Source organism: Bradyrhizobium sp. Ken51 (assembly GCF_055807435.1).
In genome coordinates this window covers 1-115343 of the sequence record NZ_JBVVPB010000012.1, presented here as the reverse complement: position 1 = coordinate 115343, position 115343 = coordinate 1, and the positions used below count along the sequence as shown (strand labels likewise).

Annotated in this window: 96 protein-coding genes, 1 tRNA gene and 2 pseudogenes; 51 read left to right on the top strand and 48 right to left on the bottom strand. The window is 63.7% G+C overall.

What is annotated here, in order from left to right; all coding sequences use genetic code 11:
• The first annotated feature begins 153 nt into the window (after positions 1-153).
• The 4 genes from ptsP (at position 154) to AC0L27_RS21035 (ending at position 5708) form a co-directional block, all read left to right on the top strand.
• Complete coding sequence (ptsP, locus tag AC0L27_RS21050) at positions 154-2421, top strand: phosphoenolpyruvate--protein phosphotransferase (protein WP_275172707.1); 2268 nt, start codon at positions 154-156, stop codon at positions 2419-2421.
• A 58-nt stretch (positions 2422-2479) separates the two neighbouring features.
• Positions 2480-3565, top strand: a complete 1086-nt coding sequence (prfA, locus tag AC0L27_RS21045) for a peptide chain release factor 1 (RefSeq protein WP_354063379.1) — start codon at positions 2480-2482, stop codon at positions 3563-3565.
• A 7-nt stretch (positions 3566-3572) separates the two neighbouring features.
• Entirely contained in the window at positions 3573-4454 is an 882-nt protein-coding gene (gene prmC, locus AC0L27_RS21040; RefSeq protein ID WP_354207419.1) for a peptide chain release factor N(5)-glutamine methyltransferase, read from the top strand.
• 462 nt (positions 4455-4916) lie between these two features.
• Complete coding sequence (locus tag AC0L27_RS21035; protein WP_063992452.1) at positions 4917-5708, top strand: DUF4167 domain-containing protein; 792 nt, start codon at positions 4917-4919, stop codon at positions 5706-5708.
• 70 nt (positions 5709-5778) lie between these two features.
• On the opposite strand, the gene AC0L27_RS21030 is transcribed toward AC0L27_RS21035, so the two are convergent.
• Positions 5779-6525 carry a class I SAM-dependent methyltransferase gene (locus AC0L27_RS21030; protein ID WP_354063374.1) on the bottom strand — a complete coding sequence of 249 codons (747 nt, stop codon included), beginning with the start codon at positions 6523-6525 and terminating at the stop codon, positions 5779-5781.
• A gap of 108 nt (positions 6526-6633) precedes the next feature.
• Between AC0L27_RS21030 and gloB the strand changes: the two genes are divergently transcribed.
• The 3 genes from gloB to AC0L27_RS21015 all read left to right on the top strand — a co-directional run bounded on the left by gloB (position 6634) and on the right by AC0L27_RS21015 (position 8620).
• Complete coding sequence (gene gloB, locus AC0L27_RS21025; protein ID WP_354207416.1) at positions 6634-7401, top strand: hydroxyacylglutathione hydrolase; 768 nt, start codon at positions 6634-6636, stop codon at positions 7399-7401.
• Between the two features lie 37 nt (positions 7402-7438).
• Complete coding sequence (locus AC0L27_RS21020; protein WP_354257733.1) at positions 7439-7861, top strand: cupin domain-containing protein; 423 nt, start codon at positions 7439-7441, stop codon at positions 7859-7861.
• Between the two features lie 75 nt (positions 7862-7936).
• The gene (locus AC0L27_RS21015; RefSeq protein ID WP_354207414.1) at positions 7937-8620 is read left to right on the top strand and encodes a flavin reductase family protein; all 684 of its coding nucleotides are present in this window, start codon (positions 7937-7939) and stop codon (positions 8618-8620) included.
• Between the two features lie 282 nt (positions 8621-8902).
• Here AC0L27_RS21015 and yddG read toward each other — a convergent pair whose 3' ends face one another.
• From yddG to AC0L27_RS21000, 3 genes are all read right to left on the bottom strand, one after another.
• Positions 8903-9772, bottom strand: coding sequence for an aromatic amino acid exporter YddG (gene yddG / locus AC0L27_RS21010; RefSeq protein WP_354207412.1), 870 nt, complete (start codon positions 9770-9772; stop codon positions 8903-8905).
• 129 nt (positions 9773-9901) lie between these two features.
• Entirely contained in the window at positions 9902-10627 is a 726-nt protein-coding gene (gene phbB, locus AC0L27_RS21005; RefSeq protein ID WP_275172699.1) for an acetoacetyl-CoA reductase, read from the bottom strand.
• A gap of 240 nt (positions 10628-10867) precedes the next feature.
• Positions 10868-12046, bottom strand: coding sequence for an acetyl-CoA C-acetyltransferase (locus tag AC0L27_RS21000; RefSeq protein WP_275172698.1), 1179 nt, complete (start codon positions 12044-12046; stop codon positions 10868-10870).
• 304 nt (positions 12047-12350) lie between these two features.
• Here AC0L27_RS21000 and phaR point away from each other — a divergent pair, with 304 nt between their 5' ends.
• Positions 12351-12947: a polyhydroxyalkanoate synthesis repressor PhaR gene (gene phaR / locus AC0L27_RS20995; RefSeq protein ID WP_354063367.1), complete on the top strand. Its 597-nt coding sequence runs from the start codon at positions 12351-12353 to the stop codon at positions 12945-12947.
• A 42-nt stretch (positions 12948-12989) separates the two neighbouring features.
• Positions 12990-13607 carry a class I SAM-dependent methyltransferase gene (locus tag AC0L27_RS20990; RefSeq protein WP_354207409.1) on the top strand — a complete coding sequence of 206 codons (618 nt, stop codon included), beginning with the start codon at positions 12990-12992 and terminating at the stop codon, positions 13605-13607.
• 12 nt (positions 13608-13619) lie between these two features.
• Here the strand turns inward: AC0L27_RS20990 and AC0L27_RS20985 are convergent, their stop codons facing one another.
• Positions 13620-14507, bottom strand: a complete 888-nt coding sequence (locus AC0L27_RS20985; RefSeq protein WP_354207407.1) for a branched-chain amino acid aminotransferase — start codon at positions 14505-14507, stop codon at positions 13620-13622.
• A gap of 115 nt (positions 14508-14622) precedes the next feature.
• On the opposite strand from AC0L27_RS20985, the gene AC0L27_RS20980 reads away from it, so the two are divergent.
• Complete coding sequence (locus tag AC0L27_RS20980) at positions 14623-15558, top strand: alpha/beta hydrolase (RefSeq protein WP_354207405.1); 936 nt, start codon at positions 14623-14625, stop codon at positions 15556-15558.
• A 48-nt stretch (positions 15559-15606) separates the two neighbouring features.
• On the opposite strand, the gene AC0L27_RS20975 is transcribed toward AC0L27_RS20980, so the two are convergent.
• Entirely contained in the window at positions 15607-15852 is a 246-nt protein-coding gene (locus tag AC0L27_RS20975) for a hypothetical protein (RefSeq protein WP_354207403.1), read from the bottom strand.
• Positions 15853-16171: 319 nt separating this feature from the next.
• On the opposite strand from AC0L27_RS20975, the gene AC0L27_RS20970 reads away from it, so the two are divergent.
• On the top strand, positions 16172-17755 hold the full coding sequence (locus AC0L27_RS20970) for a sensor domain-containing diguanylate cyclase (protein ID WP_354207401.1): 1584 nt from the start codon (positions 16172-16174) through the stop codon (positions 17753-17755).
• 13 nt (positions 17756-17768) lie between these two features.
• On the opposite strand, the gene AC0L27_RS20965 is transcribed toward AC0L27_RS20970, so the two are convergent.
• The 3 genes from AC0L27_RS20965 to AC0L27_RS20955 all read right to left on the bottom strand — a co-directional run bounded on the left by AC0L27_RS20965 (position 17769) and on the right by AC0L27_RS20955 (position 20111).
• On the bottom strand, positions 17769-18329 hold the full coding sequence (locus AC0L27_RS20965; RefSeq protein ID WP_354063357.1) for a carboxymuconolactone decarboxylase family protein: 561 nt from the start codon (positions 18327-18329) through the stop codon (positions 17769-17771).
• Between the two features lie 108 nt (positions 18330-18437).
• The gene (locus AC0L27_RS20960) at positions 18438-19601 is read right to left on the bottom strand and encodes a PLP-dependent cysteine synthase family protein (RefSeq protein WP_473320208.1); all 1164 of its coding nucleotides are present in this window, start codon (positions 19599-19601) and stop codon (positions 18438-18440) included.
• A gap of 45 nt (positions 19602-19646) precedes the next feature.
• Entirely contained in the window at positions 19647-20111 is a 465-nt protein-coding gene (locus AC0L27_RS20955) for an Lrp/AsnC family transcriptional regulator (protein ID WP_007599137.1), read from the bottom strand.
• A 163-nt stretch (positions 20112-20274) separates the two neighbouring features.
• On the opposite strand from AC0L27_RS20955, the gene AC0L27_RS20950 reads away from it, so the two are divergent.
• Positions 20275-21288 carry a 1-aminocyclopropane-1-carboxylate deaminase gene (locus tag AC0L27_RS20950; protein ID WP_354063352.1) on the top strand — a complete coding sequence of 338 codons (1014 nt, stop codon included), beginning with the start codon at positions 20275-20277 and terminating at the stop codon, positions 21286-21288.
• Positions 21289-21516: 228 nt separating this feature from the next.
• Here AC0L27_RS20950 and recQ read toward each other — a convergent pair.
• The 5 genes and pseudogenes from recQ to AC0L27_RS20925 form a co-directional block, all read right to left on the bottom strand.
• Positions 21517-23381, bottom strand: a pseudogene (gene recQ / locus AC0L27_RS20945) (DNA helicase RecQ).
• A 249-nt stretch (positions 23382-23630) separates the two neighbouring features.
• Positions 23631-24374, bottom strand: a complete 744-nt coding sequence (locus AC0L27_RS20940; protein WP_354063348.1) for a polysaccharide deacetylase family protein — start codon at positions 24372-24374, stop codon at positions 23631-23633.
• A 104-nt stretch (positions 24375-24478) separates the two neighbouring features.
• The gene (metA, locus tag AC0L27_RS20935) at positions 24479-25480 is read right to left on the bottom strand and encodes a homoserine O-succinyltransferase MetA (RefSeq protein WP_354063346.1); all 1002 of its coding nucleotides are present in this window, start codon (positions 25478-25480) and stop codon (positions 24479-24481) included.
• A 12-nt stretch (positions 25481-25492) separates the two neighbouring features.
• Positions 25493-26794 (bottom strand): O-acetylhomoserine aminocarboxypropyltransferase/cysteine synthase family protein, encoded by a 1302-nt coding sequence (locus AC0L27_RS20930; RefSeq protein WP_275172685.1) that lies wholly within the window; start codon positions 26792-26794, stop codon positions 25493-25495.
• Between the two features lie 363 nt (positions 26795-27157).
• A complete protein-coding gene (locus AC0L27_RS20925; RefSeq protein ID WP_473320206.1) occupies positions 27158-28732 on the bottom strand; it encodes an amidase family protein in 1575 nt (524 codons plus the stop codon).
• A gap of 92 nt (positions 28733-28824) precedes the next feature.
• On the opposite strand from AC0L27_RS20925, the gene AC0L27_RS20920 reads away from it, so the two are divergent.
• The 4 genes from AC0L27_RS20920 (at position 28825) to AC0L27_RS20905 (ending at position 32249) form a co-directional block, all read left to right on the top strand.
• Positions 28825-29664 (top strand): hypothetical protein, encoded by an 840-nt coding sequence (locus tag AC0L27_RS20920; protein ID WP_473320205.1) that lies wholly within the window; start codon positions 28825-28827, stop codon positions 29662-29664.
• Between the two features lie 100 nt (positions 29665-29764).
• On the top strand, positions 29765-30304 hold the full coding sequence (locus AC0L27_RS20915) for a hypothetical protein (RefSeq protein WP_473320203.1): 540 nt from the start codon (positions 29765-29767) through the stop codon (positions 30302-30304).
• A gap of 166 nt (positions 30305-30470) precedes the next feature.
• A complete protein-coding gene (locus tag AC0L27_RS20910; protein WP_473320201.1) occupies positions 30471-30800 on the top strand; it encodes a hypothetical protein in 330 nt (109 codons plus the stop codon).
• Positions 30801-31508: 708 nt separating this feature from the next.
• Positions 31509-32249, top strand: a complete 741-nt coding sequence (locus tag AC0L27_RS20905) for a hypothetical protein (RefSeq protein WP_473320199.1) — start codon at positions 31509-31511, stop codon at positions 32247-32249.
• Positions 32250-32260: 11 nt separating this feature from the next.
• Here the strand turns inward: AC0L27_RS20905 and AC0L27_RS20900 are convergent, their stop codons facing one another.
• The 3 genes from AC0L27_RS20900 to AC0L27_RS20890 all read right to left on the bottom strand — a co-directional run bounded on the left by AC0L27_RS20900 (position 32261) and on the right by AC0L27_RS20890 (position 39020).
• The gene (locus tag AC0L27_RS20900) at positions 32261-35227 is read right to left on the bottom strand and encodes a cytochrome P450 (RefSeq protein ID WP_473320196.1); all 2967 of its coding nucleotides are present in this window, start codon (positions 35225-35227) and stop codon (positions 32261-32263) included.
• Between the two features lie 182 nt (positions 35228-35409).
• Entirely contained in the window at positions 35410-38613 is a 3204-nt protein-coding gene (locus AC0L27_RS20895; RefSeq protein ID WP_473320195.1) for an AAA family ATPase, read from the bottom strand.
• Between the two features lie 317 nt (positions 38614-38930).
• Positions 38931-39020, bottom strand: a tRNA-Ser gene (locus AC0L27_RS20890).
• 196 nt (positions 39021-39216) lie between these two features.
• Between AC0L27_RS20890 and AC0L27_RS20885 the strand changes: the two genes are divergently transcribed.
• Positions 39217-39558, top strand: a complete 342-nt coding sequence (locus AC0L27_RS20885) for a hypothetical protein (RefSeq protein ID WP_275172683.1) — start codon at positions 39217-39219, stop codon at positions 39556-39558.
• 49 nt (positions 39559-39607) lie between these two features.
• On the opposite strand, the gene AC0L27_RS20880 is transcribed toward AC0L27_RS20885, so the two are convergent.
• The 3 genes from AC0L27_RS20880 to AC0L27_RS20870 form a co-directional block, all read right to left on the bottom strand.
• Positions 39608-41071, bottom strand: coding sequence for a trehalose-6-phosphate synthase (locus AC0L27_RS20880; RefSeq protein WP_275172682.1), 1464 nt, complete (start codon positions 41069-41071; stop codon positions 39608-39610).
• A gap of 238 nt (positions 41072-41309) precedes the next feature.
• Positions 41310-42131, bottom strand: a complete 822-nt coding sequence (otsB, locus tag AC0L27_RS20875) for a trehalose-phosphatase (RefSeq protein ID WP_354210677.1) — start codon at positions 42129-42131, stop codon at positions 41310-41312.
• 3 nt (positions 42132-42134) lie between these two features.
• Positions 42135-43634: an MFS transporter gene (locus tag AC0L27_RS20870; protein WP_275172680.1), complete on the bottom strand. Its 1500-nt coding sequence runs from the start codon at positions 43632-43634 to the stop codon at positions 42135-42137.
• Between the two features lie 181 nt (positions 43635-43815).
• Between AC0L27_RS20870 and AC0L27_RS20865 the strand changes: the two genes are divergently transcribed.
• The gene (locus AC0L27_RS20865) at positions 43816-44154 is read left to right on the top strand and encodes a DUF3175 domain-containing protein (protein ID WP_354210678.1); all 339 of its coding nucleotides are present in this window, start codon (positions 43816-43818) and stop codon (positions 44152-44154) included.
• Between the two features lie 155 nt (positions 44155-44309).
• Here AC0L27_RS20865 and AC0L27_RS20860 read toward each other — a convergent pair whose 3' ends face one another.
• Together AC0L27_RS20860 and AC0L27_RS20855 are read right to left on the bottom strand one after the other, a co-directional pair.
• Positions 44310-46343, bottom strand: coding sequence for a methyl-accepting chemotaxis protein (locus AC0L27_RS20860; protein ID WP_473320190.1), 2034 nt, complete (start codon positions 46341-46343; stop codon positions 44310-44312).
• A 302-nt stretch (positions 46344-46645) separates the two neighbouring features.
• Positions 46646-48685 carry a methyl-accepting chemotaxis protein gene (locus AC0L27_RS20855; protein WP_275172677.1) on the bottom strand — a complete coding sequence of 680 codons (2040 nt, stop codon included), beginning with the start codon at positions 48683-48685 and terminating at the stop codon, positions 46646-46648.
• Between the two features lie 342 nt (positions 48686-49027).
• Between AC0L27_RS20855 and AC0L27_RS20850 the strand changes: the two genes are divergently transcribed.
• From AC0L27_RS20850 to AC0L27_RS20835, 4 genes are all read left to right on the top strand, one after another.
• The gene (locus AC0L27_RS20850) at positions 49028-49513 is read left to right on the top strand and encodes a (2Fe-2S)-binding protein (protein ID WP_354063331.1); all 486 of its coding nucleotides are present in this window, start codon (positions 49028-49030) and stop codon (positions 49511-49513) included.
• 84 nt (positions 49514-49597) lie between these two features.
• On the top strand, positions 49598-51940 hold the full coding sequence (locus AC0L27_RS20845; protein ID WP_275172675.1) for a xanthine dehydrogenase family protein molybdopterin-binding subunit: 2343 nt from the start codon (positions 49598-49600) through the stop codon (positions 51938-51940).
• A 14-nt stretch (positions 51941-51954) separates the two neighbouring features.
• Entirely contained in the window at positions 51955-52755 is an 801-nt protein-coding gene (locus AC0L27_RS20840; protein ID WP_354210679.1) for an FAD binding domain-containing protein, read from the top strand.
• 195 nt (positions 52756-52950) lie between these two features.
• Positions 52951-54060, top strand: a complete 1110-nt coding sequence (locus tag AC0L27_RS20835) for a CaiB/BaiF CoA transferase family protein (protein WP_473320184.1) — start codon at positions 52951-52953, stop codon at positions 54058-54060.
• A 196-nt stretch (positions 54061-54256) separates the two neighbouring features.
• Here AC0L27_RS20835 and hppD read toward each other — a convergent pair whose 3' ends face one another.
• Complete coding sequence (hppD, locus tag AC0L27_RS20830; RefSeq protein ID WP_354210714.1) at positions 54257-55372, bottom strand: 4-hydroxyphenylpyruvate dioxygenase; 1116 nt, start codon at positions 55370-55372, stop codon at positions 54257-54259.
• 121 nt (positions 55373-55493) lie between these two features.
• Between hppD and AC0L27_RS20825 the strand changes: the two genes are divergently transcribed.
• Entirely contained in the window at positions 55494-55973 is a 480-nt protein-coding gene (locus AC0L27_RS20825; protein ID WP_354210680.1) for an Lrp/AsnC family transcriptional regulator, read from the top strand.
• Positions 55974-56047: 74 nt separating this feature from the next.
• Complete coding sequence (locus AC0L27_RS20820) at positions 56048-56359, top strand: DUF1272 domain-containing protein (RefSeq protein WP_354210681.1); 312 nt, start codon at positions 56048-56050, stop codon at positions 56357-56359.
• Between the two features lie 117 nt (positions 56360-56476).
• Here the strand turns inward: AC0L27_RS20820 and fahA are convergent, their stop codons facing one another.
• The 5 genes from fahA to AC0L27_RS20795 all read right to left on the bottom strand — a co-directional run bounded on the left by fahA (position 56477) and on the right by AC0L27_RS20795 (position 62115).
• Positions 56477-57751 carry a fumarylacetoacetase gene (gene fahA / locus AC0L27_RS20815; protein ID WP_473320182.1) on the bottom strand — a complete coding sequence of 425 codons (1275 nt, stop codon included), beginning with the start codon at positions 57749-57751 and terminating at the stop codon, positions 56477-56479.
• A 177-nt stretch (positions 57752-57928) separates the two neighbouring features.
• Positions 57929-59275 carry a homogentisate 1,2-dioxygenase gene (gene hmgA / locus AC0L27_RS20810; RefSeq protein WP_275172670.1) on the bottom strand — a complete coding sequence of 449 codons (1347 nt, stop codon included), beginning with the start codon at positions 59273-59275 and terminating at the stop codon, positions 57929-57931.
• A 2-nt stretch (positions 59276-59277) separates the two neighbouring features.
• Positions 59278-60234 carry an MBL fold metallo-hydrolase gene (locus AC0L27_RS20805; protein WP_275172669.1) on the bottom strand — a complete coding sequence of 319 codons (957 nt, stop codon included), beginning with the start codon at positions 60232-60234 and terminating at the stop codon, positions 59278-59280.
• A gap of 19 nt (positions 60235-60253) precedes the next feature.
• Positions 60254-60478, bottom strand: coding sequence for a DUF2783 domain-containing protein (locus tag AC0L27_RS20800; protein WP_275172668.1), 225 nt, complete (start codon positions 60476-60478; stop codon positions 60254-60256).
• Positions 60479-60486: 8 nt separating this feature from the next.
• Entirely contained in the window at positions 60487-62115 is a 1629-nt protein-coding gene (locus AC0L27_RS20795) for an FAD-dependent oxidoreductase (RefSeq protein WP_354210683.1), read from the bottom strand.
• A gap of 109 nt (positions 62116-62224) precedes the next feature.
• On the opposite strand from AC0L27_RS20795, the gene AC0L27_RS20790 reads away from it, so the two are divergent.
• The gene (locus tag AC0L27_RS20790; protein WP_354210684.1) at positions 62225-62767 is read left to right on the top strand and encodes a MarR family winged helix-turn-helix transcriptional regulator; all 543 of its coding nucleotides are present in this window, start codon (positions 62225-62227) and stop codon (positions 62765-62767) included.
• Here the strand turns inward: AC0L27_RS20790 and AC0L27_RS20785 are convergent, their stop codons facing one another.
• The gene (locus tag AC0L27_RS20785) at positions 62768-63574 is read right to left on the bottom strand and encodes an N-acyl homoserine lactonase family protein (RefSeq protein WP_354210715.1); all 807 of its coding nucleotides are present in this window, start codon (positions 63572-63574) and stop codon (positions 62768-62770) included.
• Between the two features lie 372 nt (positions 63575-63946).
• Between AC0L27_RS20785 and AC0L27_RS20780 the strand changes: the two genes are divergently transcribed.
• The 6 genes from AC0L27_RS20780 to AC0L27_RS20755 all read left to right on the top strand — a co-directional run bounded on the left by AC0L27_RS20780 (position 63947) and on the right by AC0L27_RS20755 (position 71180).
• On the top strand, positions 63947-65461 hold the full coding sequence (locus tag AC0L27_RS20780; protein WP_354210685.1) for a caspase family protein: 1515 nt from the start codon (positions 63947-63949) through the stop codon (positions 65459-65461).
• Between the two features lie 145 nt (positions 65462-65606).
• Positions 65607-66278, top strand: coding sequence for an OmpA family protein (locus AC0L27_RS20775; RefSeq protein ID WP_473320177.1), 672 nt, complete (start codon positions 65607-65609; stop codon positions 66276-66278).
• Positions 66279-66436: 158 nt separating this feature from the next.
• Entirely contained in the window at positions 66437-67366 is a 930-nt protein-coding gene (locus AC0L27_RS20770) for an efflux RND transporter periplasmic adaptor subunit (protein WP_354210686.1), read from the top strand.
• Entirely contained in the window at positions 67366-70515 is a 3150-nt protein-coding gene (locus AC0L27_RS20765) for an efflux RND transporter permease subunit (RefSeq protein WP_354210687.1), read from the top strand. Before AC0L27_RS20770 ends, AC0L27_RS20765 begins: the two co-directional genes overlap by 1 nt.
• A gap of 63 nt (positions 70516-70578) precedes the next feature.
• Positions 70579-70818, top strand: a complete 240-nt coding sequence (locus tag AC0L27_RS20760; RefSeq protein WP_354210688.1) for a DUF433 domain-containing protein — start codon at positions 70579-70581, stop codon at positions 70816-70818.
• Positions 70815-71180 (top strand): DUF5615 family PIN-like protein, encoded by a 366-nt coding sequence (locus AC0L27_RS20755; protein WP_354210689.1) that lies wholly within the window; start codon positions 70815-70817, stop codon positions 71178-71180. The genes AC0L27_RS20760 and AC0L27_RS20755 overlap by 4 nt, the downstream gene beginning before the upstream one ends.
• Positions 71181-71183: 3 nt before the next feature.
• Here AC0L27_RS20755 and AC0L27_RS20750 read toward each other — a convergent pair whose 3' ends face one another.
• On the bottom strand, positions 71184-71858 hold the full coding sequence (locus AC0L27_RS20750; RefSeq protein WP_007599026.1) for a Crp/Fnr family transcriptional regulator: 675 nt from the start codon (positions 71856-71858) through the stop codon (positions 71184-71186).
• A 234-nt stretch (positions 71859-72092) separates the two neighbouring features.
• Between AC0L27_RS20750 and AC0L27_RS20745 the strand changes: the two genes are divergently transcribed.
• Both AC0L27_RS20745 and AC0L27_RS20740 read left to right on the top strand, forming a co-directional pair.
• Entirely contained in the window at positions 72093-74183 is a 2091-nt protein-coding gene (locus AC0L27_RS20745; protein ID WP_354210690.1) for an AsmA family protein, read from the top strand.
• 269 nt (positions 74184-74452) lie between these two features.
• On the top strand, positions 74453-76903 hold the full coding sequence (locus AC0L27_RS20740; protein WP_275174389.1) for an adenylate/guanylate cyclase domain-containing protein: 2451 nt from the start codon (positions 74453-74455) through the stop codon (positions 76901-76903).
• A gap of 280 nt (positions 76904-77183) precedes the next feature.
• On the opposite strand, the gene AC0L27_RS20735 is transcribed toward AC0L27_RS20740, so the two are convergent.
• Positions 77184-78503, bottom strand: a complete 1320-nt coding sequence (locus tag AC0L27_RS20735) for a Spy/CpxP family protein refolding chaperone (protein ID WP_354210691.1) — start codon at positions 78501-78503, stop codon at positions 77184-77186.
• Positions 78504-78597: 94 nt separating this feature from the next.
• Positions 78598-79641: a LysM peptidoglycan-binding domain-containing protein gene (locus AC0L27_RS20730; protein WP_354210692.1), complete on the bottom strand. Its 1044-nt coding sequence runs from the start codon at positions 79639-79641 to the stop codon at positions 78598-78600.
• A 180-nt stretch (positions 79642-79821) separates the two neighbouring features.
• On the opposite strand from AC0L27_RS20730, the gene AC0L27_RS20725 reads away from it, so the two are divergent.
• The 7 genes from AC0L27_RS20725 to AC0L27_RS20695 all read left to right on the top strand — a co-directional run bounded on the left by AC0L27_RS20725 (position 79822) and on the right by AC0L27_RS20695 (position 87742).
• Positions 79822-80523, top strand: coding sequence for a hypothetical protein (locus tag AC0L27_RS20725; RefSeq protein ID WP_354210693.1), 702 nt, complete (start codon positions 79822-79824; stop codon positions 80521-80523).
• A gap of 104 nt (positions 80524-80627) precedes the next feature.
• Entirely contained in the window at positions 80628-83291 is a 2664-nt protein-coding gene (locus AC0L27_RS20720) for a bifunctional diguanylate cyclase/phosphodiesterase (protein ID WP_354063283.1), read from the top strand.
• A 214-nt stretch (positions 83292-83505) separates the two neighbouring features.
• Positions 83506-84465: a helix-turn-helix domain-containing protein gene (locus AC0L27_RS20715; RefSeq protein ID WP_354210694.1), complete on the top strand. Its 960-nt coding sequence runs from the start codon at positions 83506-83508 to the stop codon at positions 84463-84465.
• Between the two features lie 98 nt (positions 84466-84563).
• Positions 84564-84854 (top strand): hypothetical protein, encoded by a 291-nt coding sequence (locus AC0L27_RS20710; protein WP_354210695.1) that lies wholly within the window; start codon positions 84564-84566, stop codon positions 84852-84854.
• Between the two features lie 103 nt (positions 84855-84957).
• Positions 84958-86163 carry an NAD(P)/FAD-dependent oxidoreductase gene (locus AC0L27_RS20705; protein WP_354210696.1) on the top strand — a complete coding sequence of 402 codons (1206 nt, stop codon included), beginning with the start codon at positions 84958-84960 and terminating at the stop codon, positions 86161-86163.
• Positions 86164-86257: 94 nt separating this feature from the next.
• Positions 86258-87175: an MBL fold metallo-hydrolase gene (locus AC0L27_RS20700; protein ID WP_354210697.1), complete on the top strand. Its 918-nt coding sequence runs from the start codon at positions 86258-86260 to the stop codon at positions 87173-87175.
• 207 nt (positions 87176-87382) lie between these two features.
• Positions 87383-87742: a hypothetical protein gene (locus tag AC0L27_RS20695; protein ID WP_473320174.1), complete on the top strand. Its 360-nt coding sequence runs from the start codon at positions 87383-87385 to the stop codon at positions 87740-87742.
• Between the two features lie 72 nt (positions 87743-87814).
• Here AC0L27_RS20695 and AC0L27_RS20690 read toward each other — a convergent pair whose 3' ends face one another.
• Both AC0L27_RS20690 and AC0L27_RS20685 read right to left on the bottom strand, forming a co-directional pair.
• Entirely contained in the window at positions 87815-87937 is a 123-nt protein-coding gene (locus AC0L27_RS20690) for a hypothetical protein (RefSeq protein WP_354063273.1), read from the bottom strand.
• 96 nt (positions 87938-88033) lie between these two features.
• Positions 88034-88210, bottom strand: a complete 177-nt coding sequence (locus AC0L27_RS20685) for a hypothetical protein (RefSeq protein ID WP_157642977.1) — start codon at positions 88208-88210, stop codon at positions 88034-88036.
• A gap of 142 nt (positions 88211-88352) precedes the next feature.
• Here AC0L27_RS20685 and AC0L27_RS20680 point away from each other — a divergent pair, with 142 nt between their 5' ends.
• The 3 genes from AC0L27_RS20680 (at position 88353) to AC0L27_RS20670 (ending at position 90835) form a co-directional block, all read left to right on the top strand.
• On the top strand, positions 88353-88484 hold the full coding sequence (locus AC0L27_RS20680) for a hypothetical protein (RefSeq protein ID WP_354063270.1): 132 nt from the start codon (positions 88353-88355) through the stop codon (positions 88482-88484).
• A gap of 122 nt (positions 88485-88606) precedes the next feature.
• Positions 88607-89731 (top strand): lactonase family protein, encoded by a 1125-nt coding sequence (locus tag AC0L27_RS20675; protein ID WP_354210699.1) that lies wholly within the window; start codon positions 88607-88609, stop codon positions 89729-89731.
• 216 nt (positions 89732-89947) lie between these two features.
• A complete protein-coding gene (locus AC0L27_RS20670; protein ID WP_473320172.1) occupies positions 89948-90835 on the top strand; it encodes an efflux RND transporter periplasmic adaptor subunit in 888 nt (295 codons plus the stop codon).
• A gap of 238 nt (positions 90836-91073) precedes the next feature.
• Here AC0L27_RS20670 and AC0L27_RS20665 read toward each other — a convergent pair whose 3' ends face one another.
• Positions 91074-91922 (bottom strand): caspase family protein, encoded by an 849-nt coding sequence (locus tag AC0L27_RS20665; protein ID WP_275174404.1) that lies wholly within the window; start codon positions 91920-91922, stop codon positions 91074-91076.
• 426 nt (positions 91923-92348) lie between these two features.
• On the opposite strand from AC0L27_RS20665, the gene AC0L27_RS20660 reads away from it, so the two are divergent.
• From AC0L27_RS20660 to AC0L27_RS20650, 3 genes are all read left to right on the top strand, one after another.
• Positions 92349-94076 (top strand): hypothetical protein, encoded by a 1728-nt coding sequence (locus AC0L27_RS20660; protein ID WP_473320170.1) that lies wholly within the window; start codon positions 92349-92351, stop codon positions 94074-94076.
• Between the two features lie 213 nt (positions 94077-94289).
• The gene (locus AC0L27_RS20655; RefSeq protein ID WP_354210716.1) at positions 94290-95030 is read left to right on the top strand and encodes a thermonuclease family protein; all 741 of its coding nucleotides are present in this window, start codon (positions 94290-94292) and stop codon (positions 95028-95030) included.
• 107 nt (positions 95031-95137) lie between these two features.
• A complete protein-coding gene (locus AC0L27_RS20650; RefSeq protein ID WP_354063258.1) occupies positions 95138-96325 on the top strand; it encodes a pyridoxal-phosphate-dependent aminotransferase family protein in 1188 nt (395 codons plus the stop codon).
• Between the two features lie 112 nt (positions 96326-96437).
• On the opposite strand, the gene AC0L27_RS20645 is transcribed toward AC0L27_RS20650, so the two are convergent.
• Together AC0L27_RS20645 and AC0L27_RS20640 are read right to left on the bottom strand one after the other, a co-directional pair.
• Positions 96438-97574: a hypothetical protein gene (locus tag AC0L27_RS20645; RefSeq protein WP_354210702.1), complete on the bottom strand. Its 1137-nt coding sequence runs from the start codon at positions 97572-97574 to the stop codon at positions 96438-96440.
• A complete protein-coding gene (locus AC0L27_RS20640; protein WP_354210703.1) occupies positions 97574-99010 on the bottom strand; it encodes an MBOAT family O-acyltransferase in 1437 nt (478 codons plus the stop codon). The genes AC0L27_RS20645 and AC0L27_RS20640 overlap by 1 nt, the downstream gene beginning before the upstream one ends.
• Positions 99011-99160: 150 nt before the next feature.
• On the opposite strand from AC0L27_RS20640, the gene AC0L27_RS20635 reads away from it, so the two are divergent.
• On the top strand, positions 99161-101266 hold the full coding sequence (locus AC0L27_RS20635; protein WP_473320168.1) for a S9 family peptidase: 2106 nt from the start codon (positions 99161-99163) through the stop codon (positions 101264-101266).
• Positions 101267-101453: 187 nt separating this feature from the next.
• Here AC0L27_RS20635 and AC0L27_RS20630 read toward each other — a convergent pair whose 3' ends face one another.
• The 5 genes from AC0L27_RS20630 to AC0L27_RS20610 all read right to left on the bottom strand — a co-directional run bounded on the left by AC0L27_RS20630 (position 101454) and on the right by AC0L27_RS20610 (position 106659).
• Positions 101454-102173, bottom strand: a complete 720-nt coding sequence (locus tag AC0L27_RS20630; RefSeq protein ID WP_354210705.1) for a ribonuclease activity regulator RraA — start codon at positions 102171-102173, stop codon at positions 101454-101456.
• A gap of 99 nt (positions 102174-102272) precedes the next feature.
• Positions 102273-104012, bottom strand: coding sequence for an L-arabinonate dehydratase (gene araD / locus AC0L27_RS20625; RefSeq protein ID WP_354210706.1), 1740 nt, complete (start codon positions 104010-104012; stop codon positions 102273-102275).
• Positions 104009-104866, bottom strand: coding sequence for an ABC transporter permease (locus tag AC0L27_RS20620; RefSeq protein ID WP_027515055.1), 858 nt, complete (start codon positions 104864-104866; stop codon positions 104009-104011). Before AC0L27_RS20620 ends, araD begins: the two co-directional genes overlap by 4 nt.
• Positions 104867-104878: 12 nt before the next feature.
• On the bottom strand, positions 104879-105640 hold the full coding sequence (locus tag AC0L27_RS20615; protein ID WP_354063246.1) for an ABC transporter ATP-binding protein: 762 nt from the start codon (positions 105638-105640) through the stop codon (positions 104879-104881).
• Positions 105640-106659, bottom strand: coding sequence for an ABC transporter substrate-binding protein (locus AC0L27_RS20610; RefSeq protein ID WP_354210707.1), 1020 nt, complete (start codon positions 106657-106659; stop codon positions 105640-105642). The genes AC0L27_RS20615 and AC0L27_RS20610 overlap by 1 nt, the downstream gene beginning before the upstream one ends.
• A 95-nt stretch (positions 106660-106754) precedes the next feature.
• Between AC0L27_RS20610 and AC0L27_RS20605 the strand changes: the two genes are divergently transcribed.
• The 3 genes from AC0L27_RS20605 (at position 106755) to AC0L27_RS20595 (ending at position 111672) form a co-directional block, all read left to right on the top strand.
• Entirely contained in the window at positions 106755-107471 is a 717-nt protein-coding gene (locus AC0L27_RS20605) for a GntR family transcriptional regulator (protein WP_473320165.1), read from the top strand.
• 198 nt (positions 107472-107669) lie between these two features.
• Positions 107670-108098, top strand: a complete 429-nt coding sequence (locus tag AC0L27_RS20600; protein ID WP_354210709.1) for a response regulator — start codon at positions 107670-107672, stop codon at positions 108096-108098.
• Positions 108076-111672, top strand: a complete 3597-nt coding sequence (locus tag AC0L27_RS20595; protein ID WP_473320164.1) for a PAS domain S-box protein — start codon at positions 108076-108078, stop codon at positions 111670-111672. Before AC0L27_RS20600 ends, AC0L27_RS20595 begins: the two co-directional genes overlap by 23 nt.
• Positions 111673-111782: 110 nt before the next feature.
• On the opposite strand, the gene AC0L27_RS20590 is transcribed toward AC0L27_RS20595, so the two are convergent.
• On the bottom strand, positions 111783-112418 hold the full coding sequence (locus AC0L27_RS20590) for a response regulator transcription factor (RefSeq protein ID WP_007604420.1): 636 nt from the start codon (positions 112416-112418) through the stop codon (positions 111783-111785).
• A 230-nt stretch (positions 112419-112648) separates the two neighbouring features.
• On the opposite strand from AC0L27_RS20590, the gene AC0L27_RS20585 reads away from it, so the two are divergent.
• A complete protein-coding gene (locus tag AC0L27_RS20585; protein ID WP_354210711.1) occupies positions 112649-112858 on the top strand; it encodes a hypothetical protein in 210 nt (69 codons plus the stop codon).
• Between the two features lie 56 nt (positions 112859-112914).
• Here the strand turns inward: AC0L27_RS20585 and AC0L27_RS20580 are convergent, their stop codons facing one another.
• The 5 genes and pseudogenes from AC0L27_RS20580 to AC0L27_RS20560 all read right to left on the bottom strand — a co-directional run.
• A complete protein-coding gene (locus AC0L27_RS20580; RefSeq protein WP_354210712.1) occupies positions 112915-113418 on the bottom strand; it encodes a response regulator in 504 nt (167 codons plus the stop codon).
• Positions 113419-113559: 141 nt separating this feature from the next.
• Positions 113560-113877, bottom strand: a complete 318-nt coding sequence (locus AC0L27_RS20575) for a PilZ domain-containing protein (RefSeq protein ID WP_275174420.1) — start codon at positions 113875-113877, stop codon at positions 113560-113562.
• Positions 113878-113879: 2 nt separating this feature from the next.
• Positions 113880-114761 (bottom strand): CheR family methyltransferase, encoded by an 882-nt coding sequence (locus AC0L27_RS20570; RefSeq protein ID WP_275174421.1) that lies wholly within the window; start codon positions 114759-114761, stop codon positions 113880-113882.
• 60 nt (positions 114762-114821) lie between these two features.
• The gene (locus AC0L27_RS20565; RefSeq protein WP_007598955.1) at positions 114822-115208 is read right to left on the bottom strand and encodes a response regulator; all 387 of its coding nucleotides are present in this window, start codon (positions 115206-115208) and stop codon (positions 114822-114824) included.
• A gap of 31 nt (positions 115209-115239) precedes the next feature.
• Positions 115240-115343, bottom strand: a pseudogene (locus AC0L27_RS20560) (chemotaxis protein CheW); the annotation flags it as partial.

Here is a 115343-nt window from a genome sequence, read left to right as displayed (position 1 = left end):
GCCGGAAACTGTGCCCCAGTTGAGGCGGTGCTGATTCGGCCCAGGCAACCGTCGGGGCCGGGGCCGGACGAGCAAATTTGTTGTTTTTCTGGATTTCTGGGCGAGCCGCCGCGGGTCCTTTCGGCCCCGGCAGACGGAGGAGATTGACGGTTCATGCGGAGCGCGTCGGGAGGTCCCCGCGTCTTGTTGAGACGGCTCCGCGAAACCATGGCGGAGCAGGTCTCGGCCCAGGAGCGGCTCGACAAGATCGTGGTGCTGATCGCGGCCAACATGGTGGCCGAGGTGTGCTCGGTCTATGTGCTGCGCGTCGACAACACGCTCGAGCTCTATGCCACCGAAGGCCTCAACCGCGAGGCGGTGCACCACACCGTGCTCAGCGCCCATGAAGGCCTTGTCGGCCTGGTCGCCAGCGAGGCAACCCCTCTCAATCTGAGCGATGCGCAGAGCCATCCGGCCTTCTCGTTCCGCCCGGAAACCGGCGAAGAAATCTACCACTCCTTCCTCGGCGTGCCGATCCTGCGCGCCGGCAACACGCTCGGCGTGCTGGTGGTGCAGAACCGCGCCAAGCGCAACTATGTCGAGGAGGAGCTCGAGGCGCTTCAGACCACAGCGATGGTGCTGGCGGAGCTGATCGCCTCCGGCGAGCTGTCTGCGCTGGCCCAGCCGGGCCATGAGCCCGCGGCGCGTCATTCGGCGCAGAAGGTCGGCGCCATCCTGTCGGAAGGCATCGCACTCGGCCATGTCGTGCTGCACGAGCCGCGCGTCGTCATCAAGGACTACATCGCCGAGGACCTGCCGAAGGAGATCAAGCGGCTCGACACCGCGCTCGCCAAGCTGCGCGCCGATCTCGATCGCATGCTGGAGCGCGGCGACGTGGCGGAAGGCGGCGAGCATCGCGAGGTGCTGGAAGCCTACCGCATGTTCGCCAACGACCAGGGCTGGTCGCACAAGCTGCACGAGGCGGTCGCCACCGGCCTCACGGCGGAAGCCGCCGTCGAGCGTGTGCAATCCGACACCCGCGCGCGCATGCTGCGCTCGACCGATCCCTATTTGCGTGACCGGCTGCATGATCTCGAGGATCTCGGCTATCGCCTGATGCGGCAGCTGGTCGGCCAGGATCACGCGCCTTCACGCGAACAATTGCCCGACAACGCCATCGTCATCGCGCGCGCGATGGGCCCGGCGGCGCTGCTCGACTATGACCGCAAGCGCCTGCGCGGCATCATCTTGGAGGAAGGCACCGCCAACTCCCACGTCTCGATCGTGGCGCGCGCGCTCGGCATTCCCGCGGTCGGCGAGGTCCCGAACGCGCCTGGTATTGCTGATCCCGGCGACGCCGTCATCGTCGACGGCACCTCCGGCATGATCTATGTGCGCCCATCGCAGGAGGTCGAGGCGGCCTTTGCGGAGCGCGTGCGCTTCCGCGCCCGCCGCCAGGCGCAGTATCTGGCGCTGCGCGACCTGCCCTGCGTCACCAAAGACGGCCAGAAGGTCGAGCTGATGATCAATGCGGGTCTCGCGATCGACCTGCCGCACATCGAAGACACCGGCAGCGCCGGCATCGGCCTGTTCCGCACCGAGCTGCAATTCATGGTCGGCCAGAGCCTGCCGCGCACCAGCGACCAGCTCGCGCTCTATCGCACCGTGCTGGATGCCGCCGGCACGAAGCCGGTCACCTTCCGCACCCTCGACATCGGCGGCGACAAGGCGCTGCCTTATATGGAAGCGGTGATCGAGGAGAATCCCGCGCTCGGATGGCGCGCGATCCGACTCGGGCTCGACCGTCCCGGCCTGCTGCGCGGCCAGATCCGCGCATTGCTGCGTGCCGGCGGCGGCCGCGCCCTGCGCATCATGTTCCCGATGATCTCCGAGGTGGGTGAATTCGATTCGGCGAAGGCGCTGGTCGAACGCGAGCTGACCTATCTGCGCCAGCACGGCCACACGCTGCCTGAAAGAATCGACATCGGCACCATGGTCGAGGTGCCGGCGCTGCTCTATCAGCTCGACGAGCTCCTGAAGAAGGTCGACTTCATCTCGGTCGGCTCCAACGATCTGTTCCAGTTCCTGTTCGCGGTCGACCGCGGCAACGCAAAAGTCTCCGAGCGCTTTGACACCATGTCGGCGCCGATCCTGCGCGCGCTTCGCGACATTGCGCGCAAGACGCAAGCCGCGAAGAAATCGCTGTCGCTCTGCGGCGAGATGGCCTCGAAGCCGATCGGCGCACTCGCCCTGATCGCGATGGGCTATCGCTCGCTGTCGCTCTCGGCCACCGCGCTCGGCCCGGTCAAGGCGATGGTGATCGATCTCGACGCCAAGAAGGCCGAAGCGATGCTCGGTCCGTTGCTGGACGCGCCCGCCGGCAGCGTCTCGATCCGGCAGAAGCTGACGGAATTTGCCGAGGCCGAAGGCCTGGCGTTGTAGCGGGCCTGTCGCCCCTTCCCGCCGCCTCGCCCTTTTCCGCATTTTTGAGACTGAACCGATGTCGTCACTCCCCGAAGCCAAACTGGACGTCCTGCTCGCGCATCACGCCTCGCTGGAGGCCGAATCGCTCGGTCAGCTCGCCTCCGAACGCTATGTGCAGATCACCCGTGAGCTCGCCGAGCTCACGCCGCTGATCGAAGCGGTCAAAGCCTATCGCTCGGCCGTCAAGGAGCTCGCCGACACCGAGGCGCTGATCGCCGACCCCGCGACCGATGCGGAGATGCGCGGCATGGCGGAAGCCGAGCGCGACGAGCTGACGCCCAAGATCGAGGAGCTGGTCCAGAAGATCCGCGTCGCGCTGCTGCCGAAGGACGCCATGGACGACCGCAACGTGGTGCTGGAAATCCGCGCCGGAACCGGCGGCGACGAGGCTTCGCTGTTCGCCGGCGATTTGTTCCGGATGTACGAGCGCTTCGCGGCCCTGCAGGGCTGGAAGGTCGAGGTGATCTCGGCAAGCGAGGGCAGCGTCGGCGGCTATAAGGAAATCATCGCCGAGGTGCAGGGCCGCGGCGCGTTCTCGAAGCTGAAATTCGAGTCCGGCGTGCACCGGGTGCAGCGCGTACCGGACACCGAGACGCAGGGGCGCATCCACACATCCGCCGCCACCGTCGCCGTGATGCCCGAGGTCGAGGAGGTCGACGTCGAGATCAGGAACGATGATTTGCGTATCGAGACGATGCGCGCCGGAGGCGCCGGCGGCCAGCACGTCAACAAGACGGAATCGGCGATCCGCATCACCCACATCCCGACCGGCATCGTGGTGATGATGCAGGACAGCCGCTCGCAGCACAAGAATCGCGCTTCCGCCATGAACATCCTGCGTTCGCGCATCTACGACGCCGAGCAGCAACGCCTCGACGCGGCGCGCTCGGCCGAGCGCAAGGAGAAGGTCGGCTCCGGCGATCGCAGCGAGCGCATCCGCACCTATAATTTCCCGCAAGGACGCGTCACCGATCACCGCATCAATTTGACGCTCTACAAGCTGCCGCAGGTGATGGCGGGCGAAGCGCTGGGCGAACTGACCGACGCGCTGACCACCGAGCACCAGGCCGCGCAGCTCGCCGCCCAGGGCGCGGCGGCGTGACCGGCGCGTGAGCAATCCCTTCACCCGATTATCCGTTGAGAGCGCGCGGCGCGCGCTGGCCGCGCAACTGAGATCGGCGCAGCTCGAAGAAGCCGAGCTCGACGCGCGTATCCTGCTCGGCGCGGCACTCGGACTTGATCTCACAGGCCTAATCGCGCAGGCCGCCCGCCTGCTCGCGGAAGCCGAAACGTCGCGGCTCGCGCAATATGCCGGGCGCCGCATCGCCGGCGAGCCGGTCGCCCGCATTCTCGGCACACGTGAATTCTGGGGCCTGCCGTTTCGTCTGTCGGAAGCAACGCTGGTGCCGCGTCCCGATACCGAGACCGTGGTCGAACTCGCGCTCGAAATCTTTCGCGAGCGGCAAGCCTCCCATCAGATCCGCATTGCTGATATCGGCACCGGATCCGGCGCCATCCTGCTCGCGCTGCTGCACGAAATTCCCGGCGCCTTCGGCGTCGGCACCGATCTCAGTCTGACCGCGATCAAGACCGCCAGAGACAACGCCGCGGCTCTGGGCCTCGCCGACCGCGCCAGCTTCGTCGCCTGCTCCTACGCAGCCGCGCTCCGCGGCCCGTTCGATCTCATCGTGTCGAACCCGCCCTACATCCCGTCGGCCGAAATTCCGAAACTGAGCATCGAGGTGCGCGAGCACGATCCGCATCTGGCGCTCGACGGCGGCAATGACGGTTACGACGCCTATCGGGCCCTGATCCCGCAGGGGGCTGAACGTCTCGCCCCCGGCGGAGCCCTGATCGTCGAGGCCGGACAGGGCCAGGCCCGGAATATTGAAACCTTGATGACGGCTGCCGCGTTGGTCGTGGACAGGCCGCCCAAGGCCGATCTGACGGGCATCCCGCGGGCGGTTTCGGCCCGGAAAATGCCCCCATAAAAGCCGGATTGGGCTGCAAAAAACCTCTTGGAATATCCCTTGGGAACGACTACCTTCCGATCAACACATCGGTGCCGGCCCCGTAGACCTACGGGCGAAAGCCGGGCTCTCGGGCGAGAGCTTACTGATAATGGTTCCAAGCCGCAGGTCCTGTTGAGCGCGATGGCCATTTGAGCTGCGCTGCTTACCGACCGCAACGTGAACGAAAGCCTGATATTGCGCTTGAAGACTTACGCAACAAAGCAGGGCTTGTTTCGGCAGGCGATATGAATGGGTTCGCTGGCGATGGATGCTGGCGGTGGGGAACGCGTCTTTTGTTGAACGCGACGGTCGACGAACATCGGCAGGGATCAATCCGCTCTTGCGTGCGGTTGCGCGCAAGCGATGTGAACCGCTGTCACCAGGTCACTCTCGGCAATCAGTAATGCGTGCAACCTTTAGGGCTGGAATTAAAGGCAGGACATGAGAAACGGTCAGAACAAGCAGCGGATGCGCAACCGCAACAATAATAATAACAATAACAACAATAATAACCGGCGCGGCCAGAACCCGATGACCCGGGTCTACGAGTCCAACGGACCCGACATCAAGATCCGCGGCACGGCTTCGCATATTGCTGAAAAGTATCTCCAGCTCGCGCGCGACGCGCGCTCCTCCGGAGACCCCGTTGCGGCCGAGAACTACTACCAGCATGCCGAGCATTATTTTCGCCTGATCGCGACGGCTCAGGAACAGTTCCGGCAGAACCAGCAGCCGCGCGGCGATGAGCCCATCAGCAACAGCAGCGGCGACGACGGCGAGGACGACGGCGAGAATTTCTCGAATTTCGGCCAGGAGCCGGGCTTTGTCCCACAGCCGCCGCCGCAGCCCTTCACGCGCGACCGCGACGGCCCGCGCGATCATCAACCGCGTGATCATCAGCCCCGCGACAACCACTATCAGCGCGACAACCAGCAGCCGCGCGAGCATCGCGAACGCGACCATCGTCCGCAGCCGCAATATCAGCCCCAGCCGCAACCGCTGCCGCTGAACCAGCCCCAGCCCGTCGTCGCCGACGCTGTCAGCGTCGATCGGCTGCCCTCTTTCATCACCGGCCCGCAACCGCAGGTGAGCGGTGGCGCGCCCGGCCAGGCCGGCTTCGAGGGTGGTGGTGGCGAGCGCTTTCCGCGGCGGCGCCGCCGGCCGAATGGCCCGCGCCCCGAGCGCGAAGCCGCTCCGGCCGCCTCGAGCGACGAAGTGGCCCCCGGCGAGTAAACCTTTCGCCGGACATCTTGCGCCAGATACCCTGACCTGAATCGTCCCGGCATGTCCGGGACGATTTTTTTTAGCTGCGCGTCGCCGTCGTCGAGGACGGTACCAGCACCGGCTTCGCCAGCGAGGGAATCAGCCGCGCCCGCTCGCGCTTGGCGGGGATCGCGCGGTAGACCTGCTTGGTCGCCTCGACGATGTGCACGCCGGCGAAGGGCAGCGACAGCGCGGCGCCGGCGCGCTCCCACATCTGCGCGGATTTCAGCACCCAGCCGCCGGCATAAGGCGGCATGAACAGCGCCTCGCCCCAGGTGGTCGGGGTGAACCAGGTCTGGCGCAACAGGTCGGTGATCTGCGAGCGCGAATAGGGCCGGCCGTGACCGAACGGCGTGCTGTCGGTGCGGGTCCACACCCCGCGCCGGTTCGGGATGACCGCAATCATGCGGCCGGACGGCGACAGCACGCGCCACACCTCGCGCAGCAGCGCGGCGGGATCGTCCGACATTTCCAATGCATGGACCAGCAGGATGCGATCGACCGCGGCGTCGGGAAGCGGCAGCGAGAACTCATCCACCAGCGAGGCGAGCGCCGGCCGTCCCGTCGGCCATTTCAGGACGCCCTGGGCCGACGGCATGAAGGCAATGCAGCGCTCCGCGTCCTCGCGGAACAACCCGAGATAGGGTGTGGGATAACCGAAGCCGAGCACCCGCTGGCCGTCGACGCGCGGCCAGCGCTCCCGAATGCCGCGATTGATCATTTGCCGCGCCACAATCCCGAGGCGACGGGAGTAGAACTCGCGGAGGTCGACGACATCAATGGTCATGACCGCAATGTAACATGCACGAGGCGGCCCCTGCGCGCGGAATATTGCATTGCCTGCGCAACGTTAACGCCATATTTGTCTGACGGAGCTGAGCGCGATGGAGATGACATGGCCGCCGAAATTCGTACTTTTACCTGTTTAAACGACAATTTCGGTTATCTGATCCACGATGTGGAAACCAAGGCGACGGCGTCGATCGACGCGCCGGAGGCCGGCCCCATCGTGAAGGCGCTCGAGCGCGAGGGCTGGCAGCTCACCGACATCCTAATCACCCATCATCATGGCGATCATGTCGGCGGGGTCGCCGAACTCAAGCAGAAATACAATTGCCGCGTCGTCGCGCCGCATGACAAGACGACGGAGATCGCAGACGTCGACCTGCGCGTCGCCAATGCCGAAATCGTCAAGGTCGGCAGCTTGCTGGGGCGTGTACTGGAGACGCCCGGCCACACGCTCGACCACATCTCCTACGTGTTCGACACCGAGAAAGCGCTGTTCGCCGCCGACACGCTGTTCTCGATCGGCTGCGGCCGCGTGTTCGAGGGCACCTATCCGATGATGTGGGATTCGCTTCTGAAGCTGCGTGCCCTGCCCGACGACTTCAATCTCTATTGCGGCCATGAATATACGGCATCCAACGTCAAGTTCGCGCTGACCGTCGATCCCGACAATGCGGCGCTGCAGGCGCGCGCGGCGGAGGTGGCGAGGCTGCGGGCCGAGAACAAGCCGACCATTCCCTCGCTGCTTGGTGATGAGAAGCGGACAAACGTGTTCCTGCGCGCCGATGAACCGTCGATCGCAGCCAGGCTGCACATGAAGGGCGCGGATGCCACCGCGGTGTTCGGAGAGCTGCGCGAGCGCAAGAACAAATCTTGAAGAACAAGTCTTGAAGAACAAATCCTGACGGGAATCGATGCCGACCGCAGCCGAGATCATCGCGCGCCTCGAACTCCGCCCACATCCCGAAGGCGGGCATTACCGCGAGACGTTTCGCGACCAAACCACGGACGCCAACGGCCGCGCGCGCTCGACCCTGATCTATTTCCTGCTGGCGCGCGGCGAGCGCTCGCACTGGCATCGCATCGATGCTGTCGAGAGCTGGCACTATTACGCCGGCAGCCCGCTGACGCTGCGCATCGCCCACGACGGCTGCTCCCAGCACGAGGTGCGGCTCGGCACGGATCTGTTGAACGGCGAGCGGCCACAGGCGATCGTGCCGGCCGATGCGTGGCAGACGGCGGAGACCACCGGCGAGTGGACCCTGGTCGGCTGCACCGTGGCACCCGCCTTCGAGTTCGCCAAGTTCGAGCTCGCGCCGAAGGGGTGGGAGCCCTGAATCTCAATCTGGAATCGGGTGGGTTCGGTCCGCGTCACGCCTTAGGACAGCGCTTCCAGCGAACAGGAGCGCACGATGCACGGAATACTCGGCCCCGCCGCCGTCCAGATCGACCCGGCCATTTTGTATTTCGGCACGCCCGTCGTCCTCATCGGCTCAACCAATGAAGACGGCACTTCCAATCTCGCGCCGATGTCGTCGGCATGGTGGGTCGGGTGGCGCTGCATGCTGGGACTGGCCCGGAATTCCAAGACCACCGAGAACATGATTCGCACGGGCGAATGCGTGCTCAATCTGCCGTCCGCCGATCTCGTAGCCGCGGTCGATCGCCTCGCACGGACCACGGGATCGGCTCCGGTGCCGCCCGGCAAACTCTATCGCGGCTATCGGCACGAAAAGGACAAGTTCAGCGTTTGCGGATTGACAGCGCTGGCAGGCGAAACGGTCGGCGCACCACGCGCGGCCGAGTGCCCCGTGCAGATGGAAGCCAAGGTCGCGCATATGCACGAGATGGCGCAGGACGATCAGGTCTTTCGCGGCCATCTGGCCGCGATCGAGGTCCGCATTACCCGCGTGCATGCGCATCCCAACATCATGATGGACGGTGCAAGCAACCGCATCGATCCGGACAAATGGCGGCCGCTGATCCTCAGCTTCCAGGAGTTCTACGGCCTAATGCCACAACGCTTGCAGCGCTCCGAACTCGGACAGATTCCGGAGGCGATGTATCGGCCGCCGGGTTGGCAGCCGGCGCTTTAGCTGCGGATCAATCCTGGTCGGCTGGAGTGGGCTTCCGCACGGGTATTCGACGAACAAACCTCGCCGGAAGCCTCTCATAGGCCGGCCGATAACCACCGGCTCGATAATCTTCCTCTGTCAATTCAATGAAGGATTTTCCATCGCTTATCGTAACGGTCTCGGGCCGGCCATTCGCGTGCTCGTTCCGATAAACGCCGGTGAATGTTTCGGGCGCCGCGCTGACTTGCGCCACGGCGCCCGGAGCTGGGAGCATCGAGATCAGCAGTATGGCGAACGAGCGCCTCATCGCTTCCGCAGCACCATGTCCTTCGCCGCGATCAGGCCGCCGCCGGCGATCAGGATCGCGGCGATGGTGATATTGGCACTCGCCTTCGCAAAGCCAGCGGCGATGAGGAAGCCGGTCGAGAGCAGCGGCGTCGCATAGGAGGCGGCGCCCAGCACGCGGATGTCGCCGCGCTTCATGCCGATGTCCCAGGCGTAGAACGCAGCACCGACGGGACCGATGCCGAGCGCGATGACGGAAAGCCATTGCAGCGTGGTGTCCGGCCATACGGTGGTTTCAAGCAGTCCATGCATCAGCGCGGCAAGCACCGCGGTGGCGAGGCAGAATCCGGCGACCGCATCGGTCGGCACTGCCTTCAAGCGCCGCGACAGCACCGAATAGGTTGCCCAAACGAACGCTGCGATGAAGGCCGCGGCCAATCCCGGCAATTGCTCCGGCGTGAAGCCCAAGGTGTTGCCGGCGAACAGCAGCACGGTGCCGACGAGGCCGAGCATGGCGCCGACGATGTGATGCGCGGCCAGCCGCTCGCCCGGCAGAAACGACGAGAACAGCACGATCAGGAGTGGCCACAGATAATTCAGCAGGCCGGCTTCAGCCGGTGGCGCAAAGCGCAACGCGAGGAAATACAGCGCGTGATAGCCGAACAGTCCGCCGACACCGACGGTCCACACGACCAGCGGCTGACGCAGGCTTTTGGCCGCCTCGCCGCGGCCGATCCAAGTGAGCAGGCCGACCAGACCGCCGATCGCGAACGTCATCGCGGCGAGCTGGAACGCCGGGATTTTTCCGGTCGCCACCGTCATTACTGACAGCAGCGACCACATCAGGATCGCGGTCAATCCGATCAGCGTTGCCGTGCGGGGAGTCATCGATCAAAAGGCTCTGAGGACGTTTATGCCCGGCACAAGGCCGGGCATTTTCGTCTTCACTATCGCCTTGTCGCGCCTGAAGCTACAGGCATTTGGCTCAGCGACGTCCAGCCGAGAGAATTGGCGTCATCAGGCTTGGTATTGGCCGCCGTTGATGGTCAGCGTCGAGCCGGTCATGAAGCCGGCCTCGTCCGCCGCCAGGAACACGACCGCGCGCGCGATCTCTTCCGGTTCACCGAGCCGGTTCACCGGGATCTGCGGGATCACGTTCTTTTCCAGGACGTCCTTTGGCACGGCCTGCACCATTTCGGTGTTGATGTAGCCGGGACAGATCGCGTTGACGGTGATGCCGCCCTTGGCGTTCTCGAGCGCGAGCGCCTTGGTGAAGCCGATGTCACCGGCCTTCGCCGCGGAATAGTTGACCTGGCCGAACTGTCCCTTTTGGCCATTGATCGACGAGATCGAGATGATGCGACCGAACTTGCGCGCACGCATGCCTTCGATGATTGGACGCGTCATGTTGAACAGCGAACCGAGGTTGGTATTGATGACGGCGTTCCACTGCTCGAGGGTCATCTTGTGGAAGGCGGTGTCGCGGGTGATGCCGGCATTGTTGACGAGCACGTCGATCGGGCCGACCTCGGCCTCGACCTTCTTCACGCCCTCGGCGCAGGCATCGAAATTGCTGACGTCCCATTTGTAGACCGCGATGCCGGTCTCGGCCTTGAACTTCTCCGCCGCCGCATCGTTGCCGGCATAGCTCGCCGCAACCTTGTAGCCAGCCGCCTTCAGCGCCTTGCTGATTGCAGCTCCGATGCCCCGCGTACCACCCGTCACCAATGCAACACGTGCCATATCGTATTTCCTTCCCTTGGACTCTTCGGACGTTTCTGAGTGATCGTTTTTAAGTGCGGATTATGGGGGACGTTTGACGGACATCAAGAACAAAACGCCCGGCGTCGAGCCGGGCGTTTCTCTTTAATTGAGGCTTGTACGGTTGCGAAGAATATTTGATTTGCAACCGCTGCCTTTTTAATCGCGTGCAACGCACTCAGCAACGCGTGCAGCGCACGCGCAAATGATGCGTCAACTATCTCAGTCGCGCGCCACACACATCGCGATACCCATGCCGCCGCCGATGCACAGCGTGGCGAGGCCCTTCTTCGAATCGCGCTTCTGCATTTCATGCAGCAGCGTCACCAGAACGCGCGCGCCGGAGGCGCCGACCGGATGGCCGATCGCGATCGCGCCGCCGTTGACGTTGACCTTGGAAGTATCCCAGCCGAGATCCTTATTGACGGCACAAGCCTGCGCCGCGAAGGCTTCGTTGGCCTCGATCAGGTCGAGATCGCCGACATTCCAGCCGGCCTTCTTCAGCGCGGCGCGCGAGGCCGGGATCGGGCCAGAGCCCATGATCTTCGGATCGACGCCCGCCTGCGCCCAGGACACGATGCGCGCGAGCGGCTTCTTGCCTTCCTTGGCGGCTTGCCTGGCGGTCATCAGCACCACGGCGGCAGCGCCGTCATTGATGCCGGACGCAGAGCCCGCGGTGACCGTGCCGTCCTTCTCGAAGGCGGGACGGAGCTTCGCCATCGCGTCGACCGTTGCGCCATGGCGCGGATATTCGTCGGCGCTGACGACGACATCGCCCTTGCGTCCCTTGATGGTGACGGGAACGATTTCGTCGTTGAATTTACCGGCCTTCTGCGCGGCCTCGGCCTTCTGCTGCGAGGCGACCGCGAACTCGTCCTGCTGGGCGCGGGTGATCTGCCACTGCCGCGCGACGTTCTCGGCGGTGTTGCCCATGTGATAGCCGTTGAAGGCGTCCCACAGGCCGTCCTTGATCATGGTGTCGATGAATTCGACTGCACCCATCTTTACGCCGCCACGCAGGTACTGGGCGTGCGGAGCCATGCTCATGGATTCCTGCCCGCCGGCGACCACGATCTCGGAATCGCCGTTGAGCAGCGCCTGATAGCCGAGCGCAACGGTGCGCAGACCCGAGCCGCAGAGCTGGTTGACGCCCCAGGCCGGGCTCTCGACCGGAATGCCGGCATTGATCGAAGCCTGACGGGCCGGGTTCTGGCCTTGGGCGGCGGTCAGGATCTGGCCCATGATGACTTCGGAGACCCGGCCGGGCTCGATGCCGCCGCGCTCCAGCGCGGCCTTGATGGCGATGGCCCCGAGATCATGGGCGGGAAGGGTTGCGAACGCTCCGTTGAAGCTTCCGACCGGGGTGCGGGCGGCGCTGACGATGACGACATCGTCTGACATGGGCATCTCCTGGGTTGTATGGGGGCAGACGGGGCTGGGGAAACGGCTCGCCAGTCTCGGACGGCATCCTGTTAACGTCGTTGAGGCATGTCAATCGGCCGGCGGCCGAATTCATCCCGCAGCGCATTCAAAATAGCGTTCTTGGCGCTTTCGCAAGCACGTTTTTGCTGCCCGATTAACCGTGGCGCACAAAACGGTAGCGTGACCCCTTTGAAAATGCTTATTTTGTTGCGTTGCGTACTCTTCCCGCCCTGCGGCATAGCCCGACAGGTTCCCGTTCTCCGCGTCTTGCAAGTGAGAGCCCATGGCGAAATCAGACCAACCCACCACGATCAAGAAATACGCGAACCGCCGGCTCTATAACACCGGAACGAGCACTTACGTGACGCTGGAAGACCTCGCCGCCATGGTCAAGGACGGCGAAGATTTCCTAGTCTACGACGCCAAGACCGGCGACGACATCACCCGCTCCGTGCTCGCCCAGATCATCTTCGAGCAGGAGAACAAGGCCGGCCAGAACCTGCTGCCGACCACCTTCCTGCGCCAGCTGATCCGCTTCTACGGCGACAGCATGCAGATGGTGGTGCCGAAATATCTGGAACAGGCCATCGCGTCGCTCACTCAGGAGCAGGAGAAGTTCCGCAAGCAGATCGCCACCTCCCTGTCCGGAACCCCGTTTGCGCCGCTGGAGGAACAGGTCCGCCGCAACATGGAGCTGTTCCAGCAGACCTTCTCGATGTTCAAGCCTTTCGCGCCCGGCGCGGCACGCCCCGCAGGCTCCGCGGAGCCGGCCCCGGAGGCGACCGCCGAGGCGCCGAAGGACAGCAACATCGACGATCTGCGCCAGCAGATGAAGGACATGCAGGAACGCCTCGAGCGGATGTCGAAGAAGGACGAGTAGATCGTCCCTCTGCGCCGGCTCCCGGCAAGCCGGAGGACGCGCATGTCCGACCGAAGCACCCATTGGGACAATGTTTACGCCACCAAGGGCGAAGCCGAGGTCAGCTGGTTTCAGAACAGTCCGGCGACTTCGCTCGCGATGATCCGGGCGGCCAATCCGGACCGCGCGGCCGCGATCATCGACATCGGCGGCGGCGCATCGCGACTTGTCGATGCTCTCCTGCTGGACGGATATCGCGACGTCGCCGTGCTGGATCTCTCAGCCAATGCGCTTGATGCTGCAAAGAAGCGAATTGGCACAGCCGCTTCGAGGGTCGACTGGATCGTTGCCGACGCCACGACATGGCGCCCGACAAAGGCATACGATCTATGGCACGATCGGGCGGCGTTTCACTTCCTGACCGACTCCCGCGACAGGACCGGATACATCGAGCGGCTGCGGTCGGCGGTTGCGCCCGGCGGCCACGTCATCATTGCGACGTTTGCACTCGACGGCCCCGAGAAATGCAGCGGCCTGCCGGTGCAGCGTCATGACAGCGCGAGTCTTGCGGCTGAGCTCGGGCCGGGGTTCGAGCTGGTCGAAACGCGCAACGAGGCGCACCACACGCCGTGGAATTCGACGCAGGCGTTTCAGTTCAGCCGGTTCAAGCGACACAGCTAAGGGCAGCGCGAATCAAGCCGCCAGCTTCACCGCGTGGGCAAAGTCCCAATAGAGCTTCCGCGCGCGAATGTAGAGCGGGCCCGGCTTCAGCTCGCGGTCGTCGATACGGATCACCGGCGCGACTTTTGCGAAATTGCCGGTCGAAAAGATCTCGTCGGCGGCGAGGAAGTCGGCATAGCGTAGCGTCTTCTCGAACACGGTGACGCCATCGGCGCGAAGCAGGCTGATGACGCGCTGGCGGGTGATGCCGTTGAGAAAGGTGCCGTTCGGCACCGGCGTGTAGACCACGCCGTCCTTGGCCATGAACACGTTGGAATTGCCGAACTCCGCGACGTTGCCGAGCATGTCGAGCATCAGCGCGTTCTGGAAGCCGCGCGAGGCGGCCTCTGCAAGCGCGCGCGAATTGTTCGGATAGAGACAGGCGGCCTTGGCCTCGACTGGAGCGCATTCGGCGGTGGGCCTGCGGAACGGCGACAGCGTGATCGCGCTGCCGACGGGTTTCGGCATCGGCGCCTCGTAGATGCACAGGCACCAATCGGTGGTCTCGGGATCGAACAGCACGCCGCCGCCCGAGCCGTTCCGTGCCCAGTACATCGGACGGACGTAGAGCTCGGCATTCGGCGCGAAGCGCGCGATGCCCTCGTTTGCGAGCGTCATCCAGGTTCCGGTATCGACCACCGGCTTCAGGCCGAAGTTGATCGCGGATTGATTGGCGCGGGCGACGTGGCGGTCGAGATCGGGCGCGACGCCTTCGAACGCACGCGCGCCGTCGAACACGACCGAGCCGAGCCAGGCCGCATGCGTGCGCGGACCCATGATCGGCACATTGCCGTCATGCCATTTGCCCTCGAAGAAGGTCCAGCTCGGTGAATATGCGATGGGCTTTTTGATCTCGGCCATGACCGGCCTCCCCTTGGCGTGGTGCCGCATTATAGCGCCACTATTGGGCGCAATTTCTAAATGATTCCCTGCGGGAGAATGGTGAGTTACCCTCCCGGAAGGGAAAGGAAGTCCCATGCCGCTCGATCCGCTCGCAAAGCGCTTGTTGACCATGATGGCTGCGGCTGCGCCGCAGGCACGGAGCCGGCCCAGCGTGGAGGCACGCCGGCAATCATTGGCAAAACTGATGCAGTTTGCGCGCGCCGATGCGCCTGACGTGACGTCGTCCGACGGCGTGCTGCCTGGTCCCGGCGGCGCGCTGCCCTATCGCCTCTATTCACCCGCAGGCGCCGATGATCGCGCGCCCGGCTTCGTGTTCTTTCACGGCGGCGGCCTCGTTGCCGGCAGCATTGCCACGCATGACCGCATCGCGGCGGCATTGGCACATGCGACCGGCTGCCGTCTCGTCTCGGTCGATTACCGGCTGGCGCCCGAGCACAAATTCCCCGCCGCCGTGGACGATGCGATCGCAGCCACCGAATGGGTGGCGCGCGAGGCCGCATCGCTCGGCATCGACGCCGGGCGTCTGGTGCTCGGCGGCGATTCCGCGGGTGCAACGCTCGCTGCGATCGTGTGCCAGGAGGCGGCGCAGAGCGCAGGCCTTTCCATCGTCGCGCAATGCCTGATCTGCCCGGTGCTGGATTTCGAGGAGGCCTCACCTTCGCGCGAGGCGTTCGCCGAGGGCCACCTGATCGATCGCATCACGATCGAAGCCGATCTCGCCGACTATCTGCCCGAGGCCCTGGATGCCGCCGATCCCCGCATCTCGCCCTTGCGCGCGACGCGGCTTGCGGGCCTGCCGACCGCAATCATCCACACCGCCGAGTTCGACCCGATGCGAGACGAGGGCAATGCCTATGCGCGCAAGCTGCTCGCCGCGGGCGTCGCCGTCGAGCACGTCTGCCACGAGGGCATGGTCCACAATTTCCACGCCATGGGCGCAATTCTGCCGCAGGCGCAGCTCGTGCTGTCGCAGATCGGTGAGCAGGTCAGGCGGGCGGTAGGGACGTGAAACACCTCGTTTTGCCATCTCCAAAGACAGGAGAGGGAAGAGAATGCCTCACGCTCTCGCCTCGATGACGGAACGCGCTGCCGCGACGTAGTTTGGCCAATACGTGTCCGCATAACGCTCGGCTTGTCGCGCGCAGGTGACGTCGGGCGCATGGGCAGCCGCAATCATGCGCGCAAAGCGCTCTTCAGCGACCGTCACATCATCGGACGCGGCCGAGGCCGCGGCTCCTGCGGCGGTCGGCGCAACGGCGAGTCCCGCCAGTCCGGCGAGCAGGATGCGGCGTGACGTGTCCATGGCTGTCGTTCTCCATTGTCCGGCCTGCACTCTGGCGGGGGACTGTGTCGGTGCGGTCACGGCAAGGTACCTGCGTGCATTCGCACCGTCCACCGATTGCGGACACCGCGTGACCACACGGGCGATCACAATCCAGCAGGCAGTTCCGCCATCAGACGCGTCGGATTGTCACGACAGCGGCCGCTCCCCTCATCGTTGAGGTACACGACGGCCGGATGCGTGAACCAATTATTAGCCCTCTCGCAAAATCGCGCACCAGCTTACCCTTCTGCAAGTAAGCTTCGGGCAAACTGGGCCGCTTTCGCCTGGGAGGTTGGGAATGCCCCGCTTGGTATCGGAACGAACGTTCCTCGCCGGCCAGATCTTCTTCAACTTCGGCCAGTCGACGATCGATTGCGTCGTGCGCCGGATGTCCGAAGACGGCGCGATGCTGGAGATGCAGAGCAGCCTCGGCGTGCCCGATCGGTTCCAGCTCCGGCTCGCAGGCCAGGAGGTCTTCTCCTGCCGTGTGCTCTGGCGGTCGGACCGTCAGGTCGGGGTTGCGCTCGGAGCGGAAAATCATATCGAGCCGAAGGCCGTCGACGAGCAGGAGCGGCGAACCGATTCGCTGATACGTGGACAGATGCTAGCGCTTCGCGCGGCTCTCGATTTCGTTCCGCTGGGCATCGTGCTGCTGGACGCCAATCTCCGCGCGCAGTTGATCAATCGGGCGTTCCGGCAGATGTGGCTCCTGCCGGAGGAAGTCGCCAACAGCAACCCGTCATTTGCGACGCTGATGCATCATGGCCGCGATACGCTCGCCTACGAGATTCCGCCGGCCGAGCTGGAGTCTTATGTCGCCGAGCGCGTCCGTCAAATACAGGCAGGCGATGCGTCGCCGCGCGACCTGCGCCGTACCGGCGGCGACGTCGTTCGGATGCAATGCACGCCTCTGCCCGACGGCGGGCGAATGCTGACCTATACGCCGGTCACCGACATCGTGCGCTATTCCGACGAACTGAAATTGCTGCGCGATGCCCTCGAGAATGTCGAGGACGGCGTGCTGCTGCTCGACCGCGATCTCAACGCCAGCTTCATGAACCGGCGGATGCGGCGGTTCTGGGACGTGAGCGAACAGGAAGCCGCCGCCCGCCCGACCTATGCATCGTTGGTGAGCCGGGTGCACCGTGCGAGCGCGCCCGATCTTCCGGCTAACGAACTGGCGAAATTTCCCGTCAAGCGCATCGCCGAGGTCAAGGCGGGCGATCATGTGCGCGACCTCCAGACACCGGATGCTCGGCGGATCAGGGCCCACTGCACCACGATGTCGAACGGCGGCCGCATGCTGACCTATGTCGACATTACCGATCTCACCAACAAGGCCAACATGCTGGAGCGTCTGGCCACCACCGACCCGCTCACGGGCCTCTATAACCGCCGCCATTTGCTCGGCTCGCTCGAGGCCGAATGGAGCCGCTTCCAGCGCTACTATCGCTCTGTTTCGGTCCTGATGCTCGACATCGACCATTTCAAGTCAGTCAACGATCGCTATGGTCACGCGGTCGGAGACGAGGCGATCAAGGCCGTGTCGGCCGCATGCCTCGATGGCAAGCGCAAATCGGACGTCGTCGGCCGCTTCGGTGGCGAGGAGTTCGCGATTCTGCTGCCGGAGACCAGCCTGTCGCGTGCAAGGATCGTCGCCGAGAGAATCCGCAAGCGCGTAATGAGCTCGCAGATCGTTGCCAATCAGGTTCAGTTCGGCGTCACCGTGAGCATCGGCATTGCGGAAGCCAGTGTCAGCATGTCCGGCATCGACGCCTTGATGAGCGCGGCCGATCACGCGCTCTACCAGGCGAAGGCCGACGGTCGCAACCGCTGTATTGCCTGGTCGCCCCCGCCGCCCATGAACAAGGCGGCGGAGTGATCGCACCGCAGATCTATTCCGGCACCGGCACGTCGAACGTGTTCAGCGTGACCGACACCATGCAGTAAACGCCGACGAGATAGGACAGTTCGGCCGCGCCGTGCTCGCCGAATTCCTTGACCGCGGCTCGATAAGTCAGTTCCGGCAGCACGCCGCCGCTGACCAATGCGGACGCCACGTCGTAGGCGACCGCCTCCTGCTTTGTGAGATCCACCGGGCGCTGTCCGGCGACGATGGTCGCGAGCTTCTCGTCGGAGAGGCCGCGCTGCTCGGCGACCAGCACATGCGCATAGAGCTCGTAGCCGGAGCGGAAATGCGAGCCGGTGACGAGTATCGCGACCTCACGCACCGGCGCCGGCAGCAGCGGGTTCGCCGCGATCGCCTTGACCAGCTCCCACACGGGCTTGCCGAAGCGCGGCTCACGGATCCAGGGATTCCAGGGACCGAGCAGCGCGCCATCGTCGCGCATGTTCACAAAGCCCTTGAAGTGGTCCTTGATGCCGGCTCGCATGTCGTCATAGAGCGGCTTCTGTTCGGCACTCAGGTCTTTCGGATCGAGAATGGGAAGGCGCACGGCAGAGTCTCCTCGTTGAGAGGCGCGAGGCTCGCCCGCGCGACGGCGCAAGGCAAGTGAAGTTGCCGTGACGGCCGTGCAATTTTGTAAATGGCAGGGAGGCGCCAGCTATAAGGCCTCAGGATTTCGCAAGTTCTGCGGATTTGTTACGTCTTCGAACTCAAGCGCCAGTGGTTGCGCTGTGTCGAGGAACGACGACAGGGCCGCCTCGAACGGCGCTGGATCGAGACCGCGCGCTTTCAGCCAGGCGGGCTCATAATAGGTCTGCCGGTAGCGCTCGCCGGAATCGCAGATCAGCGTCACCAGCGACCCCGTCTGATTCGTCTTTCGCATCTCCGAGGCGAGCCGGCACAGCGCCAGGAAATTGGTGCCCGTAGAGCCTCCCACCGGGCGGCGCAGCCGGCGCGACAGCACGTTCATCGCCGCGATCGTCGCCGCATCGGGGATCTTCATCATGCGGTCGACCACGCCCGGCACGAAGGAGGGTTCGCAGCGCGGCCGGCCGACACCTTCAATCAGCGAGGGGCGGTCGCAAATATGGGAGCGGTCCTGCGAGCTGAAGCAGTCGAAGAAAGCGGAATGCTCGACGTCGGCGACGCACAGCCGCGTCGGATATTGGCGGTAACGCAAATAGCGTCCGATGGTGGCCGAGGTGCCGCCGGTGCCCGCGCCCATCACGATCCAGTCCGGCAGCGGGCGCGGCTCGCCCTGCAATTGGGTGAAGATGGATTCGGCGATGTTGTTGTTGCCGCGCCAGTCGGTGGCGCGCTCGGCGAAGGTGAACTGGTCCATGTAGTGGCCGCCCAGCCGCTTGGCCAGCGCGCCGGCCTCCGCATACAGCGCACGGCCGTCGTCGATCAGATGGCGATTACCGCCGTAATGCTCGATCGCGGCGATCTTCTCCGCCGAGGTCGTGCGCGGCATCACGGCATAGAAGGGCACGCCGATCATCTGTGCAAAATAGGCTTCCGACACCGCGGTCGATCCCGACGAGGCCTCGACGACAGGCGTACCTTCGCGGATGTGGCCGTTGCAGAGCGCGTAAAGGAAGAGCGAGCGCGCGAGCCGGTGCTTCAGGCTGCCGGTCGGATGCGTCGACTCATCCTTCAGATAGATGTCGATGCCTGATAGCGCCGGCACGATCAGCCGGATCAGATGCGTGTCGGCCGTGCGGCACTGGTCGGCCTCGATCGCGGCGACGGCTTCGTCGACCCATCCGCGCCGATAGGCCGGTCCGGCCGGATTGAGATGCCGGAAGGGAAATGTCTGCATCGGCTGAATCTCTCATGATGCGGATCGCGCATCAATAGCTCCCGCTCAAAACTCCAGCGGCGCGTTGTCGACGACTTCCTTCATCACGAAGAAGGTGCGGGTCTGGCGCACGCCGGGCAGCGCGATCAGCTGCTCGCCGTGGATACGGTTGAAGTCTTCCATGTCGCCGACGCGGATCTTGAGGAAATAGTCGAAGTCGCCGGCGACGAGGTGACAGTCGAGCACGAATTTCAGCCTGGTGATCGCCTGCTCGAAGATCGCAAAGCTCTCCGGCGTCGAACGGTCGAGCACGACGCCGACCATCACCAGCGTGCCCTTTGCCACCTTCTTCGGCGCGACCATGGCGCGGACGGCGGCGATGAAGCCGTGCTCGAACAGGCGCTGGGTGCGGCGATGGCAGGTGGCGGGACTGATGGCGACGGTTTCGGCCAGCTCCGCGTTGCTGAGGCGGCCGTTATTTTGCAGCAATCGCAACATCTTAAGGTCGATACGATCGAGACGAGCGGACATGGAAGAAGCTTCCGTGATTAGCATCCAATCCGAAAGGAATAGCACAGCTTCACGCCATTTTCGTAAGATCACGCGCAACAGAGGCGCAATATTTGAAAGCACCTTTTTGCAGCCCGATGCTAGCGTTTTCGCAGACATTAACGCCAATCAGGATGACCTGACGATGCTCGAAAAATTCGCGCGCTATCCGCTGACCTTTGGTCCGACACCCATCGAGAAGCTGGAGCGGCTGTCAAAGCATCTCGGCGGCAATGTCGAGGTCTATGCCAAGCGCGAGGACTGCAATTCCGGCCTCGCCTACGGCGGCAACAAGCTGCGCAAGCTCGAATACATCATCCCCGACGCGATCGCGTCCAACGCCGACACGCTGGTCTCGATCGGCGGCGTGCAGTCCAACCACACCCGCATGATCGCGGCGGTGGCGGCCAAGATCGGCATGAAGTGCCGCCTGGTGCAGGAGGCCTGGGTGCCGCACGAGGACGCCGTCTATGACCGCGTCGGCAACATCATGCTCTCCCGCATCATGGGCGCCGACGTGCGCCTGGTCGACGACGGCTTCGACATCGGCATCCGCAAGAGCTGGGAGGAGGCGATAGAGGAGGTGAAGGCGGCGGGCGGCAAGCCCTATGCGATTCCCGCCGGCGCCTCCGTGCACAAATTCGGCGGGCTCGGCTATGTCGGCTTCGCCGAAGAAGTGCGCAAGCAGGAAGCTGAGCTCGGCTTCAAGTTCGACTACATCGTGGTCTGCACCGTCACCGGCTCGACCCATGCCGGCATGCTGGTCGGCTTCGCCGCCGATGGCCGCGCGCGAAAAGTGATCGGCATCGACGCCTCCTTCACCCCGGCGCAGACCAAGGCGCAGGTGCTCTCGATCGCACAGAACACGGCCAAGCTCGTCGAGCTCGGCAAGGATCTCGTCGCCGACGACGTCGTGCTGATCGAGGATTACGCGTATCCCGCCTATGGCGTGCCGTCGGAAGAGACCAAGGAGGCGATCCGCCTCACCGCGCGTCTCGAAGCCATGATCACCGACCCCGTCTACGAGGGAAAGTCGATGCAGGGCCTGATCGACCTTACGCAAAAGGGCTATTTCGAGAAGGGCGCCAAGATCCTCTACGCCCATCTCGGCGGCGCGCCGGCGCTGAACGGCTACGGGTATGCGTTCAGGAACGGCTGAGGTAGGCCGCACCTCGCGCCTCATTTACCGCTGTCGTCCCGGCCTAGTGCGCAATTGCGCACGGGGGCCGGGACCCATAACCCCGGGAGCAGTTTGGCGAGGAGCGTCGTCGCGCGTGCCCCAAGACAAATCACGCGGTATGGATCCCGGATCTGCGCTCCGCTTCGCTGCGCTTGTCTGGGATGACGATGTGGAGAGAGTTGGCGCGCTAACAACCGCCACCGCGCCCTACCGCGTCCTGACGATCTGCAGCAGCTCGTCGCCGTAATGCTCGAGCTTCTTGTCGCCGATGCCGGGCACGTTGCGCAGCTCGTCCAGCGTGGTCGGCCATGCGCGAACGATGCCGTCGATGGTGGCGTCGTGCAGCACGACATAGGCCGGAACGCCACGTTCGCGGGCAATATCCGAGCGCCACGCTCGTAGCCGCGTACGCAATTCAGGATCGACATCGCCCTGCGGCGCGCCGGGCGCCGGCGCCAGATCACCGCGGCGGGACTTGGCGCGGCTCGAACGGATCCGGGCGCCGGGCGCTTCCTCGCGCAGCCACACTTCCGTTTCGCCCCGCAGCACGCCGCGCGACGAATCCGTCAGCTTCAGCGCGCCGAACGCTTCGCTGTCACTCTGCAAATGTCCCATCGCCACGAGCTGCCGCAGCACCGTGCGCCACTGCTTCTCGTTGAGCTCGCGTCCGATGCCGAACACCGTCAGCTTGTCGTGGCCGAACTGCGTCACCTTCTCGGTCAGGCGTCCGATCAGCACGTCGATGAGATGCATCGCGCCGAAACGCTGCCCGGTGCGATAGGCACAGGATAGCAGTTTTTGCGCCAGCACCTTGCCGTCGCGCATTTTCGGCGGCGTCAGGCAATTGTCGCAATTGCCGCAGCCCTCGCCCATCACGATCTCGCCGAAATAGGCGAGCAGCCGCCGACGCCGGCAGTGCGGCGTTTCGGCAAGGCCAACGAGCGCATCGAGCTTGCCGATCGAGACCCGCTTGAATTCCTCGGAGCCGCTCGACTCGTCGATCATGCGGCGCTGCTGCACGATGTCCGAGAGACCGTAGGCCATCCAGGCCGCCGACGGCTTGCCGTCACGGCCGGCGCGTCCTGTCTCCTGGTAATAGGCCTCGATGCTCTTGGGCAGATCGAGATGCGCGACGAAGCGCACGTCGGGCTTGTCGATGCCCATGCCGAAGGCAATGGTCGCGACGATGACAATGCCGTCCTCGTTGAGGAAGCGGTCCTGGTTGCGCGAGCGCACGCTGCTGTCGAGCCCGGCGTGATAGGGCAACGCCGCAATGCCGGCGTCGTCGAGCGCGGCAGCGACCTCCTCCACGCGTTTGCGGGACAGGCAATAGACGACGCCCGCATCGCCCGCGTGACGATCCCGAATGAAATCCTTGAGCTGCGACACCGCATTGCGCTTGTCGACGATCTCATAACGGATGTTGGGACGATCGAAGCTGGAGACGAAGTGCGGACTGTCTGCAAGCTGAAGCCGCTCGACGATTTCCTTGCGGGTCAACTCGTCGGCCGTCGCAGTCAGCGCGATGCGCGGCACGTCGGGAAAGCGCTCGGCGATGATCGACAGGCGACATATTCGGGGCGGAAATCATGCCCCCATTGCGAGACGCAATGCGCCTCGTCGATCGCGAACAGCGCCACCTTCGCCCGCGCCAGCAGCGCCAGGCAGCGCGGCGTCACCAGTCTCTCCGGCGCGACATAGAGCAGGTCTAGATCACCCGCGATCAGGCGCCGCTCGATATCGGAGGCTTCCTGCGGGGTCAGCGACGAGTTCAGCGCGGCGGCGTTGACGCCTGCTTCGAGCATGGCGGCGACCTGGTCGCGCATCAGTGCAATCAAGGGCGACACTACGACACCGCAGCCTTCGCGCAGCAGCGCCGGCAGTTGATAGCACAGCGACTTGCCTCCGCCGGTCGGCATCAGCACCAGGCAATTGCCGCCGTCGGTGACGTGCCGGATGATCTCGCCCTGCGCGCCGCGGAACCCGGGCAGGCCGAACACCGAACGCAGCACCGACAGCGCATCGCGGCCGTTTTGGAGCGCAGGAAGCGGAGCGGTGGAAGGAGGGGACATGGAGTGGCGGACCTGGGATTCGTCCCAAGGCCAGTCGCATGACCGCGCAGGCGTGGCAAGACTGTTTGCGGAGCGAGACGCGAGTCTTCCCCTCTCCCCCTGTGGGAGAGGGTGGCTCGTCGCGTAGCGGCGAGACGGGTGAGGGGTACCTCTCCGCGCGTGAGCCTGCTGCAGTTGAATTCGCGGAAACAACCCCTCATCCGGCGCTTCGCGCCACCTTCTCCCACAAGGGGAGAAGGGAAGAAGTCGCTACGCCCCTATCCTTCGCAACGCTTCCGCGACCGTCACGATTGGCATGTCGCGCTTCCCGGCGGCCTGCAGCGCATGGCGCATCAGGTGCGGCGTGCAGCCATACGGGCTCGCCGCGTTGGCGACGTCATGACCGTAGAAGATCAGCCATCCGCCGCTCTCGACCGCCTCGTCGAAATAGCGATCGACACCGGCAATATCGATCTCGCAATCGACCAGGGGCGAGGCCCTCAGGAACTGGAGATCGATGACGTCGCGATTGACGCCGGGAAGGATGCCGCGCGCCGAGCGGAAGGTCTTGGCGAGCTGCGGCTTGCGCCACACCGACGCGATGCCATAGGGGTAAGCGAAATTTTCCAGCGTGATCGAGGAATCGATGGCGCGAAAATGGCTGCGGTTTCGCTCGATCTCGCGGGCCATGGCGGCCTCGTCGAGATTGACCGCACTCAGGTGCGAGAAAGTATGGCAGGCAATCTCGTGTCCGGCCCGGTGAAGCCGCACCACGGCGTCGTTTGACAGCCCGTGCCAGTGGTCCGAGGGACGATCGACCAGGCTGCCGGCGAGATAGAACGTGCCGCGGCCGCCATGCTGCTCCAGAAGCCCGGCCCCCTCGCCTGCGGCGCTATCGGGGGCATCGTCGAAGGTAAAGCTCACCATGGGCGCATGCGCGGGCAGCCGGTGCGGCGCGGCGCGGAAATGCCGGGCCAGCCGATTGCTCACGCGTCCCTGGAGTGCCGACCACACGACTCGCATTTCCTGTCTGCCCCGCCCCTCACTGAAGCATTCGTGCGCTGCTCGAGGCAAGCTTCACACTTCGTTAGTCCTAACGTCGACCCCGCCGTCCTGACCTATCGTGCAAGCACCGACGCGTCGGTCTCCGCACCGAGATATTGCAGCCAGTTCCGGAACAATGCCGCCGCGGCGCTGCCCGCGGCGATATCGGCACGCAAATTCAGCGCCGGCAGTTCGTTGCTGAGCGCGGGGTGGCGCTGGTGCCTTGCCTGCTTCTCGAAGCGCACCAGCTTCTCTTCGCTCGCAGCGTCAAAATAGCTCACGGGCAAATGCGGATAATTGTCGCGCTCACGCGCGAGGTAACGGCCGACGTCGCGCAGATATTCACGCTGAAGCGACAGCGCGTCATATTCCGGATGGCCCTGGAAGAACACGAAGCGGCTGGCATATTGCCGGACGAAGATGTCGACGCCGGCCTTTGCCGAGCGCGTCAGCACCTGGTAGCCGGCCTGCGCGAGGTCGCTCTCGGCGATCTCGTTGAGACGCGAATGCGGGACCTTGAGCGGCGCAGGCGCGGCCCGCGTCAGCGGATCGCTGGTCACGGCCTCGCAGTCGAAAATGCCGTGACATTTGGCCGACAGCGGCCGCCTTTCGATGCGGTCGAGATGCAGCACCGCGGCATGGGCAGCGAGGCACGACCAGATCGTGGAGCGCGTGTTGACCTTGGCCCAGTCGATCAGCTCGGTGAGGTCGCGCCAGTACGGTTCCTGGTCGAGCTCGGGCGCGATCGGCTCGGCGCCGGTCACGATCAGACCGTCGAACTTGTGGCGCCTGAGTTCGGTGAGTTCCGAATATTCGCTCTCGACATGCCATCTCGCTTCCGGCGAGCGCTTGACCGAGGGCAGCGAGAAGCATTGAAAGCGGACGCGGCGCGGACCTGCTGCGGCTTGCAGCAGCTTCATGAACTGCCGCTCGGTCGCCTTCAGCGCGGGATCCGGCATGTTGTTGATCAGGCCAATGGTGAGCTCGGTGCCGCCGGGCTCGCGCGCCAGATCACCCGCTCGCGGCACCAGCGTCGGGCTCGATATGGCTTGATCCCTGTCGATCAGGATCGTCATCGGCGCGGCCGCCTACTCCGCGGCCTGGAGGCGCGCGGACGGGCAGGCCTTTTCCAGCGCCTGGTCGAGGTCCTCGATGATGTCCTGGCAATGCTCGATACCGATCGACAAGCGGATCGTTTCCGGCAAAACACCGGCGACCCGCTGCTGCTCCGCCGACATCTGCCGGTGCGTCGTCGAGGCCGGATGGCAGGCCAGCGACTTGGCATCGCCGATATTGACGAGACGCGTGATCAGCTTCAGCGCATCATAGAAGGACTTGCCGGCTTCCATGCCGCCCTTGATGCCGAAGGTGAACAGCGACGACGCGTTGCCGTCGAGATATTTCTGCACCAGCGGATAATAGGGGCTATGCGGGAAACCGGTGTAGTTGACCCAGGCGACGCGCGGATCCTTGCGCAGGAATTCGGCGACCTTGCGGGCATTCTCGCAGTGGCGCTCCATGCGCAGCGCGACGGTCTCGATGCCCTGGAGCAGCAGGAAGGCGTTGAACGGCGACAGCACCGAACCCATGGTGCGCTGATAGATGCTGCGCGCGCGTTCGATATAGGCCGTCTTGCCGAAGCGCTCGGCATAGACCAGGCCATGGTAGGAGGCGTCCGGCTTGTTGTAGCCCGGGAAGCGATCGGCGTGCTTGGCCCAGGGGAAATTTCCGGAATCGACGATGGCGCCGCCGAGCGTGGTGCCGTGGCCGCCCAAAAACTTGGTCAGCGAATGCACGGCGATGTCGGCGCCGTAATCGAACGGCTTGAGCAGGATGGGGGTTGCAACGGTATTGTCGACGATCAGCGGCACGCCATGCGCATGCGCGATCTTCGCCAGTGCTTCGATGTCGCAGACATTGCCGGCGGGATTGCCGATGGTTTCGGCGAACACGGCGCGGGTGTTCTCGTCGATCAGCTTTTCGATCGCCTCGGGCTTGTCGCTCTCGGCGAAGCGGCCGGTGATGCCCTGCCGCGGCAGGATGTGCGAGAGCAGCGTGTGCGTGGTGCCGTAGAGCTGCGGCACGGAAACGATGTTGCCGCCGTGATCGGCGACATTGACGAAGGCGAAATGCAGCGCGGCCTGCCCGGTCGCGACCGCAAGCGCGCCGACGCCGCCCTCGAGCTCGGCGATACGTTTCTCCAGCACCGCGCTGGTCGGATTGGCGATGCGGCTATAGCGATAGCCTTCGGTCTCGAGATTGAAGAGCGCCGCGCCGTGATCGGCGCTATCGAAGGCGTAGGCCGCGGTCTGGTAGATCGGCACGGCAACCGCGTGCGTGGTGGCTTCGGGCTCGTAGCCGGCGTGAATAGCGATCGTCTCGTTGCGCATCGTGCCACCTCCGCGTGGAGCGGGCCGCACTTATTGGCCTGTATGAGGCATGTGCGTTGTCCGCCGTCCCTCTGTTAGAGGCGGGTGGTAAAGCGGACAATAATTCGTCTAGAGATCGAGGAAGTAACCCTAACACTTGTTGGGGAATTGGCTAAAATTCAAGTCAAATTGTTAATGAAGGCAGCGACCACGCTGCACTCCCTTCTCCCCTTGTGGGAGAAGGTGGCGCGAAGCGCCGGATGAGGGGTCTCTATCCATACGGCCAAGCTTGCGTTAGCGGAGAGAGACCCCTCACCCGTCTCGCCGCTGCGCGGCGAGCCACCCTCTCCCACAAGGGGAGAGGGAAACAACTTCGCTGCCCTGTCAGTCCATCTGTTCCCACAGCCGATGGGCGAGCACGCCGGCGCGTTTCTCGATCGCGGTCGCCGCATCGAGCGCGAGGTCCTCGCGATAGCGCCCGGCAATGAGCTGCACGCCGATCGGCTTGCCGTCGTGCAGCGCCACCGGCACCACGGCGCCGGGCAAGCCCAGCACGTTGATCGCGGAGATGAAGCGGATTTCGCCCCAGAAAATCTCGCGCACGCGCTCGGGGCTGACAGTATCCTCGCGCGGGCCCGGAATCGGCTTCACCGTGGTCGGTGCCAGCACCACCGGATACTCCTCGAAGAACAGCTGCCAGGCGCGGATATGGCCGTTGCGCGCGGCGGTCGCCTGCATCCAGGCTTTGAGGTCGAGCACGTTGGCCTTGGCTTTCATGCCGCCCCACGCCTTGTGAAAGTCTTCGGACGTCACCTTCAACATGCCCGCTTCCTGCATCACCATCGTCTCGTTGGTGATGATGTCGCACCAGGTCTGCCAGACGCCGTCGATGTCGGGCACCTCGACCTCGCTGACCCGATAGCCGGAACGCTCCAGATGATCGGCGGCCTGGCGCAACGCCGCCGCGACGTGCGGATCGACGTCCATGTCTTCAGGAATCCTGGCGAGCGCGACCTTGATCGGCCCCTTCGGCTTCGGTCCGACCAGCGGCGCCGGCACCCACCAGGGATCGCGTGGATCGCGCTGGCTCATCACCTCCAGCCCGAGCCTGACGTCGGCGACGTGGCGGGCGAGCGGCCCCTGCGCCGACATCAGATGCGCCAGCATCGGCCGTTCGGCGGTTGCGCTTGCGTTGAACGCCGGGATACGCCCCTGCGTCGGCTTGATGGTCGCAACCCCGTTGCAATGCGCCGGCCAGCGCAGCGAGCCGCCGATGTCGTTGCCGTGCGCGATGGTGCCGATGCCGGCGGCGACCGCCGAACCCGCACCGCCCGAGGAGCCACCGCAGGTGATATCCGGATCCCAGGGATTGAGCGTCAGCCCGTGCAATGGATTGTCGGTGAACCCGCGGAAGGAGAATTCCGGCGTGTTGGTGAGGCCGATGATAATCGCGCCAGCTCTCTTCAGGTTGCGCACCACCGGCGAATCCGACGGCGCGATGAGGTCCTTGTTCGCCGGCACGCCGTTGAAATTCGGACGGCCTTCGTAATCGACATTCTCCTTGATCGTGATCGGTACGCCATGCAGAAGGCCGAGCTCGCCGCCCTTCGCGCGCCGCTTGTCGGCCGCATGCGCCGCAGCCAGCGCCTCCTCCGAGAGATCGACGACGACGGCGTTCAGCCTCGGGTTGACGGCACGCATCCGATCGAGATGCGCCTCGACGGTCTCGACCGCGGAGATGGCGCCGGAGCGGATTGCGGCTGCGGTCTCGACCGCCGACCATTGCCAGGCCGGGCCCTTGGGACGGCGCGGTGCGGACGATTTGCGCGGGGCTGCCTGCTTGACCGGCTTCGTTGCAGCCTTCGCAGCCTTGCCCTTGCGAACGGCGGTTTTCTTGCTGGAGGTCTTCGCTGCTTTCTTCGCAGCAGTTTTCTTCCTGATCGCCGTCTTCTTCGCCACGTCGCATCTCCTCACATTGCGCCGCGGAAGTTATGGAGGTCACGCGACCGTGTACAGGCGCGTTTCTGCATGGCGAGCCGTCGCGACGCATTGTGGCGGCCGAAGCACGCGGCAGCGCTCATGCACCTTTGGTTCTTTTCCAACGACGCATGTACTGGTTGAATGATGGAATAACCGCGCACGAGCACTTCCTGCGTGACCTCTCGGTGTGCGCGATGGTGGGCCCACGCCAACGACAGGATTGCTTCGTAATGAACCGCAAGATGACCGCCGCCACGGCCGTTTTGGCACTTGCGGCCCTGCTTCCGTCCCCCGCCGCCGCGGACGGCCCGATCGGGCTGGCCCGGGTCCTGTTCGTGACCCCTCCGAAATGGTACCAGCTCGCCAACAACATCCGCGAGGACGACGTCCTGATCTTCCGCCGCTACGCGATCTCGGTGATCGACGGCAAAATCGAGACTGAACCCGGCAGCGTGAAGAACATCTACGACTTCGGCTGCCAGCGCTCGGCGAAGCATCCCGACTACGTCGTCTTCCATTTCCCGGAATGGATCGATCTGAAGGGTGTGGCGAGGTCCGACTGGATCCCGAAGATGCCCCTGAACGTCGCCCTGAACGAGCGCAAAAACACCTTCGAGGCTCAGGGCGAGTTCAAGAACGGCGCCCTCTTCATCGACCTCGACGACTTCTATCGCGACAACATGCTTCGTCTTATGGCGGCCGAGGAGACCATCGTGCAGATGCCGTCGGGCGATCGGTTGAACGTACTCCAGCGCACGCGGACCCCCGACGGCAAGGGCGACATCGCGGGCTTCGTCGACGAGACGGTGCCGGTGATCAGCAAAACGGTCAACGGCGGCGCGGTTAGCCGCATGGAGACAGCCGAGATGCTCAAGCGCTGCTTGAACTACAAGCGGACCGGCCGCTATTGAATCAGAGGAGGCGGTGGCCCGCCGGAGCCTGCCCGAGCTCTGACATAACCGCGACCGATCCGCCGGAACGCGCCCGAATTGTAAGGAAAGGAATCACTGGATGAGGCTAACACACTTCTTCATGGCTTGCGGCATCGCAACGATTTGCACCGCCATCAACTGCTCAATCGGCCGAGCAGAGGTCATCGTGTACAAGGAGGCTTGTGGACATGACGCATTTGAAGACTGGAACCTGACGTGCAAGGTCAACAAGAATACCTTCGCATCCGGCCACAGCGAGTTCTGGATCGCCGCTTTCAAGGAAGTCAGCTCGATAACAATCTGCGCTTCGTTTAACAATGGTGGAGGATTGAATGTCCCCGCAACCATCGTTCACAACTACAACGACGGCAGGCAGTCCAAGCCAACTGAGCTCTTCGACACCGTCAAATTTCATGGCGCTTTGACAACCAACAGAGTGTTTTGGGTCGGGACAAGTCCGCGGCTCGTTCCAGCCCGGACTCCAGCGTGGAGCATGAGAGCCGATCTACTTCAAACCCCTGGTCAAAACTCGTTCACTTACACAGAGACCCTGTTGAACGGCCAACGGCCGATCGGGGAGATGCGGGCCTCATGCAGCTTACTTGAGGACGATAAATGATCAGCCGCGCACACAGAGGGATTGCGATACTGTATTTGAGTGTTGCCGCACTCGGCGGATTCATCTCTGAGGAGTCATTTGCCGCAAACGTCTACCTTCGCAAAAAGGCGAAGGCGGAGCCGGGCTTGATGCCGAATTAGAGCTCGGAGAAGCGGGGCGGTTCAACTTGGCCCTGATCGGCTGCCGAAACATCGGCACCTCACAGAAAGTCCAGCTCGGCCTGTATGTTGGAGGAGACAGGCTGCCTCCTGAGCTGAAACGAATCGGAAATAGGAAGGACGAAGAATTGAGCCTGTACTTGTGCACCAATGAGACTTGCGAAGAGCGAAACTGGAAGCTCATGGAGAGCGGAACCGGAGATACGTATTTCACGACCGTCGCCTTCCCGAAAGAGCGTCAAACCATCAAGTCCATTCGCGTCATTCTGCCTGGTGAAGCGACGAAATACGAGTATCGCGGCGACGTCACTGGCATTCTGAAGAGGATCTGCCGATAAAATGGGGAATAGTATGGGTTTGCGGTCGACGGTGTGTTCCGCGGTAACGTTGCCACTTCTTGCACTCTCTGTAGCGACGGCGGGATGCACGGTTTGGGAAATGGAGGCAATCGCGGGCGAGGCTCCTCTGAAGACCTTTACCTGTTCGGGCGAACTCTGGAACATTCGGACCGATTCAGCCGGCCCTACGTGGCTGGAGATTGGGCACGGCGTCAATCAGTGCTCGATTAGAAATGCGTCGAGCGAGAACGCAAAGCGGATCCTGTCTGTCTGCAATTTGAATGCTGACTGCTCAATGAAAGTCGAGGTAGATGCTCGGCGCCTTCGGAAGTCGGCTGCAGAGGGCGAGTGTGACGACGTCTGCATTTTTGAGTGCGATAAAATCATCTGGGTATAGAAGGGGAATGCAAAGAAATGAAACTCACTATCATAAGCGCGCTACGTTGTGATTTCGACGGCGTCGGCACATGCAGACACCTACAACTATGTCTGCAAGGACCATGGAAGAACTTTTCCCCTAAAAGTGAACGACACGCAAAACACCCTCGAATGGAAGGGGACCACCTACAAAATTAAAGAAAATGAGGATTGCGGGAAATTTGGTTGGCACGCCGAGAAGGAAGGAGCTTCATTCGATTTCTGTACGGCCACGCAAGGTTACGCTGACTTTGAACAGAATGGCACGCTCATTCGATGTAATTTGAAGCGATGATTTCATTCCCAAATCGCATCACGCCGCAAGGGCCACCGTTTCTTCATTCAAGGTACAACAGGTCCTCTATCGATCTCTATCTGCGCATTTGCCACGACTATCTCCGCAAACAAGAAAGTCTCGACATGTTGGCTGCCAAATTCGGTTACCGCAGTCGGATGAAGGAAATTGAAGGCAACGAGCAAGACACCATCAATTCGATCGCCGATCTGAACTTTGCTTCGCCTCAATCTTCAGTTCGAACTAATGCCGATCAACCCTACACATCGCAGGACTTCCTGGGATGCTTTACCCGTGCGTATGACGACCACCATCTGGCCAAACACCCTGACCAGCTTGTTACAGCGGTCAAGTTGCGCATTTACCCGAGTCCCCCGGATCCTCGCACTCTTTGGTTTTCTATCTGGATCCAGAGGCGTGGGGAGCACAAGGCCCTAAACAACGCAGGAATGTGTCGGCACGAGGGGGAAGAACTTCGATGCGCCATCGAATGCGACGGGGGTGGGGTCCGACTCAGCACACGTCCGCCGTCTAGTCTGCTGATGCGCCTCGGCGCTCAGCCCGCGTTCGGCGCAAACGGCGAACGAATAAAGCAGGACGAACGGATTAGAATGGTGGCATGCGGCACGAAGGATATGGACGACGGAGTCGGAACAGAGGTCACTGGCGGAAAGGACGATCACGAGTTTCTACTGCACCGGGCGGCATCAAACCTTTGTCCAGGCGCAGGCGGCTGATGGAACGAGCCTTAGCCAGCTTCATCGCGCTCACCCGCTCCCCTAACGGGCGTGGCAATAGCACTCTCTCCGCGATATTCGAATCCGCCGACAATTAGGTCTCCCTCGGGGGCAGCAACATTGAGGCTGAAATACCTCGTATTCCAGGTCGGCGGTTGCTTCAGCTCCCACGAGGCTTTGCGCAGCAGAGTAATACAGAACAGCTTGGCGATGATTAACGCTAGGTCCTTGCCTGGACATGTACGGTCATTGGGAGCAACGGCTGCGTCGTGAAGCCCGCGGGGCCAGATCAGGTGTTGCGAAGCCGCTGGATCCATGAACCTGCCGGGCATGAATTCGTCGGGTTGTGTAAAATTCGCTTCGTCCCTTTGCGCCAACGGCAGCACACCCAACACCAGCTCGCCCTTGCGAAGGCGGAATGTTCCTGAACTCGAATCTAGGATGCGATCGCGCGTCGCCCGTCCGGGGATAAAGAATACGGGCGGATGTAGCCGCAGAATTTCGCGAAGCACACGATCGAGCATTTTAAGTCTGTGGAGGCATTGTAGATCGGGCGGCAGCTTTAGATCCGATCCCAGCACCTCATCCATTTCCTTGCGTAGCTCGGCGCACAGTTCACGTCGCAGCGCAAATTCTCCAACGATGGATTTCAGGAGGGACTGCGTGCCGAGAAAGGAATTCATCCCTAACAGGAATGTCACCCGCTTGGCGAGCGCATCTTCGTCGGTGATCTTGTGTCCCTTGGCAAGGTCCACGATCTCGGGAAAAGCCGGAGTCTGTTTCACGAAGGCCAGAAGCCGCGGAAAGATCTTCAGTGCTCTGGAATACGCAGATCCGGGAATGAAGCGTGTTATCGACAAAAAGGTATGCGTGAATATGCCGCTGTAAAGCTCACGTACCTCGGTCAACACCGGTCGCTGGCCGAGCATCCATTGGAAGATCAGCGCAACGACGAAGTCCTCGATTTCATCGCGAAAGCTGAAGGTCTTTTTCGCCGACCATCGGTTGAAGAATTCGCCTGCAACAGCATCGAACGACGCCGCGAGGGTCTTCGAACGCTGCTTCAGAAGGTCGAGGTAAAGGGATTTCGGCCAATCGTGTTCCGACCCGGATTCATAGATGCTTGGCGATACGTTGCCCACCAGCGCCATGGGCGGAAGCTGGAACTTGAAGCCGGCGACCGGCAGGTCTTGCACAAGATCTTTGGATGCAAACAAAGGAACGATGGCGCGATGATCCAGCGCCATAATCGTCGGGCCGAACAGGTTGGTCTTGAAAACGGTCTTTCCGTATTTGCGCTGACGCTTTCGAAGGAATTCCAACCACCCGCTAATGAAGAAGAAATCGAGCAGGCCCCAGGCGGCCCCAACCAGTGGCCAGCCGTAGGAGCCGGGCGGATCCTCGCCCCCGAAGGTGACCTTTGCATTGGCAGCAACGTTGTTGCGATGGACAATATCCGCGAGCGAAGAGGTGTTCGCAATACTCTTGAGGCCGGTCTTTGTGAACGTGTCTTCGTTGTAGACGTTTTCAGCAAGCAGAGGATTGGTTAGTGCCTGGGAAAAGGCGTCGACGCCAACCATCAGGGTCATCAGCTTGCCGAGCACCGTGTCCTCGTCGCTTTCAGCCAACAGACCGACAAGCAGTTCGACGCGATCGACATGTCCGTACAGGGTCTTGAGTTCCTTCAGCAGCCTGCGATCGTCCGTCAGCTCATCAAAAGAAATCAGCTTCTGCAACCCGAAACGCTCCCGGTACTCGTTGTATGAGCGGAGCCGCCAGGCACGGGATTTCCTAATTGCCTCGACTTCGGCATTGATCAGAAAAGGCGCTGTATTGTGCAGCGTGATCTTTCCCGCACCCTGACTGGACGCCGCGTCGAACGCTGAGGCCAGGCCGACATCGACGAGAAACTTGTTGTTGTAACGGAATATGCTGTCAGGAAATCGCCGGCCGCTCATTTCCAGTTCTGTAGGCACCAGCGCATGCCAGCGATACAGCAGATCGAATTCCGCGCAGATGCGATTGGCGCGATACCAAGCCTGCTTTTCTGAAAAGCCGGTCTCGAGCGAGAACTTGAGCTGGGCTGAGGAAAGATGATTGACGTAGTCTTCGATAATGATCTTCAGCAGTTGCGCAATATTGACGTTCCGCGCCGTCTCGAATAGCCGATCATCGTCATCGTTCCATTCGGGATGTGCGGCTGCGAGTTCCTCGCACAGACGATTGTGCTCCCGCAGAAATATCGTGTTTAGCGCGCTATAAAAGATAGTCGAGTTGCCGCGTTCGAGACCGGAGACGAAGAGCCGCTTTTTCCTATTGGGAGTGTTGAAGGGGTCGTCGAGCGCCTTGCGGAAATCTTTCGTCCTTGGATCGATGTAAGATAGACCGACGAACTCCGGACGGACATATTTACCGTCTTCCTCGAACAGTGGCGGCGGAAACTCCTCGTCCTTTATTTTCACGCTCTTCAGGCGACCCCGCTTGTTTGCCCTGAGGAGGGCCGTGTCCGCTGCCGATAGGCCATAGATCTGACAGAGATCAATCTCATGGTTCGACGTGTTCTTTCTAAAGTCATTTGGATCAGTTCGCAGGAAGCTGTCCGTAAACCACTGCGCAAAGAAACAGAACAGAGCTGTGCTCTTTGGACACGGCAGTTGGTCGGGGCCTCGAACAAATAATGCGCCGACATCCGCGACGTCTGGAAGGCAATTGACATTCTCATCTAAGTCTGGCGGCAAGTGACGCCCGCTATAGGAACGATCGACGAGCCCCGTCCACGATGTGTAGACGTCGCTGACTCCGGGTGTCTTTGCACCCCACAGCGAGAGCGGGTACGGCCTCGGTTTAGAGGAGTTCGTTATAATATTAATGAAGAGCCGATTGAGGAGCCGCCTCAACCATTCCCACTTGCTCAGGAGCCGCCAGAATGATGGGTAGCTCGAAACGAAATCAAAAGCAAAATCCTTCGCCGAGCGCATTCTCCCTCCAAGGAAACTACGTCCTCATACAATCGATTGGTATGTTGCTACGAATTCCAGAGCTTACTTCATTCAATAGTTGATACGACACGGTACGCCGGTCTCCCCATTTTCCGTTGCATTCTGAACTGCGGACAGAAAGTGTTGACGTTATTGCTCCCGCGATTGCTGAGGGCATCAGCTCACTTTTGCGCTAGCGCACTCAGGGCCTTTGATTCAAGGAAGCTGGCGCGCATCTCGCGGGCAGCCAAAGCAGATTTCTCGTACCATGCCAAACTGTCGTCCGCATGCGCCTGTCCGAGTTTGCGAGAACAGCTTCCTTTTACATAGTACACTGTAGGGGCAAAAAAGCGCTGCCCTGTCGACTCTAGTTCGCTTAGAGCAACGTCAATTTCTTGAATGGCTGAATCAATTTGCTCTGTCGTCAACAGCAACTCGGCAAGTGCCGCCCTAAAAAGAGGAACTCCGAGAGAAATACGGGAGTTCGCGTTGGTAATGCCCTTCCTCATGGCCTCGATGGATGAGCCCACGTTTGTAGAGGATGACGACTTCACCCAAGCCTCGAACAATCGGCAGTGGATGCCCCAGACCGCCACGTTGTTGATCTCGCAGTAGCGAGCACCTTCTTCGACGTATTTCAGCGCCGCCTCGGGCTTATCAAGTAAGTAATTCAGATAGCCCCCTGCGGCGAACGCCCACCCGAGGCTTGGAGGATGGTTTAGTTGTCTTGCATAAGCCACGTTCTGCTCAGCCAATCGCTGCGCTGTATCCAGGTGGCCGCAAACTCCATGCGCCACTGCTTCGAAACCTCTTGCAGCGACGAGACAATCGGCTCCGTAGCGCGTTGCCATTGGCGCATGCAATTCAGGCTTGTAAAGGGATGCTAGGGCCTCAAAGTTGCCGATAGCGGCAACTAGTTTGCCTTCAAAGAAGTTGAGGTAGCCCAACATACGATGAGCCTGACAGATGTGACCGTCATCGTTCATCTTGGTTGCGATCTCGTACATCTTGTCGGCAGGCTCACGAGCCAAATCAAACTTTGAGGCGAAGTGATACCCGGAAAATATGCCATAGAGCAGATCGAAGCGCTGGTCGGGCTGATCCACGAGTTCGATCAGTTCAAGCGCACGAGAGTAAGCCTTCGTCGTCTGTTCAGCAGCAGGCCCGTTGATGACGTAGGATGCCTGGCCCGCGCACAGATTGAGATCGAACTCAATGCGGCTATTCTCAGCACATGTTGCGCCCGCGCTAAGAAATTCTAAACCGTTTCGCAAGTTGTTTAGTGCCTCCAAATAGGCCGAACGCTTCAAGGCATTCTGACCGGCCCGCAGCCAGAACGTAGCGGACTTGGAAGGACTAACTGACCGCGACCAGTGCGCAGCTATTACCTCGGGCTCATTCTCGCAAAATTCAGGAAACTGAGCCGTCAGGATCTCCGCGATATGACCATGCAGGGATTTCCGCTTTGATAGCAGCAGGCTTTCGTAGGAAGCGCTTTGCACGAGCGCGTGCTTAAAAACATATGTCCCATCGAGCGGGGCACGCCGCTCGAACACCAATCCAGCAGATTCGAGGCCGTTCACTTGCTCCTTTATGGATGATACTGGCAGTCCGGTGATGGCCGCGAGATGGTCTACTCTGAATTCACGGCCCAGCGCCGCTCCGATCTGAGCGATCGACTTCGATCTCGGCAGGTTATCAAGCCGCGCGGTTAGACTGTCCTGAAGTGTAGAGGGAATGGCGAGCGGGAGGGGCGCCTCCGTCAACTCATAACTATGACCATCGTATTTCAGGAGACCACTCTCAACTAGGCCTTTCGTCAATTCCTCTACGAAGAGGGGCACGCCGTCAGTCCTGCTTGCGATCTCCGCAGTCACCCGGGTTGGCAATGATGCACCCGCAACTTTCTCGGCCAGAGCCTTAGTGTTGTCCTCGCTCATAGCTTTGAGCAAAAGATAGTTGGAGCTTGGCAACTGCTGCCAACTAGTTGGTGGCCTATATTCTAGTCGCCCGCTCACAATTACCAGCGCAGACACTTCGTTGATCGATCTAACAATCAGGTCAAGATATTCTGCAGTGGTGGGGTCGATCCAGTGAGCATCTTCGACGATGGCGAGCACAGTCGCACCCTTAGCAAGACTACGGAATTGGTCAGCAAGCGCAGAAAACGTGTGTTGACGCTTCTGAATGGGGGCGAGTTGCAATGGGCTCATATGGCCAGATGAAGGGATGGACAGGAGTTCGGCTATTAACCAGACAGCATCATCGCTGGCGTTCGTTACTCTCAGGAGCTCTCTCAGTTTATTCAGGCGGTCTACTGCATCGTCCTCCGGCAGAAAGGCAGCAGCCTCCGACAGTTGCACGATCATCGGTCTAAGAGCACTGTTTTGATAGTAGGGGGAACAGTGATACCGCATTGTGACCTGACGATCGCTGCGGATCTGATCAAGCAGTTCTTTAATTACCCGGCTCTTTCCAATGCCCGCTTCTCCCGTCAGGATGAGCGATTGGCCCTGGCCACGCTTTGCCTTAGACCATAGATCGCACAGCAACTCGATCTCGCTGGCTCGTCCCACAAGGGGTGTGGTTCGGGATGCTCGAGATTGAAAACGCGCGGGCTGCTTGAGGGAAGTAACGGCGTAGGCTCGCGGATTGTTTTCGAAGCCTTTCAGCGTTTGGGGACCAAGATCCTGCAAAGCAAATTCGTCACCAAGAAGAGCCGCAGTCGAAGAAGCAACAACAGTTTGTCCCGGCGCTGCGACAGACTGCAATCTGGCGGCCAGATTGGGTGTTTCTCCGACGACCTCATCCTTTGCGGCGCCGCCGATATCACCCAGCACTACCCATCCAGTTGCCACTCCTGCGCGAGCAAACAATGGTTTCCCATCCGGCCGACGCAACTCACTGATCGCACGGTGAACGGCGTCAGCCGCGAGGATCGCCCTTTGTGGATCGTCTTCGTGCGCTCTCGGCCACCCAAAATAGGCAAGCAGGCCGTCACCAAACGATCGCGCGACGTAACCTTCAAAAGAATTAATCTGAGAGATCGCGGCTTTTTGGAAACGCCCAATAGTATCGCTCAAATCTTCTGGATCAACCGCCGTTGCAAGAGCAGTCGAATCGACGACGTCGAGAAACAGAATTGTTAAGTGGCGGCGCTCGGAGGAGAATGATGGATAATCTCCTCCATCGTTGCGAGCGGGGAAGAACGAACGCTCTTTCGCCGCCTTGAGTAGGGTTCGTCTATGACCCAAAGCTATGACACCGATTTCCTTCAAGTCGGCGTCAGTCAATTCGCTTAGTTGGTCCAAATCTATGTGGTTCGCCTCGAATGAGGCAATATACTCGGCCAGCCCGACCGCGTTCAGCCAATCCGCGATCCTCACGTTGCTCTCCCTCTGGCAATATTTTTAGCTCAAAATGCTCCGCACTACTTTAAGTTTGATTTCGTTCCCTCTGCACAATAACAGGGTGGGAAAGCTGCGTATAGCGTGGCTTTGGCGGCGGCCAAGTTAGTTTGGTGGCGATACCAACTCCTTGATCCGAAAGGTCCATGGAGCGTCCTCTGCGAGCGACGCGCCGGCCGATTGCAGTCATAATCGGGAAGCTTGTTTTCCAGGTCGCTGGCGGTATGGGCTAGAATATGGGCTGGCGTACAGCCAGCTTCACGAAGCGTTGGAAAACAAAGACTTTTCGGCCCGTATGGCGGAGAGAGTGGGATTCGAACCCACGGTACGGTTTCCCGCACACACGCTTTCCAAGCGTGCGCCTTAAGCCACTCGGCCATCTCTCCGGAGCGCACTCTCTTGAAGGGGCGCCGATGATTTTGCAAGGGATCGCGGGGAAATCGGGTGATTTTTCCGTAAGGTGTTGTATTTTATAGATAATATCAGGCGCGGCGCCACCGCTCGGAACCGCCCGCCAACTGAACCGGTGGCGGGTTTGGCGCGACGATTCACTCAAGACCGTCAAACACGTCCGGGGGCACCATGACCATCCGCAACACCATCGCTGCGCTGAGCCTGATTTCGGCCCTTGCCGCCGCCTTCGCCGGACCGGCCGCCGCACAGGTCTGCACCCGGCAAGGGCTCGACGTCAGCTGCGACGACGGACGGCGCGGGATGCTTTCGGGAGACTCAATCCTCTGGCCGGACGGCACGCGTTCGAGCTCGACGCCGCATCAAAGCGTCATCATCGGCAACAAGAGGTCGGTGCATGTCGGGCCAGGCGTGTTCGTCGGCCAAGGCAAGGGCATGGTGCCGCTCGACGATCCGAACGCGCCGAACAAGCGGCAGTGCGCGATTCTGGAGGGCGTGTCGTATTGCTATTGAGGTTCTCGTGTTCGCCCCTGCCCTCCCCGAAAAAACGGGGAGAAGAAGACTAGATCAACCGCACACCTGATATCGCCGACTTGAGCCAGCGCAGCGCTTGCGGCGGCTGGTTGGCGAGCGGCGCGACCGCGGCCTTCTCGGTCCGGCACTTCTCCAGCTCAGCGACGAAATCCGCAGACCATTGCTGGATGGTGTGGCCGCGCAGCTTCTTCATCATCGCATCCCAGCGCATCTTGCGCTCGGTGAGCGGCATCGCGGCAGCGACCGCGATCGCGCGCGCCATGCCGTCGATGTCGTGCGGATTGACCAGCAGCGCGGCGTCGAGTTCGTTGGCCGCGCCGGCGAATTTCGACAAAACCAGCACGCCGGGATCGGCCGGGTTTTGCGCGGCGACGTATTCCTTGGCGACAAGGTTCATGCCGTCGTGCAGCGGGGTCACGACGCCGATCTGCGCGGTGCGGTAGAGACCCGCCAGCACGGCCTGGCTAAAACCCTTGTTGAGATAGCGGATCGGTGTCCAGTCGGCCTCGCCGTGGCGGCCATTGACGTCGGACACGAGCCGCGCAACCTCGTTCTGCAAATTGCCATAGGCTTCGATGGCACCGCGCGAGGGATTTGCGATCTGCAACAGCGAAATGCTGCGCGCAAATTGCGGATGATCGGTCCAGAGTCGATCGAACGCGCTGATGCGGTTGACGAGGCCCTTGGAATAATCGAGCCGGTCGACGCCGATCGCGAGCCGCTCACCGTTGAGGCTGCGGCGCAGCCGCGACACGTCCGGATGCGACGCCGATTTCGCCGCGTATTGCGCGAACTTCTCGGCGTCGATGCCGATCGGAAACACCTCGCAGCGCGTTCGGCCATGCTGCGAGATCGCAACGCCGTCTTCGACGGCGAGGCCGAGTTCGCTCGCGACATAGCCGAGAAAATTCTGGCAATCGTCATGGGTCTGGAAGCCGATCAGATCGTAGGCCAGCATCGCCGTGATCAGCTCGCGATGATTGGGCACGCCCTGCATCACCGCGGCGACCGGCCATGGCGTATGGAGGAAGAAGCCGATCGGATCGTCGACGCCGAGGTCGCGCAGCTCCGCGCCGAGCGCGAGGAAATGATAATCCTGCACCCAGAACGCGGTTTGTGCTTTCCGGAAACGCATCAAGGCGCGCGCCATGAAGGCGTTGACCTCGCGATAGCTGACGTAGTCGTCGCGCGAGACGCGGATCAGATCGCTGCGCGAATGCAGCGCCGGCCACAGAGCCGAATTGGCAAAGCCTTCGTAATAGCCTCCATAGTGCGCCGCCGGCAGATCCAACGTCGCGATCGCGCCCGAACCCAGTGCTTCGATCTCGGCGAACGGCTCCTTTTGATGACCGTCACGCACACGGCCCGAGGAACCTACCCAGATCGCGCCCGAATGTTCTACGACAGGTAACAAGGCCGCCGCGAGACCGCCCGTCATGGGCTCGTTGGGTTTGCCGCGCGCGACGCGATTCGAAACGACGACTAAGTTCACAGGTCGTCCCCTCCTGTTTCATTCCACCCCATTTAACTGCCGTTCATCAATATGGTTCCTGATCATCCTTTGCACCAATTGAAACCAAAATCGGGCGAGCGCGTTGGAACCGGTTTACCTCCAGGGAACCTGACGTTTTCGCTGCACAAACTCGGTTTCGGAACCGTCGGCGCGCAGCACGAAGCGAGCGCGCCAGGGGATTGCGCGCGCGATAATGTGGCTTCGCGATGTCGGCGCCTTATTCCAACCGTGAGTCGTCGAGCAGCCGCGCAAGGAACGCGCGCACATCGTTCGGCGCGTCGAAGTGCCCGTTGACACCCCTGGCGCGGCGACCGACCGAGAAGGCGAGCCCGTCCATGTCGGGCATGATCGCGAACACGGTTTCGTCGGTGACGTCGTCGCCGATGAAGATCGGACGGCGTCCCTTAAAAGGCTCGTGCTTCATCAACTCGCGCACCCCGGTCGCCTTGGTGAAACCGGAATGCTTGATCTCGCAAACGAACTTGCCGGGCAGCACCTCGATCGGCGCATTGGGCAGGTCGGCGCGGATCAGCGAAACGGCTTCATAGATCGCCTTCTCCGCATGCGGCGCAAGGCGGTAGTGCAGCGCCAGCGAATAGCCCTTGTCTTCGAGCAGAATGCCGGGACTGAGCTTGGCAACCGCCGCGAGCCGCCGCTTCAGCTCCTTGTCCAGCGGCGGCGCACCGATGGCATCGGCTTCATTGTCAATGGAAAGCCGCATTTCCGCGCCGTGGCCGGCGACGGCGCGAAAGACATCGGGCGCGAAGATCAGATCGATGTCATTGAGCGAACGGCCGCTGACCATCGCCAGCGCGCCCGAGGTGCGCTCCGTCAACCGGTTCAGTGTTTCCGACAGGCCTGGCGGCACCCACACCTCACGCGGCGTCGGCATCAGGTCGAGCAGCGTCCCGTCGATGTCGAGCAGGATCGCTGTTTCATTGAGATGCGGCACGAGCGCGTGAGGCACCGGCACCGCATCGGGCGCTTCATCGTCGACCATGGTGCGCTTTTGATCCAATTCAGCCAGTTCCGATTTCATAGTCTACTCCATGGAAGCAAGCGGCCGTGCGATTTCTTCGAGCGATCTGCGTTCCGCCGAGACGGCATAGCGCCACGCCACGATCGCGGCCGCGATCATCAGGAATGCCCCCAGCAGATAGCCTGCGAACACGCTCGTGCGTGATCCCGTGTCGATCAGCGCACCGAACAACGCGGGGCCGATCACGCCGCCGATGCCGGTGCCGACCGCATAGAACACGGCGATCGCGAGCGCGCGGACTTCCAAGGGAAAGGTCTCGCTGACGGTGAGATAGGCGGCGCTCGCAGCGGGCGAGGCGAAGAAGAAGATCACCATCCAGGCGATGGTCTGCCCCTGCGCGCTCAAGGCGCCGATCGAGAACAGATAGCCCGACAGCGCCAGCAACAGGCCCGACGTCCCATAGGTGAACATGATCATGGTACGGCGGCCGAGCGTATCGAACAGGCGACCGAGCAGCAGCGGACCGAGGAAGTTGCCGGCCGCGAAGGGGAGCAGATACCAGCCGACGTGATCGGCGCTGATCCCGTAAAAGTCGGTCAACACCAGCGCAAAGGTGAAGAAGATAGCGTTGTAGAAGAAAGCCTGTGCGATCATCAGCACCAGGCCGACCATCGCCCGCTGTCGATAGACCGAGAACAGCGTGTGCACGACCTCGCGGATCGGCGTGTGACTCCGCATTTTCAGGCGAATCTTGGCGAAGCGCGCCTCGCTCGTATCCTGGTCGTGTCCGATCACCGAGCGTTCGATCTCGTCGACGATGGCGTGGGCCTGGTCGGGACGCCCGTGGATCATCAGCCAGCGCGGACTCTCCGGAATCCACATCCGCATCAAGAGCACGACGAGGCCGATGGCCGCGCCGATGAGATAAGCGAGACGCCAGCCGAGATCGGGGCCGATCACCGCGGGATCGAGCAGCACGATAGCCGCCACCGCGCCCATCGCGGCACCGATCCAGAAGCTGCCGTTGATGACGAGATCGGTCCAGCCGCGATAGCGCGCGGGCACCAGTTCCTGGATGGTCGAATTGATCGCGGTATATTCGCCGCCAATGCCGGCACCTGTGAGAAAGCGAAACAGCGCGTAGCTCGCGACATCCCATGACAGAGCGGTCGCGGCCGTCGCCGAGAGATAGAGCGCCAGCGTGATGAAGAACAGCTTCTTGCGGCCGATGCGATCGGTCAGCCAGCCGAAACCGAGGGCGCCGAGCACCGCGCCCGCGAGATAGGCGGAATTGGCTATGCCGAGATCGAGATTGGAGAAATGCAGGGTGGGACTCTGCTTCAGCGCGCCGGAGAGCGCGCCGGCCAGCGTCACCTCGAGCCCATCCAGAATCCAGGTGATGCCGAGCGCGAGCACGACGCGGGTGTGAAAGCCGCTCCACGGCAGCGCGTCAAGTCGTGCGGGAATGCTGGTTTCGATGATGCGATCGGCCGCGGCCGCCTTCGCGACCGCCTTGGAGACCACAGGTCCATCGTTCGGCGCTGGGCTTCGCTGCAATTCCATCGCGTTGTTGCATCTGACCAATGGACATGGCCCCGGTTCACGTGGCGTGGACGGGGGCGATCCGATCAAGGGGGTGCGGCATTCCGCCTGCCACCTGCGACAACGTCTGCGGTTAGGGCAGGTTCCCGTGGAACGACCGTTCGCGCCGCCGGTTTTCGCCGGAGCCGCAAGGAGTTGACGCATGGCTCATGCCAGAAAGACGACACATTCTCGCAGAACAGCGGCGCGCAAGGGCACCAAACGCACCGCACCGAAGCGCTGGTCACAGCGCGTGACGAAGGAGAGCGACGCGCTCGACCTCAAACAAGGCGTGTTCAAGCTGACCAGCGCGAAGAAGATCGCGACTTCGTTGAAGCGCTCGGCCGAGCACAGCGCGCGCCGCAAAACCGGCGCTTACCGCTCAGCGCTGTCGATGCTGACGTTCTACATCAACCGCGCCGGCAAGACGCTGCCGCAGACGCAGCGCACGCGGCTGGAGCGGGCAAAGGTGGAGCTGAAGCGGGCGTTCGGGAGGGAGTGAGCGCTAGGTCGTCCTGGACAAGCGAAGCGCTGATCCAGGACCCATTACCCCAGGGAGCAGTTTGGCGATGACTCGGAGTGGGCAGTTCGCCCGACAACTCCGCCTTGGGGTCATGGGTCCTGGCTTTCGCCAGGACGACATTGGCGGGATTGCCCCTACGCCGCCCGGATATTCCCCATGAAGCGGTCGAGCTCAGCGCGCAGGCGGGTGCTTTCGGACGACAGCGTCTTGGCCGAATGCAGCACCTCTTCCGAGGCCGAGCCGGTTTCGGCTGCGCCGCGGTTGACCTGACCGATGTCGGTGGCGGCGGTCTGAGTGCCCTGTGCGACGGTCTGGACGCTGCGCGCGATTTCCTGCGTCGCCGCGCCTTGCTGCTCTACTGCGCTCGCAATCGATGTCGAGATCGACGAGATCTGGCCGATGGTCGCGCCGATCTCCTTGATCGCCGCAACCGACTCGGCGGTGGCGCCCTGCATGCCCGTGATGTGCGAGGAGATCTCGTCGGTGGCCTTCGCGGTCTGGCTCGCAAGCGACTTCACTTCGCTGGCGACCACTGCAAAGCCGCGGCCGGCTTCGCCGGCGCGTGCCGCCTCGATGGTCGCGTTGAGCGCCAGAAGATTGGTCTGCTCGGCGATCGCGGTGATGAGCTTGACGACTTCGCCGATCTGCTGGGCGGCATGCGAGAGCTTGCCAATGCGATTATCGGTCTCCTTTGCCTGCACCACGGCAGCTTCGGCAATGCGGCTGGAATCGCGCACCTGACGGCCGATCTCCTCGACCGAGGCTGAAAGCTCTTCGGTCGCGGTTGCGACCGACTGCATGTTGCTGGAGGCCTGCTCGGAGACGTCGGCGACCTGGCTCGACAGGCTCTGCGTGGTCTCGGCGGTGCGGGTCAGCGTCGAGGCCGCCGATTCCAGCTGCACGGCGGAAGCCGAGACGTTGGAGACGATGGCGCCAACCGCGCTCTCGAAATCGTCGGCGAAGCGGATCAGTTCGGAGCGGCGAGCAGCGCTCGCTTCTTTATTCTGGGCTTCGTTGGCCGCGGCGTCGCGCTCGGCCTTGGCCACGGCCTGGACCTTGAATTCTTCGACGGCGCCGGCCATCTCGCCGATCTCGTCCTTGCGGCCCAGGCCCGGCAGCACGACGTCGAAATTGCCCGAGGCAAGCTCGCGCATCGCCTTGCACATCGCGATCATCGGACGTGAAATGCCATTGCCCAGCATCCAGGCCAACGCGGCACCAATGGCGAGGCCGCCGAGCGCCATCATCAGCATCGTCCGCTCGGTGTCGCCAATGGTGGCATTGGCGCTCACTTCGATGCGCTGCTGATCCGCCGTCAGCTCCGACCGCAGCTCACCCGAGAGCTTGAGAATGGACGCGGCCGTCTTGGTCATCTCGCCGTTCAGCTTGACGATGACCTTCACGTTCTCGGTCAGCTTTGAAAAGGAGGTGCGGTACTGCTTGAGGAGATTGCTGATCTCGGTAACGCGGTCGGTGATCTTCTGGTCGTTGGCATAGATCGAGACCAGCAAGGTCTCCAGGAATTTGATGCGGGCGATCACGCCGTCGGCGGTCTTCGGCTCCGGCTTGGCGACGAAGGCGCTGACCGAGGTGGAGACCGCCAGATATTGCGATGTGATGTCCTTGGCCGTGCTCTGAACCGAATTCAGGCCCGCCAGTGCCGCGGTATCGGCGAGGTCGTCGAACTTGAACCGGATCTTGTTGCCGACGCTGTTGAGCTCATCGGTCGCGATCTTGCCGTTCTCGCGCGTCAAACCGATGATCTCGCCGAACACCTTGGTAAAGCTCTTGAAGTCGGCCTCGAGCTTGCCGACCTGCTCGCGGCGCGCCGCGCCCGTGGTGGCCGCCGCCGACTTGGCGATCGCGGCCCTCAAATTCTCTTCGGCTGCTTTGGCAGCGGTCTCATCATCGGCCGCGCCGGTCAGCGTGTAGGCCCGCGCCAGCCCCTGGTAAGCGATCAGCTCGCGATCGACCGTCCGCGCAAGGTCCGCTTCGGCGACGCTAGTGCGGTAGGAGGCCACGGCGGCCTGAATCCGCTCGAAGCCGAAATACGCGAAAGCCATGCTGATGGCGAGGATGGCGAGCACCGCCACGAAGCCGAGGATGATTTTTGCGCGAAAACGCAAGGTGAGCAGCTTCGATGTGGTCGGCTTCGACTTGACGGGCATTCCCCCACCCCATTCCATTCGCGGAAAAACCAGGCGCAGCCCGGAAGCAGCCCGCTTCCTGACGCGTGAGCACGGTAAATGGCAAAGGATAAGCGGCGGTAAATTTGTGGCGCCGCAACCGACGGTTAGGTGACGCAGGGTCTGGTCGTCCTGGACAAGCGAAGCGCTGATCCAGGACCTGTTACCCCGGGGAGCAGTTTGGCGATGACTCGGAGTTAGCAGTGCGCCCGACAACTCCGCCTTGGGGTCATGGGTCCTGGCTTTCGCCAGGACGACGGCGGAGTGCGTGACGCGCTTCGAGCTTACGCTGCCCGGATATTCCCCATGAAGCGGTCGAGTTCGGCGCGCAGGCGGGTGCTTTCGGACGACAGTGTCTTGGCCGAGTGCAGCACCTCTTCCGAGGCCGAGCCAGTTTCGGCAGCGCCGCGGTTGACCTGACCGATGTCGGTGGCGGCGGTCTGAGTACCCTGTGCGACGGTCTGGACACTGCGTGCGATTTCCTGCGTCGCCGCGCCTTGCTGCTCCACCGCGCTCGCAATCGATGTCGAGATCGACGATATCTGGCCGATGGTCGCGCCGATCTCCTTGATCGCCGCAACCGACTCGGCGGTGGCGCCCTGCATGCCCGTGATGTGCGAGGAGATCTCGTCGGTGGCCTTCGCGGTCTGGCTCGCAAGCGACTTCACTTCGCTGGCGACCACTGCAAAGCCGCGGCCGGCTTCGCCGGCGCGTGCCGCCTCGATGGTCGCGTTGAGCGCCAGAAGATTGGTCTGCTCGGCGATCGCGGTGATGAGCTTGACGACTTCGCCGATCTGCTGGGCGGCATGCGAGAGCTTGCCAATGCGATTATCGGTCTCCTTTGCCTGCACCACGGCAGCTTCGGCAATGCGGCTGGAATCGCGCACCTGACGGCCGATCTCCTCGACCGAGGCTGAAAGCTCTTCGGTCGCGGTTGCGACCGACTGCATGTTGCTGGAGGCCTGCTCGGAGACGTCGGCGACCTGGCTCGACAGGCTCTGCGTGGTCTCGGCGGTGCGGGTCAGCGTCGAGGCCGCCGATTCCAGCTGCACGGCGGAAGCCGAGACGTTGGAGACGATGGCGCCAACCGCGCTCTCGAAATCGTCGGCGAAGCGGATCAGTTCGGAGCGGCGAGCAGCGCTCGCTTCTTTATTCTGGGCTTCGTTGGCCGCGGCGTCGCGCTCGGCCTTGGCCACGGCCTGGACCTTGAATTCTTCGACGGCGCCGGCCATCTCGCCGATCTCGTCCTTGCGGCCCAGGCCCGGCAGCACGACGTCGAAATTGCCCGAGGCAAGCTCGCGCATCGCCTTGCACATCGCGATCATCGGACGTGAAATGCCGGTGCCGAGCAGGAAGGCGAGGACCGCGCCGAGCAGCGTGCCGCCGACGGCCAGCATCAGCACCAGTTGCTCGGTCTTCCCGATGGTCGCTTCCGATTCGGACTCCAACCGCTGCTGTTCGGCAACGAGGTCCGCCTTCATGGCGGTGGCGCCCTGAAGGATCGCGCCGGCCGAGCCGCTCATCTCGGTGACGAGAGCATCGACCATCTTGGCGTTGGCGATCAGCTTCTCCAGCGATTCCCGATAGGCACCGAGCAATTCCTTGGCGTCCTTCAGGCCGGCGACGATCTTGTCGTCCATGGAATAGACCGCGTTGAGCGAGTTCTCGACGAATTTCAGCCGCGCCAGCGCGCTGGTCGCGATCGCCTGGTCGGATGTCAGCACGAAATTGGTCGCGGCCGCGTTCGCGGTCTGGAATTGAGCATTGACCTGCTTGGTCCCGAACTCGATCGCCTGCGCCTCGGAATCGGAGGCGTTGTTACCGATGTCGTCGAGCTTGTATTTCAGGAGGTTGGCGTTGCGCGTGAGCTGGTTCTGCACCAGCAGCGCGCTGTCACGCTTGGCCTGGAGGACCTTTGCGAAGGTCGCGGAGAAGTTGGAAAACTCCTTGCCGAGCTTGCCCAGGCTCTCCTGGCCTGCCGGCTTCTTGGCGCTCTTGACGGCTTGGTCGATGGCGCTCTTCAGGCCGGTCTCCGCGTCCAGCGCCGCCTTGGCGTCGTCCTCCTTGCCGGTGACGACGAAATATTTGACGGCCGAGCGATAGGCGAGCAGCTCCCGGTCGATGTTGCGGGCGAGATCGGCCTCGGTGACGCTGCTGCGGTAGGACCCGACCCCGGACGAGACCCGTTCGAAGCCAAAATAGGAGAAGGCCATGCTGCCGGCGGAGATCACCAGCACGGCGGCAAAGCCCAGAATGATCTTGGCGCGGAACCTGAGGGTCGGCATTATTGTGCGCTTCGAGGACGACGCGATACGCCCGGACATTCCCACCCCCATTTTCATTCAGCCGAGATCCGGTGGCGCCCCGCCCCCTGACCTGACTGCGCAAAACTAAGGCAGAATCGATAAGGGGCGGTAAATTCGGTGCGCCCACAGCATTTCCGGCTCTATCGGCCAAGGCGGACCCCTTAGACATATAGAGGCTGGCATCCCAGCTGCGGCCCGCCGCCGCGCCCGATCCGGTCGACTCGGCCTCCTCAATCAGTGCTGGCCATTCTGAATCAATGACTTTTCCATGACGCAGGCGACCAAAATCGTAGTTGCAAAGTTCCGGGTCGCTGTCTCTAATTAGAAACAATCAAAATCGATCCCGGGAGGAGTTCAACCGTGTCTACAGTCAAACTGACCGTGAACGGCAAGGCTGTTGCCGTTGACGTCGAGGACCGCACGCTGCTCGTTCAGCTGCTGCGCGACCACCTCAACCTCACCGGAACCCATGTCGGCTGCGACACCAGCCAGTGCGGCGCCTGCGTCATCCATATGGACGGCAAGGCGATCAAATCCTGCACCATGCTGGCGGGACAGGCCGACGGCTCCAGCATCACCACGATCGAAGGCATCGCCAAGGGCGACGAGCTGCACCCGATGCAGGCCGCCTTCCGCGACAATCACGGCCTGCAATGCGGCTATTGCACGCCGGGCATGATCATGTCGGCGATCGACATCGTGCACCGCTATGGTGGCCAGCTCGACGAGGCCACCGTCCGGCACGAGCTCGAAGGCAATATCTGCCGCTGCACCGGCTACCACAACATCGTCAAAGCCGTGCTGGATGCGGCAGGCCGCATGAAGGTCTCGCAGGCGGCCGAGTAAGCGGCCCGCCTCGAAATAAGAACCATCGCCGCCGCTTTCGAGGGAAAGCGCGGTCAAGACAAATTCCGGTCGGGAGGACCAGACATGGGTGTTGAAGGCATTGGCGCGAGCGTCGTGCGCAAGGAAGACAAGCGTTTCATTACCGGCAAGGGCCGCTACGTCGACGACATCAAGTTGCAGGGCATGACCCATGCCCATTTCATCCGCAGCCCGCACGCGCATGCCAAGGTGAAGGGAATCGATTCCTCCGCCGCGCTGAAGATGCCAGGCGTGGTCGCGGTGCTCACGGGACAGGAGATCGTCGACGACAAGGTCGGCAATCTCATCTGCGGCTGGGCCATCACCTCCAAGGACGGCAGCCCGATGAAGATGGGCGCATGGCCGGCGATGGCGCCGGAGACGGTGCGCTTCGTCGGTCAGGCCGTCGCAGTCGTGATCGCCGAGAGCAAAAATCTCGCACGCGACGCGGCCGAAGCCGTGGTCGTGAACTACGAAGAGCTGCCCGCGGTCGCCGATGTCCACGCCGCGATCAAGTCCGGCGCGCCGCAGCTGCATCCCGAAGCTCCCGGCAACCAAGTTTATGACTGGGTGATCGGCGACGAGGGCGCCACCGATGCCGCCTTCGCCAAGGCCGCCAACGTGGTGAAGCTCGACGTTACCAACAACCGTCTTGCGCCGAACGCGATGGAACCCCGCGCCGCGATTGCCGATTACGATGCGGCGGAAGAGCATTTCACGCTCTACACGACGTCGCAGAACCCGCACGTCGCCCGCCTGGTGCTGTCGGCGTTCTACAACATCGCACCCGAGCACAAGCTGCGCGTGATCGCGCCCGACGTCGGCGGCGGCTTCGGCTCGAAAATCTTCATCTATCCCGAAGAGATGGTGGCGCTGTGGGCCTCAAAGAAAGTCGGCCGTCCCGTCAAATGGACCGGCGACCGCACCGAAGCCTTCCTCACCGATGCGCATGGCCGCGACCACGTCACCCATGCCGAGATGGCGTTCGACGCCAACAACAAGATCACCGGCTTGAAGGTGAAGACCTACGCCAATTTCGGCGCCTACATGTCGCTGTTCTCGTCGTCGGTGCCGACCTATCTCTACGCGACGCTGCTGTCGGGCCAGTACAACATCCCGGCGATCCATGCCGAGGTGGTCGGGGTCTACACCAACACCACGCCGGTCGACGCCTATCGCGGCGCTGGCCGCCCCGAAGCGAGCTATCTGATCGAACGTCTGATGGAGACGGCTGCGCGGCAGTTGAAGGTCGATCCGGCCGCGTTGCGCCGGACCAACTTCATCACCCAGTTCCCGCACCAGACGCCCGTGATCATGGCCTATGACACCGGCGACTTTAACGCCTCGCTCGACGCCGCGATGAAGGCGATCGACTACGCTGGCTTTGCCGGGCGCAAGGCCAAGGCGAAAGCCGACGGCAAGCTGCGCGGCATCGGCGTGTCCTGCTACATCGAGGCCTGCGGCATCGCGCCGTCGAAGGCCGTCGGCAGCCTGGGCGCCGGCGTCGGTCTTTGGGAGTCCGCCGAAGTCCGCGTCAACCCGGTCGGCACCATCGAGGTCCTGACGGGATCGCACAGCCACGGCCAGGGTCACGAGACCACGTTCTGCCAGCTCGTCGCGGAACGCCTCGGCGTTCCCATCAGCCAGGTCTCGATCGTCCATGGCGACACCGACAAGGTGCAGTTCGGCATGGGCACCTACGGCTCGCGCTCCGCGGCCGTCGGCCTCACCGCGATCCTGAAGGCGATGGAGAAGATGGAATCCAAGGCCAAGAAGATCGCCGCCCATGCGCTGGAAGCCTCGGAAGGCGACATCGTCATCGAGAACGGCGAGTTCAAGGTGGCCGGGACCGACAAGGCGATCGCCTTCCCGATGGTCGCGCTCGCGGCCTACACCGCGCACAATCTGCCTGACGGGATGGAGCCGGGTCTGAAGGAGAGCGCTTTCTATGACCCGACCAACTTCACCTTCCCGGCCGGCACCTATATCTGCGAGCTCGAGGTCGATCCCGGCACGGGCAAGACCTCCTTCGTCAACTTCGTCGCGGCCGACGATTTCGGCCGGCTGATCAACCCGATGATCGTCGAGGGCCAGGTCCATGGCGGTCTTGTGCAAGGCATCGGACAAGCGTTGCTCGAGCACGCGATCTACGACGCCAGCGGGCAGCCGGTCACGGCCTCGTTCATGGACTACGCCATGCCGCGCGCCGACGACGTTCCCTCGTTCAACCTCTCCCACACCACGACGCTGTGCCCGGGCAATCCGCTCGGCATCAAGGGTTGCGGTGAGGCCGGCGCGATCGGGGCGTCAGCGGCCGTGATCAACGCGATCACGGACGCGATCGGCAAGAACAATCTGGAAATGCCCGCAACGCCTGACAGGGTGTGGCGCACCATCCACGCGGCTTAAGGAGAGGAACGAAGATGTACCAGACCATTTATCATCGCGCGTCCTCGGTTGACGAAGCCGTCGCCCTGTTCTCCAAGAGCAGCGAAGCAAAGTTCCTCGCCGGCGGCCAGACGCTGCTGCCGGTGATGAAGCAACGCCTCGCCAGCCCCTCCGATGTGATCGACCTCGGCAAGATCAAGGAGCTGCAGGGTGTCGAACTCTCGGGCGACGTGTTGACCATCAAGGCCGGCACGACCTATTTCGACATCATGCAGAATGCCGATGTGAAGAAGGCGATTCCTGCAATCGCCTATCTCACCTCGGTGCTCGGCGACCCCGCCGTGCGCTATCGCGGCACGATCGGCGGCTCGATCGCCAACAACGATCCCGCGGCGGATTTTCCCGCCGCGCTGCTCGCGCTCGGTGCCACCGTGAAGACCAACAAGCGGTCGATTACGGCGGATGACTTCTTCCAGGGCATGTTCACGACGGCGCTGGAAGACGGCGAGCTCATCACCACCGTGTCGTTCCCGGTTCCGGCGAAGGCAGGCTATGAAAAGATGCGCCACCCTGCGTCTCGCTTCGCGCTGACCGGCGTGTTCGTTGCGCAGACGAAGTCGGGCGAGATTCGGGTGGCCGCCACCGGCGCCTCGCAAAGCGGCGTGATGCGGGTCCCTGCCATCGAGGCGGCGCTGAAGGCGAACTGGTCACCGTCGGCGATCGACAGCGTGAGCATTTCGGCGAGCAATCTGCTGGCCGACATCCACGGCACGGCGGAGTACCGCGCCAACCTCATCAAGGTGATGGCGCAGCGCGCGGTGGCTGCCGCACGCTGATAGCGCCTCGACGCAAATTTTCCGCGGCGCGCACTTCGGTGCGCGCCGTTTTTATTTGGCCGTGCGGATGAAAGCGCTTGCCTCACTGGCGTGAAGGCGAGAAAAGTTAATCAGCCAATTAACTCGCCCACAGAGGAATGTCCGAGGCGATTGCCGAACAATCGGCATCCGCCCACGACCCGAGGAAACAACAAATTGCTCGACAAATCAGCCCCCACCTCCTCCGTTCGCGCCTCCGGCCCGCTCGCAGGCTTCCGCATCGTCGAATTCGCCGGCATTGGACCGGGCCCGTTCGCCTGCATGATGCTGGCCGACATGGGTGCTGAAATCGTCACGCTCGATCGGGTCGGCGCCAGGAAGAACATGAAGTCGGTCGCGGGCCGCGGCCGCAAGGTGATCGAGCTCGATCTCAAGGACAAGGCGGCGATCGCAGAGGTGCTCGATCTGCTTGCGAATGCCGACGCGCTGGTCGAGGGTTTCCGTCCCGGCGTGATGGAGCGGCTCGGCCTCGGCCCTGACGTGGTGCTCGCGCGCAATCCAAAGCTGGTCTACGGCCGCATGACCGGCTGGGGCCAGCAAGGCCCGCTCGCCAATGCCGCCGGCCACGACATCAACTACATCTCCATCACCGGCGCGCTTGCCGCGATCGGCACGAAGGAAGCGCCGGTGCCGCCGCTCAATTTGGTCGGCGATTTCGGCGGCGGCGCGCTCTACCTCGTCGTCGGCGTGCTTGCGGCGCTGCTGGAGGCCTCGCGGTCAGGCAAGGGTCAGGTCATCGATGCCGCGATGTGCGACGGCGCGGCATCGCTGATGTCGTTCTTCTTCGACATGACCACGCTCGGTCGCTGGACCGAAGGCCGCAATGAAAATTTCCTTGACGGCGGCGCGCATTTCTACGGCGTCTACGAATGCGCCTGCGGCCATTTCGTCTCGATCGGCTCGATCGAGCCGCAGTTCTACGCGCTGCTGCGCGAGCACGCCGGCCTGACCGACGCCGATTTCGATGCGCAGATGGACCGCAACGCATGGCCCGCGCTGAAGGAAAAACTGAAGACGGTGTTCAAGAGCAAGACGCGCGAGGACTGGTGCAAGATCATGGAAGGCACCGACATCTGCTTCGCGCCGGTGCTGACCATGTCGGAAGCGACCGAGCATCCGCACATGGTCGCCCGCAACGTCTTCGTCGAGCGCCACGGCGTGAAGCAGCCGGCGCCGGCGCCGCGCTTTTCGCGGACGCCATCGGCGGTGCGCGAGCCGGAAGCGGCGGAGATCGGGGCGGTGACGAAGGCGTGGGCGGAGCGTTAGGAGCTGCAAGATCTCCGCTGCCGCACCACACTCCGGGTCGTCCCGGCGAAGGCCGGGACCCATAGCCGCGACATTTGGTTTGGCGAAGACTCGGGGTTACCGCCTGCGTGCAACAGCCACTCCCTGGGGGTATGGGTCCCGGCCTTCGCCGGGACGACAGCTGTTTTGACGCGGCAGTCTGCCAAAAAGCCGCGGCCTACGCCGCATCCACCTTCAGCACCCCGCGCCGGATCTGATCCTCCTCGATCGATTCGAACAGCGCCTTGAAATTGCCTTCGCCGAAACCGTCGTCGCCCTTGCGCTGGATGAACTCGAAGAAGATCGGGCCGATCGCGTTGGCCGAGAAGATCTGCAGCAGCACCTTGGTCTGGCCGCCGTCGACCACGCCTTCGCCGTCGATCAGAATGCCGTTGGCCTGAAGTCGCGCGACGTCCTCGCCATGCTTGGGTAGGCGCGCGTCGATCCGTTCGAAATAGGTCTCGGGCGGCGCCGGCATGAAGGGCAGGCCGGCTTCGCGCAGGCCCTCGATAGTGCGGTAGATATCGCGGCAACCACAGGCGATGTGCTGGATGCCTTCGCCGCGATAGATATTGAGATATTCCTCGATCTGGCCGGAATCGCCGGCGTCCTCGTTGATGGGAATCCGGATCTTGCCATCGGGGCTCGTCAGCGCGCGCGAGAACAGGCCTGAGGCGCGGCCCTCGATGTCGAAGAAGCGGATCTGGCGGAAGTTGAAGAGCTTCTCGTAGAAGCCGGTCCAGACGTCCATGCGGCCGCGGTGGACGTTGTGGGTGAGGTGATCGAGATAGAACAGGCCGGCGCCGGCAGGCCGTGGATCGCGCGCACCCAGCCATTCGAACTCGCCGTCATAGGCCGACCCCTTGGCGCCGTAGCGATCGACGAAATAGAGCAGGCTGCCGCCGATGCCCTTGATCGCGGGGACGTCGAGCGTCTTCTGCGCGGATGACACATCGGCAGGTTCGGCGCCGAGCGATATCGCGCGGTCATAGGCCATCTTCGCATCGACGACGCGAAACGCCATCGACGGCGCACAGGGGCCGTGCGCGGCGACGAAATCGTGACCGTGCGTGCCGGGCTCCTCGTTGACGAGGTAATTGATGTCGCCCTGGCGATAGACCGTGATCTTCTTCGTTCTATGGCGCGCGACGGGCGCATAGCCCATCAGCTTGAACACGGCGTGCAGCTGTTCCGGATCGGGATGCGCATATTCGACGAACTCGAACCCGTCGGTGCCCATCGGATTGTCGGCGCTGATCGTGGCCGGCGGTGCATCGTGCGGAAACGGACCCATGGTGCTCTCCCAAATTGCGGCTGCCATGAATTATCCTTCACGATGCCTGCAATGAACGTGCAAATGGGACGTCTTTTGGCTAAGTTGTGCACGATCTGTGCATCAAATGGATAAACTGCGCATGACTTTGGTGGATGCCTTCGACCTCAAGATCCTGGGCGCGCTCCAGGACGACGGCCGCCTCACCAACCAGGAACTGGCCGACCTCGCAGGCCTCTCGGCCTCGCAATGCTCGCGCCGGCGGATGCGGCTGGAGGAGGAGAAGGTCATATCAGGCTACCACGCCGATCTCTCCAGCGAGGCCCTGGGCTTCGGCGTGGTCGCCTTCATCCAGGTGACGCTGGCGACCCACTCGCCGGACAACTCGAAACGCTTCCGAACGCTGGTCAATCGCATCGACGAGATCCAGGAGGCCTATTCGCTCACGGGCGACGCCGACTATGTGCTGAAAGCCGTGCTGCGCGACCTGAAGGGTCTCTCCAATCTCGTCAACGACGTGCTGATGCCGCACCAGAGCGTGGCGCATGTGCGCTCTTCGATCGTGCTCGACAGGCTCAAGGAAAGCACGCGTCTGCCACTGAAGGAAATCAAACTCGGCTGAAATCGAGGGAAATCCGGCATTCGCGCTGCGCGTGCGATCTGCGATGATCCCCGCCAATCTGCGGAGACTGAGCCATGGCCCTCCAGCTTCGACCGAACTGCGAATATTGCGACCGCGACCTGCCGCCGAACGCAATCGATGCGCGGATCTGCTCCTATGAATGCACGTTCTGTGCGGACTGCGTGGAGACGAAACTCTCCAATGTTTGCCCGAACTGCGGCGGCGGTTTTGCGCCGCGCCCGATACGGCCAACGCAGGAATGGCGACCGGGCGTGTGCACCACCAACCAGGCGCCGTCGGACAAGCGGGTGCATTTGAAGTACAGCATGGAGGACGTCGCGGCGCATTGCGCGCGGGTCAAGGACGTACCGCCTGAAATGCGCTGACTTCGTAGGGTGGGCAAAGCGAAGCGTGCCCACCACGCTACCGCGATCGCGGAGTGGAATGGTGGGCACGGCGCTGATGCGCCTTTGCCCACCCTACAAGACGGAGTGTGGGGCGCCCTACTCCGCCGGCAAAATCGTCCCTTCGACCTCACCAAAACCGACGCGATAGCCCTCGCCCTGACACCAGCCGCGCATGACGAGGCTGTCGCCGTCTTCCAGGAACGTGCGCTTCACGCCGCCGGGCAATTCGACCGGCTCGGTGCCGTTCCAGCTGATCTCCAACAGGCTGCCGCGCTGGTTCTTCTCCGGGCCGGAAATGGTGCCGCTGCCGAGGAGGTCGCCGACATTCATGGCGCAGCCGGAGGAGGCGTGGTGCATCAGCTGCTGCACCGAGGACCAGTACAGGTATTTGAAATTGGTGCGGCTGATGCCGGCCGGCGCGTTGGCTCCGGCGGCACGCAAGGAGACGTCGAGCTCGAGATCGTAGTTCTGCGGCTTACCCTGCTTGAGGTAATCGAGCGGCACCGGCTCCTGCTCCGGCCCCTTCAGGCGAAACGGCTCCAGCGCCGCGCGCGCCACCACCCACGGGCTGATCGAAGTCGCGAACGCCTTGGCGAGGAACGGGCCAAGCGGCACATACTCCCATTGCTGGATATCGCGCGCGCTCCAATCATTGAGCAGCACGAAGCCGAAGATCATCTCCTCGGCCTGTTGCTCAGTGAGCATGCCGCCCATCGGCGAGGGCTGCCCGACCACGACACCCATCTCCAGCTCGAAATCGAGCCGCTTGCACGGTCCGAAGCTCGGCACCTCCACATTCGGCGGCTTGAGCTGCCCGCGCGGACGCTTCACCTTGGTGCCGGAGACCACGACGGTCGAGGCACGGCCGTTATATGCGATCGGCATGTGCAGCCAGTTCGGCTGCAGCGCATTGTCCTTGCCACGGAACATCACGCCGACATTTGTGGCGTGCTCCTTAGAGGAATAGAAATCGGTGTAGCCGGAGACCGCGAATGGCAGATGCAGTTTCGCATCGCGCATCGGCACCAGCGCCTGCTCGCGCAGCTCCTCGTTATCGCGCAGCTCGGGATGATCGGCACGCAGCAGCTCGCTGATCCGCGCCCGCGTCTTCGCCCAGACCTTTGGCCCCAGCGCCATGAAAGCATTGAGCGACGACGTCGAGAACACGCCGAGCGGCCCGACATCGAGCCGCGAGTCCTGCTCGAGCTCCCAGAGATCGAGCACATAATTGCCGATCGCCACGCCGACCCGCGGAGTCGGATTGGCCGCGGTCGAGAACACGCCGTAAGGCAGGTTCTGGATCGGGAAGTCGGAGGCGGGATCGACGTCGATGAAAGAGCGGAGGCTGGGGTCGTTGGGGTGCGTTGTCACTTTTCGACGGTCCTTTTTCCTTCTCCCCTTGTGGGAGAAGGTGGCGCGAAGCGCCGGATGAGGGGTTGTATCGACAATTGATACTGCAAGAGGCTCATGTGGGGAGAGAGAACCCCTCACCCGTCTCGCCGCTTCGCGGCGAGCCACCCTCTCCCACAAGGGGAGAGGGGCAGAACGCTACGGCTTGCTCGGGTCGAACCGCTTTTCCAGGCCCTTCCAGCAATCCGCGTAGTCGTCCTGCAACGTCGCGGAATTCGCGGCGTGCGCGGTGACGCGCTGCGCGTAGCGGGTCTCGAACATGAAGGCCATGGTGCCGGTCAGCTTGACCGGCTTCAGCTCGCCGTTGCTGGCATGCTCGAAGGCATCTCGATCGGGGCCGTGCGGCAGCATGCAATTGTGCAGGCTCATGCCGCCCGGCACGAAGCCTTGCGGCTTGGCGTCGTAGACGCCGTAGATCAGGCCCATGAACTCGCTCATGATGTTCAGGTGATACCACGGCGGGCGGAAGGTATTGTCGGCGACCATCCAACGCTCTGGGAAGATCACGAAATCGATATTCGCCGTGCCCGGGGTCTCCGACGGCGAGGTCAGCACGGTGAAGATCGAGGGATCGGGATGATCGAAGCCGATCGCACCGACCGGCGAGAAGCTCCGCAGATCATATTTGTACGGCGCATAATTGCCGTGCCAGGCGACGACGTCGATAGGCGAGTGGGACAACTGCGTCTTGAACAACGATCCACCCCATTTCACGAACAACTCGGTCGGCGTGTCCTTGTCCTCGTAGTGCGCGACCGGCGTCAGGAAGTCGCGGGCATTGGCGAGGCAATTGGCGCCGATCGGCCCGCGCTCCGGGAGCGTGAAGGCGCCGCCGTAGTTTTCGCAGAGATAGCCGCGCGCCGGTCCGCTCGGAATCTCCACCCGGAACTTGACGCCACGCGGGATCACCACGATCTCGCCGGGCTCGGCGTCGATGCGACCGAACTCGGTGACGATACGAAGATTGCCCTGCTGCAGCACGAACATCAGCTCGCCGTCGGCATTGTAGAAGTGCTGGTCCACCATCGATTTGGTGATGAGATAGACATGGGCGGCCATGCCGGCCTGGGTGTTGACGTCGCCGGCGGTGGTCATGGTCTGCACGCCCTGAAGGAAGGTCATGTCCTCCTTCGGGATCGGCGCCGGATCCCAGCGCAATTGTGCGATCGGCAGATCGTTTTCATGGCACGGTGCCGACCGCCACAAGCCGCCGTCGGCCTTCTCGAAACGACCCGAATGTTTCACCGACGGGCGAATGCGATAGAGCCATGAGCGCTCATTGCTGCCGCGCGGCGCGGTGAAGGGCGAGCCGGAAAGCTGCTCGGCATAGAGGCCGTAGGCACAGCGCTGCGGCGAGTTGCGCCCGATCGGCAGCGCGCCGGGGAGCGCTTCGGTCTCAAAGCTGTTGCCGAAGCCCGACATGTAGCCCGGCGTGACCTGGGCAGAGCTGCGAATGATCTGATCGGGCGAGGTATTGATGTTCATTTCTATCCTCCTCCTTGCAGGGCGGCCCACATCTCCTGGTCGCGCTTGTCGGTCCAGATCACGGGGTCGTCGATCCCCGACGCCTCGTCATAGGCGCGCGACACGTTGAACGGCAGACAGTGCTCGTAGATGGCGAAGCTCGAAAATTTCGGATCCATCACCTCGCGCGTCGCGGCCATCGATTCCTTCAGCGTGCGGCCCTTGGCGACCGAGATTTCGGCGGCGCCGTAGAGCGAGGTGACGAAGTCGCGGGTCATCGCGATGGCTTCGCGCACCGTGGCGACACCCTTCAACGCATCGCCGCGGCCCGGCGCAATCGCCTTAGGATTGAAGTTGCGGATTTCGTTCAGCGTCAGCGGCCATTCGCGCAAGTGCGCATCGCCGCAATAGCAGGCCGAGTGGTATTCGATCAGGTCACCGGAGAACATCACTTCGGCATCAGGCACCCAGGCGACGATGTCGCCGGAGGTGTGGCCGGCGCCGAGCTGCATCAGGCGCACCTCGCGCTTGCCGAGATAGATCGACATTTCGCCTTCGAAAGTCAGCGTCGGCCAGGTCAGGCCGGGAATGCTCGATGCGTCCTGAAACAGGCGCGGGAAGCGGCCATATTCGGAATCCCAATCCTGCTGGCCACGCTCCTCGATCAGGCGATAGGTCTCCTGAGAGGCGACGATGCCCTGCGCCTTGTAGGCGGAGGCACCGAGCACGCGCACGGCGTGATAATGCGACAGCACGACATATTTGATCGGCTTATCCGTGACGGTACGGACGCGCTCGATCACCTTGTTGGCCATCGCCGGCGTCGATTGCGCGTCGAACACGAGGCAACCGTCGTCGCCGACAATGATCGCGGTGTTCGGATCACCCTCCGCGGTGAAGGCGTAGAGATCGGTGCCGATCTCGGAGAAGGTGATCTTCTTCTCGGAGAGGTCGCCGGTGGATGCGAAATTCTTCGCCATCAGTTCGTTCCTTTGGACATTATTGCTGTTGTTGCTGTTGCTGCTGGCCGTCGATCATGCGCCGCCTGGCGAGGAGGATCGCCTCCCGCAGCACGTCGATATCGCCGATATGGTTGGCGAGGATCAGCACCAGCGCCGCGTCGAAATCGGCGCTCTGCTCGTCGGTGAAGCCACGATGCGCCTCCATGATGGCGCGAAAGGCGTCGTCGGGTCGCGCGAAGTTGGAGCTGGTCGAGAGCGGCATGCGAATCCTCAATTCAATCCTTGGGCCCGCGACAGCGCTGCCGCGACGCCGGCACGCGTCGGCTGGCGAAAGCGCGCCGCGACATAGCCGTCCGGCCTTAGCAGGTAGGCTGAGCCTGGTTCCGCATCATATCGCTTTGCGGTGAGCCCCGCCGGATCTGCGAGCCCGTCCTCACCGCCGATGCAGATGTCCTTCACACCAACGGGCGCATCGATCGCCGCGCCATTGCTGAACGACAGCAACGTGAAATCCGTTCCGCCCTGCCGGAACGCATCCGTCAAATAGCTTTGCTCGCCCGCGCGCATCGCAACGGGGGCATCGAGCATCGAACAACCCGGGAGCGGGCCAGCGCGCCACGCATCCGCATCGGGCGATGACAGCGGCGAGTCATAGCTGCACGGCACCGAGAGCCGCCCGCCATTGACCATGCGCTTGCCGAACTCCGTTTCCTTCGCCAGCGACAGCACCGCCTTCCGCAGCCGCGCTTCCTGATGCGAGTTCGGCGCCATGAAATCGGTCGAGCGGGTGGATTCGCGGATGTTCTCGTCGGCCGCCCCACTGCGCTCGACATGATAGCTCTCGAGCAGGCTCGCGGGTGAGGCGCCGCGCAGCACGCGGTCGAGCTTCCAGGAGAGGTTCTCGGCGTCCTCGAGTCCCGAATTGGCGCCGCGCGCGCCGAAGGGCGAGACCTGGTGCGCGGAATCGCCTGCAAAGATCACGCGGCCATGGACGAAGCGGTCCATCCGCCGGCACTGGAATTTGTAGAGCGAGATCCACTCGAACTCGAACTCGTCGTGGCCGAGCATGCGCGCAATCCGCGGCCGCACGTTCTCGGGCTTCTTCTCGACGACGGGATCTGCATAGCGATTGAGCTGGAGGTCGATGCGCCAGACGTCGTCGGGCTGTCGGTGCAACAACGCCGAACGTCCCGCATGAAACGGCGGATCGAACCAGAACCAGCGTTCGGTCGGGAATTCCGCGGTCATCTTGACGTCGGCGATCAGGAACTGGTCCTCGAACACCTGTCCCGCGAAATCGGCGCCCACCATCTGCCGCAGCGACGAGCGCGCGCCGTCGCAGGCGACGACATATTGCGCGTGCAGGCGATAGGCGCCCTCCGGCGTCTCGATCGTCAGCGCGACGGAATCGTTGCGGCTCTCCAGCGCCGTCACCTTGTTGCGCCAACGCAGGTTGATCTCGGGCAGCTCGCTGATGCGGTCGACCAGATAGGCTTCGGCGTAGTATTGCTGGAGATTGATGAAGGCCGGCCGCTTGTGACCGTCGTCCGGCAGCAGATTGAACTGGTAGAGCTGCTGCTCGCCGTGGAAGATGCGGCCGACGCTCCAGACCACGCCCTTGTCGACTATGCGGTCGCCGACGCCGAGCCTGTCCCAATATTCCAGCGAGCGTTTCGAGAAGCAGATCGCGCGGGAGCCCTCTCCGATGCGGTCGGCGTCATCCAGAAGGACGACGCGCTGGCCGCGCTGGGCAAGGTCGATCGCAAGCGATAGCCCGACCGGGCCCGCGCCGACGACCACCACGGGATGCTCGGCCGCGCTCTGGCCGGGACGATCCTGATCGGGGTGGCGGCGATAGCCGAACTGGGTTTTGGCCTGATGCGTATTGGCCTTCGCCATGCGCTAACCTCGGCTCTGGTCAGGAGAGGCCTGATCTGCTAATAGTCTCACGTGCAACTATTTTGGACCGGAGCCGGCCGGCCGTCAACTGGAATTCGGAGCGCTCTCCTTGGCGAGGACATCCAGCGACATCGCGCTGAAGACACGCGAGGCCGATGAGGCCTCAGCGCGGCCAAAAACACGGCTCGACCTATTCAGGTTCGTGCCGTTCCGCCTCAACCGGCTCGCAGCGGAGGTCAGCGCCGCGCTTTCGGTCGAATATCAGGAACGTCACGGCCTCGACATCCCGGCCTGGCGCGTGATCGCGACGCTCGGCTTCCGCAACGATGCCTGCAGCGCGCAGTACGTCGCGCAATGCACCCGCACGCACAAATCCACGATCAGCCGCGCGGTGACCATGCTGCTGCAACAGGGTTTGATTGAGCGCGTCGAGAACGAAGCCGACCGCCGCGAATTCCGCCTGCGACTGACAAGGAAAGGCCGCACGCTCTACGAGGAGCTGTTTCCGCAATTGCTGCGACGGGAAGACGAGATCCTCGCCTGCCTCTCCGCGCAGGAGCGCAAACAGCTATCGACGCTGCTCGGCAAGATCGAACAGAGCCTCGATTTGATCCAGACCAGCGAGGAGGCCGACGCCAAGCAGGCGTATTGATCACTTCGCAAACGATCGCGACGGCGGCAAATGCAGGGCCCAGACATCGCTCTCGTCGCTGGCACGCGGATAGATCTCCGTCACGATCGGATCGTGGCCGGGAATGAACCGGTCAGGATGGCCGGCGAGACGTTCGATCGTCTCCCAGCCGACCGCCATGTCGCCGACATTGTAGACGATCGGAAACGGACTCCTCCGCTGGAGATTGGCGTAATAATGCGCGGCGTCGGACGCCAGCACCACGGGCCCGCGCGCCGTCTCGACCCTCACCACCTGCAGGCCGTCCGAATGGCCGCCGACGCGGTGCACGGTGACGCCGGGCGCGATCTCGCCGTCCCCGGAATAGAAAGTGACGCGCTCGCCATAGACATGGCGGACCATCTGGGTGACGTGCTCGACCGAGAACGGATGTCGCAGCAGTCCGTTGCACATGCAGCGCCCCGTCGCGTAGGCCATCTCGCGCTCCTGGAGATGGAAGCGCGCGTTCGCGAAGCGGTCGAGATTGCCGGCATGGTCGTAGTGCAGATGCGTCACGATGATGTCGCGAATGCTCGCTGCCGCCACACCAAAGCGCTCCAGCGCGTCGACCGGATTGAGCGTCAGCTTGCGCGCGCGCAAGCCCGCCTCCTCGGCATTGAAGCCGGTATCGACCAGGATGTCGCGGCCGTTGCCGCGGATCAGCCAGACGAAATAGTCGAGGTCCTGCGCCGCGCTGTCATGCGGGTCGGGCGCTAGGAAGTTCATATTGGGGGTGCGCGGCGACATCGTCGCATAGCGCAGGGCGTAGATTTCGTAGGCGTTTCCCATGGTTTTGATCTTGCTCTTTTGTGGATGCACCTTCAGTGCGATCGACCGCACCAAGCCATCGTCCACCGCAAAGGTCAAACACCGGAGGTTGCGGAGAAGGCCCGTCCGCAATGTGAGACCAATCACATCCTTGTCGCCATGGCTGCCCTAACGTGCAGACGCAATGACAACCAGAATGCATCGCGTGCAATCGTGACCGCCCGTTTATTCCCCCCGCCACATGCCCATGCGTCGCGGTCAATTGTCGCGATAGCGCCGAATCTGCAAGCGGTTGACGCCCCCCTTCCCCGGTTTGATAATGCACATTGCGTAAGTTAAGGTCGCCGCGGCGCAAGCTGGAAACGGCGCCTTTTTGGCTGGATCGCGCTAATTATGAAAATTCGCCTGCTTTTCGTTCTGTCCTTGCTCGTGTCGCTCATCCCGACCGCTCCGTCGATTGCGGCCGGCGATCGCTTTGCGCTTGTGATCGGCAACGCCAAATATCCGGACGCCGACGCTCCCCTGAAGGAACCGCTCAACGACGCGCGCGACGTCGCCGACGAGCTCAAGCGCGACGGCTTTTCCGTGGAAACCGGTGAAAACCTGACCGGCGACGGCATGCGCCGCGCCTTCGATAAGCTCTACGGCAAGATCAAGCCGGGGTCGGTGGCACTGGTGTTCTTTAGCGGCTTCGGCATCCAGTCCGCGCGGCAGAGCTATTTGCTGCCGATCGATGCGCAGATCTGGACCGAATCCGACGTGCGCCGCGACGGCATCAGCCTCGAAACCGTGCTCGGCGAGCTCAACACCCGCGGCGCCGGCGTCAAAATCGCGCTGGTCGATGCCTCCAGGCGCAACCCGTTCGAGCGCCGGTTCCGCAGCTTCTCAGCCGGCCTCACCCCCGTCATCGCGCCGAACGGCACGCTGGTGATGTATTCGGCGGCGCTGGCCTCGGTGGTCTCGGACGCCGGCGGCGAGCACAGCCTGTTCGTCCAGGAACTCCTCAAGGAAATCCGCGTCCCCGACCTGATGGCCGAGGAGACGCTGAACCGCACCAAGATGGGCGTCACCCGCGCCTCCCGGGGCGAGCAGGTGCCGTGGATCTCCTCTTCACTGGCCGAGGATTTCTCGTTCATTCCAGGGGCCGGTGGGTCGCGCCCGACAACGACCCCGCCACCCCCGCCTCCCGCTCCGCCGCCGGTCGTCGCCAACAACCCGCCGCCGGCTCCGCCCGCGCCACCGCCACCTGTGCTGCCGAAACCAGCCGACGCAGTGGCAGCACCGGCTCCGTCACCGAAGCCGCAGGTCGAGGCTGCCTTGCCGCCGGTACCGCCGCCGCCACCGCCTGTGAAACCGGCCGATCCCGTCACCGCTCCGAGCATGGAGAGCGGGCCGAGTGCGGCCGTCCTGGCCGAGGACCCCACCATCAAGGGGCTGACCGCCAAAATCGCGGCCAATCCGGACGACGTGAACGCGCTTTACCGGCGCGGCCAAGTCTATGCCAGCAAGGGCGCCTACAGCCTGGCCATCAAGGATTTTGACGAGACGCTCCGGATCAACCCAAAGGACGTCGAGGCTCTGAACAATCGCTGCTGGACCCGCACGGTGGTCGGTGACCTCCAGGGCGCGCTGAAGGATTGCAACGAGGCCCTGCGGCTACGGCCGAACTTCGTCGACGCGCTGGACAGCCGGGGACTCGTCAATCTGAAATCGGGGGCGGTCAAGAACGCCATCGCCGATTTCGAGGCAGCCCTGAGGATCAATCCGCGCCTGACCTCCTCGCTGTTCGGACGCGGGATCGCCAAGCAGCGCAACGGCTCGGCCCAAGAGGGTGCGCTCGACATCGCCAATGCCAAGGCGATGGACCCGAACATTGTTCAGGAATTCGCAAGCTACGGAGTGCGTTGATATTTTTTTGAATTGGGGCCGATGTGCCTCGAACCCGCGACGGCCCGGCGAAGACTAATCGAACGGATGCCGCAGGCCGTCCTTTCGGGGGGCTTATTGCAGGGATTTGGAACTACGCGAGCTGGCTGCGCAGGAGGGACTGGCTATGAGATTGGCTGCAAAGGGACTTACCGCAATCCTGTCCATCATCACCGTCGGCGCCGCGCTGTCGCTGACGATCCCACTGGCATTCGCGGGCGACGACGGCAACAGCAAGAACGTCACCGAGGACGAGATCGTCCGCGCGCTGGCGCCGCCGCCGAAGAAGCCGCTGACCCGCGGCCTTTCGATCGCTCCGCAGGCCGATCCCGCACCGAGTGCGGCTGAGTCCAAGCTGATCCAGTCCGTGCGCGGCCGCTCGACACGCTCCCTTTCGTCGGTCGAGCGTGAAGAAATCGCGTCGGCCGCCAAGGGCAAGCCAAACATCGATCTGGAAATCACGTTCGACTACAACTCAGCCAATATCAGCGCTAAATCGCTTGCCTCGGTCCAGGCGCTCGGCCGCGCGCTGACGAGCCCCGACCTGAAAGGCTCGACCTTCGTGGTCGCCGGCCACACTGACGCCGCCGGCGGCGAGAGCTATAACCAGGATCTGTCGGAGCGCCGCGCGGATTCGATCAAGCGCTACCTCGTCGACAAATACAGCATCTCCGCGACCGACCTCGTCACCGTCGGCTACGGCAAGAGCAAGCTGAAGGACCCGGCCCAGCCGATGGCGGAGGTCAATCGTCGCGTGCAGGTCGTCAATATGGAAAACAAGACCACCGCATCGAAGTGAGCACGACGTAATCCTTTGAAGTGACAAGTCGTGATGTGGTGTAAAGTCTCGCTTCCAGCGCGCGTCCCGCAACCTTGCGGGACGCTGCTTTATTTCAGGGAAACGCTCTCCATGGGCCGCGCGCGGATGGCCGTGAGCCTGGCCAGGACGATCCGGCGATGAACCTCTCTCAATATCTCAAGCCAGCCGGAACGGTGGTATTCGTCGTCGCGCTCGGCGTCGGCTATTATCTGTTCGAGCACCGGCACCGCGCCGAGCCCAAGGAAACGCCGGGCGAAGCGCTGGTCATCGTGACCAAGTCGACCAATGCCTGCTTCTCCGACCTGGTCCGGGTAACCGGCTTCTTCGTGCCGCGCCGCGAAGCCGTGGTCGTCGCCGACCAGGAGGGATCCAGGGTTACCGACCTCTTCGTCACCGAGGGCACCCTCGTCACCGACAATCAGGAGCTGGCGCGGCTGACCGCACCGCCCCAGATCCCCGGCCAGCCGCAGCGGCCCGGTCCACAAGGTCCGGTGTCGCTGAAAGCCTCTGCGCCGGGTCTCGTCACCGAGGTCCGCACCATCGTCGGCGCGCCGGCCTCGCCGCAGGCCGGCCCGATGTTCCGTATTGCCGTCAACAACGAGATCGAGCTGGACGCGCAGGTCCCGGCGGTGCACATGGCCAAGCTCAGCTCCGGCGCGACCGTGCGCATCAGCCGCGACGACGCGCCCGATCTGATCGGGCGGGTCAGGCTGGTCGCGCCCGAAATCGATCGCGCCACCCAGCTCGGCCGCGTGCGCATCAGCGTCACCAACAATCCCTCGCTGAAAGTCGGCGTGTTCGCCCGCGCCTCCATCGATGCCAAGCGAAGCTGCGGCGTCGCGGTTCCCAAGACCGCGATCGACCATCTCACCGTGCAGGTCGTCAAGGGCAACATTGTCGAGACGCGCAAGGTACGGGTCGGGCTGTCGTCGGACAGCGCGACGGAAATTCTGGAAGGCCTCAACGTCGGCGAAATCGTCGTGGCCGACGCCGGCTCTTCGCTGCATGACGGCGACCAGATCAAGACCATGTTCGCTGATGAACTCGATCGCACGCGGGTACGCTGATGGCTCTCAATATCTCGGCATGGTCGATCCGCAATCCGCTGCCGTCGGTGGTTTTTTCCATTATCCTCCTGATCCTCGGCTGGGTATCCTTCACCAAGCTCGCGGTGACGCGGCTACCCTCGGCCGACATTCCCGTGATCTCGGTCGCGGTATCGCAGTTCGGTGCGGCGCCCGCCGAGCTCGAATCCCAGGTCACCAAGACGGTTGAAGACGCCGTCTCCGGTGTCGAAGGTGTCAGGCACATCACCTCGCAGATCACCGACGGCTTGTCGGTGACGACGATCCAGTTCGCGCTGGAAACCAACACCGACCGCGCGCTCAACGACGTCAAGGACGCGGTGACGCGCGTGCGCTCCAACCTGCCGCAGAACGTCACCGAGCCGCTGATCCAGCGCGTCGACGTCATCGGCCTGCCGATCGTCACCTACGCCGCGATCTCGCCCGGCAAGACGCCGGAGCAGCTCTCCTATTTCGTTGACGACGTGGTCAAGCGCGCGCTGCAGGGCGTACGTGGCGTCGCCCAGGTCGAGCGCATCGGCGGTGTCGAGCGCGAGATCCTGGTCTCGCTCGATCCCGACCGCCTGCAGTCGATGGGGCTGACGGCCGTCAACGTCAGCCAGAGCCTGCGCGGCACCAATGTCGACGTCGCCGGCGGCCGCGCCGAGATCGGCAAGAACGACCAGGCGATCCGCACCCTCGCCGGCGCCAAGACGCTGAGCGACCTCGCCGGCACCATGATTCCGCTGTTCGGCGGCGGCGAGGTCCGGCTCGACGATCTCGGCACAGTGACCGACACCATCGCAGACCGCCGCACCTTCGCCCGCTTCAACGGCGAGCCGATCGTCGCGCTTGGCATCAAGCGCTCCAAGGGTGCCAGCGACGTGAAAGTCGCCGAGGCCGTGCAGAAGCGCATCGACACGCTCAAGGCGACCTACCCCGACGTCGATCTGAAGGTGATCGACACCTCGGTCGAATATACCAACGGCAATTACCACGCGGCGATCTCGACCCTGTTCGAAGGCGCCATCCTTGCCGTCGTCATCGTGCTGCTGTTCCTGCGTGACTTGCGCGCCACCATCATCGCCGCGATCTCGCTGCCGTTGTCGATCTTCCCGGCGTTCTGGGCGATGGACCTGCTCGGCTTCTCGCTCAACCTCGTCAGCTTCCTCGCCATCACGCTGTCGACGGGTATTCTGGTCGACGACGCCATCGTCGAGATCGAGAATATCGTCAGGCACATGAACATGGGCAAATCGCCCTATCGTGCCGCCCTCGAAGCCGCCGACGAGATCGGCCTCGCGGTGATCGCGATCTCGCTGACGATCATCGCGATCTTCGCACCCGCGAGCTTCATGTCGGGTATCGCCGGACAGTTCTTCAAGCAGTTCGGCATCACCGTCTCGGTGCAGGTGTTCTTCTCGCTGCTCGCGGCGCGCTTCGTCACGCCGGTGCTCGCCGCCTACTTCCTCAAACATAGCAATCACCAGGAGCCGCCGCCCGGCCGCGTGCTGCGGTCCTATCACAGGCTCGTGGCCTGGTCGGTGAAGCACTATTTCATTACGGTGCTGGTCGGCTTCGGCGTCTTCGCCGCCTCGATCTGGAGCATCACGCTGCTGCCGCAGGGCTTCCTGCCGGCGCAGGACAGCTCGCGCTCGCTGGTTGCCCTCGAGCTGCCGCCAGGCACCCAGCTCGCCTACACTGAAAAAGTCACCGAAGACATCGTCGCGCGCCTGCGCAAGCGGCCCGAGGTGAAGAGCATCTTCGTCGACGGCGGCCGCGTTCCACCGGGGACCCAGGAAGTCCGGCGCGCCGCTTTGATCATCAACTACACGCCCAAGGACAGTCGCGACATCACCCAGCGCGAGCTCGAATTCTCGATCAGCCAGGAGCTGGAGAACATTCCAGACATCCGCTTCTGGTTCCTCGACGAGAACGGCCTGCGCGCCATCTCGCTGGTCGTGACCGGCGCAGACGCCAACATCGTCAACAACGTCGCCAGCGAGCTCGCGACGCAGATGAAGCGGATTCCCACCATCTCCAACGTGATCTCGGAAACCACGCTGGAGCGGCCCGAGCTGCGCGTCGAACCGCGCGCCGATCTCGCCGCACGACTCGGCGTCTCGACCGAAAGCCTGTCGCAGACCATCCGTGTCGCCACCATCGGCGACGTCGGCCCCGCGCTCGCCAAGTTCGACGTCGGTGACCGTCTGGTGCCGATCCGCGTGCAGCTCGAGGATGCCGCGCGCGGCAATCTGAAGACGCTCGAACAGTTGCGCGTGCCGCTCGGCGAGCACGGCGAGAAGGGCGGCGTGCCGCTCTCCGTCATCGCCGACGTCAAACTCGACCAGGGTCCGACCAGCATCAACCGCTACGATCGCGAGCGACAGGCGACCGTCGCGGCCGATCTCGTCGGCTCCGCAGCGCTCGGCGACGCCACCAAGAAGATCTACGACCTTCCGGTCATGAAGAGCCGGCCGAAGGGCGTGAAGGTCTCCCCCTCCGGCGACGCCGAAAGCCTGAACGAACTGTCCGAAGGCTTTGCCACCGCGATCACGGCGGGCCTGATGATGGTCTACGCCGTGCTGGTGCTGCTGTTCGGCACCTTCCTGCAGCCGATCACCATTCTGTTCTCGCTGCCGCTCTCGATCGGCGGCGCGATCGCGGCCCTGCTGATCACCGGCAAGCAGCTCACGACACCGGTGTGGATCGGCATCCTGATGCTGATGGGCATCGTCACCAAGAACGCGATCATGCTGGTGGAATTCGCCATCGAGTCCATTCACGCCGGCACACCGCGCGAGGAAGCCATGATCGACGCGGGCATGAAACGCGCACGCCCGATCGTGATGACCACGATCGCGATGGCCGCGGGCATGATGCCAAGCGCGCTCGCGGTCGGCGCGGGCGGCGAGTTCCGCTCGCCGATGGCGCTCGCGGTGATCGGCGGCTTGATCTTCTCGACCATCCTGTCGCTGGTGTTCGTGCCCGCGATGTTCATGGTGATGGACGATCTCGGCGCCCTGATCTGGCGCTTCGGCAAGCGGCTGGTCGTGCACAGCGAAGATGCGGAGGACGCCGGTCGTCATGAAGCGGCGCCGGTGGGAGCGATGCCGGGGCCGAAGAACATGGTGCACCCTGCGGCGGAGTAGATTCCGAGCCCGCCGCCTCAGGGCACACTGGCGAAGGTCATCCGCAGGCGCTATGTTACTCGCATGACTTTATCGCGTATCACGATCGACCCGGCCATTTGCACCGGCAAGCCCTGCATTCGCGGGTTGCGGTTTCCGGTCGCACGGCTCCTCGGCCTGCTGGCAGCCGGTGAAACTCGCGAATCCGTTTTGAACGACTACCCGTATCTCGAACGCGAAGATATCGATGAGGCGTTGCGCTACGCGGCTTTCCTCGCAGAGGACGAAGCCGTCGAGCTGCATCCCGCCGCCCCAGCGAAGTGAAATTTCTCGTCGATATGCCGCTCTCGCCGGTGTTGTCACACTGGCTGACAGAGAGGGGGCATGATGCCGTCCACGCCTCTGAGATAGGCCTTCATGCCGCGAGCGATGTCGAGATCATCGATCGCGCCAGGAGGGAGGTGCGCACGGTCGTCACGGCAGACCTCGACTACCCTCGCCTCATTGCAACCGCGGGCAACGATAGCCCCGGCCTCATTCTGTTCCGAGGCGGCGACTGGACAGAGGCGGGCGTCCGAACCCGACTGGCAGAGGTTTTATCCGCCCTGACCGAGGATGAGATACAGGGCAGCATCACTACCATCGACCGGGATCGCGTCCGCCGGCGCAGACTCCCGATCACCTAACTCCTACTCGTTGCGCGCGATCGCCGTCAGCTTGGTCATGTTCCGCAGCAGGATGCGGCCGCGCTGGAGATCGAGGATCGCTTCCTTGCGCCAGGCCTGAAGCTGGCGGTTGACGCTCTCGCGGGCGGCGCCGACGAAGACGCCAAGTTGCTCCTGCGAGATGTGCACCTCCGAGCCGAAATCGGCGGCGAGCGCGCAGAGGCGCCGCGCGAGGCGAACCGGCAGTGGCTGGAGCATGGACTCTTCCATGCGTTCGCTCTGCCAGCGGATGCGCTGGCACAGCAGCGCGATGATCTTGATCCCGACCTTCGGCTCGCGTTCGAGGAACGCCAGAAAGTCTTCGCGCCGCAGCACGAACAGCTCGCTGGCTTCGCCCGCGGTCGCGTCCGCAGTGCGGCTCTGGCCGTCCAGCACCGCAACTTCCCCGAACAGGTCGCCGGGCCCCATGAAGTTCAGCGTCAGCCGGCTGCCGTCGGAGGCGCCGGTTTCGATGCGGACCTGGCCTCGGCGCACGCCGAACAGCGCATCGCCCGCGTCGCCCTTCTGGAATAGCACCTCGCCGTTCCCCAGATGCTGGGTGTGGCAGAGATTCGCCAGCCGCTGGAGCTCGTCTGCGCCGAGATCGGCGAACATCGCATTCATCTTGAGGATGACCGCAAATTCGGCCTGCTTGCTCATTTCAATGTCCTTGTGAATTTGGTTGGCAAATCGCTTGGAACCATCGACATCAGGATCGCGTAAAACCGCGCCGGGGAAGTGTGCCATAAGTCACATAACTTTGCAGCACCCCCAGACTATTTTTACGTACTTGGAGCCGCTTCCCGTCCCGGGATAAACTCAGGCGCAAAGGACGGTGCAAATGACGGTCATGTGCCGGATTCGACGCCGATCGTTCGCCGCTGGAAAGTCGACATGAGAGCCGTGAAATTCGCCGGCGCGGCGGTGGCCGCCGTCGTCATCGTGATCGCACTCCTGCTGGTGGTCGGGATCCCCTCGGGCTTCCTGACATCGACGATTGCCTCGCGGGTCGAGAGCGCGACCGGTTATCGCCTGTCGATCGACGGCACGACCCGAATCAGCCTGTGGCCGACGCTGAACGTGACGCTGAACGACCTCACGCTTGCCGACCCCAAGGACCGCAGCGGCATCACGCGCCTGACCATCGACAGCGTGCAGGCCGACATGTCGCTCTCGAGCGTCTGGTCGGGCCGCCCGAAGATCAGCGAACTCGTCGTCACCCATCCCGTGTTCTACCAGCCACTGCTGCGCGAGCGCCTGCCGAATGCCGGCGGCACGTCGAAGCCGATCGCGCTCGATACCGATGGCGCCGCCATCGATCGCATCAAGGTCACCGATGGCGAGGTCGCATTCGCACGCGTGCGGGATCGCGTCGAGAACCGCATCAGCGCCATCAATGCCGATGCGATCGTCGGCCGCGACCGCAAGATCAACATCACCGGCACCGCACGGGTCGGCGAGCATCCGACCAAGTTCGACATCAAGGCCACCACGCCGGCGCCGCCGGCCGACCGGCCGACCATTCCGGTGGATTTCGCCATCGACATGCCGGACGTGCTGAAGTCCCGGCTCGCAGGTCATGCCGAGATGCGGCTGAGCGGCGATGTGGTGATGATCAACGGCGTGAGCGGCACGCTCGGCGATGGTGCGTTCAACGGCTGGGCCTCGGTCGATATCGCGAGCAAGCCTCTGGTCAAGGTCGATCTCGACTTCCAGCGGCTCGCGATCCCGCTGGCGAAATCGCCGGAAGGCGCGTCCGGGCAGCCCTGGAGCGATGCGCCGATCGACGTGTCCGGGCTCAACTATGTCGATGCGCAAATCAGGATCTCCGCGCACGAGGCGGTGATCGGCGATGCACGCCTCGCGCCGCTGGCGGTCGATGCAAAGCTCGCCGGCGGCGTGCTGAAGGCCGGCAGCGCCAATCTCGGCGCCTATGGCGGCCAGGTCACGGGCGAATTGATCCTGGATGCGACCAGCGGCGCGCCGAGCTTTGCCATGCATTCCGACCTCGCCGGCGTGCGGGCGCTGCCGCTGCTGCAGGGCCTTGCCGAATTCGACCGGATCGACGGCAAGCTGCAGGCCAAGCTCGCGCTGCGCAGCGCCGGCACCAGCCAGCGCGCGCTGATGGCGAACATGCAGGGCACCGCCTTCGTCAATTTCCAGGACGGCGCCATTCGCGGCATCAACGTCGCACAGATGATCCGCTCGCTGACCTCGGGCACGCTGTCCGGCTGGCAGGCAAACCAGGACAACAGTCGGGAGCAGAGCACGGATTTGTCGCAGCTCTCGGCGTCGTTCCGGATCGACAAGGGCCAGGCGGTGACCACTGATCTCAATTTGACCGGACCGCTGGTCCGCGTGACCGGCGCCGGCACGATCGCCCTCGACACCAAGATGATGGGCTTTCGTGTCGAGCCGAAGCTGGTGATGACGACCGAGGGCCAGGGCCGCGCCGCCGAGCCGGTCGGCTTCGGCATTCCTGTGATGATCCAGGGCACCTGGTCGCAGCCGCGGATCTATCCCGACATGGCCGGCATGCTGGACAATCCGGACGCCGCCTATGCCAAGCTGCGCGAAATGGGCAAGGGACTGTTCGGCGCTGACGGGGCCGGGCTCGGCAACATCTTGGGCAGCCTTGGTCTCGGAGGGACCACCGCGCCAGGTGGCGGCAATGCGGCCGGCAATGCCAATCCGCAAACCCAGCAGCCGGGACAGAACAATTTGCTCGGCGGCCCCCTGGGCGAGGCGCTCGGCAATTTGATCCAGCAGGGACTTTCCAGTGGCGCGGGAAACGGCACTGGGACGGCCACTGGGAGCGCCCCCGGCACCGGCACTGCCACCGGCCGCAGCCGCAGCCTGCCTGCAGCGCCATCCACATTGATGCCGCAAGCCTCGCCGGCGTCCCCCGGCCTGGAGGACCCGCCGGCGGCGCAGCAGGACAGCCAGCCGATGAATGACGTGCTGCGGCAGCTCTTTAATCGATGATTGCAGGACCAAAGCGCTGGACTCCAAGCCCTCCCTTGCCAAGCCATCCCCTTACCTCGGCTGGCCCGGCCGCGGCTTCCCCCAAACGGATGAGACTCCGACAATTCACCATCCTTCCGCCTGCCCCAACGTCCACAGCGGGTAACCCCGGCCGGTCACGCGGCCCCGACCAGTCCCTTCACAGTCCCTTGGACCAAATTGTGCTAGAAGGCTCGCAGGGTCCGTACGGCCCGTAGCGCCGGCGCCGATGGCGGCGCGAGAGGATCGGGATGGCAGGAGCGAACGACAAGACACGGTTTCTGCGCGAGGGTCTGTTCGCCAAATACGTCGTCTCTCTCGTCGGCCTCGTCGTGTTCGTGCTCGCCGTCAACGGCGCGATGGAGACCTGGATCTCCTACCGCGCCACCAAGACCCAGCTGACCGACGGTCTCGAGGACAAGGCGCAGGCTGCCGCGCGGCGGATCGAGCAGTCGATCTCGGAGCTCGAGCGCCAGATCAGCTGGGTGACGCGGGCGAGCCAGGACACGCTCGAGAAGCGCCGCGCCGACTACGCCCAGCTGCTGCACCAGGTCTCGGTCGTCAACCAGCTGTTCCAGCTCAACGGCGACGGCCGCGAGGTGCTCCGCGTCTCGCGTCAGTCGACCACGACCGGCAGCAATGCCGACCTCTCCCGCGACATGCGCTTCACCGACACCGTCACCCGCGGCGTCAGCTACGCGCCGGCCTGGTTCTCCGACCGAACGCCGTTCATGTCGATCTCGGTGGCGCATTCCGGCTTCAACGCCGGCGTCACCGTGGCCGAGCTCGATCTCAGCTTTCTCTCCGAGTACCTCTCCGACACCCAGGTCGGCAAGGCGGCCTTCGCCTATGTGGTCGATCCGCGCGGCCGCGTGCTGGCGACGTCCTCGAAAGGGCCCGAGATCGGCAAGGACCTCTCGAAGCTGCCGCAGGTTGCGGCCGCGGTCGCACCGGGCCACGAACCCGACAGTTCGGGCACCGACTTCAACGGCCATGCGGTGATGAGCGCGGCGAGCACCGTGCCGAAGCTCGGCTGGAGCGTGATGTTCGAGCAGCCGGCCACACAGGCCCTGATGCCGATCCGCGATCAGCTGGTGCGCATCGCGCTGCTGATCGGCATGGGCCTGCTGGTCGCGATCCTTGCCGGCACGCTTCTGGCGCGCCGCATGATCATTCCGATCACCGCGCTGCGTGACGGCGCGCACAAGCTTGGCGAGGGCGATTTCAGCCATCGCATCGAGGTGCACACCTCGGACGAGCTGGAAGATCTCGCCGGCCAGTTCAATCGCATGGCCGGCCAGATCCAGGAGACCTATTCGGACCTGGAGACCAAGGTCGAGGAGCGCACCCGCGATCTCGCGCAGTCGATCAACGAGCTCAAGGTGCTGGAGGAGGTCGGCCGCGCGGTCGCCGCCTCGCTCGATCTCAACGCCGTGCTGCCGACGATCGCCGCGCGCGCGATCGAGATCACCCATGCCGACGCCGTGCTGATCTACGGCTATGACGCGCAGGCGCGCCGGTTCAATCTGGTCGAGGCCAACGGCATCGACAAATCCGCCGACGGCGCCCATGTCACCATCGACGAAGGCGAGAATATCCTGAGCGATGCGGCCGGGAGCGGCGAGCCGATCGTGATTGCCGATCTCGACCAGGCCTCCGAGCAGCCGCTGCGCGACGTCGCGATCGATGCCGGCTTCCATTCGGTGCTGGTGGTGCCGCTGGTGGACCAGCAGGGCACGCTCGGCTCGCTGGTGGTGCTGCGCCGCGCCAGCGGCGAGTTCGCCCCAAGCATCATCGGCCTGATGCGCACCTTCGCCAACCAGGCCGTGCTGGCGATGCGCAATGCGCGGCTGTTCACCGAGGTCGACCACAAGGGCCGCGAGCTCGCGGCTGCGCACGAAACCGTGCAGCAGCAGGCCGCGAAGCTTCAGGAGCAGACCGAGCAGCTGCGCAACTGGAACCGCTCGCTGGAAGAGCGGGTCGAGAAACAGTTGGGCGAGATCGGCCGCATCAAGCGGCTCGAACGTTTCCTCGCGCCGCAGGTCGCGCAGCTGATCGCCTCGTCCGACGGCCACGACGCGCTGCTCGACAGCCACCGCCGCGAGGTCACCGTCGTGTTCTGCGATTTGCGCGGCTTCACCTCGTTCACGGAGGCGACCGAGCCGGAGGAGGCGATGAATGTGCTGCGCGAATATCACGCCGCGCTTGGCGAGCTGATCCACCGCTATGAAGGCACGCTCGACCGCTTTGCCGGCGACGGCGTGATGATCCTGTTCAACGCGCCGATTCAATTCGCCGACCACACCAAGCGCGCGGTGAAGATGGCGGTCGAGATGCGCGATGTCATTGGCCAATTGACCGAGAAGTGGAAGAACCGCGGCCATTCGCTCGGCTTCGGCGTCGGTGTCGCCATGGGCTACGCCACGCTCGGCCAGATCGGCTTCGAGCAGCGGCTCGAATATGCCGCGATCGGCAGCGTCACCAATCTCTCCTCCCGCCTCTGCGACGAAGCCAAGGCCGGCCAGGTCGTCGTCAGCCGCCGCGTCTACGGCATGGTCGAGCCCTGGGTCGAAGCCCGCGCGCTCGACGATCTCGTGCTCAAGGGTTTTAACCACCCCGTGCTCGCGATGGAGATTCTGTCGTGGCGCGAGGAGGTGGAGAACGTAGTGGATGCCGCCGCGGCGGCAAGGCGAAGAGGGTAGCCCAAACAAAAAAGTACGAAAACAACCCCATGCACAGTAGCCGGGGGCTGCAAGATCAATGGGTTACGCGGGTGCCGAAAATGGCCGGAAGCGGTTTGACTCGTCGGGCAAAACACCGGCAGGATGGCAGCATCCCCACGAACCACATCTCTCGTCCTCGCGACTAACGATCGCCTCCGCATCGAAGCGAAAGTCCGGATAGAGACGATCGTCGGCCGCGTGCCGAGCCGCGACATTTTCCGCCTGCAAGGACATGAAGTTCGACTGGGCCTGCGGGTGATTACACCCCGCGCTTCGACCCCATCGCCTCGAACCCCGCCTTCTGCTCGTCGCTCAGATCGGCCTCGAAATCGTCGAGCGCGTCGCTGACGCCGTTCACGGCTTGCAGCATCGTCTCGAGCCGCACCTTTACAGCGGAAAGACGGGCCTGCGGTGTCGGTGCTGCCTGTGATGGACAGGCGCTCAGCGTTTCCATGGTGCGCAGCGTGGTGTCCTGGAGCACGTCGAGGCGGGCGCGGCCGGTGTCGTCGAGCTTGAGCGTTGAGGCGATCTCGGCCGCGGGCCATTGCTGCTGAATGAGCTGCTCGTATTGGCGCTGCAGCTTCTCGTCGTAGCGGGGATCGCTATTCGCCTGGCAGGCCGATGTCGCCTGGGGATTCTTTTGCTGGATCGCTGCGAGCGCGGCGCGGCGATCGTTGGCCAAGCCATCGAGCTTGGCCTTCTGGTCGTCGTCGAGAAGATCAACGAATTTTGCGAGCGGCGGCGCGACGGCGTCCGTTGCCTTGATCATGGCCTCGATGCGCTCGCGCATCAGGCCGAGGCGCTCCATGGCCGTCGCCGGGACCTGCGTTGGACAGGCGGCGCGGATGGTGTCGCGCGCAGATAGCCATGCGGTCGCGAGCTCGTCGAGCGCGACGCGCTGCAATTCATTCGGCTGCAGGGCAGCGGCGATGCGATCGACCGGCAGGCCGCCAGTGTCGCTAGCATCGCAGACCGTCTCCGCGGTCGGGACTCGCCGTCCGCGCCGGCCGTGCGGCGCGGTGTAGGCGGCAAGCTCGGTGGCCGCATAGGGCGCGAAGATCGCGGCATAGATGTCGCCATAGCCATAGAGCGAGAGGCTGGTCGCATCGCCGAGGATGATTGCGGTGGTGAGATCGTCATGCGCGAACGGCCAGAACACCGGGCCTACCCAGCCGTAGCTGCCGTCGGGGTGGCGCCACCAGCCCTGCGGACGGCGGCCGCCATGCCAGCCCGACAGCGCGGCCTGCGCCGTCATCGCGGCACGCATGACGTAGGGATTGGCAGGCTGCCCTCGTTCAACACCGCGAGGATCTTGCGACCTCAACGCTGCGGAGCGATATCGGCCGCCCCGCACCGCCATCCGGGCATGGCGCAGGCGCGACATGCCGATCATGTGGCCGACGGCAAAGCGCGCGACACCGAGCGGGCCGCCGCGGAAGCCGAACTGCGCCTCGGCCCGACCTGGCAACAGCGCCGCCAGAATCACGAGGGTTGCGCCTGATAGCGCCAGCCCCAAGCGTGATCTCGACTTGACCACTGACCTGTCCACCTTGGCCCTCCTCCGGCGCCAAGCGCGCATCGCGTCGCATCACAACGACGCGCGAGGGAACCAAATGTTCCGGAAGCGCACAGGGCAAAGCGTCGCAACGCGCACCGGCAGAGCCGATGCGGTGTCACTCCGTCTTCTGCGGCACCACGAAGGTCTGGCCGGGATAGATCAGATTGGGATTGTGAATCTTGGCGCGGTTGGCGTTGTAGATCACGGCAAAGCGGGCGCCGTCGCCATAAGCGAGCCGGCTGAGCGCCCACAGGCTGTCGCCGCGGGAGATCACCCGGCTGCCGCCTGCTTCCGCCGGTGCACCGCCGACGATTTCCGCCGGTGAGGCCGATGCAACGGTCGTGGCCGCGGGAGCCCGCGCCATCACCCTGGGTTTCGCTGCGCCCATCACTCGGGGCCGGGCCGCGGGCCTGTCCGATACCGATGCCACGACGTCCGACTTGTCGTCAGGCTTGTCGGCCTTCGCCTCTTGTTTGGCCTCCTGTTTCGCCTCTTGCCTCGCGACCGGTGCAGGGCGCGCGGGGGGCGGCGCGGCTTCGGCGATCGTCACCGGCATGCTGCGGCCGGATTGCGTAACGGTGCCGTCAGGCGATTTCGCCCGCAGGGTCAGCTCATAGGAACCGGCGGGAAGCTGCGGCGGCATCATCACGAACTGGCCCGAGGCATCCGCCACCACCGTGTCGAGCGGCTTGCCGTCGCGCAACAGCTCGACCTTGGCGCCCGGCGTCGCCCGGCCCGCGATCACCGCCGCCTCGCCGTGATCGTCGACGCGGGCGACATCGAAACGGGGGCCGGTATCGGCAACCGCCGGCGGCGGCTTGACCGGTGCGAGATCGGCAAGTGCAGCCGTGACCTGCTTTTGCGTCTCGGCCAGCGCACCGGCCTTCGGCTCAGGGGCGGGGGACGCGGCCGGCGCCGGCGGCGCGTTTGCGGCGAGCTTGGGCTCTTCCGGCTTGAGTTCCGGTTTGGGTTCGACCTTGGCCTCAACCTTGGCCTCAACCTTGGGTTCGACCTTGGCCTCCGGCTTGGCGGCGACCACGCTGTCGGTCTTCGCCCCGTTCGGCAGCAGGCGACGCAGCTCGTTGGGGCCGACCACCAGCACGGCACCGCCCACCGCGAGCAGACAGAATGCAATGAAGGCCTTGGATGCGGTCACCATCGGAAACGAACCTTGATCAGGAAGAACCTTGCAAATCAATCTAGCCGGCAAGTTGCGCCGTTTTGGCCACGGCAGCAAGACGGTCGATAGGATGATGAGCCGGCACGGGGATGAACCGACGCACCCCCGCCGGTGTCAAATGCTCAAGGCCGCATCGCGGCATTTTCTTGGGAATTGTCCGTGAACGCATTTTTCCGTCCCGCACAATGGCCTGTTGGGCTCGTGCTTGCCCTCACACTGGCCGCAACTCCGGGGCTCGCCGCTTCCAGCCCGCCGCCGGAGTACATCCTCACCGACAATGCCGATCTCGCCTTCACCTCGCCCGACGGCGCCACCAGGATTGAGCAGTACATGAAGGACGGCGGAGATTTCGAAGTCAAATGGCAGGTTTGGGCGAGGCGTGGTGAACAGATGACGGAGCTGAAGCCCGAGCAGGGCTACGGGGCCAGATTCCGCTTCACGCCCGACTCGCAATGGCTGCTCCGGATGCAGAAGACCGGTTCCGGCGAGCAGGATCTCTATCTCTATCATGTCGAGAAGGGCGCCTTCGTCAGCGCGACGAAGACCTCGCTCAGCGATTTGGCCTGGGCCTATTTCCACAGCCGGCCGGACACAAGGAAGATGAAGCTCGACTACCACATCTCGGCCAATCTCGTAAAAGGCACCGAAGAGGCCTATCGCGGGCTCGGCGTGCACTGGCCCGACAACCGTTACCTCGTGATCTCGCTGTCAGGCGAAATGGACAAGCACCCGAAGAACGTCGCCGTGAAGGGATTGGCCGACTGGCGCTGCCGCTATGATCTCAAGACCGGGACCTTCGACGTGCCGGCGATGTTCGCGAAGGCAAATGCAGAAGCGCTGAGATGGGAGATCCGACGCTGAGGGAACCAACCCTCTGATTCCGTTCCGATTCATGCTTTCCTAACCCTCGCTGGTAACTGGCTCTTGTCAGTTTTGCTGCATCTTGCATCCCACGGGAGGGCTGCATGGGCACATCGATCCGGTGGAGCGCGCGCATGCGCGCGTCGCTGCGCCGTTGGCGCGGCGCGCCACTGACATGGCTGATCGCAGGCGGTTTCGTGCTAATGGCCGCAATGGCGATCGGCACCGCGCTCACCGTCGACCGCTTCCGGCAGAATGCCATCGAAGGCGGCCGCGACAGCCTGGAGAGCGCGGTCCGGTTGCTTGCCCGCCATTTCGACCGCGAGTTCGAAGACTTCGCGGTGCTGCAGAAGAGCATCATCGCCGAGCTCGAAAGCCACGGCATCGAATCCGCCGACGTCTTCCGCAGCGAGATGGGCACGCTCGCCGTGCACGAGGTGCTGCGCGCCAAAGCCAGCGGCTGGTCGGACGTTGCCGGCGCCAATGTGTTCGACGCCAAGGGCGTGCTGATCAACTCGTCGCGGCGCTGGCCGGTCGCCGATGTCTCGGTCGCCGACCGCGGCTATTTCAATCGCCTCAAGAACGATCCGGCTTCGCAGGAAGAGGTCGAGGTGGTGCCCGGACGGTTGGGCAGCGGACCGGCGATCGTGTTCGCGCGCCGCGTCTCCGGCCCCCACGGCGAATTCCTTGGGCTGGTCTCGCGCGCGATCACGCCGGACCAGCTCGAATCCTTCTTCGCCTCGAGCGGGCTCGGCGAGGAATCCTCGATCGCGATGCACCACCAGAACGGCCAGTTGCTCGCGCGCATTCCGCACGTCGACGCGATGATCGGGCAGAACTTCCGCAACGGCACGCGCGAGCAGATGGCGGTGTTCGAGCGCACCTTCGTCACGACCCAGCTCGCAAGCCCGATCGACGGCAAGGACCGCATCGTCGCCGCTCGCCTCCTGACCGGCGAGCCGCTGGTGGTGGTCGCGACCAAGTCGCTGGATGCGACGCTGGCGACATGGCACACCCAAACGAAATTCTTCGTGACCGTCGCCGTGCTGTCGATCGGCCTGCTCGTGCTGACGCTCTATTTGATCTTCCGACTGATGACGCGCAGGCTCGCCGTGGAGAAGCAGCAGCTCGACACCGCGATGAACACGATGACGCAGGGCCTCCTGATGTTCGACCAGGATGAGCGACTGATCGTCTGCAACCGGCGCTACATCGAGATGTACGGACTATCGGCCGACGTGGTGAAGCCCGGCGCGTATTTCCGCGACGTGATCCAGCATCGCCACGACACGGGCTCGTTCCACGGCGACGTCGATTCCTATTGCGACGGCATTTTGGGCAATGCCGGGCAGACGCAGAGTACGATCGTCGAGACCTCCGATGGCCGCCTGATCGAGATCAAGAACCAGCCCGGCGCCGCCGGCGGCTGGCTCGCGACCCATGACGACGTCACCGAGCGCATTCGCGCCGACGAGCGCATCGCGCATATGGCGCATTACGACGCGCTGACCGACCTGCCCAACCGCGTGCTGATGCGCGGCCATCTGGAGCGGCGCGTCGCGGAGCTTGCCCAGGGCAAGCCGTTCGCGATCCTCTATATCGACGTCGACGAGTTCAAGGGCGTCAACGATTCGCTGGGACACGAGGTCGGCGACGAGCTGCTGCGCCAGGTCGCGAACCGCCTGCGAGCCTGCATCAGCGGCAACGACATGGTGGCACGGTTGGGCGGCGACGAATTCGCCATCGTCAAGGCCGGCACCCGCGATGAGGCCGAGCTGACGGCGCTGGCCGAGCAGATCCTGAAGGCGCTGCGCGCGCCCGTAAACTACAATGGCCAGGAAATCCCGACCGGTGCCAGCATCGGCATCGCGATCGCGCCCGACCACGGCGACAATCTCGACGATCTGCTCAAGCGCGCGGATCTCGCGATGTATGCGGCGAAATCCGAGGGCCGCCGCACCTTCCGCGTCTTCGCGCCCGAATACGACGCCAAGGCGCGGCTGCGCCGCCAGCTTGAGTTCGATCTGCGGCAGGCGCTGCCCCGCGGCGAGTTCGAGGTGCACTACCAGCCGCTGGTCGATCTCGCGGCCAATGTCGTCACCGGCTGCGAAGCGCTGCTGCGCTGGCACCATCCGGAGCGCGGCATGGTCTCGCCCGCCGACTTCATCCCGGTCGCGGAAGAGACCGGATTGATCGGCGAGATCGGCGAATGGGTGCTGAGGCAGGCCTGCCTCGAGGCAGCCTCCTGGCCCGGCCAGATCCAGATCGCGGTCAACGTCTCACCGGTGCAGTTCCGCTCGCGGACGCTGGCGCTGAAGGTCGCCGCCGCGCTCGCCGAGTCGGGTCTCGCGCCCGGACGGCTCGAGCTCGAGATCACCGAGACCGTCCTGATCCGCGACGACCAGGAGGCGCTGACGATCCTGCAGCAGCTGCGCGAGCTCGGCGTGCGCATCGCGCTGGACGATTTCGGCACCGGCTATTCGTCGCTGAGCTACCTGCATCGTTTCCCGTTCGACAAGATCAAGATCGACCGCAGCTTCATCAGCGACATCGGCCAGTCCGAGGATTCGTCGCCGATCGTGCAGGCGGTGGTGCACATGGCCGCCGCCCGTCACATGGCGACGACCGCGGAAGGCGTCGAGACCGAAGCCCAGCGCGAAGTGCTGCTCCAGCTCGGATGCAGCCAGATGCAGGGCTGGCTGTTCAGCCCTGCCGTGCCGGCGGCGAAACTGAAGCAGCTGTTGCTGGCACAGGCAGTGGCGGCTTAGCCGCGCACTGCCGCACGCTTTGGCATAAAGCATTTCCCTCCACTCCCGCCCGCCGTGCGTTCGCGAAAGCGCCGGCCGGCTTGGAGCAGGATCAGACAAAGCATGGCGGGTTCAGGAAATACGCCCGGCAATCGCGGCGCCTAGAACACGCGCCGTTCCGTACAAACACGGGACGACTGATCGAAACCCCGAGCTGATCAGGAGGCGCCACACCATGACCGGGAACACCGCACTCATGCGCAATCCCTCGCACAAGGGCTTGCCGCCCGCACCCGACGCACAGCCTGACGACCGCTCGACGTGCGAGCGGCGCGCCGCCGACGCGGAGATGGCGCGCGTGCTCAGGACCGAGCCGTTGCGCATGGCGCTCGACTCCTCCGGTGCCGGTATCGCGCACTGGAAGCATGATGCGCTGCACGACGTCGTCGAGCCCATGCGCCACCACGTGATCATGGCGCATAAAGGCGTGATGCAACGCATGGAGCGGCGGTCGGGAAAATCGATCGCAATCGGCACGTTTCGTCCGGGGGTCGTGAACATCGTTCCGGAAGGGTCGAGCTCCCGATGGGACATTCCGAAGCCCGTCGACGTCGTGCAGCTTTACCTTCCGGACGCAACGCTGCAGCGCGTCGCCGGCGAGGCCGGGACCGCCGGGCCCGCCGAATTGATGGAGCGAACAGCGCATCCCGACACAATCACGTCCCGACTGCTCCTGAGCGCGGCGGATTCGCTGGCGGGCCATGGCGTGCTTGATACGCTGTTCCGGCATCAGCTCACGGATCTTCTGGCCACGCGCCTTTTGGCTGCGCATGCGGGATCGCCGAGCACGTTCCAGCCGACCATGGGCGGGCTGGCGCCGAAGGTCCTGCTCCGTGCGATCGAACGATTGCGCTCCGATGGCGAAGCGGACGTCTCGCTCGATGCGCTGGCATCCGATGCCGGTCTGTCGCGCTTTCATTTCTGCCGGTCCTTCAAGGAGAGCACCGGGCTGTCGCCGCATGCCTGGCTGCGCCAGCACCGGCTCGAGCAGGCCATGAAGATGCTGCGGGAGAGCGACGAATCGATCGTCTCGGTCGCCGCCGCGCTTGGCTACTCCTCGCAGACCGCCTTCGCCGCGGCATTCAAGAAGCTGACGGGCGAGACGCCGAGCGATTGGCGCAGGCGCATGCGTTAGCAGCAATCTCTCGACAGCGACGGCAATCGCGCTGGGGCAACGGCAAATCGGGTCAGCTACATCGTCTCCATGTCCAGACCAATCGAGGGAGACCAAAGATGACCTGGAAAAACTCCGTCAGCCGACGGTTGATCTCATCACGCCAACGAAGCCTCGCGACCGCGACCTTGTACGGACTCTCGCTGGCCGTTCGCTTCACGTCGGCGACCGGCGAAGAAGTGGAAATTCCGGCCTACACCATGCACCCGGCACAGCCGCCCGTTTCCATCATGATCCGCAATGGCCCCGGTCTTCCCTATCAGGACTGGGGTCGAAATGAGCTTCAGCCCGTCGTCCTAGGTTACGGCCAGCGACCGAATTCGCTGCAGGCACGCTGCATCGCGCCCTAAGGCCAGCGATCCAACCCACCCCACGCGCCGACGCCGGACGCTGCCCTCCACGCAGCAGCGCGGTCGCGCGCGGTCTTTCGAACAGCAACCAAGGAGAAAATCCATGCGACTCGTCATCATCGGGGCCGGCTTCGCCGGCATGTACGCCGCCCTTTCCGCAGCCCGGCTGCGCGACATCAGGGGCGCCTCGCCGCAGGATCTGCAGATCGCGCTCGTCTCACCGGAGCCGACGCTGGTGGTCCGTCCGCGACTCTACGAGTCGAAGCCGGAAACCCTGACGGCCCCGCTGCTCGACGTCCTCGAGGCGATCGACGTCGATTACATCCAGGGTAGCGCCGAGACGATCAACACCGAGGCCAGAACGGTGCAGATCACGCCCGCGAAAGGCCCGCGCAAGACGCTGTCCTACGACCGCCTCGTCGTGACCACCGGCAGCCGGCTGTTCCGTCCGAACATTCCGGGCCTCGCCGAGCACGGCTTCAGCGTCGATTCGCTCGACGATGCCGTTGCGCTCGACAAGCATCTGCATGGCCTCGCGAAGCGGCCCGCCGCGAACGGACGCGACACGGTCGTCGTCGCCGGCGGCGGCTTCACCGGGATCGAAGCGGCCACCGAAATGCCGACGCGGCTGCGCGAAATCCTGGGCACCGACGCCAAGACTCGCGTCGTCATCGTCGAGCGCAACACTGCGATCGCACCCGACATGGGCGCTGGCCCCCGCCCCGTCATCGAGGAAGCCCTGCGCAAGGTTGGCGTAGAGACATGGCTCGGCGCCGGCGTCGCCGCGCTCGACGCGGCCGGCGTCACCCTGTCCAGCGGTGAACACATCGAAACCGAGACGGTGATCTGGGCAGCGGGCATTCGTGCGGCGCCTCTGACCGCGCAGATTCCCGCCGAGCGCGACAATTTCGGACGGTTGCTGGTCGATCGCTGCTTGCAGGTGCCAGGCGTTCAGGGTGTCTTCGCGGCCGGCGACGCAGCACGCGCCGCCTGCGACGACGAGGGCAATTACGCACTGATGTCGTGCCAGCACGCCACGCGGATGGGCGCCTTTGCCGGCAACAATGCCGCGGCCGAATTGCTCGGCGTTCCGACCAGGCCCTATCACCAGAAGGCCTACGTCACCTGCCTCGACCTCGGCGAAGCCGGCGCGCTGTTCACACGCGGATGGGAGCGCAAGGTCGAGCTGGTCGGCGACGTCGCCAAGAAGACCAAGCGTGAGATCAACACCGTCTGGATCTATCCGCCGAAGGCGGAGCGCGCCCTGGCGCTCGCGTCGGCCGATCCGGAACGGGTGACCAGCCTCTAACCCACCAAGCGATCACGGCCGCGCTCTCCCCCGGCGGCGCAGCCCGTTCAACAGGACCAGCCGGAAGCCTCAACCCTCGAACAGGAAGACCAACATGAATCTGCACAACACCTCATTTCCCGTGTCGTCGGGACCCGAAGAGCTCGTTCCGTCGCGCTACGCGCTGAAGATCGGCGAGATCGACGTGCTGGTGGTCAGCGACGGCGTGCTGCCGCTGCCGACCAAGATGCTCGCGCACAACGCCGACCCGGCGGTGCGGGCGACCTGGCTGCACGACATGTTCCTGCCGCAGGACGCTTTCGACTGGGCACTGAACGCCGTCATGGTCCGCAGCGCCGGCAAGACCATCCTCATCGACGCCGGACTGGGCTCGGACCCGAACCTGAACTTGCCGCGCGCCGGGCAGTTGATCAGGCGACTGGCGGTCGCCGGCATCGATCTCGCGGCGGTGACCGATCTGGTGCTGACCCATCTGCACATGGACCACATTGGCGGCCTGCTGGTCGACGGCGTGAAGGAGCAGCTGCGCAAGGACCTGCGGATCCACGTCGCCGCCGCCGAGGTCAAGTTCTGGGAACAGCCTGATTTCTCCCGCACCGCCATGCCGGAAGGGTTTCCGGACGCGCTTCGATCGACCGCCAAGCAGTTCCTGAAGGAGTACGGCCCTCAGCTGCGGCTGTTCGATGACGAGCACGAGATTGCGCCTGGCGTCGTCGCCCGTCGCACCGGCGGTCACACCCCCGGACACAGCGTGGTTCGCATGGCGGCCGGCGACGACGCGCTGACATTCGCCGGTGATGCCGTGTTTGCCGTCGGGTTCGAACAACCCGACTGGCACAACGGTTTCGAGCACGACCCCGAGGAAGCGGTGCGCGTTCGCATCCGTCTGTTGCGACAGCTTGCCGAGACCGGCGAGATGCTGGTGGCGACGCACCTGCCGTTCCCGTCCCTGGGCCGCGTGGCAGCCGACGGCGACGCCTTTCGTTGGGTGCCGGTGTTCTGGGACTACTGACCGCTTGCCGGGTGAGAGCTGAAGCAGGGCGCGGACTCGTGGCACCGATGAGTTCGCGCCCTTGAAAATAGGATCAAACATCGACCCTCGCGGTTGCCCCGCTGAGACGGCTGGAACCCGATCGGCGGGCGCCAGCCGGCATTGTGTCACGTGCAGCGGGCGGCTGTTCGTCTGCGCTCGTGCGCGCACGAGATCGAGCGAGGCGATATGGCGATCCCGGCATTCAGGATGATCACTCTCGTAGCGGTTGCTGCCATGATCGGCCCATCCGTGCAGGCCCGCGACGACGGTCGCTACGCGAACTCTCCCCTCAAGGGCTGGTTCGAGAGCCTGCGCAGCAAGGGCGGCGGTCCCTGCTGTGCCGACGCCGACGGCACGGCGCTGGACGATGTCGACTGGGACACGAGAGATGGACATTATCGCGTCCGACTTCTGGGCGACTGGATCGAGGTACCCGACGACACCGTGATCACCGAGCCGAACCGCGCCGGCCGCACCATGGTCTGGCCGTACTACATCAACGGCCGCGCCATGATTCGCTGCTTCATGCCCGGCAGCATGACTTGAAATTTTGACTTCTGATGTCCCCGGGCTCGGCGCAGCATGCGATGATGCGCCGTTGAAGCGGCCGGCGTGGGTTCACTTCACTTGCTTGGCCGCGTGGATCTCGACGAACTCGGAGTCGGGATGGGCGACGATGGTGGCGAACATGATGCCGCTGATGATCAGCGACCAGGCGGTGTTCCAATAAATCCAAAACACGTGCCAGCCTCCGTTTCGATCTGCTCCGCCCGCGGGATCAGGGTAACGGCAAGGCGAGGTTGCCGTTCCCAATGCGCGGGCGGCCCGGGCGAGGTGCTATTTTGGTTTGGTCGGCGCGGAGTTGGGATCGGTTTGGCCGGTGTGGCGCTTTGCCACGACGTCCTCATCGCGCTCGCCCTGACGCGGGCGCGGCGGCGACTTGGGCTGGCCGGCCTGACCGCCATGCTTGCCGCCCATGTCGGGCTTACCTTCAAGATCGTTTTCACGGGGCATGCCGGTTCAATGCGCTCGCGCGGCATTGGTTCGCTTCGCCTGTGAACGAGTTCATAGGATCGCCGCGATTTGCAGTGCACGATCGCCAGGCGCGCCGCCCCCGGGGAGCATTCTCATCCATATGACTGACGGATTCGGCCTGATGCGGAAACGACTCGTCGCCTGGACGATCCTGACCTGCGCGCTGCTCGCGGTCACCGTGTGGACCGTGCTCGGGCCGCCCGACACCCCGCCGGGGCCCCATCTGCCCTCCCGCACGGCGGCAATCCGCTAGACGTCCGACCGATACCATTTCGGCATCGATCGATCCCAATTGGAATTTGGTGCGGCGGGGCGGCTGCCGCTATCCTCGCCGGCAAAACGACAAATGCCGCACCGGCATCCAGGAGGGACCCCATGTTGAGACCGACCCGACGCATCGCATCCGGCGTACCCCGCGCCGCGATCGCCACCACGCTTGCTTTCCTCACCCTCATTTCTGGAGTCCGCGCCGGCATGGCCGACACCTTCGCCTACATCGGCAACGCCGACAGCAACGACATCAGCGTGTTCAAGATGGCCGAGAGCGGCGAGATGACGCCCGTGCAGACGGCCGCCTTCACCGGCGTCGAAAAGCCCGGCTCCTCGACGCCGCTCGCGATCACGCCCGATCATCGCGTGCTGATCGCCGGCGTTCGCTCGCAGCCGTTTCTCGCGGTGAGCTTTGCGATCGATCCGAAGACGGGCCAGCTCAGCCATATCGGCAACGGCCCGCTCGCCGACAGCATGGCCTATATCGCCTTCGACCGCGGCGGCAAATTCCTGCTCAGCGCCTCCTATGGCGGCAACAAGGTCGCGCTGAATCCGCTGCTTGCCAACGGCGTCGTGGGCGAGCCGAAGCAGGTGATCCCGACCGGGCTGAACGCGCACGCCGTCCTGCCCTCGCCCGACAACCGCTTCGCGTTCGCGACCAATCTCGGCTCCGACCAGATCCTGGCCTTCACGTTCGATGCCACGACCGGTACGCTCACGCCGAGCGATCCGCCGGCTCACAAGGTGCCGGAGAAATCGGGGCCTCGGCATTTCGTGTTCCACCCCAACGGCAAGTTCATCTACCTCCTCCACGAACTGAACGGCGACGTCGCGGCGTTCGCCTATGAGGCGAAAGGCGGCGCATTGGACGAGATCCAGCGCACCACCGCGCTGCCGGAAGGCTTTTCGGGAAAGCCCTGGGCCGCCGACATCCACGTCACCCCCGACGGCCGTTTCCTCTACGCCTCCGAGCGCACCACCAGCACGCTCACCGCCTACAAGATCGATGCGACAACCGGCAAGCTGACCACGATCGGCAGCGTGCCGACCGAGAAGCAACCGCGCGGCTTTCATATCGATCCCGGCGGGCGCTATCTCGCCGCGGTCGGCGAGCTCTCCGACAGCATGACCGTCTATGCCATCGACCAAAGCAGCGGCGCGCTGACCAAGCTGAAATCCTACGCCACCGGCAAGAAGCCGAACTGGGTGGAGTTCTTGAGCCTGCCGTGAGGGGGCCGATACCTCCTCGTCGTCATGGCCGGGCCGGGCATGACGAGTTGATTGGGCGGCGACCACCGGCGAACCTCTTTGCTTGTGCGGCGACTAATTCAACGGGCGGCATCGCGCCGCCCGTGCTGCTGCGGCATTCTCATCCGGCCGGCCCATGGTCCGCCGCAATTGCTTCTGCTAACGATGAGGCCGTCAAGGCCCCAACCGGAATGACCCATGCGTTCATTGCCTGCGCGTTCTGTTTCCAGACATCTCGTTGCGCTCACCGGACTGCTGTTGCTGTCCGCCCAGCCCGCTGCCGCCGCCGATGACGACGCGCCCAAGGGGCCGGCGGTCACGGTGCTGAAGGTCGCAAAATCCTGTTTCTCCGACATCGTCGAGGGCACCGGCACCATCATCGCGCGCGAGGCAAGCTCGGTGCGGCCGGAGCGGCCCGGCCTGAAGGTGACGGAGGTGCTGGCGGAAGCCGGCGACACCGCCGCCGCAGGCCAAGTGCTGGCGCGGCTGGCGCTGCCCGAGGGCGGCACGCTTCAGGTCACCGCGCCCGTGGCGGGTGTGATCGCGACGTCGACCGCGCAGATCGGCAACCTCGCCTCCGCCAAAGGCGAGGCGCTGTTCACGATCGTGGCGCGCAGCGAGTACGATCTCGTCGCCCTGGTCGCGACCAGCGATATGCGCAAGCTCGCGGTCAACCAGGTGGCGACCGTGCGCATCGCCGGCGCCGGCGATATCGACGGCAAGGTGCGCCGCATCGGCCCGACGGTCGAGCCGAACATCCAGCAGGGCATGGTCTATATCGGCATTTCCTCACAGAAGCGGCTGTTGCTGAATGCGAGCGGCCGCGCGCTGATCAAGTCCGGGCAGAGCTGCAACGTCGCGGTGCCGCTGACCTCGGTGCAATATTCCTCCGCCGGCACCGTCGTGCAGGTGATCCGCCGCAACCGCGTCGAGACCAAGCGTGTCGAGGTCGGGCTGATGTCGGGCGGCAATATCGAGATCCGCGACGGCCTCAATGAAGGCGATATCGTCGTCGCCCGCGCCGGCGCGCTGCTGCGCGAAGGCGATCCGGTGCGCACCGTGATGGCCGCGGAAGCGGCGAAGTAATCTCTACGATCGTCATTGCGAGGAGCAAAGCGACGAAGCAATCCAGGATCTTTCCGCGGGAAGATTCTGGATTTCTTCGCTGCGCTCGCAATGACGATGTGATTGCAGATGTGCGCTGAGCACGTAGGTCGTAGGGTGGATTAGCCGAAGGCGTAATCCACCTATTTGCTTTCCACGCTGACGAGAGAGAGGTGGTGGATTACGCTTCGCTAATCCACCCTACCAGCGCTAAGAAAAACTAGCCGCCGGCTTCGCCGAAATGGACGTCCTCGAGCAGCGAGGAAGAGACGGACGGGACCTGGTCGCCTTCGCTGGCGCGGGAGATGGCAAGGCGGGTCTTGTTGAAGACGCTCTCGGCGCTGCCCTGCGCATTGAGGTTGTTGAGGAACTCGCTGACCAGCACGCTGTGCTCGCCCTTGCCGTCGTCGACGACCTTGCCGGGCGAAGCCGAGGAGAGGATCAGCGCATTGTCGGTCGCGCTGATCGGCGCGAGGCCGTGGCTGTAGGACCGGAAACGGCGCTCGTAGGGGTTGCGGCGGGAGGCGTCGACCACGACGAGCTTGGCCTTGGCGCCCTGCTCCTTCATCATGTCGAGAACGCCCTCGATGGAGATGCCCTGGCGGCGGACGTCGTTTTCCTTCCAGATCGCGGCATCGACCGGCAGCATGTAGCTCTCGCGGCCGGCCTGCACTCCGTAGCCGCCGAAGAACAGCATGACGACGGTGTCGCGCTTGATCCGGGACTTCAGGCGATTGACCGCGCGGACCATGTCGTCCTTGGTCGCGTCTTCCACCATGTCGACGTCAAAACCGTTCTTGCGCAGCGACGAGGACAGCGCGCGGGCGTCGTTGATCGACTGCGTCAGCGGCGCGGTGGCGTCGGGGTAATGTCCATTGCCGATGACGAGGGCGAGACGCGAGGCCTGGCCGATCGAGCCGGTGACCTGGTCGGTCGAAACGGCCTTGGCGGCATCGAGCGCCCGCATGTTGAGGGCAGCATGGGCGCCGATCACGAGCGAGACCGTCCCGATGAGGGCTGCGGCCACCGCGATCGTGCGTCGGGAAATGTCGAGCTGCGTTACATTCATCTCGCGTCATTCCTGTCAGTGCCAAAGACCAGCCAAGCACGCGCACACTGTTTGAGTAGCGCGATAGCGTCTTTGGGTTTGAGGGATTGGCCGGGGGTGTGCCCCCGAATTGCGCGCAATTTGCGGCGCCGCACCAAACAAACCCTTAACCGGATATCGCCTCCCCCGCAATAGATCGCCGAAAATTTGAGCTAAGTCTCTGTAATCATGATCTAATTTTGACCGCCCAATGTGTGATTTTTTTGCGTCCCCGTAGCCTTCCGGAGCCTGATTATGCAGGCTTCGTGCCGGCTTTTTCTGTGACCATCACCACATTTGTATTTCCTGCGAATCCGGGTAGCTTTTTCAACGACTTGCAGGGGGTGGCGCGCGGCTGGGAGCGTGCCGGCCGGCGCCCTCGGCCAAATTCCCGCGACCAGGTATTTCATGAGCTTTCAATATTTTGCCGGCGCCGCCTGCCGGGCGCTGACGGCGCGGAAGGACGGCCCCTCGCTTTACGACGTTTGCGATCCCGTATTGGCCGTTGCGGCCAGCGGCGATCCGCATCTGGCCAAGTTCTACAAGACCGCGCTCGGCAATCCCGCATTGCGGGTGCTGCTGCGCCGGGCCGGACTGCCCGAGCTGCGCGACGAAGGGAAGCTGGCCCGGCTGCGCCAGGCGCTGGTGCGCGCCCGCGACGAAGCCGAGCCCGATTGGGCGGCGGTCGGCCAGCCCGTCGCCGATCTCGTCGACAGCATCGCGCTGGATCATCCCAAGCCGCCGCCGGCCATGTTCACCGGCGCCACGCCGCGACAATCGCAGATCGACGGCGTGATCCGCGACTGTGCGCAGCATCTGCTGGGCTCGTACCGCAAGAATGGCTTTCTGCCGACCTACGCCGCGTTCAACCTGATCGGCGATCCCGATTTCCGTGGCCGCGAACTGACCATGGCGCTCACGGGTCTCAACGCGCGCGGCTACAAGAACTCCTCGCTGCTGTTCAACCTCGCCCGTGTCTTCATCGCGCGATCGCCGGCGCGCGCCGTCGTCAATCCGCCCTGGCGAGGGATTGCCGAACCGATGTGGGAGCCGGTGCAGATCCGGCACCGCTCGGCCTATTACGACGCGTTCTTCATCGAGGCGCTGTTGAGTTACGTCGAGACCGGCCTCGCCTCGCTCGCCGACAAGATGGCGGCGGAACGCGCGGTCGCGGACATGGTCGATTTCTGTGTCAACATCAGCCGCGAAGAGGTCGAGGGCATCGACAGGGCGCGGTTCAACGTCATCACCGCGCTCGCGCCCGCACCGCATCCGCGCTTCTCCCGCTACTTCGCCCAGATCAAGCAGGACCTCGGCTTCGGCGTCTACGTGCCGGATTGCGACACCACGGCGTGCTCGATCTCCGCGGCGACGCAGGCCGGCTGCACCGATCCAATCCTCGACCAGCCGCTGCTGGATTTCTATGCAGGCTATCAGGTGCGCGCCGGCGTCAACGAGCCGCGCGTGACCGTGCCGATCAACGACAATATCGACTATGAGGGCGGGGTTGCGACCTGGATCGACAACCTCAAGGGCGAGCGGCCCTATGGCAACGATCTCGATCCGACGCTCAATCTCGACATTCTCGAGGTCAGCTTTCGCAACCTCGCGCGCTGGAAAGTATTAGAGACGCCGGCGCGGCTTGCCACCGTTCATCGCATCATCGGCTTCCAGAAGCGGCTGGCGGCGAGCGGCACCTTCGCCAATCCGCGCTCGCACATCTATTATCTGCCGGAGCTCTACAGCGCCTATTTCGGCCGCTGCTACGCCGCCTTCCTGGCGCTGCCGCTGGCGGCGCAGGCCGTCATCGATCCCGACGGCGATTTCGATTTCATCCGCCACCGCGTGCTCTCCTACGTCAAGGGCGAGCTGATGGCCGCCGAGATGAACGTGTTCGACGCAGCGCTCACCCTGATCGCGCTCGGCCATCTCGGCGCCGATCCGCGCGCCTTTGCGCCGGCGCTGAACGTGATCGTCGCGAGCCTGGGCGAAGGCGGCCGCCGCGGCCCGTTCCGCGCCTATGAATGGAACAAGATGAAGACGCCGACGCGGATTTTGGTCGGCGGTCCGGAGGTCACGTCGGCGTTCGTGCTGATGGGGCTGGCGGTGGCCAAGCGGGCGATGACGCGGGGATAGGTTAGGTAGGGTGGGTTAGCGAAGCGTAACCCACCACTTCTGCCGCCGTGGAGGCGAAAGAGGTGGGTTACGCCTTCGGCTAACCCACCCTACAAAAACTTCGCTCGATGACAGTAAGTTGAAAGCCCAACTGCCTTGCATATGCTGGCCGGGCGGACAAAAGCCGACCACAATTGCGCGGTCTATCGCAATTTCCATCACACGCGGACCGGCATGTTGCGAAAATTCCTGATTGCGCTGTCATTGCTTGGCTTCTCCTTGCCGGGCTTGCCGTCGCCGGCTGAGGCCGCCGACATCACCGGCACCGCAAAGGTTCGCGCCGGCGACGCGGTGGTGATCGGCAACACGCGGATCAGGCTCGGCGGCATCGACGCGCCCGCGGTCGACCAGCTCTGCCTCAACAACAAGGGCGAGCGCTGGACCTGCGGCATCGCGGCCCGCGACGAGCTCGCCAAATACGCCGACGGCAAGAGCTGGGTCTGCCATGCGAGGTCGATCGACCGGCGCGGCCGCACCGTGGCGCGCTGCGATGTCGACGGCGAGGACATCCAGAAATGGCTGGTGCACACAGGCTGGGCGCTGGCCTACACCCGGATGTCGCACGACTATGAGGCGGACGAGAAGGCCGCACGGGAGGCCAAGGCCGGCATGTGGCAGGGCGCCTTCATCGCGCCCTGGGACTGGCGCGTGCGCAACAAGAAGACCACCATCCTCGGCGCCACCAAGCCGCCCGACGGAGCGCATGCGATCCTGCTCGCTTCGGCCTCGGGCCCGGTCGCGCCCTCGCCGGACTGCACCATCAAGGGCAACGTCAACACCGCCGGCGAGTGCATCTATCACCAGCCGACCAGCCGTTGGTACACCCAGATCAAGATGAAGATCAGCAAGGGCACGCGCTGGTTCTGCTCGGTGGAGGAAGCCGAAGCTGCGGGCTGCCGCGAGACTAAGAGATAGCCCACGTCAGACCTGCGTTTTCCGGCCTTTTCTTGCACCGCAGCGCCGCGTAAAAGCGTGAATCAGCGACCCACCATCCTGTTCTCAGGCAACAAGGACCAACAGCAATGACCGTTCGCGCGGGCCGGGAATTTCTGGCCATCCCCGGGCCCACCAATATGCCCGACGAGGTGCTGCGGGCGATGCATCGTCCGGCGATCGACATCTACTCCAAGCAGATGACCGATCTGACCGAGAGCCTGCTCAGCGACATCTCGAAACTGTTTGCGACCAAGGGCAAGTCCTACATCTACATCGCCAACGGACACGGCGCCTGGGAAGCGGCGCTGAGCAACGTGCTGTCGCGCGGCGACAAGGTGCTGGTGCTCGAAAGCGGACGGTTCGCGATCGGCTGGGGCAATGCGGCTTCCCTGATGGGTGCCGAGGTCGAGGTGCTCAAGGGCGACTGGCGCCGCGCGGTACGGCCGCACGAGGTCGAGGAGCGCCTGCGCCGCGACAAGGAGCATACGATCAAGGCCGTCGTCGTCGTCCAGGTCGACACGGCGTCTGGCGTGCAGAACGACATCGAGGCGATCGGCAAGGCGATCAAGGCGAGCGGCCACCCGGCGCTGTACATGGTCGACACTGTCGCCTCGCTCGGCTGCATGCCGTTCGAGATGGACAAATGGGGCATCGACGTTGCGATGTCGGGCTCGCAAAAGGGCCTGATGACGCCGCCCGGCCTCGGCTTCGTCGCGGCCAACGCGCGCGCGCTCGAGGTGCAGAAGACGGCCAATATGAGCACGCCCTATTGGAGCTGGAGCGAGCGCGAAGGCAGCGAGCATTATCGCAAATATGCCGGCACCGCGCCGGTGCATCTGCTGTTCGCGCTGCGTCAGGCGATCGACTTGTTGCACGAGGAGGGGCTGGAGAACGCCTTCCGCCGCCACAGCCTGCTCGGCGAAGCCGCGCGCCGCGCCGTCGGCGCATGGTCCGAAGGCCAGGTGCTCGGCTTCAACGTCGCGGAAGCCAGCGAACGCTCCAACACCGTGACCACGGTGACCATGAGCAACGGCCACGATCCGGCAATCCTGCAACGCTATTGCAAGGAGAAGTGCGGCGTCGTGCTCGGCACCGGCATCGGCGATCTCTCGGGACAAGCCTTCCGCATCGCCCATATGGGCCACGTCAACGCCCCGATGCTGCTCGGCACGTTGGGGGTGATCGAGGTCGGGCTGAATGCGCTGAAGATCCCGCACGGCAAAGGCGGGCTCGAAGCGGCGGTCGCGTATCTCGGCGAAGAGGTGGCGGCGTAAACCTGTCGTCCCGGCGAAGGCCGGGACCCATACCGCGTGATCTATCGACAGAGCGCGGTCGCAGTACCGAGGACCGTTTCACTCCGAGTCTTCGCCAAACTCCTCCCTGGGGTTATGGGTCCCGGCCTTCGCCGGGACGACCCGGTTGCTTTAGCCGATACGCTTCAACCTGCGCCTTCAGCTCATCCAGCGACGCAAGTGGCGCCTTCGGATCGACCCGATATTCCCCGTGCGCCAGCCACGACAGCACCTTCGCATCGACGATCGGCGAATGGTGGATGACGTCGCCGTAGTTGTCGAGGTCGTGCGTCACGTCCTTGATCGCCCGGAAATCGTACAGGCGCACATTGGGAAGCTGGGTCAGGCGCTGCGCAATGACGGCCGTGAGGTCGGTGACGATCTTCAGCGTCGCAGGCGAAGCATCGCGCATCGCGACGAATTGCAGGATCGAATAGGGCGGGAAGTAGATGTCGAAGGTCACGTCCGGATGGCGCGCGATCAGGCCGACGGCGTCATGCTCGAAATGCCGCACCATGGCGTCGTAACGATAGCCTTCGCCGAGAAATCGGCTGCGTACGGGATCGGTGATATAGGCGAAGGCCGCGAGCGTCCTTTTCGCATTATAGGCGCGCGCGACGTCGACATCCCGCGGCAGCGCATAGATGTCGTCGACGTCTTCAAGCGCAAACTTGATTGGCAGAAAAGGCGCCGCCCGGGTCAACGGCTGCCGCAACGGCGGAACCGACCGCAGCAATGCGAACAGGGACTCCTTCGCCATCGCCGCGCTGAACACGTACGACGCGATGCCTTTTGCCGTCCCGCGATAGAGATCGGCAGAGAGATAGGGATCCGTCTCGATGTCGGCCGCATCGACAAAGATGAAGTCGTCCATCTGCCAGATCACGCGCTTTGCGCCGCGGTCGATTGCCTGCTCCAGCACAAAGCCCTGCTGGCGCGAATTGGAGCCGGTCATCGCCAACTTCAGCGAGTGCACGCCAAGCGCATGGTCGATGTCGCTCTGACGGAAATGGATCGCGAGCGAGGTACCCATGAAGGCCGCGTCGAACGACTGGCTGCGGATCAGCCCTGCATTCTGCACGCGCGTGTCATCGGAATAGAACGGCGCGATGAGACGCGAGGGCCGGAACAGCTGCAGGGGATCGATGACATAGGTGAGCGCCGCCGCCCCGAGCACGCACGCGATGCTCGCGAAGAGAAGACGCCCTGGATGTGTGAACGCGCCCCGCATCAGAACCGGAAATAGATGAATTCGCTGTGGCTCTGGATACCCAAGATCCCGAACGCCAGCACCAGCGACGCGCCATACAGGACCAGCGGCCGCATCCGTCCGGCCATCAGGCCCTCGCCGACCCTGCGATTGGCGTGGTCGTACCCCATGAGTCCTTGCGTGTTCGGCGCCAGCCACACCAGCGCCGCATAAATTGCGACCTGCACCAGCGCCGCGATCTCCTCGCGGCCGAACACGATGTTCGAGGGATCGGCCATCGCATTCAGAATCCGCATGGCCCAATCGACCCGCTCGGCGCGGAAGAATACCCAGGCGACAACGACGGCGAGAAATGTCAGCACGGCCCCGGCGATGCGAGTTGGGCGCGCGAGCAAGTTCGGAACATTCGGCACCAGCGCGTTGAAAGCGTGATTGACGCAAAGATAGGCGCCATGCAGCGCGCCCCAAATGACAAAAGTCCAGGCCGCGCCGTGCCAGAGCCCGCCAAGCAGCATCGTCAGCAGCAAATTGACATAACGGAGCACGCGGCCGCGCCTGTTGCCCCCGAGCGGGATGTAGAGATAGTCGCGCAGGAAGTGCGACAGCGTCATGTGCCAGCGGCGCCAGAATTCGACGATGCTGACGGCCTTGTAGGGCGAGTTGAAATTGACCGGCAGGAAGATGCCGAACATCAGCGATATCCCGATCGCCATGTCCGAATAGCCGGAGAAGTCGAAATAGAGCTGGAAGGTGTAGGCGAGCGCGCCAAGCCAGGCCTGATCAAAACTCGGCGCGCGCGCATCGAAGGCGAGCGCGACCAGCGGCTGGATGCCGTCGGCAAGGCACGTCTTCTTGAACAGGCCGACCGCAAAGATGATGAGGCCGCACAGGATCAGATGCCCATGCGGACGCTTGGTTTCCTGCCGTTCGAATTGCGGGATCATGTCCTTGTGGTGAAGGATTGGTCCCGCGATCAGATGGGGAAAGTATGTCACGAACAGCGCGTAGTGCGGCAGCGCGTAGGCCGCGACCTGCCGGCGCCATGCGTCAACCAGGAACGCGATCTGGGTGAACGTGTAGAAGGAGATGCCGACCGGCAGCAGGATGTGGACCTCGAAATGCGTGCCGGCCAGTGCATTGATGTTCTCGGTGACGAAGCCGGCATATTTGAAGATGCCGAGCACGAGGAGGTCGCCGGCGACGCCGACGGCAAGTGCCGCCTTTCGTTGCGACGGAGCAAGCTTCGCCACGATCAGGAGATGGCCTATGCCGTAGTTGAAGGCGATCGATATCAGCAACAGGGCGACGAACTGCCAGTTGCCGATGGCATAGAAGGTGAGCGAGGCCACCGCCAGCCAGATCACCGGGGCCAGATTGCTGCGCAGCCCGAGCCAGAAATAGCCAGCCAGCGCGGCCGGCAGGAACAGCAGGATGAACGGGTAGGAATTGAACAGCATCAGGCTGGACCGGCGGCGGGGATAGGAAGCCTAAAGCATAGAAGGGGCCGATCAACAACCCGGCGACTTGGCGCGGTCCTTGGCGCTGTAGCGCTGGCAATTCGCGGAATCGGGACGATATAAGGCAGGACGCATCTGAATGAGGATCGAGTGACACAAGCCAAAACACCTTCCCAGCCTCCCGTCGCCCCGCGCCGGCCGCATTCCTTCACGCGGCACGGCATTACCGTGACCGACGACTATGCCTGGCTGAAGGACGAGAAATGGCAGGAGGTGCTGCGCGACCCCGCGGTGCTCGATCCCGACATCCGCAAATATCTCGACGCAGAAAATGGCTACACCGAGAGCCTGCTCGGCCATACTGCAGCCCTGCAGAAGACGCTGGTGGGCGAGATGCGGGGGCGGATCAAGGAGGACGATTCCAGCGTGCCGTCGCCGGATGGTCCCTTCGCCTATTTCCGCAAATTCCGCGAAGGTGGTCAGCACGAGCTGTTCGGCCGCATGCCGCGCGATGGCGGCGAAGGCCACATCGTGCTCGACGGCGATGCGCTCGCCAAGGACCATACTTATTTCAAGTTCGGCGGCAGCCGGCACTCGAACGACCACAGGCTGCAGGCCTGGAGCGCCGACACCAAGGGCTCGGAATATTTCTCGATCCGCGTGCGCGACTGGGCGACCGGAAAGGACCTCGATGACGTCGTCGAGGAAACCGACGGCGGCGTAGTCTGGAGCAAGGACGCCACGTCGTTCTTCTACGTGAAGCTCGACGACAATCACCGGCCGATGCAGGTGTGGCGGCATAAGCTCGGCACTCGGCAGGTCGACGACACGCTGGTCTACGAAGAGCAGGATTCCGGCTGGTTCACCCATCTGCAGGAGAGCACCAGCGGCCGCTTCTGCGTCATCGCGGGCGGCGACCACGAGACCTCCGAGCAGCGGCTGATCGACCTCGCCCACCCCGACGCACCGCCGCGCCTGGTCGCGGCACGCGAGGAAGGCGTGCAATATTCGCTCGCCGACCGCGGCGACGAACTCTTCATCCTCACCAACGCCGACGAAGCCATCGACTTCAAGATCGTCACCGCGCCGCTCGCCTCACCCGAGCGCAAGAACTGGCGCGATCTGATCCCGTATCGTCCCGGCATCTACATCATCGACCTCGATCTCTATGCCGGCCACATGGTGCGGCTGGAGCGCGCCAATGCGTTGCCGTCCATCGTGATCCGCGACCTCGCGACCAAGGAAGAGCATGCCATCGCGTTCGACGAGGCGGCTTATTCGCTGGATACGATGGGCTCCTACGAATTCGAGACGACGAATTTGCGCTTTGCCTATTCGTCGATGACGACGCCGTCGGAAGTCTATGACTACGACATGGTCAAGCGGACGCGCACCCTGCGCAAGCGGCAGGAGATTCCGTCCGGCCACGATGCTGCCGACTACGTCACGACGCGCATCATGGCGAAGGCGCAGGACGGCGCCGAGGTGCCGGTCTCGATCCTCCATCGCCGCGAGCTCACGCTCGACGGCGCGGCGCCGCTGCTGCTCTACGGTTACGGCTCCTACGGCATGGCGATGCCGGCTTCGTTTAGCGCCAACCGGCTGTCACTGGTCGATCGCGGCTTCGTCTATGCCATCGCCCATATCCGCGGCGGCGCCGACAAGGGCTGGGGCTGGTATCTCGACGGCAAGCGCGAGAAGAAGACGAATTCGTTCGACGACTTCTCAGCCAGCGCCCGCGCGCTGATCGATGCGAAATACACCAGTGCAAAACGCATCGTCGGCCACGGCGGCTCGGCCGGCGGCATGCTGATGGGCGCGGTGGCGAACCGCGCCGGCGAATTGTTCGCCGGCATCGTTGCCGAAGTGCCGTTCGTCGACGTGCTCAACACGATGCTCGACGACACGCTGCCGCTGACGCCGCCGGAATGGCCAGAATGGGGCAACCCGATCGAGAGCGAAAAGGATTTCCGCACCATCCTATCGTATTCGCCCTACGACAATGTCGCGGCGAAAGACTATCCCGCGATCCTGGCGATGGGCGGGTTGACCGATCCGCGCGTCACGTACTGGGAGCCCGCCAAATGGATCGCGCGCCTGCGCGTAACGATGAGCGGCGGCGGCCCGGTCCTGCTCCGCACCAACATGGGCGCCGGCCACGGCGGCGCCTCGGGACGCTTCAACCGGCTCGATGAAGTCGCGATCGTCTACGCGTTCGCGCTGTGGGCGGCGGGAATGGCGGAGGCGGGGGTGTAAGCGACACCCTGCGCTGTCGTCCCGGCGAAGGCCGGGACCCATACCGCGTGATCTATCCGATAAAGATCGGTGTCAGTACCGCGCGAAAACACGACGACTCCAAGTCTTCGCCAAACTACTCCCTGGGGTAATGGGTCCTGGCTTTCGCCAGGACGACGACGGAGATTGTGGGACGAGTTGTCGTCCTTTACCTTCCGTTCGCCTTCCGCCATGCGGCGAAGTCGGTCAGCGTCTGCGGGTCGGTTGCCGGATAGAGACCGAAAATGCCGCGGCCCTTGTTGACTTCCTCGGTGACGAAATCCTCGAACGCGGTCATCTCGAAGGTCTCGTTGGCGATCTCCTCAGTGAGATGCGCGGGAATCACGATCACACCGTCGCTGTCGCCGAGAATGACGTCGCCAGGAAACACCGGCGCGTCACCGCAGCCAATGGGAACGTTGATCTCGATGGCGTGATGCAGCGTCAGATTGGTCGGTGCGCTCGGGCGATGGTGGTAGGCGGGGATACCCAGCTTGGCGATCTCGGCCGAATCGCGGAAACCGCCGTCGGTAACGACACCGGCGACACCGCGCTTCATCAAGCGCGTGATCAGGATCGCGCCGGCGGAAGCGGCACGTGCGTCCTTGCGGCTGTCCATCACCAGCACGCTGCCTGGCGGGCAATCCTCCACCGCCTTGCGCTGCGGATGGGAGTGATTCCTAAAGACGTCGATGGTGTTGAGATCCTCGCGGGCCGGCATATAGCGCAGCGTGAAGGCTTCACCGACCATGGTCGGCTGGCCGGCACTGAGCGGGTGCACATCCTGGATCATCTGGATGCGCAGGCCACGCTTGAACAACGCGGTGGCGACAGTGGCGGTGGAGACGGATTTGAGCTTGTTGCGGGCGGCTTCGGTGAGTTTGGTCATCTCGTGCTCTCTCTTGTCGTCATTCCGGGCCGATGCGAAGCATCGAACCCGGAATCTCGAGGTTCCGGGTTCGCTTCGCGCCCCAGAACGACGGTGAAACTAGTAGATCGAGGGCTCGCCGATCGGCGCGCCGAAATCAGTTTCAAGGAAGTCGAAGTCGCAGCCGTCATTGGCCTGCTTGATGTGCTTGGTGAACATCCAGCCATAGCCGCGCTCGAACCGGCGCTCGGGCTGCTTCCAGGCGGCGCGGCGCTTTTCGAGCTCGGCTTCCGACACATCGAGATTGATGGTGCGGGCGGCGACATCGAGCGTGATGCGGTCGCCGTTCCGCACCAGCGCCAGCGGCCCGCCGACATAGGATTCGGGGGCGACGTGCAAAATGCAGGCGCCGTAGCTGGTGCCGCTCATGCGCGCATCGGAGATCCGCACCATATCGCGGACGCCCTGCTTCACGAGCTTGGTCGGGATCGGCAGCATGCCCCATTCCGGCATGCCCGGCCCGCCCTGCGGCCCCGCATTCCGCAGAATGAGGATGTGGTCTTCGGTCACGTCGAGATCGGGATCGTCGACCGCCTTCTTCATGGAAGGGTAGTCGTCGAACACCAGCGCCGGTCCGGTGTGCTTGAGGAAGCGCGGCGCGCAGGCGCTCGGCTTGATGACGCAGCCATCGGGCGCGAGATTGCCCTTGAGCACGGCGAGTGCGCCTTCCTTGTAGATGGGATTGGCGGTCGAGCGGATCACGTCGTCATTGTGGACCTCGGCGCCATCGATGTTCTCGCCCACGGTCTTACCGGTGACGGTGATGCAGTCGAGATGCAGATGCGGCTTGATCTGCCCCATCAGCGCCGGCAGCCCGCCGGCATAGAAGAAATCCTCCATCAGATAGGCGTCACCGCTCGGCCGCACATTGGCGATGACGGGCACCTTGCGGCTCGCAATTTCGAAATCGTCGAGGCCGATGTCGAGACCGGCGCGGCGCGCCTGCGCGATCAGATGGATGATCGCATTGGTCGAACAGCCCATCGCCATCGCCACCGCGATCGCGTTCTCGAACGCCTTGTGGGTCTGGATCGTCTTCGGCGTCAGATCTTCCCAGACCATCTCGACGATGCGGCGGCCGCATTCGGAGGCCATACGGATATGGTTGGCATCAGCGGCGGGAATCGAGGAGGCGCCCGGCAGCGTCATGCCGATCGCCTCGGCAATCGCGGTCATGGTGGAAGCCGTGCCCATGGTCATGCAGGTGCCGTAGCTGCGCGCAATGCCGGCCTCGATGTCGAGCCAGTCCTTGTCGGAGATTTTGCCGGCGCGCCGCTCGTCCCAGTATTTCCAGCCGTCCGAGCCGGAGCCGAGCGTCTTGCCCTTCCAATTGCCGCGCAGCATCGGGCCGGCCGGCAGATAGATCGCCGGAATGTTCATCGAGGTCGCGCCCAGCAGCAGCGCGGGCGTGGTCTTGTCGCAGCCGCCCATCAGCACCACGCCGTCGACCGGATGGCTGCGCAGCAGCTCCTCGGCGTCCATCGCCAGCAGATTGCGATAGAGCATGGTGGTCGGCTTGAGCAGCGATTCCGACAGCGACAGCGCCGGCAGCTCCAGCGGCAGGCCACCCGCCATCAGGATGCCGCGCTTGACGTCATCGACGCGCGACTTGAAGTGCATGTGGCATGGCTGCGCGTCCGACCAGGTGTTGAGGATCGCGATGATGGGGCGGTCCTTCCACTCCTCCGGCGCGTAGCCCATCTGCATGGTGCGGGAGCGATGGCCGAACGAGCGGAGATCGTCGGGTGCGAACCAGCGCGCGCTGCGGAGCTGGTCGGGCGTCAGTTTCTTCTTGGTCATGATTGGGTGCCCCATTTCTGCACGGTGTTCCGCTCGATGGCGCGGAAGATCAGGTTTTCGACAAAAAGCCCGATGATGATCACCGTCAAGAGGCCGGCGAAGACCGCAGGTATGTCGAGGAGGTTGCGGTTTTCGAAGATGAACCAGCCGAGCCCGCCCTGCCCCGACGATACGCCGAACACCAGCTCGGCCGCGATCAGCGTGCGCCAGGCAAAGGCCCAACCGATTTTGAGACCGGTCAGGATCGAGCCGAACGCCGCGGGGATCAGGATTTTCGCCACGTAGGGCAATCCGCGCAGGCCGTAATTGCGGCCGACCATGCGCAGCGTGTTGGACACGCTCTTGAAGCCGGAATGGGTGTTGAGCGCGACCGGCCACAGCACCGAATGGATCAACACAAACACCAGACTGCCGTTGCCGAGACCGAACCAGATCAAAGCGAGCGGCAACAGGGCGATCGCCGGCAGCGGATTGAACATCGCCGTAACAGTCTCGAGGAAATCGGTGCCGATGCGGGTCGAGATCGCGAGCACGGTGAAGATCGCGGCGAGCGCGATGCCGGCCGAATAGCCCATGAACAGCACTTTCAGCGACGCCCAGGCCCGCATGGGAATCGTGCCGTCCTTGACGCGGTCGTAGAGCGTAAGGATCGTGTCGTGCAGGGTCGGAAACAGCAGGGGATTGTCGAGGGTGAGGCCGTAGGCCTCCCAGACCGCCGCGAGGAACAGGATGATGACGGTCTTGCGGACAAAACCATCGTTCCACAACAGCTCGAGCACGCTCAGCTTGCGCTCGACTTCGGCTGCGCTACCGGCGACCGGCGCCTCACGTAGCAGAATCCTGGCTTCGCCCATGAAAGGCTCCCCTCAATGCGCCGTTGCTTCGGCGGCGAACAGGAGATCATGAATCTCCTTCTCGAGCCGGCCGGCACTGCCGTCGTCATTCGAGACCTTGTCGACGTCGACCACCTCGGCCTTGACGCGGCCGGGGTGCGGCGACAGCAGCAGGATGCGGTTGCCGATGCGGATCGCTTCCGCAATCGAGTGGGTCACGAACAGCACGGTAAATTTGGTCTCGCTCCAGAGCTGGAGCAGCTCGTCCTGGCAGGTTCGGCGCGTCAGCGCGTCGAGCGCGGCGAACGGCTCGTCCATCAGCAGGATGTCCGGCTCCATCGCCATGCCGCGCGCGATCGCGACGCGCTGCTTCATGCCGCCGGAGAGCGTGTGCGGATAGGCATCGACCACGCGGGTCAGGCCGACCTTCTCGATATAGGCCCGCGCCCGCGCTTCGGCGTCCTTACGCGACAATTTTCGCGCGGTCAGCAGCGGAAACATCACGTTGGCCAGCACGCTCTTCCAGGGCAGCAACTGGTCGAACTCCTGGAAGATCATCATGCGATCGGCGCCGGGACCGTGGATCTCGCGGTCGTTGATGGTCATGCGGCCTTCGCTCGGGCTCATATAGCCGCCGACGGCCTTGAGCAAAGTCGACTTGCCGCAGCCGGACGGCCCGAGCAGCACGAAGCGATCGGACTTGCCGACTGTGAAGCTCACCCTTTCCGTGGCGGTGACGACGGCGCTGGAGGTCTTGTAGCGCAGCGTCACGGAGCTGACGTCGAGCAACGCCATCAGTTGCCCTTCAGATCGTGCGCGACGGGGAGGTAGTAATCGGTCCAGGCCTTGGGCTGGGTCTTCAGGGTCCCGGTCTTGAACAGATGGGCGGCGAATTTCATGGTGCCCTGCGGTTCGAGATTCCACTCCATCATGCCGGGCTCCTTCAGGAGATCGAGCAGCTCTTCCACCGAGGTCTTGTCGCCGGTGATCTCCTTGTAGATCTCGACCGCCTGTCGGGTGTCGCTGCGGATCAGATCCTGCGCTTCCTTGGTCGCATCGCGCACGGCCTGGATGATTTTCGGGTTGGCATCGGCGAACTTCGTGGTCGTGAAGAACTGCGCCTGGCTGAGCGGGCCGCCCATCACGTCAGGCGACGACAGCACGACATGCGCACCCGGCACGTTCTTCAGCTCGAGGAAGGTGAACGGCGGAATCGAGAAATGGGTGTGGACCTCGTGCTTGGTGTTGGACAGCGCCGCATAGGCGTCGGGATGGCCGAGCTGCACCGTGTTGACGTCCAGCTTCGACCATTGGTCGGCACCAAAGGCTTCGGCGGCGGCGATCTGGAGCACGATCGCCTGGGTCGAGACTTTTACGGTCGGCACGGCGATCTTGTCGCCGGGGCCGAAATCCCTGATCGACTTGATGTTGGCGTCGCGGCTGATCAGCGTCATCGGCTGTGCCGAGGTCGCGACGATGCCCTTGACGCCGCCGCGGGTGCGGTCCCACAGCAGCAGCAGATTGCCGGTGCCGGTGTTGAGGATGTCGACGCCGCCCGCGAGCAGCGCATCGGTCTGCGCGCCGCCGCCGGAGAAGGTGACCCATTTGGTGGTGACACCCGCTACCCCGAGCTGGGCTGCGTGTTTCTCGATCAGCTTCTGCTTTTCCATGATGTGGCTCGGCATGTAGAAAATGCCGGGCTGGCGCGACAGCGAGATCTCGGACTTTTGCTGCGCCTTCGCGGGCGAGGCCGTCAGCGCCGTTGCGGCGATCAGGGCGATGGCCGTGAGGCCGCACTGCAATTGCTTGATCATTGTTGTTCGTTTCCTCCGGCCGCCATTGACGAGCGATCACACTGATGCACTAATGTATTAGTGCCTCAAAGGCAAGGCCGGCCGGAGCCCTTCCTATGGAAACACCCCACCCCGCGCCGCGCGCGGCCGCCCGTTCCGGCGCGCGGCTCGACCGGGCCCGGCAGGCGGCACCGCAAGTGTTCGAGCGGCTGCGCAACGCCATTCTCGCGCTCGAACTGCCGCCGGGCTCGCCGCTGTCGCGCACGGATCTCGCCGCACAATTCGGCGTCAGTTCGACGCCGATCCGCGACGCCTTGATGCGGCTGGAGGAAGAAGGGCTGGTCGACGTGTTTCCGCAGCACGCCACCGTCGTCAGCCGGGTCGATGTCGGTCGGGCCGAGCAGGCCCATTTCCTGCACCAAGCGCTGGAGCTCGAAATCGTCCGGCTGCTTGCGCAGCAGCACAACGAAGCCCTGGTCATACGCCTCGACCACACGATCGCGCTCCAGCAGCAATTCGCCAAGGCCGGAGACTTCCAGAGCTTCATTGCCGGCGACAATGATTTTCACGCGCAGCTTTATGCCGCGGCCGGCAAGCAGGAGCTCTGGACGCTGGTGCGCAGTCGCAGCGGACATATCGACCGGCTGCGCCGGCTGCATCTGCCCTCACCCGGTAAGGCCCAGAACATCCTTCGCCACCACAAGCTGATCACGCGCGCGATCGAGGCCGGCGACGCCGATGCCGCGCAACAGCATCTGCGCAAGCACCTGTCGGGCACGCTGAGCGAGCTCGACACGATCCGGAGCCACTATCCGGAATACCTGACCGACTAGCCTATGGGGCCCGATTGTCGCGAGCGCTTGTGCACGTCACCGTGCATAAGCTGGCGCAACCGATTCGCCTTTTGCGAGCAATTGTCGGATCGATGGCGAAGTGCTTGCAGGCCGGATGCAATCCGCGCAACAATTTCAGAGTTGATGGTTTGATTTGCGGTCGCTGGGAAACCCCATCCGGCCCGGAGGATACCAGACGTGGCCAACATCCTGATCGTGGATGACGACCCGGCCGTGCAGATGACGATTCGGCTGCTCGTGGAGAGGGCTGGTCATCACATCACCGTCGCCGGAGACGGCCGCAAGGGACTTGCGCTGTTCGAAGCCAGCCAGTTCGACCTGCTGTTTCTCGACATCTTCATGCCCGGCATGGACGGCCTGGAGACGATGCGCCACATCCGGGCGCTGCAGCCGGCGATTCCGATCGTCGTCATTTCCGGCCGTTCGTCCACGCCGGATGCTCATGCGGAGCCGGACTTCCTCAAGATGGCGACCAAGCTCGGCGCGGTGGCGAGCTTGCAGAAGCCGTTCCGGGCCGACGCGCTGCTCGCCGCGGTCGCCGGCTGCCTGGACGCGACGCGGACGACATCGGTGAGGAATCCGGATGTCAGCACCGGCCGCCGATGACAAGAACCTTCATTCTGTTCCAACAGAGCACGGGCACGGCCATTCGGGAAGCGGTGCAAATATCACCATGACGCTCGCTACGCGGCTCGCAATCGCGATGATCCTGCTGGTGGCGGTCACCGTGGCCGCAGTCGGCTGGCTCGGCTATCGCAACATCACCCAGGCCGTCATTCCGCGGGTCCTGGAGCGGATCGAAGCCCAGTCGAGCCTGCTGGCCACCCATCTTGAATCCTACGTTGCCGGCGCTCGTGGCGATCTACTCGGTTATCGCTCCGCCGCTGCCATCAATGGCCTGATCCGCGCCCATGTCGGTGGAGGCATCGATGCCGTCGACGGCGTTTCGGAGCAAACCTGGCGCGAGCGCATCGCAGCGCGGTTCGCAGCCGAGATCGACGCGAAACCCAGCTACGGGCAATTTCGAATTATCGGCCTTGACGACGACCAGCGCGAGCTGGTCCGCGTCGATCGCGCCGGCCCGAACGGAGCAGCACGGATCGTCCCCAACAGCGAACTCGAACGCAAGAGCGAACGAACCCACTTCCAGGAGACGATTCGATTGGCGCCGGGCGACGTCTATGTTTCGCCCCTCGATCTCGCCACCCGGCAGGGAGGAACCACGGACCCTCACATTCCGACGTTGCGCGTCGCGACGCCGCTGTTCACGCCGGATAGCAAGCCGTTCGGCATTATCATCGCCAATATCGACATGCGTCCCGCGCTCGATCGAATCCGCTCGACCGCGAGCGCCGGGGGAGAGATCTATGTCGTGAACGCGCGCGGCGACTATCTGGTCCATCCCGATCGCGCGCGGGAATTCGGCACATTGCGCGGCAGCGCAAATGACTGGCGCCGTGACTTTCCGTTCTTTGCAGCGCGGGCCGGCCTGCCGCAAGGATCGGCGCAGCTTACGAGCGACGGGTCGGGCCGGCCGAGTGGAGCGGCAATCGCGCCCGCGCTGCTTGCCGACAAGGAGTGGTTGGCAGTCATCGAGACGGCCCCCTCCTCCGTGTTCAGCCGCGTTCCGGCGGCCATTCAAAAAACCTCCTCGCTGGTTGGCCTGCTTGCCGTCCTTGCCGCAGCTTTGCTTGCGATGCTGCTGGCGCGCTCATTGACGCGGCCGATCGGGCGTTTGACCGCGGCAGTGGAGGCGATCGGCAGCGGACGGCGCGCCGACATTCCCGTCGATGCGAGCGGAGAGACAGGCGTGCTGGCGCGGGCCTTTGCCCAAATGGTCGAAGAAACGAGAGCGAAGACGGCCGCTCTTGAACGCGAGGTCGAGGAACATCGCCGCACCGAGGCCGCGCGAAGCCATCATGAAGCGCGCGAGCGCTTGTTCAGCGCCGCCGTCGAATCCTCCGACGACGCGATCGTGATGCAATCGCTCGACGCCATCATCACCGGCTGGAATGCCTCCGCCGAGCGCCTCTACGGCTATCCGGCGAATGAGGCGATCGGGCAATCCACCTCGATTATCGTCCCACCCGACAGACGCGAGCAAGGCAAGGACTATTTGCGGCGGATCGCCGGAGGCGAACCGATCGAACGCTTCGAGACGGTGCGCCTGCGCAAGGATGGCACGCCGGTCGAAATCTCACTCAGCCTGTCGCCGATCAAGGGCCCATCGGGCGAGATCGTGGGCGCCTCCGGCACCGCGCGCAGCCTGACCGAGGCGCGTCGGGCCGAGCGGGCGCTGCAGCAGCAGCTTGAGGAACGGCGACAACTTTTCGACACCTCGCAGGATCTGATCATGGTGATGGACGCGCGCGGCCACATCGCGCAGATCAGTCCGAGCAGCGAGTCTATTCTCGGCTACCGGCCGGAGCAGATGATCGGCCGCAGCGGCGCCGATTTCATTCATCCCGGCCATCTCGACCAGTCGCGCGACGAGATGCGCGCGCTCAGGCGCGGCGAGCGGCTGAAGCTCGCCGACACCCGCTGCTTCCACAAGGACGGACGCGAGGTCTGGCTGTCCTGGCTCGGTAGCTGGTCCGACCACGCCCAGCGTTACTTCTTCGTCGGGCGCGACATGACCGAGGCGAGGCTCGCACAGGAATCCTTGCGGGAGAGCGAGCAGCTTGCGCGCAATATCGTCGAGACCTCCCTCGACGCCTTCACCCAGACAGACCACACCGGTGCCATCCTGAGTTGGAACTCGCAGGCCGAGAAGCTCTTCGGATGGACGCGTGAGGAGGCAATCGGCAAGAATGCGATCGAGCTTTTCGTCGCCCCCAGTGAGCGCGAAAGCGTCAGGGCCAGACTGAAGCTCTTTCTCGAATCCGAGCAACAATCGCTAGCCAATCCACGGCGCGAACTTTTGGTGCGGCGGCGCGACGGTAAGGAATTCAGGGCCGAGCTCAGCGTCACGGCGCTCCGGCGACGCGAAGGCGTTCTCCTCAATTCGTTCTACCGCGACCTGACCGACAAGATCGCGGCCGATGAACGCATCCGTCATGCCGAGAAGATGGAGGCGGTCGGCCAGCTCACCGGCGGCGTGGCGCACGACTTCAACAACATCCTCACCGTCATCACCGGAACGATCGAGATCCTGGCCGATGCGGTGGCCAAGGAGCCGGAGCTCGCGGCGATCACGAAGATGATCGACGAAGCCGCCGGCCGTGGCGCCGAGCTGACGCAGCATCTGCTGGCGTTTGCGCGCAAGCAGCCGCTCCAGCCGCGCGAGATCGACGTCAACGCGCTGATCATCGACACCGCGAAATTATTGCGGCCGACGCTGGGCGAGCAGATCCATATCGAATCAGTGTTCGAGGACGAGAACTGCGTCGCGACCGTCGATCCGAGCCAGCTCACCACCGCGATCCTCAACCTCGCGCTCAATGCCCGCGACGCCATGCCCGGCGGCGGCAAGCTGATCGTGGAGACGGGCGCGGCCTATCTCGACGAGGTCTATGCCAGCGTCAACGACGTCCCGCCGGGCCACTACGTGCTGATCGCCGTGAGCGACACCGGCAGCGGAATTCCCGCCAACATGCTGGCCCGGGTGTTCGACCCCTTCTTCACCTCGAAGGGACCGGGCAAGGGCACCGGCCTCGGGCTTTCGATGGTCTACGGCTTCATCAAGCAGTCCGCGGGCCATATCAAGATCTACAGCGAGGAAGACCACGGCACCACGATCAAGATGTATCTGCCGCCCGGCAAGACGCCGACGGCGGTCGGCGAGAGCGTGACGCCGGCGACCATCGAGGGCGGACACGAGACGATCCTGGTGGTCGAGGACGACCGGCTGGTGCGCGACTACGTGCTGGCACAGCTGCATTCGCTCGGCTACGTCACCTTGCAGGCTGCGAACGCCGCGGAGGCGCTCGCAATCGTCGCCGCCGGAAAACCGTTCGACCTCCTGTTCACCGACGTCATCATGCCCGGCAAGATGAACGGACGACAGCTCGCCGATGAACTGCAGAGAACGCGTCCCGATCTCAGGGTGCTCTACACGTCCGGCTATACCGAGAACGCGATCATCCATCACGGCCGGCTGGATTCGGGCGTTCTACTGCTGGCGAAGCCCTATCGCAAATCGGATCTGGCGCGGGCCATCCGCAAGGCGTTGAGCAGTTGATGTGAGGGGCCGTAGCCCGGATGGAGCGCAGCGCAATCCGGGACGTGTCTTGCCGTGGACACGGATCCCCGGATTTCGCTGCGCTCCATCCGGGCTACTGACCGATAAATTTACGACGCGCGCTGGGCCGCGGTCATCACGATCCGGATCAGATCGGCGGCATTGCGCGCACCGAGCTTCTTCATGATGTTGGCGCGGTGGTCCTCGATGGTGCGCGGGCTGATGCCGAGCGTGCGGCCGGCCTCCTTGTTGGAGGCGCCGGCGGCGAACTGCTCGAGCACCTCGCGTTCCCTGCGCGTCAACGGCTCGCGTCCGGGGAAATGCAGCGAACCGAACTTCGGCGCCGCGTTCTCCGACTGCCTGCGTGCATAGGCACCGATCGCCTCGTCGAGCCGGCCGACGATCTCGCTGCCGCGGAACGGCTTCTCGATGAAGTCGAGCGCGCCGCTCTTGATGGCCCCCACCGCCATCGCGATATCGCCTTGCCCGGAGATCATGAAGATCGGTGCCGGATAGTCTTCGCCGTGCAGCTCATTGAGAATGTCGAGACCCGACTTGCCGGGAATGTGCACGTCGAGCAGGACTGCTGCAGGTGTGCGGCTTCGCGCGACGGAGAGCAATGCTGCGCCGTCCGCAAAACAGATCACCTCATAGCCCGCCGCCTTCAACACCATCGACAAGGTGTCGCGAACGGCAGCGTCGTCGTCGACCACGAAGATTTCACCGCGAGAGCTTTGTTCGGCCATGTGCCACACATCCGGTTGGCATGAAGGACTCGCGTCCGCCCCAACCGTTATGGCGTTCGGCGCGGATTCGGCCCACCGTATTTGTACGGGACATGGACATAACGCACAAGTAGCGGCAAGGCGCCTAATTGCAGAGGACGGAGAATATCCATGCTAAATTGGGCGCTACGCCGCCTCTCGTCGCAATGCCCGAAATCGAGAGCCGTGAGCTGATTGCGGCTGACCTTCGCATGCTGATCTCGCAGATCGAGACCAGTATGCGCCGGACCGCCACAGCCATGGATCAAGAACACGGCAGCGATCCGGAAGGTTCCGCCGACGTCTTCGTGCTCGACGATGTCACACCCCGGCATGCCACGGCGATCGCCGCTCTCGATGCCTGCCGGGCCGGCCTTGGCAACGCCCTGGAATGCCTGTCGGAAGCCGGCAGCACGGTGTAGATCGCGATCGCTGCGACGCGGCAACCGCATTCTTTCATCGCATGGCGGCCCGCGGCTCAGGCGCGGTGCCGCTCCACGATCGCGTCGGTGGCGACGCCACCCCAGGTGTGCATCGCCGGCAGGCCCATCGCGGTCTTGCCGAGATTGGCGAGGCTGATGCGCAATGCGGCCAGATCCAGCGGCTTGGGCAGGCTCTGGAGCTCGATCCCGACGGAACGGGCGAAGCTGCGGGCGGCGCTGCGGCGCTTGCCGTCCATGCCGCTGATGACGATCACGGCGCCGCCAAATTTCGCCTTGGCCATCTCGCCCAGCACGTCGATGCCGTCGCCATCCTCCAGCACGAGATCGAGTGTCACGCAGTCGAAACGCGCAGTGCGGAGTTTTTCGATCGCTTCGGCCACGGACGGCGCCACGGTGACTTCGTGGCCGGCCTGCTTGGCCGCGACCGTGATCAGGCTGCGCTGCGTGGCGTCGTCATCGACCACCAGAAGCTGAAGTGCGCGCCGCTCGGCGCCGTCGGGCAGGTTTGACGGGACAGGTGAGAAAGAGCTTCTGGGCATTACCGTATCCTGAGATTGAGACCGGCAATGGATACCCGGTTCGCGCTTAGGCGACGTAAAGCCGCGACGGCAAATTCAGTCGGATGTTTCAGCAAATGTGAACCAATGTCGCGGAGCACGGCGACGAGACGCACGTGAAGATCACGCCGCCTCGTCACGGCCACCGGCTGCGCCGCGCTTCTTCCGGTTCTTGCCACGCAGGAATTGGATGTCCATTTCGACGCCGTTGACGCGCACCAGTTCGCAGCGGCGATAGGCAAGGCCGGTGGACGACAGCAGCAGGAAGAACTCTTTCAGGTTCAGGCCCTGAATCGAGCCTTCCACCGTCAGGACGGCGTCGGTGTCGGAGATCGCGTTGAGCTTGCAGTCGCGGCGCCAAGTGCCGTCGATGGCCATGATGCAGACATCATAGCCGCGACTGAATGTCACGCGTTCCGCGCCCTTGCCATCCTCGGCCATGCCTATCGTCCTGCCATGACCGCTACGCGCGGCGCGGCGCCGGCGAGAGCCGGCTTGGCGGCCGCGGCACGCGGGTCGTTCGGCTTGTAGAGACCGCGCCGCTCCGGAATCGGTCTGAACGTGTCGGTCAGTCCGACCACCGTTTCGGCCGCGCCCAGCACCAGGAAGCCGTCTCCCTCGATCTGACGAGCCAGGCGGTTGAAGATGTTGATCTTGGTGTCCTGATCGAAATAGATCAGCACGTTGCGGCAGAAGATGACGTCGAAGGTGCCGAGCTGAGCGAAATCGTGCAGCAAATTGAGCTGCCGGTGCTGGATCATCGCCCGCAGCTCGGGATTGATCTGCCAGGTCTCGCCGGTCTGCTTGAAATATTTCATCAGCATCTGGATCGGCAGGCCGCGCTGCACTTCGAACTGGCTGTAGATGCCGGCCTTGGCCTTCTCGAGCACCTCCTGCGACAGGTCGGTCGCGATGATCTCGACGCGCCAGCCGGTCAGGGCCGCACCCATCTCCTTCAGGCTCATCGCCAGCGAATAGGGCTCCTGCCCGGTCGAGCCGGCGGCGCACCAGATGCGCACGCTGCGGCGGCCGGCGCGGGCCTTGATGATCTCCGGCATGATGGTGTCGCGGAAATGATCGAAGGGGACCTTGTCGCGAAAGAAGAAGGTCTCGTTGGTGGTCATCGCCTCGACCACGCTGGTGACGAGCGCGCCCGAGCCAGCGCCTTGCAGCTTCTGCACGAGCTCGCCGATGCCGGAGATGCCGGCCTTGCGCGCCAGCGGCAACAGCCGGCTTTCAATCAGATATTGCTTGTCTGCGGACAGATCGAGGCCGGAATGATCCCTCAGGAACTTACGCAGATACTCATACTCGGTCGGGGTCACGGATAGGCCTCTCGGAAGCTGTACTGGGAACACTCTGGCTGGAACACTTCGCCAGATAACTCAGACCATGGCTTGTCCGACCGGGATCAAGCCGACTTCAGCGAATTTGTCGGCGATGATGTCTTTGTCGAAGGGCTTCATGATGTACTCGTTGGCGCCGCCGCTGAGCGCCTGAGCGATATGAGCCACGTTGTTTTCGGTGGTGCAGAACACGACCTTGGGCTGGTCGCCGCCCGGCAGGCGGCGCATGTGGCCCATGAACTCGAAGCCGTCCATCACCGGCATGTTCCAGTCCAGCAGCACAGCGTCGGGCAGCTTGTGCTGACAGACCTCGAGCGCTTTGGAGCCGTCCTCGGCCTCCGTGACTTCGAATTCCAGGCCTTCCAGGATCCGGCGTGCGATCTTGCGCACGACGCTTGAATCATCGACCACCAAACACGTCTTCATTTTGGTTCTCCGGCTTCGATGTTTTTGGGGCTCACGCAGCCATCTGTACTTCGGTTTTGAGCTCGAGGACGCGGTCGACGTCGAGGACGACCATGAGCTGGCCGTCGAGACGGTGGACACCGCCGGCGAGCTTGG

Coding starts and splice junctions, on each gene's coding strand:
- ptsP (WP_275172707.1), top strand. CDS start 154: ATGCGGAGCGCGTCGGGAGGTCCCCGCGTCTTGTTGAGACGGCTCCGC.
- prfA (WP_354063379.1), top strand. CDS start 2,480: ATGTCGTCACTCCCCGAAGCCAAACTGGACGTCCTGCTCGCGCATCAC.
- AC0L27_RS21035 (WP_063992452.1), top strand. CDS start 4,917: ATGAGAAACGGTCAGAACAAGCAGCGGATGCGCAACCGCAACAATAAT.
- AC0L27_RS21030 (WP_354063374.1), bottom strand. CDS start 6,525: ATGACCATTGATGTCGTCGACCTCCGCGAGTTCTACTCCCGTCGCCTC.
- gloB (WP_354207416.1), top strand. CDS start 6,634: ATGGCCGCCGAAATTCGTACTTTTACCTGTTTAAACGACAATTTCGGT.
- AC0L27_RS21020 (WP_354257733.1), top strand. CDS start 7,439: ATGCCGACCGCAGCCGAGATCATCGCGCGCCTCGAACTCCGCCCACAT.
- AC0L27_RS21015 (WP_354207414.1), top strand. CDS start 7,937: ATGCACGGAATACTCGGCCCCGCCGCCGTCCAGATCGACCCGGCCATT.
- yddG (WP_354207412.1), bottom strand. CDS start 9,772: ATGACTCCCCGCACGGCAACGCTGATCGGATTGACCGCGATCCTGATG.
- phbB (WP_275172699.1), bottom strand. CDS start 10,627: ATGGCACGTGTTGCATTGGTGACGGGTGGTACGCGGGGCATCGGAGCT.
- AC0L27_RS21000 (WP_275172698.1), bottom strand. CDS start 12,046: ATGTCAGACGATGTCGTCATCGTCAGCGCCGCCCGCACCCCGGTCGGA.
- phaR (WP_354063367.1), top strand. CDS start 12,351: ATGGCGAAATCAGACCAACCCACCACGATCAAGAAATACGCGAACCGC.
- AC0L27_RS20990 (WP_354207409.1), top strand. CDS start 12,990: ATGTCCGACCGAAGCACCCATTGGGACAATGTTTACGCCACCAAGGGC.
- AC0L27_RS20985 (WP_354207407.1), bottom strand. CDS start 14,507: ATGGCCGAGATCAAAAAGCCCATCGCATATTCACCGAGCTGGACCTTC.
- AC0L27_RS20980 (WP_354207405.1), top strand. CDS start 14,623: ATGCCGCTCGATCCGCTCGCAAAGCGCTTGTTGACCATGATGGCTGCG.
- AC0L27_RS20975 (WP_354207403.1), bottom strand. CDS start 15,852: ATGGACACGTCACGCCGCATCCTGCTCGCCGGACTGGCGGGACTCGCC.
- AC0L27_RS20970 (WP_354207401.1), top strand. CDS start 16,172: ATGCCCCGCTTGGTATCGGAACGAACGTTCCTCGCCGGCCAGATCTTC.
- AC0L27_RS20960 (WP_473320208.1), bottom strand. CDS start 19,601: ATGCAGACATTTCCCTTCCGGCATCTCAATCCGGCCGGACCGGCCTAT.
- AC0L27_RS20955 (WP_007599137.1), bottom strand. CDS start 20,111: ATGTCCGCTCGTCTCGATCGTATCGACCTTAAGATGTTGCGATTGCTG.
- AC0L27_RS20950 (WP_354063352.1), top strand. CDS start 20,275: ATGCTCGAAAAATTCGCGCGCTATCCGCTGACCTTTGGTCCGACACCC.
- metA (WP_354063346.1), bottom strand. CDS start 25,480: ATGACGATCCTGATCGACAGGGATCAAGCCATATCGAGCCCGACGCTG.
- AC0L27_RS20930 (WP_275172685.1), bottom strand. CDS start 26,794: ATGCGCAACGAGACGATCGCTATTCACGCCGGCTACGAGCCCGAAGCC.
- AC0L27_RS20915 (WP_473320203.1), top strand. CDS start 29,765: ATGAGGCTAACACACTTCTTCATGGCTTGCGGCATCGCAACGATTTGC.
- AC0L27_RS20905 (WP_473320199.1), top strand. CDS start 31,509: ATGATTTCATTCCCAAATCGCATCACGCCGCAAGGGCCACCGTTTCTT.
- AC0L27_RS20900 (WP_473320196.1), bottom strand. CDS start 35,227: ATGCGCTCGGCGAAGGATTTTGCTTTTGATTTCGTTTCGAGCTACCCA.
- AC0L27_RS20885 (WP_275172683.1), top strand. CDS start 39,217: ATGACCATCCGCAACACCATCGCTGCGCTGAGCCTGATTTCGGCCCTT.
- otsB (WP_354210677.1), bottom strand. CDS start 42,131: ATGAAATCGGAACTGGCTGAATTGGATCAAAAGCGCACCATGGTCGAC.
- AC0L27_RS20870 (WP_275172680.1), bottom strand. CDS start 43,634: ATGGAATTGCAGCGAAGCCCAGCGCCGAACGATGGACCTGTGGTCTCC.
- AC0L27_RS20865 (WP_354210678.1), top strand. CDS start 43,816: ATGGCTCATGCCAGAAAGACGACACATTCTCGCAGAACAGCGGCGCGC.
- AC0L27_RS20860 (WP_473320190.1), bottom strand. CDS start 46,343: ATGCCCGTCAAGTCGAAGCCGACCACATCGAAGCTGCTCACCTTGCGT.
- AC0L27_RS20855 (WP_275172677.1), bottom strand. CDS start 48,685: ATGTCCGGGCGTATCGCGTCGTCCTCGAAGCGCACAATAATGCCGACC.
- AC0L27_RS20845 (WP_275172675.1), top strand. CDS start 49,598: ATGGGTGTTGAAGGCATTGGCGCGAGCGTCGTGCGCAAGGAAGACAAG.
- AC0L27_RS20840 (WP_354210679.1), top strand. CDS start 51,955: ATGTACCAGACCATTTATCATCGCGCGTCCTCGGTTGACGAAGCCGTC.
- hppD (WP_354210714.1), bottom strand. CDS start 55,372: ATGGGTCCGTTTCCGCACGATGCACCGCCGGCCACGATCAGCGCCGAC.
- AC0L27_RS20825 (WP_354210680.1), top strand. CDS start 55,494: ATGACTTTGGTGGATGCCTTCGACCTCAAGATCCTGGGCGCGCTCCAG.
- AC0L27_RS20820 (WP_354210681.1), top strand. CDS start 56,048: ATGGCCCTCCAGCTTCGACCGAACTGCGAATATTGCGACCGCGACCTG.
- hmgA (WP_275172670.1), bottom strand. CDS start 59,275: ATGAACATCAATACCTCGCCCGATCAGATCATTCGCAGCTCTGCCCAG.
- AC0L27_RS20805 (WP_275172669.1), bottom strand. CDS start 60,234: ATGGCGAAGAATTTCGCATCCACCGGCGACCTCTCCGAGAAGAAGATC.
- AC0L27_RS20800 (WP_275172668.1), bottom strand. CDS start 60,478: ATGCCGCTCTCGACCAGCTCCAACTTCGCGCGACCCGACGACGCCTTT.
- AC0L27_RS20795 (WP_354210683.1), bottom strand. CDS start 62,115: ATGGCGAAGGCCAATACGCATCAGGCCAAAACCCAGTTCGGCTATCGC.
- AC0L27_RS20785 (WP_354210715.1), bottom strand. CDS start 63,574: ATGGGAAACGCCTACGAAATCTACGCCCTGCGCTATGCGACGATGTCG.
- AC0L27_RS20780 (WP_354210685.1), top strand. CDS start 63,947: ATGAAAATTCGCCTGCTTTTCGTTCTGTCCTTGCTCGTGTCGCTCATC.
- AC0L27_RS20775 (WP_473320177.1), top strand. CDS start 65,607: ATGAGATTGGCTGCAAAGGGACTTACCGCAATCCTGTCCATCATCACC.
- AC0L27_RS20770 (WP_354210686.1), top strand. CDS start 66,437: ATGAACCTCTCTCAATATCTCAAGCCAGCCGGAACGGTGGTATTCGTC.
- AC0L27_RS20765 (WP_354210687.1), top strand. CDS start 67,366: ATGGCTCTCAATATCTCGGCATGGTCGATCCGCAATCCGCTGCCGTCG.
- AC0L27_RS20760 (WP_354210688.1), top strand. CDS start 70,579: ATGACTTTATCGCGTATCACGATCGACCCGGCCATTTGCACCGGCAAG.
- AC0L27_RS20750 (WP_007599026.1), bottom strand. CDS start 71,858: ATGAGCAAGCAGGCCGAATTTGCGGTCATCCTCAAGATGAATGCGATG.
- AC0L27_RS20745 (WP_354210690.1), top strand. CDS start 72,093: ATGAGAGCCGTGAAATTCGCCGGCGCGGCGGTGGCCGCCGTCGTCATC.
- AC0L27_RS20740 (WP_275174389.1), top strand. CDS start 74,453: ATGGCAGGAGCGAACGACAAGACACGGTTTCTGCGCGAGGGTCTGTTC.
- AC0L27_RS20735 (WP_354210691.1), bottom strand. CDS start 78,503: ATGCGCGCTTGGCGCCGGAGGAGGGCCAAGGTGGACAGGTCAGTGGTC.
- AC0L27_RS20730 (WP_354210692.1), bottom strand. CDS start 79,641: ATGGTGACCGCATCCAAGGCCTTCATTGCATTCTGTCTGCTCGCGGTG.
- AC0L27_RS20720 (WP_354063283.1), top strand. CDS start 80,628: ATGGGCACATCGATCCGGTGGAGCGCGCGCATGCGCGCGTCGCTGCGC.
- AC0L27_RS20715 (WP_354210694.1), top strand. CDS start 83,506: ATGACCGGGAACACCGCACTCATGCGCAATCCCTCGCACAAGGGCTTG.
- AC0L27_RS20710 (WP_354210695.1), top strand. CDS start 84,564: ATGACCTGGAAAAACTCCGTCAGCCGACGGTTGATCTCATCACGCCAA.
- AC0L27_RS20705 (WP_354210696.1), top strand. CDS start 84,958: ATGCGACTCGTCATCATCGGGGCCGGCTTCGCCGGCATGTACGCCGCC.
- AC0L27_RS20700 (WP_354210697.1), top strand. CDS start 86,258: ATGAATCTGCACAACACCTCATTTCCCGTGTCGTCGGGACCCGAAGAG.
- AC0L27_RS20695 (WP_473320174.1), top strand. CDS start 87,383: ATGGCGATCCCGGCATTCAGGATGATCACTCTCGTAGCGGTTGCTGCC.
- AC0L27_RS20685 (WP_157642977.1), bottom strand. CDS start 88,210: ATGCCCCGTGAAAACGATCTTGAAGGTAAGCCCGACATGGGCGGCAAG.
- AC0L27_RS20680 (WP_354063270.1), top strand. CDS start 88,353: ATGCGGAAACGACTCGTCGCCTGGACGATCCTGACCTGCGCGCTGCTC.
- AC0L27_RS20675 (WP_354210699.1), top strand. CDS start 88,607: ATGTTGAGACCGACCCGACGCATCGCATCCGGCGTACCCCGCGCCGCG.
- AC0L27_RS20670 (WP_473320172.1), top strand. CDS start 89,948: ATGCGTTCATTGCCTGCGCGTTCTGTTTCCAGACATCTCGTTGCGCTC.
- AC0L27_RS20665 (WP_275174404.1), bottom strand. CDS start 91,922: ATGAATGTAACGCAGCTCGACATTTCCCGACGCACGATCGCGGTGGCC.
- AC0L27_RS20660 (WP_473320170.1), top strand. CDS start 92,349: ATGAGCTTTCAATATTTTGCCGGCGCCGCCTGCCGGGCGCTGACGGCG.
- AC0L27_RS20655 (WP_354210716.1), top strand. CDS start 94,290: ATGTTGCGAAAATTCCTGATTGCGCTGTCATTGCTTGGCTTCTCCTTG.
- AC0L27_RS20650 (WP_354063258.1), top strand. CDS start 95,138: ATGACCGTTCGCGCGGGCCGGGAATTTCTGGCCATCCCCGGGCCCACC.
- AC0L27_RS20645 (WP_354210702.1), bottom strand. CDS start 97,574: ATGCGGGGCGCGTTCACACATCCAGGGCGTCTTCTCTTCGCGAGCATC.
- AC0L27_RS20640 (WP_354210703.1), bottom strand. CDS start 99,010: ATGCTGTTCAATTCCTACCCGTTCATCCTGCTGTTCCTGCCGGCCGCG.
- AC0L27_RS20630 (WP_354210705.1), bottom strand. CDS start 102,173: ATGACCAAACTCACCGAAGCCGCCCGCAACAAGCTCAAATCCGTCTCC.
- araD (WP_354210706.1), bottom strand. CDS start 104,012: ATGACCAAGAAGAAACTGACGCCCGACCAGCTCCGCAGCGCGCGCTGG.
- AC0L27_RS20620 (WP_027515055.1), bottom strand. CDS start 104,866: ATGGGCGAAGCCAGGATTCTGCTACGTGAGGCGCCGGTCGCCGGTAGC.
- AC0L27_RS20615 (WP_354063246.1), bottom strand. CDS start 105,640: ATGGCGTTGCTCGACGTCAGCTCCGTGACGCTGCGCTACAAGACCTCC.
- AC0L27_RS20610 (WP_354210707.1), bottom strand. CDS start 106,659: ATGATCAAGCAATTGCAGTGCGGCCTCACGGCCATCGCCCTGATCGCC.
- AC0L27_RS20605 (WP_473320165.1), top strand. CDS start 106,755: ATGGAAACACCCCACCCCGCGCCGCGCGCGGCCGCCCGTTCCGGCGCG.
- AC0L27_RS20595 (WP_473320164.1), top strand. CDS start 108,076: ATGTCAGCACCGGCCGCCGATGACAAGAACCTTCATTCTGTTCCAACA.
- AC0L27_RS20590 (WP_007604420.1), bottom strand. CDS start 112,418: ATGGCCGAACAAAGCTCTCGCGGTGAAATCTTCGTGGTCGACGACGAC.
- AC0L27_RS20585 (WP_354210711.1), top strand. CDS start 112,649: ATGCTGATCTCGCAGATCGAGACCAGTATGCGCCGGACCGCCACAGCC.
- AC0L27_RS20580 (WP_354210712.1), bottom strand. CDS start 113,418: ATGCCCAGAAGCTCTTTCTCACCTGTCCCGTCAAACCTGCCCGACGGC.
- AC0L27_RS20575 (WP_275174420.1), bottom strand. CDS start 113,877: ATGGCCGAGGATGGCAAGGGCGCGGAACGCGTGACATTCAGTCGCGGC.
- AC0L27_RS20565 (WP_007598955.1), bottom strand. CDS start 115,208: ATGAAGACGTGTTTGGTGGTCGATGATTCAAGCGTCGTGCGCAAGATC.